The following is a 114918-nucleotide window of genomic DNA, read 5'->3' as shown; positions in this document are numbered from 1 at the left end:
CAGGCTCCGCACCGCCGCCCGCAGCCTGCGGGAGGAGGCCGAGCTGTACCGGCACTGGTCGGTGTCGTTCGGCCGCGAACCCGACCGCGACATCGCGGGCGAGCACCGCGGGCTCGTCGAGGCGGCCGTGGCGCGCGACGCCGACCTCGGGGCCGAGCGCCTGCGCGAGCACATCGCCCACACCGCCCGCCTCCTGATCCGCGGCGCGACCGACGCGCCCCGGGAGGTCAGGCGGTCTCCCGGTCGAGGAACGGCGTGAACGGGTCGTCCAGGTCGGCGGTGTCCTCGCCCGGCCCGAGCAGGCACGCGTCGAGCAGGGTGTGGACGCGCGCGCCGTCCAGGTCCGGGCCGGTGAAGACGAGGTGCTGAATCCGGTCGCCGTGGGCGGCGGACCAGTCGAGCGCGGCGGCGACGCGGCGTAGCGGCGGGACCAGGTCCCACGCGGCGTCGGGCAGGGAGGCGAGCCACGGGCCGGCGTCCGCGATCGAGGCGACGCCCGCGACGGCGTCCCACGCGATCATGCGGTCCGGGCGGCTGGCCAGCCAGAAGCGGCCCCGGCTGCGGACCGACGCCCCGGCCAGCTCGTCCATCGCGGCGAAGAACCGGGCCGGGTGCAGGGGGCGGCGGCTCAGCCACGCGACGGTCGTCGCGGCCTCGTTGCGGGCGTCGCCGGGGAGCCGCGCGGTCGCGGGCTCGACGCGCGCGTCCAGCTCCGCGACGTCCAGCGCGCGGCCGGTGACCGGCGGCAGCGCGTCGCCGGGCAGGACGAGCGGGGTCAGCGGCGCGAGATGGGCGAGGACCTGCGCGCACAGCGCGACGTCGTCCTCGCCGCAGTGCGGGGACGGCGGGACGACGAGCGCGGTCGCGTACTCGATCTGCGCGGCCAGCACCTCCGCCAGCCGCCGCCCGTCGCCCGCCCCGGCCGCGCGGCCGAGGTCGGCGAGCCGGTCGCTCCGGCACAGGTCGACGGGCGTCGACTCGGCGTCCAGCGCGGTCAGGACGGCGGTGAGCCGCAGTCCCGCGCGGCCGAGCGCCTGCGCGACCGTGCGCGGCTCGACGCAGTCCCACAGTTCGGCGACGAGCAGCGGCGCGCCGCCGTCCGCGCGGTCCCGCAGCCACGGCAGCAGGTCCTCGCGGACCGTGCAGGTGACGCAGCCGTGCGCGAGCCGGACGGGGGTCCGCTCGAGAACCCCGCCCGCGTCGCGGACGACGCGCACCGCCTCGCCGCCGCCGATCGCGGTCAGGTCGTGATGGACGGCCAGGGCGCCGGGTCGGCCGCGCAGCAGCGCCGCCGCGACGGCCGCGCGGGCGGGGCCGTGGAGCCCGGCCACCAGGACGACGGGGACGGACATGGATGCCACCTCCGAGGTTGAAAACGATTATCACTATCATTGCATGCCGTCCGGGCCGGGCGGGTCGGCGGTCCGGGATGTCGGGGTTGTCGGCCTGTGGCATAGTTGGCAATGAAAACCGTTATCAACGTCATTTCACGGAGCGCCCCCATGCCCTCGATCAAGTCCCCCCTGCTCAGCGGCGCCCTCGCGGTCGGCCTCGGCCTGCTCGCCGCCTGCGGCGACTCCTCCGACACGTCCGACAAGACCCCCGACCGCCTCTCCGTGGTGGCCTCCACCAACGTCTACGGCGACATCGCCCGCCAGATCGGCGGCGACAAGGTCGCGGTGACGTCGATCATCAGCGACCCCGGCCAGGACCCCCACTCCTACGAGGCCGACACCCGCACCCAGCTCGAACTGTCCAAGGCCCGCGTCGTCATCGAGAACGGCGGCGGCTACGACGACTTCGTGGACACGATGCTCAAGGCGTCCGGGAACTCGACGGCCGCCGTCCTCAACGCGGTGGACGTCTCGGGGAAGAAGGCCCCGGCGGACGGGGAGCTGAACGAGCACGTCTGGTACGACCTGCCGACCGTGGCCGCGCTCGCGGACCGCGTCGCCGCCGCGCTCGGCGCCGCCGACCCGGCCGGGAAGGCGGCCTTCACCGCGAACGCGACCGCGTTCAAGGCCGCGCTCAAGCCCCTCGCGGACAAGACCGCCGCCGTGAAGGCCGCGCACGCCGGGACGGGCGTCGCGATCACCGAGCCCGTCCCCGGCTACCTCCTGGACGCGGCCGGACTGAAGAACGAGACGCCCGAGGCGTTCAGCGAGGCCATCGAAGAGGGCGACGACGTGCCGCCGCGCGTCCTCCAGCAGACGCTCGCGCTGTTCACCGGAAAGAAGGTGAAGGCCCTGGTCTACAACGCCCAGACCAGCGGCCCCGAGACCGAGAAGGTCGAGCAGGCCGCCAAGGACAACGGCGTCGCGATCGTGCCGGTCACCGAGACGCTGCCGTCCGGCAAGACCTACCAGCAGTGGATGGGCGCGACCATCGACGCGCTGCAGGGCGCGCTGTCGTGACGTCCGTCATCGAGCTGCGCGGCGCGGCGCTCGCCTACGGCGGGCGGCGGCTGTGGAGCGGGCTCGACCTCGACGTCCGAGCGGGGGAGTTCCTGGTCGTCCTCGGCGCGAACGGGACGGGCAAGAGCAGCCTGCTCCGCGTCCTGCTCGGCCTGCGGAAGCTCTCGGCGGGCAGCGTGCGCGTCGGCGGCGGGCCGCCCCGGCGCGGCGGCGGGGACGTCGGGTACGTGCCGCAGCGGCTGGAGACGTCACCGCTCACGCCGCTGCGCGCGCGGGACCTCGTCCGCTTCGGGCTGGACGGGCACCGGTTCGGCCCGCGCCGCGCGGGCCGGGCCGTCCGCCGCCGCGTCGACGCCGCGCTGGCGGACGTCGGCGCGGCCGCGTACGCCGACCGGCCCGTCGGCCTGCTGTCGAGCGGCGAGCGGCAGCGGGTGCGCGTCGCGCAGGCGCTCGTCGCCGACCCGGCGGTCCTGCTGTGCGACGAACCGCTCAGCTCCCTCGACCCGGGCAGCCAGGCGACCGTCGTCGGACTGCTGGACCGGCGGCGGCGCGCGGCCGGGACCGCCGTCGTCCTCGTCACCCACGAGATCGAACCGGTCCTCGGGGTCGCCGACCGCTTCCTGTGCCTGTCCGGCGGGCGGTTCAGCGCGGGGACGGCGGACGAGATGCTGACGTCCGCCGTGCTGTCGGAGCTGTACGGGGCGGACGTCGAGGTCGTCCGGGACGGCGGCCGCGTCGCGGTCCTCGGCCTCCCGAGGGCGGACCGGTGACCGCGCTCGCGCAGAGCGCGGACGTCTGGGGCCGGGTCCTGTCCTTCGACCACTACGGCGAACTGCTGGTCCTGGTCCGCAACTCCCTCATCGCGGGCGCCGTCCTCGGGCTGGTCGGCGGCCTGGTCGGGACGTTCGTGCTGATGCGCGACCTGGCCTTCGCCGTCCACGGCATCAGCGAGCTGTCGTTCGCCGGGGCCGCCGCCGCGCTGCTGCTCGGCGCGAACGTCGTGGGCGGCTCGGTCGCCGGGGCGCTGACGGCCGCCGCGGTGATCGGGACGATGGGCGTCGCCGCCCGCGACCGCAACTCCCTGATCGGCGTGCTCATGCCGTTCGGGCTGGGCCTCGGCGTGCTGTTCCTCGCGCTCTACCCGGGGCGGTCGGCGAACAAGTTCGGGCTGCTCACCGGGCAGATCGTCGCGATCGACACGCCCCGGCTCTCCTGGCTGACCGGAATCTCGGTGTTCGTGCTGGTGTGCCTCGCGGTCGTCTGGCGGCCGCTCGCGTTCGCCAGCGTCGACCCGGACGTCGCCGCCGCGCGGGGCGTGCCCGTCCGCGCGCTGTCAGCGGTGTTCATGCTGGTCCTGGGGTTGGCGGTCGCGGCGTCCGTCCAGATCGTGGGGGCGCTGCTCGTCCTGGCGCTGATCTGCACCCCGGCGGCCGCCGCGCTGCGCGTCACCGCGTCACCGGTGCTCGCACCGATCCTCAGCGTCGTCTTCGCCGTCGTGTCGGTCCTCGGCGGCATCCTCCTGGCGCTCGGGGCCGCCGTCCCGATCAGCCCCTACGTCACGACGCTGTCGTTCGTGATCTACCTCGTCTGCCGCCTGATCGGCGCGCGCCGCGCCTGACCGCCCGCCCCGCGCCCGGCGGCGGAGCCGGTCGGCGCGGCGACCGGGCGGGCCGCGCGGCCGCTACTGCTGGTGGATCTGGATGAGGTTGCCGCAGGTGTCGTCCAGCACGGCCGTGGTGACCGGGCCCATCTGGACCGGCTCCTGCGTGAACCGCACGCCCAGGTCCCGCAGCCGCCGGAACTCCGCGCGGGCGTCGTCCACCGCGAACGACGCGGCGGGGATGCCGTCCTCGACCAGCGCCTCCTTGTAGGGCCGCACGGCCGGGTGGGCGTCGGGCTCCAGGACGAGCTCGGTGCCGTCCGGGTCGTCGGGCGAGACGACGGTCAGCCAGCGCGCGCCGCCGAGGTCGAGGTCGGTCTTCTTCACGAACCCCAGCGTCTCGGTGTAGAAGCGCAGGGCCTTGTCGAGGTCGTCGACGAAGACGCTGGCGAGCTGGATCCTCATGGCTGCTCCGGTCGTTCGGGCGTGAGCCATCGGGTGGCGATGCGCTCAAGCGGTTCGGTGTCCGTGACCTGCTTATCAAGTCTGAGCCGGCAGTTCGACCGTGGCGCGGAGTCCGCCCGCCGGTAGCGGCGCGAGAATGAGCCGCCCGTCGTGCGCGTGGGCGATGGTCCGGACGATCGCCAGGCCGAGGCCGACGCCCGCGTGGTCGGTGTGCGTGCGCTCGGTCCCGCGCCGGAACGGTTCGGCGAGCGTCGAGACGAGGTGCGGGGCGAGCTTTTCGCCGGTGTTCTCGACGGTGAGCACCACCGTCGCCGCGCGGACGCCGGTATTCACCCGGACGACGCCGTGCGCGGGCAGATTATGGACGATCGCGTTCTGCACGAGATTCATCGTCAACTGCAGGAGAAGCGCCGGTGATCCGTTCACGGGCGCGATCTCGCCGGACGTTTCCAGCGCGACGCCCTGCTTCTCCGCGAGCGGCAGCAGCGTCTCGGTGGCCTCTTCCGCCAGGAGGGAGAGATCGACGCGCTCCCGGGCGAACGACCGCTGCTCGGCGCGGCTCAGCAGAAGAAGGGCTTCCGTGAGGTCGATCGCCCGGGTGTTGACGGTGTGAAGGCGTTCGATGACCTCCGCGGCATCGCGGTCCGGGTCGCTGCGAGCCACGTCGAGAAGGGTCCTGGAAATCGCCAGCGGCGTGCGCAGTTCGTGCGAGGCGTTGGCGGCGAACCGCCGTTGCTCGCCGACGTGCGCCTCGATCCGGGTGAGCATCGCGTCGAAGGCGTCGGCGAGTTCGCGGAGTTCGTCCGCGCGGCCCGGTAGCCGGATTCGGTGCGAGAGAGATCCGTGCGCGGCCATGCGCGCGGCGTCGGTGATGCGAGCCAGCGGGGCGAGCATGCGGCCCGCGAGAATCCAACCGCCCACCAGGCCGAAGACCAGCAAAAACAACAGCACCGCCGCCGTCGCCGGGGCGTACACGTGGACGACGACGGAGCGGACGGGCACGAATTCACCGGGCCGCGCCGAAACGACCTGGTAGTCGCGCAGCAGGAGCGCCCACACGGTGCCGAGCAGGACGCCGCCCGCGACCATGAGGAATCCGGCGTAGCTGAGCGTAAGCTTGACGCGGACGCTCAGGCCGGGCGGCCTATTCACGATCCGACGCCTCGATGCGGTAACCGACCCCGGGCACGGTGGCGATGATCCCCGGTTCGCCGAGGCGCTTGCGCAGCGCCGAGACGGTGATGCGCACGGCGTTGGTGAAAGGGTCGGCGTTCTCGTCCCATGCCCGTTGCAGCAGTTCTTCGGCGCTGACGACGCCGCCTTCGGCCGCGACGAGCACTTCGAGGACCGCGAACTGCTTCCGCGTCAGCGCGACGTAGCGGTCGTCGCGGTAGACCTCCCGGCGGAAAGGGTCCAGCCGCACGCCCGCGATCTCGCGCACGGGCGGCCTGGTGTGGGCGCGCCTGCGGTCGAGGGCCCGCAACCGCATGACGAGTTCCCGCAGATCGAACGGTTTCGTGAGGTAGTCGTCCGCGCCCAGCTCGAATCCGGACGCCTTGTCGTCGAGACGGTCGGCGGCGGTCAGCATGAGGATCGGCGTTCCGCCGCCGGACGCGACGATGCGCGCGGCGACCTCGTCGCCGGACGGGCCGGGGATGTCGCGGTCGAGGACGGCGATGTCGTAGGAATTGGCGCTCAGCAGTTCCAGCGCGGCGTCGCCGTTTCCCGCGATGTCCGCGGCGATGGCCTCCAAGCGCAGGCCGTCGCGGATGGCCTCGGCCAGGTAGGGCTCGTCCTCGACGATCAGCACGCGCATGCCGTCGAGGCTACGAGGCGGGGCGTATCGTCCGCGTATCGAAAATCGCATACGCCGTGGCAACATCGCGTCCGTTTCACTGGTCGCACGGACGCCGATACCGGATCGGCGCGGGGACCGGACGAGCGGGGACGGACGATGACGCAGGCGGACACGGCGGAGACCGAACGGGCCGGGGCCGGACACCCGGACCACGGGCGCGGGGGCGTCCGCCGGGCGCTCCGGCCGGAACCTTGGAAACGCGGCCCGGTGCTCGCGGCGCTGGCGCTGCTGCTCGGCCTCGTCATGCTGCTGCACGGGCTGGTTCCGAACCGGATCGGAAACATCGGCAGCCTGGTGGAGACGTTCCTGCCCTGGTTCGGGTTGTTCGTCCCGCTCCTGCTGGTCGGCGCGCTCTGGCGTCGCTCGGCGTCCGCGCTGGTCGCGCTGGTGCTGCCGGTCGCGGTGTGGCTCGGCCTCTTCGGCGGGCTGCTCACCGACAAGGCCCACCGGGGCGGCGACCTCGTCGTCGCCGGCCACAACGTCGGCGCCGCCAACCCCGACCCGGCCGGCACCGCCCGCGCCCTGGCCGCCTCCGGCGCGGACGTCGTCGCGCTGGAGGAGGTGACACCGCAGGCCAAACCCGTCTACGAGCAGGCGCTGGAGGGCGCGTACCCGTACCACGCGGTGCTCGGCACGGTCGGCGTGTGGAGCAAACTGCCGTTGTCGGACACCGAGCCGGTGGACATCCAGACGGATTACGGACCGCTGGCGGCCACCAAGCCGCTCTCCGTCCGGACGGCCGAAGCCCGCGCGCTGCGCACCACGGTCACCACGAAACACGGGCCGCTGGCGGTCTACGTCGCCCACCTGGGCTCCGCGCGAGTCAATCCCAGGGCGGGCTTCTGGACGACCTCGCGCGACCGGAACGCGCAGGCCCTCGGCAAGACCATCGCCGCCGACCCGAACGAACGCGTCGTCCTTCTCGGCGACCTGAACGGCACGATGAACGACCGCGCGTTCAACGCCCTCACGTCCCAACTGCATTCGGCGCAGGAAGAGGCCGGTCACGGTTTCGGCTTCACCTGGCCCGCGCAGTTCCCGGTGGCGCGCATCGACCAGATCCTGGTCCGCGGAGTGAAACCGCGAAGTTCCCGCGTCCTGTCCGCCACCGGCAGCGACCACCGCCCGGTGACGGCCGCGATCGACTGGTGAAACGTGGACGGTCACGCGCAGGCCGGTTACGTCTGATCAACGAATGAGGCGTCGGATCGCGTCGGATTGGGCGAGGGTTTCCTGGGCCTCCCGCGGCCGTCCCAGTTCCCTCAGCCGAATGGATCGAGTTCGGAGCGCCGTGGCGAGATCGGGGAGAAAGGCCGCCGGTCGAGCCTCCGCGAGTTCGCGGTAGATGTCGACGGCTCGGGTGGCGGCCTTGAGTCCTTCTTCCCCGCGTCCCAGATTCGCCAGGTGGCTGGACTGGTTGTTCAGCGACATGGCGAGATCGGGGAGGAAGGCGTCCGGCTGCGCTTCGGCGAGATCCTGGTAGGCGGTGACGGCCTGGGTGACGGCCTCCAGCGCTTCCTCGCGCCGCCCCTGATTCGCCAGGTGGACCGATTGGTTGCTCAACGACCCGGCGAGGGCGGGGAGGAAGGCGTCCGGTCGGGCTTCGGCGAGGTCGCTTCGGATGGCGACGGCCCGAGTGATCGCCTCCAGTGCTTCCTCGTGGCGTTCCAGCCCCGACAGATAGGCGGATTGATTGTTCAGCGACTCGGCGAGGGCGGGGAGGAACGCGTCGGGTCGTGCTTCGGCGAGATCGCTACGGATGGCGATGGCCTGGGAGATCGCGTCCAGCGCTTCGTCTCCGCGATCCAGGTTCGCCAGATGGACGGACCGGTTGTTCAACGCCATCGCCAGGTCGGGAAGAAAGGCGTCCGGCTGCGCTTCGGCGAGATCCTGGTAGGCGGCGACGGCCTCGGTGATGGCTTCCAGCGCCTCGTCCAGCCGTCCCAGGCCCGTCAGATGGACCGATCGGTTGTTCAGCGCCATCGCGAGGTCAGGGTATTCCGCTTGGGTTCGCGCCAGACCCTTGCAGATCGTGACGGCCTGCGTGATCGCGTCCAGCGCCTCTTCCCGACGCCCCATCCCCGCCAGATGGCTTGATTGGTTCATCAGCGAGCGCGCCAGATCGGGTCTTGCCTGAGGCAGGCCGCGTTGAATGGCGACGGCCTGGGTGGCTGCCTCCAGCGCTTCTTCCCGGCGGCCCAGATTCGCCAGGTGGACGGATTGGTTGTTCAGTGAATCGGCAAGACCGGGGAGGAACGCGTCCGGCTCCGCTTCGGCCAGACCTCGTCGGACGGCGACGGCCTCGCTGACCGCCTCCAACGCCTCGTCCCACAGTCCCAGGTCCGCGAGGCGGAGGGACTGGTTGTTCAGCGACAGGGCGAGGTCGGGGAGATGCGCGCCGGGGTCGTGCGCCGCGTGGACGCGATGGAAATCGGTGAGCCTCCGGCTGAGGTGGACGGCGTATTCCGCCAGGACCTGACTGGGCCGGGGAAGGTGGTCCGACAGCGTGCTCAAATACTCGATCGGCGTGCCGGGATCGTCGGTGATCCGGTAAAGCGCTCGGACGAGCGGGTCGGCCCTTTCGACCCAGGTCGCGACATGGGCCGCCGTCACGGCCAGTTCCGCGGGATGATCGACGCACAGGGCGATGAGATCGCCGTCCAGATCGCCGGAGAAAACGGAGTGGGCGGCGGCTCTCGCGTAGATCGTCAGAAGCTGCGCGGCCTGGTCGGGCGTGCATTGCCGCACCAGGGACGCCGCCAGGCCGGGGTCGGTTCGCAGATGCCGTCCGATGAACCGTTCGGCGAGCCGGTCGGGGAGGAGCGTCCCCCAGAGCCGCCCGGACGGCGGGGGATAGAGCGACGCGATCCAGTCGCGGACGGTGTGGCGGCGGTCCCTCGGCTGGTCGGCCAGCGCTGGGACGGCGCGCAGCACCACGTCGGCCTCGTCCCGGTTCGCCGCGCCCGCCAGGAGTCCGGCCGCCACCGACTCGGTGAGCGTCGCCCAGCTCAGCGCGGTGTCCAGGTTGCGGGCGTTCGCGGCGTTCCGCCAGTACCGCCGCTCGTGGACGAGCAACCGGTCCTCGACGCCGTCGGGTTCCCATCCCGTGGTGTCCCGGCCCGTGGCGTCCCGGCCACTGGGATGGGCCGCGTCCAGCAGGTCGGCCAGCGCGCGCATCTGCACCGTCAGCTCCGTGACGGTCCCGTGCGCCGGAGCCGAGTCCCGCAGCCCCGCGGCCAGGGCGTCCCAGTCGACGTCGCGGCTGCCGGGCACGTCCGGCAGGACGGCGGCGAACGCCCGCACCGCCTGCCGGTAGGCGAAGCGCCGCCCGGCGAGGTCGGTGTCCACCGGCTCCAGCGCGGTCACGGCGGCGGACGTCAGCAGGGCCTCGGCCGCCGTCGACGCCTCCTGCGCTTCCTGCCACCACGAACCGGCCGTGCGCGCCAGCAGCAGCAGCCGGATCGGGCTCGCGCCGCCGTGCCGGACGATCGCGTCCACGACCGCCGCGAGCTGCCGCGGCCGCGTCTCCGCGTAGTCGACGACGACGAGCAGGGGCGCCGCGGCGTCCCTGAGCCCGGCCACGTCGGCGGCGTCGCGGTCCAGCCACACCACCGCCCATCCGGCCTCGGCGAGCTCCTTCGCCAGCTCGGCCGCGACCCGCGTCTTCCCCTGGCCGCCCGGACCGTGCAGCAGCCACACCCCGTGCCCCGCCGCCCCGGACGCCCACTCCCGCAACCGCCGCATCAACGCGGCCCGGCCACGGAACGGCACGACCTCCCGCCGCGCGCGCAGCAGCTCGGCCGGAGACCCGGTCAGCCCGCCTGCGACCTCGCCCGTGTCGGCGAGGCGCGGCCACTCCACCGGCTCCAACACGGGCGCGGCCTTCGGCCCGTAGCGCGCCAACGCCGTGAGGAACCCGCTGGAACGATGCAGCACGTACGCGGGAACCGCCGCCAAAGCGCCGTGCCCGAACCCGGCGGGGTCCGCGGCGATCACCCCGACGAGCAGGTCACCGCAGAACAACGCCGCCCCGGACAACCCGCCCCAAGGCGATCCGCCGTCCGCCCGCGCGCTCGGAACAGGCGGACTCAGCCGCACCAGATACCGATCACCCACGTAAAGGTCGCCCGGATTCAGAACCCCGGACGGCTGCAGCATCTCCGCGTCCCGTTCCGGAGCCTGCACGACGTCCGGAAACCCGCAGGTCACACACTCGATGCCCGGCCGGTGCGTCACCGTGCGCCCCCACCGAACGGCCGCTCCCGCGGGCGGAACCCACGCCGCGTCCGCGACCCGCAGCAACGCCGCGTCGTCCCGCCCGCGCGGGTCGCCCCGCCACACGACCGACGCGGCGAACACTCCCGGCCGCCCCGCCAGGAACACCGACGCCTCGCTACCGACCGCCCCGACCACATGGGCCGAAGTCAGCACAAGCCGTCCGCCCAGCGCGTACCCCGAGCCCGGTCCGCCCGGCCCGCGCACACCGGTGACCCGTCCGAGCAACATCCCGCCGTCCCCGCCCGCTCAGCGCCCGATATGCCCTTCCAACTCCCCAGGCCCCTCCGTGCGCTCCGCGTCCCCCGAGATCAGCAGATCCTCGCCCCCAGCCCGTTTGGGCGTCAACGACACCGAAACCCGATGCGTCCGCCCCCGGGAAACCCCCGCCTCCGCGTCCCCCGAGACCACCCAAGCCTTGAACCCGAACTTGCCCTTGGCGTCCGCCCGCAACTCGACCGCGAACTCCAACGTGATCGGCCCCACCAGGAACGCGACCTCCTCCCCGGCCCCCCGCCCCGCAGCCTCCAGCAACTCGGCCCGAACCGCCGCCACGGCATCCGCCAACTCGATGTCCACGAACCCCCACCTTCCAACCCCGACCCGACCCGCTAACCCTAGAAACCCCGACCCACCCAAACCCCCCAACGACCACACCCGGCCACCCACCGCCACAAACCGAGAAATCTTGTGGAGAGCCTGCCGCGTCGGCGGCCTGAGCGCACGGGGTTGGTCAGCCTCCTGCTTGCTACCGATGTTCTGGTTGACCGCCCTCCGCCTCTCGAGACGGAGGGCCGTTGCTTCCGGACCCGGTATGGCTTCCCGGTCCGGTAATCGACCAGGTGAGCCCCCGTGACCCTTGCGGATTGCGATCAGATGAGCAGGGTCGACCGGCTGGGCTCCTCCAGCTCGTTTGCCGCGGCCGCCGACGCGCACCCAGCCGCTGACCGTCATCACCCGGGAGGCGTTCCTCGCCGCGTATCCCGACCAGGACACCGAGATCGGGGATACGGAATCGCCTAAGAACTTCGACCCGCAAGCTCGGCAAGTATATGAAACTGGCGGTTGTCATCGCCTAGTCGCGATGGAAGCATTCGCCGCGATCAGCGAAAGTCCGGCCCACACAACCTTTGAGGAGGGTTCCCTATGTTCCCTGGACGTTCGAGGACGGCCTTAGCCGTGGTGTCCGCGACTGCGGGACTGTTGTTGGCGACGGCTCACGTCGCGAAGCGCAGCACCCGCGCCCGGACCGCCGCGGCCAAGGCGGACACGTTCTGATGCTGGGCCGGGGCCACGACTCCCTTTCGGCTCACCGCCACCGGTACGACGGTGTACGCCGCTCATCGCTCTGCAGGTGGAGAAAGGGGCAGCGATATCCGAAGCGTCCTTCACGGCAGTGAGAGCGGTTACATTGAGTGTTTCTGAGCAGCTGATGGGGGAGGGGAAATGGCATCTGGTATCGGCCCAGATCCGGTACGGCTCGGAGAGATCTGCGGAGCGCTCGCCGAGGTGGGAGCCGAAATCGTCCATTTGAATTCGGGCGGCGACGATGTACCGATCGTGCGTATACCCGGTCACCCGGTGATCGAGGTCCACGAGATTCGTGATAGCGACGTCTCCAACACCGCCAGAGTCTTGGCCGGCGCCTACCTGCTGGAGTTCGGCGACCGCACCGGCGGGGTGATCGCCTTCGGCACCACGGGGCAGGTCACCGAAGTGATCGAGGCGCTGGTCCAGCACCTCACCTCCCGAACACCTCCGCAGTAGCCGCTCCGGGCTGGACACGTTGTCTTTCCCAGCCCGATGGTCGCGGGGCAGACGGTGGATCCCGCCTGGGATAGCAGACGCCAGGCGGGATCCATGTGGGCTACATAACCTTGCGGCTCCCTGGGCAAGACCCAGGCCGCGCGGGCCGCCCACCCCCAGCGGGTGGCTCGATCAGGCCTCTTTGGCGCGGCCGGAGTGCGCCCGAGAAGTGCCGTGCCGAGGGGCCTGGCCGGGCAGAGGCTCTGCTCGGTGTCCGGCCGGACCATCCCCGCATGCGCGGGGCGGAGACACCGGCGGGCACCGTGGCCAGAGGCGGGTTGACGATCTGGCCGTCCTTGATGTGGACGGCGTTCGTGTCGCCGACGCGGTCGCCGTGGCGGAGCGTCCAGGCCCGCTCGATTTCGTCGTGCGGGTCGAGGCCGGTGCCGCCGCGACGGGCGGCGCGGGCGGTGATCGCCTCGGCGAGACGGCGCTGGCGCTGTTCGGCGGCCTGCGGCGTCGCCAGCCCCAGGTCGTCGGCGAGGTCAGCCCCCCGCCTGTCGGCTGAGGACGGCAACGTCATCGTGACCGAGCATTGCCTGGACAGCCTCGCCGAGGGTGGCGAGTCTGATACTTCGCGAACGTCAGGCGCCGACTACCGATGTATGTGATCGGCGGTCGGCTGGATCGACTGGAAGCGTTCCTTGGCGGATACGACCAGCACGCCCTGCGCCATGGCGGCCCAGGCCTTGGCGGCTGGACGGACTGGCTCATCGCCAAACGCGGCGAAACCTGCAATTCATCGTGCGCGCTCCCAGGCGGCTGGGGCCGCTGTGACCTGCCACAAGAACAAGGTCGTCATCCTTGACGCTGGCTCCGTTTCCTGCTCAACGGTGCGGCGTCAGCAGGTGGCGATGAGGCCCTCCACCACGGCTCGGAGCCCGTCCAGGTAGGTGTCCTGGGCGGTCAGCGACGTCCATCGGTCGGCGACTTCTGCCAGTCGGGGAAGTTCGTCGGGGTCGAGTTCGGCGAAGACCCGTTCCCGGTAGGTCGGACGGCCGTCACCGGTGCGTCGCCGGGCTGCCGCGGCCCGGATCACGATCTCTCCGGCGGAGTGATACCAGATCGTGCGGTAACCATGCACGGCCTGCTCAAGGGTCAGGCCGCACTCGACCAGGCCGTCGATGATCTGCTCGACGAACCACAGTGCGGAGGTGGACATCAGGTCGTCGGCGGTCAGTACCTCCACGGTCCAGGGGCAGGCGGCCAGCGCCTGGTGGATCGCGGCGGCGGCGGCGATGGTCCGCTCGCGGGGGTCGGTGGGCAGTTCGGGCCGGTGCAGCGTCCGCGCCGCGTAGTCGTCCAGCAGCAGGACCAGCAGTTCCTCTTTGTCGCGGACGTGGTGGTAGAGCGCCATCGGCGTACTGCCGATCTCCTTGGCCAGCCGCCGCATGGTCAGCCGGTCCACGCCTTCCTCGGCCGCGATCCGGCGGGCTGTCTCGACGATCTCCTCGCGGGAGATGCGGGGCGGCCGGCCGGGGGCTCTGCGCGGTTCGGGCTGTTGCGGCATGTCTCCATCATCGCGCAGGTGTCGACAACGACGATCACGGCGAGCTATTTTTCTTACATGTATAGAAACCTTCGTGGGCATCCTGGCGCGGTGCTGGCCGCCGCGGCGGTCGCCCAGTTCGTCGTCGCCCTGGACATGTCGGTGGTCAACGTCGCACTGCCCGCCATCCGCACCGCACTCGGATTCGCCCCGCTGGACCTGTCATGGGTCGTGCATGTCTACGCGCTGACGTTCGGCGGGTTCCTCCTGCTGGGCGGCCGCGCCTGCGACCTGTACGGACGGCGCCGGCTGTTCGTGCTGGGCCTGGCCGTCTTCGGGGCGTGCTCGCTGGCCGGCGGGCTGGCCCAGGCTCCCTGGCAGCTGATCGCCGCCCGCGCCGGGCAGGGCCTGGGCGCCGCCGCGGCCGCCCCGGCCGCGCTGGCGATGCTGACCACCACCTTCGCCGAGGGCCCCCGACGCGTCCGCGCGCTCGGAGTGTGGAGCGCGGTGAACGCCGCGGGCGGCGCGCTGGGCGTGCTGGTGGGCGGGCTGTTGACCGAGTACGCCGGCTGGCGCTGGGTGATGCTGATCAACCTGCCCGTCGTCGGGGCAGCGCTCGCGCTGGTCCACCTGGGTGTGCCCGCTCAGGCGCCGCCGGCCCGGCGCGAGCGGCTGGACGCGCTCGGTGCCGTCCTGGCGACCGGTGGGATCGGGCTGCTGGTGTTCGGCGTCGTCCGCACCGACACTCGAGGGTGGGGATCGGCGGCCACGCTGACGACCCTCGCCGCCGCGGCCCTGCTGCTGGCCGCCTTCATCCTCGTCGAGTCCAGGACCCGCGCGCCGCTGCTGCGGCTCGGACTGCTGCGCAGCCGCTGGGTCGCCGGCGCCAACGTGCTGGTGTTCATGGCGGCGGCCGGTCAGTTCGCCGCGTTCTACTTCGTGTCCCTGTGCATGCAGCAGGTCCTGGGGATGGGCGCCGCCGCGACCGGCGCCGCGTTCCTGCCCTTCTCCATCGGCCTGGTCGCGGGCACCGTCGTCGCGACCCGCGTCACCGCGGCCCGTTCCGCCCGCGCGTCCCTGGTGCCCGGCGCTCTGCTGGCCGCCGCCGGCCTGGGCTGGTTCGCCTTCATCAGCCCCGGCGGCGGCTTCCTCACCGACGTGCTCGGCCCGTCCATCATCACCAGCGTCGGCGCCGGACTTGTCCTTGCCCCGGTCGTCGCCGCCGCGACCACCGGTGTCGCGCCCCGCGAGGCCGGCATGGCCTCCGGCGTCCTCAACAGTTCCCGCCAGCTCGGCGGCTGCGTCGGCCTGGCCGCCCTGGCCACCCTCGCCGCGCACCGCACCGGCACGGCCACCGATCCCACCGCCCTCAACGACGGCTATGCCCTGGGCCTGGCCGTCACCGCCGCCCTCTTCCTGCTCGCCGCGGCCGTGGCGATCGGCGTGCTGCCCCGCCGCCGGGCACCCGCACCCCTCTCCCGACCCGCCGTCCCCACAGACCCTCGATTGGAAGGAACACCCTCATGACGACGCCCATCGACCTGTTCGCCTCGGCGCTGCACTTCCACCCCGGCGGCGACGTCCGGGCTGCCGAACGCCAGATGACCAACGGCGACTCCGGCGCCTGGCAGATCGCCGCCTTCCACGTGGAGACCGACGCCGACGTCCACGCCGACCACTGGGAGATGCACCCCGAGGCCGACGAGGCCGTGTGCTGCCTGACCGGCGGCGTGCGCCTCTACCTCCGCCCCAACAGGCCCGGGGACGGCGAGGAGATGGTGCGGATGGCGGCCGGCACCGCCGTGATCGTTCCCCGTGGCCGCTGGCACCGCCTGGAACTGGACGCTCCCAGCGACCTGATGTCGATCACCCTGCGCCGCGGCACCCGACTCGAGAACCGCACCCTGACCCACTAACCGGAGCCCGGCCCGGCGGACCATCACCGCCGGGCCACCACAAGCCCCCGGCCAGTGGCGATACCGCGGCCCCCACGGCTCGCTCACGCCACGGGTCGTTCGCTTGCTGGCCGGCATTGGTGAGGCTCGGCAGCAGGGTCGTGGAAGAGACGCAGGCTGGCCAGCATCATTCGGGTAGTTCGAATCACCGTCGAGCGTGCTGGGTTCGCAGGATCGCAACCCACCGCACATAGGTCGCGGCGGCATTGCCAAACGTCGTGTCGTGCTCGTCGGCGTCGTGTATGGCCGCATCCGGTCAACGGCGGCAGCATCGGCGGGATGAAGCGTCCACGCCGCGCCGTGTGCGTCCATATCGCGAATCCGACCTGAATTCGCCTGATCCGAAGCTACTGGAGCCCGGCTACGCGCGGATCGGTCCGGGACGCGCGCGGAACCACTCCGCCCCAACGAGCACCGGCCTTACCGCATCGTCAATGCGGAACCGGAAATATCGGAGAACTCGTCCTTTGTGCCGTTAACCTACGGTCGTGGCCGATCGGATCCGTGCGGAACTGGCGGCGTTGGAGACGGGGGAAGCCGGTCTCCGACGCGCATACGAGCGGTTTAAAAGTACGTTGGATCGTCTGGACGGCGAACTGCGAACGTCGTTAGCCGCCTGGTCGGGAGAGGACCGGACGGCCTACGACCAGGCGCACCGGGAATGGACCGAGGCCGCGCGTGATATCGCGCGTCGGCTGGATGAGCTGCATCGGCACGTCGCCCGGGCACGGCTCAACTTCCACGCCTCCCTTCGGGCCAACCACGGCATGTGGAACCCGACATGAACCCACCGCCGGGTCCGGCCTCGCCCGCTCCGGCGCGGGTCGACATCACGCCCGAGAAGGTCGACCGGGCGGCGGCCAACTTCGCGGTCGGCCAGCAGGACTTGGTCAAGGCGTACACGACCCTGTCGCAGAAGCTGTCCGCGCATTCGGCGGGCATGGCCGGCTTCGACAAGGCCGCCCACCAGTTCGCCGCCTTGTACGACCCCGCCGCCAAAGCCGCCTACCAGGCGTTCCACATGGCGATCGAGGCGTTGGGCGGCACCTCCCCTCGGCCTCACCCAGACCGTCAACAATCACCTGGCCGCCGACCACCACTCCCGCGCCGACAACCCCCGAGGCGGGCCGCCGCGCTTCCCCCCGCATCCGGTGTCGCGAAACTTCGCGGTGGCCGCCGCGCCGCCCTCGGTGATCGGCGCGATGAGCTGGGCGCCCAACACCACCATCCCGCTCCTGCACAACGAGGTGCCGCACCTGCCCGGCTGGGTGGACGACCTGCTCGGCACCTCCAACGACTGGCCGCAGGGCAACCCCGACATGTTCGATCAGACCGGCGACGCCTGGGCGGAGGCCGCCCGCGAGATCGGCCAGGTCGCCTCCTGGCTGAACTGGACGATCACCACCATCCTGGACCCGGCCGACAACGCCGAACACACCGCCGTCGCCGACTACTGGGCCACCCTCTACCGGCCCGGCGACTCGTCCACCGTCATGGTCGGCCTGCAGACGATGTGCGCCGCCCTGGGCAACGCCTGCCACCAGTACGCCCAGGCCATCCGAGACGCCACCCGCATCGTCACCGGCGAGCACATCGCCGAGATCGTCCTCCTCCTCAGCGCCGGAGCCGTCGCCGGCCTGTTACGCAAACTGTTCGGCCGAGTCCTGTCCCGCGTCGGCGCCTCCATGCTCAGCCGCGTCGCCGCCATCACCGAACGCCTGGCGCTCCGCCAGATCCTCGCCGACCTCCTCAAAGCCACCGCCGACACCAAAGTCGTCAAAGCGGTCCAAGCCGCCTTCGACAAGACCGTCCTCAAGGCGCTCGGCAAGGACCTCGCGACCACAGAACGCCGACTCGGCCTCGTCCCCGGCACCCCCGAATACGAGGCCCGCCTGGCGGAACTCGCGAAAGACCCTGCCAAGGGTGGCAGGATTAACGGCGCGTCGGAACGTGAGGCGGAGGTCGGGCTACAGTCCGAACGCGATGGTCTCCTGCCCGGCCCGATCAAGCGGGCACCGTTCGACGCGGCGGGGAAAGACCAGGGCGAGTTCGTCGACGCGGCTGGCCAGCATTGGGACGTCAAGAGTTCTCCTGATTTTCAGATCAGCGCGGCGTTGTACCCGCCGCTGCCGATCTCTAGGACGTTCATTCCCAGCTCGATCCCGGCCTCCTCCAGCATGAACGCCTGGACGTGCATGTCGGAGACCGAGCTGAGCGCGTTGCCCTCTTCGTCCCGCTTGGTCACGACGGCCTCGAACGGCTCGTACGCCTCCTGCGGCGCGACTTCGGGGATGAACCGGTGCCGGGGCACCGCGCGCATCGCCTCAGCGACGGCGTCCGAGACGATCGTCCCGTTGTCGATCAGCTGATCGACGGCCCGGTTCCGCCAGCGGGTGACCTGCTCGCCGGGCTCGCTGGCACTGGTACCGACTCTGGGCTCGCTCACGAAGGTTCCTATCTCCAGCCTGGACGCGGTTCGGGTGGGGCGCGCGAGTGCCATCGGGAACAGCCGATGCCCGTGCTCGTCAGGCACCGCGCGGCCTCGGCGCACCTGTCCCAGGACATCGACGACCACCTTGTGAACCGCTCGACGATCACCTTGAACGCGCGGACCGCCCGCCACCGAGCACCACTCACTTCGCCGCAGGAGGCCCCTCGGCGCAGCGGTGCCGCCGCCTCGCCCCTTCAGAGAACACCCATCGAGGAACGCGAGGTGGGCCCGAACGCCCGAGCGACTGATCAAAGTGGTCAAAAACCGCGATTGCGGGGAGCCTTCGCAGCCGAGCGCATGAACATCGCGCCGGGAACGGACTACTCTGGCCTGACCTAATTGGGAGTTGAGCATGGCAGACGTCAAGGTTACCTATGACCCGAAGGCGAATGCGGCATATGTCTATTTGGCTAGTCCGGAAGCTGGTCATCGCGTGGCGCGTATGTATGCTTGCGATCCTGTCGAGGTCGGCGGAATGATCAATCTGGATTTGGACGAGAGCGGGCGTCTCATTGGCATAGAAGTCCTGCATGCCAGCTCGAAGCTGCCTCGTCGGCTACTCGAGGCCGCAGAGCGCCCGAATGTCGGAAATGAGTGATCTGCTTCGACCCTCGACAACTGTCCGAGCATTTGGGTGATCGACTGTGCGGCTCCGGGGTGCGCGAACGTATATCTCGGTTGTCGTCAACGTTGCCGTCAAGCCGGAACGACTGCTGTGGGGGTTCCTGCAACGATTCTTCAACCCTCTCGGGATTAAGCCTCGCTTGCTTCGGGTAGACGATGCAGCCTCCGTCCCTCGTCCGGAGGTGAGCTCGGATGATCCGATGGCGAGAGCGGCCTCAGTCGCTTGACAACCCCGGATCGCGGTCGTAGCCGCCGACTGCTCCGCCTTGTCTGCGCACTAGGCGGCTATCGCTGCCTCTTCCAGTCGGTTTGCTCGCAGACGCCGGGGACGCGTCCTGGACGTGGTGCGTCGGTAGCTGTCATTTCGGTCGGGTTCGTCGGGCTTGTTGGAGTAGGTGGCGGGCCAGGGCGGCGCTTCGGGTCGTGGCGGTCGCGTGCTCCTGGTCGTGTGTGGCGTTGAGGACGTCGGTGACGGGCGGCGGTAGGGGTGTTCGGTCTGGTGGGTCTTTGTGCTGGGTGGGTTCGGTGGTGGGCGGGGTGTCATCGTCTGGGGACGTATCGGGTTGGGGGCGGGGCGCGGGTATGAGGACGGGTGGTCGGGTGGGGGGCGTCGTGGTTTCCGCTGGCGGCTTCCGCCCGGGCCCGGGCCCGGGTTCGGGTGCCGGGGTGGAGTTCGTCGGCTCGGACGAGCCGGGGAGTTCGTGATGGGGCTTTTCGGGTGGACGTGTGTGGTGGGTTGTCCAGTCTGGGTCGGCGGTCGTGTGTTCGTCCTCTGGGTGGGCGGTGGCTTCGTGGGTGGCGGTGATCGCGGCGAACACCGCTCGCAGGGGACGGATCAGTTCCAGGAAGGCGCGGTGTTCGGCCCGGTCGGCGCGGTACTGCTTGACGCGGGCGGTGAACAGCTCGAAGGCGCCGAGTTCACGGGCCGCGTCGTCCAGGGTGCGGGGGCCGCGCTTCCAGCCGTGGGGGCCGCGTTCGGCGAGGCCGTACACGCCGAGGACGCGCAGAGACGCCTTGACCGATGAGGCGCTGAGGCGGGTGCGGTGCTCCAGGTCGACCGACCGCGTCTCGACGGCCGTCCTGCGGGACGCGGCCCATTGGGACGAGGTCGTCACCGGACTCGGCTACGAGCACCTGCGGCGGCACCGCCTGCGGCACACCGGGCTGACGTGGATGGCCGACGCGAGTGTTCCGGTCCACGTCTGAGCCAGGGAGGGACACGGCGGCAGGGAACGAAAAAGCCCCGCTGACCTTGGCTTATGCCAGGTCGGCGGGGCTTTGAACTACTGTCGGGACGGCGGGATTTGAACCCACGACCCCTTGACCCCCAGTCAAGTGCGCTGCCAAACTGCGCTACGTCCCGGTGCCCGCCGCAGCAGGCGTGATTACTGTAGCGCAGTCCGCGGGGGGATGCGTACCGCGCCGGGTGGCGGGCGGGCCGGGTCACGGGGTGGTCGGCGGGCGGTCAAGGCGGCGGCGAGGTCGGCGGCGGGCGGTCGTGGGGGGTCGCGGCGGCGGGCGCGGTCGGGTGATCATGGTCAGGGGTCGGGTGCGGGGGCCGGTGCGCGGGGCGCGCAGGGGACGGAAGGCGTCCCGGTATGGGGTGGATGTCCGGGAAAACGCAGAGCAAAAACCTGGGCTAAGGACGAAATTGCCGGGAGACCCCGTTCCCTGGCCTATGTACCTTTTCAAGGACGAGGTCACGGGGAAGGGGCACGGCGTGAGCGCTGGTGAGGGCACGGCTCCCGCGGACGACGGTGCGGACGCGCCGGCCGCGGACCTGTCCGACCTGCGCGGCGCGGTCCGGGACCGGGCGCTGATCGCCGAGGCCCGCGGGGCGCTGGCCGGGCGGCTCGGCGTGCCGCCGGGGGAAGCCCTGCAGCACCTCATCTGGCTCGCGCGCGACATGGACCTCGACCTGCCCGAGGCCGCCAAGCTGGTGGCGCGCGGCGAGCCCGACAAGGAGGAGGCCGCGCCGGACGCCCCCACGCGCGCGCCCGAGGTCGAGGAGACGCTGAACGCCCGTCCGCCCGGGGAGGCCGAGCGCGAGGAGATGCTGCGGTCGGTGACGGCCGCGAACACCTCCGGCGACGCCGAGCTGATCGACTCCCTGCCCGACGACGCCGAGGCCCGCTCGGTGCTCAGCGCGACGCTGGACAGCTCGGCGCAGCTCATCCCCGTCCGCCGCGACGACGGCCGGGTCTACGACTTCATCTACGCCGACCTGAACGACCGCGCCCGCGACCTGTTCGGCCGGGGCGCGGAGGAGCTGCGCGGCCGGCGGCTCCTGCGCACGGACCCCGGCACGGCGCTGTCGGGCCTGTTCGACTCCTACGTCGAGGTGCTGGAGAAGGGCGAGCCGTACCACGGCGGCCCGCTGGTGTACTCGACGGCGCAGGAGGGCGTGTCCAAGTCGTCGCGGATGACGGTCCGCGCCGTCCGCGTCCCGACCGGCATCTGCATCAGTTGGCGCTACCACTTCGAGGAGGACCGGGCGCGCCGCCGGCTGAACCGCGTCGAGCGCCTGGGCCGCCTCGGGTTCGGCGAGTGGGACCTGATCGGCGGCGAGGTCGAGTGGTCGGACCAGATGGCCGCGAACTACGGGGTGTCGGTGGCGGAGGCGCCGTCGTCGCCGGGCGACCTGGCGAAGGTCGTCGCGCCCGCCGACATCCCGCTGGTGGAGGACGCGCTGCAGACGCTGTTCACCCGCCTCGAACCCGTCGAGGTCGAGCACCGGGTGGCGCTGTCGGGCGGCCGGTACCGCTCGCTGTGGGTGTTCGCCGAACCGGTGCTGGACAGCAACGGCCTGCCGGTGTCGGTGAACATCGTGTCGCAGGACATCACGCGCCGCCGCCGCATCGAGCGGGCGCTGTCGCAGACGCGCCGCCAGATGCAGCGCCAGCAGGTGCGGATGACCGAGCAGCAGCGGCTCGCGGCGACGCTGCGCCGGGCGATCCTGCCGGACGACGACGACGTCCGCCAGCTCCCCGGCATGGACGTCGCGGTGCGCAGCCTCGCCGCGGAGAGCGCGGCCCGGATCGGCGGCGACTGGTTCGCGACCCGGGTCCTGCCGGACGAGACGGGCCTGTTCGCGATCGGCGACGTCGCGGGCCACGGCCTGCCCGCCGCGGAGGCGATGGCGCGGAGCCGCAACGGCCTGCTGGGCCTGGCGTCCACGGGCGAGCCGCCGGGCCGCCTGGTGGGCTGGCTGAACGAGCTGGTCAACGACACCGAGCCGACGACGGGCACGGCGCTGGTCGGCAAGTACGACCCGGCCGAGCGCCTGCTGACCTGGGCGTCGGCGGGCCACCTGCCCCCGGTGCTGCTGCGCGGCGGGACGGCGGTGGAGCTGCAGGGCGAGCCCGACCCGATGCTGGGCGCGCTCGCGGGCGCGGAGTACGAGACGCACGAGATCCGCCTGTACCCCGACGACGTGGTGTTCCTCTACACCGACGGCCTGGTGGAGCGCCGGGACGCCGACATCACCGAGGGCATCGACCGCCTGACCGACGTCCTGCGCGACGCCCCGGCGGACCTCAAGCAGGTTCTGGACCGGGCGCTGACCGGCATGCGGCCGGACCGCGCGGCGGACGACATCACGCTGTTCGCCGTCCGGGCGCGGTAGGCGTCAGTCGCCCACGGCGGACGCCCCCACGGAGGTCAGCAGCGTCCCGACGGCGAGCCCGACGAGCCCGGCGATGACGGCCCCGGCGATCTCCCCGGACAGCGACATGTCGAGGGTGAACGGCCAGACCATCGCCACGACGGTCGCGAGCGCGACGATCCAGCCGAAGAACCGCAGCGGGCTCGGCGTGCTGATCGCGAGCAGGTGCAGCACGGCGGTCGCGACGAGCGCCGCGAGCGCCCCGGCGGACGCGACGCCGAGCGCGCTGGCGTCCGCGACGCGCCGCTGCCCGGCGGGGAGCCAGACGGGGATGTCCAGCACGCCGCGCGCGACGAAGACGCCGATGACGCCGACGAACGCGGCGACGACGGCGGTCGCGACGCCGCCCGCCCACAGCCGGGCGGGTTGGGGACGGGGCCGCCGGGGCGGCCGGTCGGGCGGCGGGTAGCCGTCGTCGGTGCCGTACGTCATGGCGGGTTGATGCCCGGCGCGGCGGGGTGGGGACGCGGTCCGGGCGCAGGCTTGGCCGGGACTTTGCCCCCTGGTCGTCCAACCAAGCGTTTGCTACGGTACGTCCGTGAGCGCGACCGACACCCCCGCCGACCGAGCGTTCCGCGCCGAGGTCCGCGACTGGCTCCGCACCGCTCTGGACGGCGAGTTCGCCGAGGTCAGAGGACTCGGCGGCCCCGGCCGCGAGCACGAGGCGTTCCCCGAGCGGCTCGCCTGGGAGCGGCACCTGGCGGCGGCGGGCTGGACGTGCGTCGGCTGGCCCGCCGAGCACGGCGGCCGCGGCGCGACCGTCGAGCAGCAGGTGATCTTCCACGAGGAGTACGCCCTGGCGGCCGCGCCCGCCCGCGTCGGCCACATCGGCGAGAACCTGCTCGGCCCTACGCTCATCGCGTTCGGCACCGACGCGCAGCGCGCCCGGTTCCTCCCGAAGATCCGCGCCGCGGAGGAACTGTGGTGCCAGGGCTACTCCGAGCCGGACGCCGGATCGGACCTGGCGAACGTCCAGACGCGGGCCGTCCTGGACGGCGGCCGCTGGACGATCACCGGCCAGAAGGTCTGGACGTCCCTGGCCGCCGAAGCCGACTGGTGCTTCGCGCTCTGCCGCACCGAACCCGGCTCGGCGCGGCACCGCGGCCTGTCCTACCTGCTCGTCCCGATGCGCCAGGACGGCGTCGAGATCCGCCCGATCGTGCAGCTCACCGGCACGTCGGAGTTCAACGAGGTGTTCTTCGACGGCGCGCGCGCCGACGCCGGCCACATCGTCGGGGAGCCCGGCGACGGCTGGCGCGTCGCGATGGCGACGCTCGGGTTCGAGCGCGGCGTCGCGACGCTCGGCCAGCAGGTCGGGTTCCGCCGCGAGCTGGACGGCGTCGTCGAGCTGGCCCGCCGCACCGGCGCGCTGGACGATCCGCTGCTGCGCGACCGCCTGACGCGCGCGTGGATCGGGCTGGAGGTCATGCGGCTCAACGCCGTCCGCACGATGGCGGGCGTCGCGGCGGGCGCGCCCGGCCCGGAGTCGTCGATCTCCAAGCTCGTCTGGGGGACGTGGCACCGGGAGCTGGGCGAGCTGGCGATGGACGTCCTCGGCGCGGCCGGGACCGTCACCGGTGACGACCACGACCTGAACGACGCGCAGCGGCTGTTCCTGTTCTCCCGCGCCGACACCATCTACGCCGGATCGAACGAGGTCCAGCGGAACATCATCGCCGAGCGCGTCCTCGGCCTGCCGAGGGAGGCCCGCCCGTGACCCCGCCCCCGTACGTCCCCGGCCACGCGCTGCTGGACGGCCGCTCCGTCGTGATCACCGCCGCGGCGGGCGCGGGGATCGGCGGCGCGACGGCGCGCCGCTGCCTGGAGGAGGGCGCGCGGGTCCTGCTGTCGGACGCGCACGAACGGCGGCTCGGGGAGTCGGCCGCCGCGCTGGCCCGCGAGTTCGGCCGGGACCGGGTGGCCGCGCTGCCCTGCGACGTCACCGACGAGCGCCAGGTGGCGGCGCTGTTCGACACCGCGCTCGCCCGGTTCGGCCGGATCGACGTCGCGGTGAACAACGCCGGGCTCGGCGGCACCGCCGACCTGGTGGACATGGCCGACGAGCAGTGGGACCGCGTCCTGGACGTCACGCTCACCGGGACGATGCGCTGCACCCGCGCCGCGCTGCGCCGGATGCGCGCGCAGGGCGCGGGGGCGGTCGTCCACAACGCGTCCGTGATCGGCTGGCGCGCGCAGCGCGGGCAAGCGCACTACGCGGCGGCCAAGGCGGGCGTGATGGCGCTGACGCGGTGCGCGTCGGTGGAGGCCGCCGACTACGGCGTCCGGGTGAACGCGGTGTCGCCGTCGCTGGCGATGCATCCGCACCTGGTGAAGGTGACGTCCGAGGACCTCCTGGACGAGCTGACGCGGCGCGAGGCGTTCGGCCGGTACGCCGAGCCGTGGGAGGTCGCCAACGTCATCGTCTTCCTGGCCAGCGACTACGCGTCCTACATGACCGGCGAGGTCGTGTCGGTCTCCAGCCGGCACCCCTGAGAACGGAGAGACAACCCATGCCCGAGGCGTACATCGTCGACGCCGTCCGCACGCCCGTGGGGCGGCGCGGCGGCGGCCTGGCCGAGGTCCATCCCGCCGACCTCGGCGCGCACGCGCTGCGCGTCCTCATGGACCGGTCGCCCGCCGACCCGGCCGCCGTGGACGACGTCGTGTTCGGCTGCGTGGACGCGGTCGGGCCGCAGGCCGGGGACATCGCGCGGACCTGCTGGCTGGCGGCGGGCCTGCCCGAGGAGGTGCCGGGCGTGACCGTGGACCGGCAGTGCGGGTCGTCGCAGCAGGCCGTCCACTTCGCGGCGCAGGCCGTCATGTCCGGCACCGCGGACCTGGTCGTGGCGGGCGGCGTGCAGAACATGTCGCAGATCCCCATCGCGTACGCGATGACGGCCGCCGCGCCGCTCGGCTTCGACCGGGGGCCGTTCGCGGGCTCGCACGGCTGGGCGCGCCGGTACGGCGACCGGGAGGTGTCGCAGTTCGCCGGGGCCGAGCAGATCGCCCGCGAGTGGGACATCTCGCGGGAGGCGATGGAGGAGTTCGCGTACGCCTCGCATCAGCGGGCGATCCGCGCGATCGACGAGGGCCGGTTCGACCGGGAGATCGCGCCGGTCGGCGACGTCGCCGCCGACGAGGGGCCGCGCCGCGACACGACGCGGGAGAAGATGGCCGCGCTGCGGGCGCTCGTCCCGGACGGCCGCCTCACCGCCGCGCTGTCCTCGCAGATCTCCGACGGGGCCGCCGCGCTGCTCGTCGCGTCCGAGCGGGCCGTCCGCGAGCACGGGCTGACGCCGCGCGCCCGGGTCCACCACCTGTCGGCGCGCGGCGAGGACCCGGTCCGGATGCTGTCCGCGCCGATCCCCGCGACCGCGCACGCGCTGCGCCGCACGGGCCTGGCCATCGACGACATGGACGCGGTCGAGATCAACGAGGCGTTCGCGTCGGTCGTGCTGGCCTGGCTGAAGGAGACCGGCGCGGACCCCGCCCGCGTCAATCCGAACGGCGGGGCCATCGCGCTCGGCCACCCGCTCGGCGCGACCGGCGCGCGCCTGATGACGACGCTCCTGCACGAACTGGAGCGCACCGGCGGCCGGTACGGGCTCCAGACGATGTGCGAGGGCGGCGGCCAGGCCAACGTGACCATCCTCGAACGGCTGTGAGGCCCCTATAGTCGGGGCGATCATCCGGGGAGGTGGGCATGACCGCGCTGCTGGACGGTCTGCGGATCGTGGAGGTCTCCAGTTTCGTCGCCGCGCCGCTCGGCGGGCTGACGCTGGCGCAGCTCGGCGCGGAGGTCGTCCGCGTCGACCCGCTCGGCGGCGCGGCCGACCGGGGCCGCTGGCCGCTCGCGCCGTCCGGGACGAGCCTGCTGTGGACGGGCCTGAACAAGGGCAAGCGGTCGGTCGCGGTGGACTTCCGGTCCGCCGGGGGCCGCGCCGCCGTCGCCCGGCTCGTCGCGGAGACCGGGATCGTGCTGACGAACGCGGTCGGCCGCCGCTGGCTGTCCTACGAGACGCTGGCGCGGGACCGGCCCGACCTCATCCACCTCCAGATCGAGGGCCGCCCGGACGGCTCGGCCGCCGTGGACTACACCGTCAACGCCGGACTCGGGTTCCCGCTGATCACCGGCCCGGCCGACGCGGCGCGGCCCGTCAACCACGTCCTGCCCGCGTGGGACGTGGCGTGCGGCCTGTACGCGGCGGTCGGCCTGCTCGCCGCCGAGCGCCGCCGCGCCCGCACCGGGGAGGGCGCGCGGATCAGGCTGCCGCTGCACGACGTCGCGCTCGCCACCGCCGGGAACCTCGGGCTGCTCGCCGAGGCGCGGCTCGGCGGGGTCCGCGAGCGGTCCGGCAACGACCTGTACGGCGGGTTCGGCCGCGACTTCGCGCTCGCGGACGGCGGCCGGGTCATGGTCGTCGCGCTCACCGCGCGGCACTTCGCGGACCTGTGCGCCGCGACCGGGACCGCCGGGACCGTCGCGGAGCTGGAACGGCTGCTCGGCGCGGACTTCGGCGCGGACGGCGACCGGTACCGCCACCGCGAGTCCGTCGCGGCGCTGCTCGCCCCCTGGTTCGCGGCGCGCGCCGAGGCCGAGGTCGCCGCCGCGTTCGCCGGGACGTCGGTGCTGTGGTCGCCCTACCGGCGGTTCGCCGACCTCGACCAGGACGCCGAACCGCTGCTCGCGGACATCGACCAGCCGGGCGTGGGCCGGGTCCGCGCGCCCGCCTCGCCGCTGGACGCGGGCGACCGCGCCGTCGTCCCCGCCCCGGACCTCGGCGCGGACACCGACGCCGTCTTGAGCGCGGCCGGGCTGGACGTCGCGGCGCTGCGCGAGGCGGGGGCGATCGCGTGATCGACGTGTCCGGGTGGCGGCCCGAGCCGCGCGCCGCGACCGAGGTGATCGGGCCCGGCCCGGCCGCCGCGCTCGCCGGGCTGCTGGACGTCGATCCGCCGGACGGCGAACTCCCGCCGCTGTGGCAGTGGCTCTACTTCCTCGACCGCCCCGCGCAGCGCGAACTGGGCGAGGACGGGCATCCGCGCGCGGGCCGGTTCCTGCCGCCGATCCCCGACCGGCGGCGGATGTTCGCGGGCGGGCGGCTGACCGTCCGCTCGCCGCTGCGCTTCGGCGACACGGTCACGCGCCGCGAGGAACTGGCCGGGACGGCGGTGAAGCGCGGCCGGACGGGCGAGCTGCTGTTCGTGACCGTCCGGCAGACGTTCCTGCGGGACGGCGAGCCGGTCATGACCGAGGAACAGGACCTCGTCTACCGCAGCGGCGACCCCGAGCGGCCCGCGCCGCCGCAGGACGGTCCGCCGCCGGAGCCGGACGCGCCCTGGTCGCTGCGCCTCACGGCCGACCCGGTCCTGCTGTTCCGCTTCAGCGCGCTCACCTACAACGCGCACCGCATCCACTACGACGCCGAGTACGCGACGGGCGCGGAGGGCCATCCGGGACTCGTCGTCCACGGCCCGCTGCTGGCGATCCTCTGCCTGGAGCTGCCGCGCCGCGCCGGGCACCCGGTGCGCGAGCTGTCGTTCCGCGCCCGCGCGCCGCTGCACGCCGGACGGCCGTTCGCCGTGGCGGGCTCCGCCGGGGGAGACCTCGCGGTCCTGGCCCCCGGCGGCGGCACGGCGATGACGGCCGGGTTCGGCTAGGTCAGGCGCCGATCAGGACGCCGTTCGCCTGGTACGCCGCGATGAGCTGGTCGCGCACCGTCCCGAGCCGCTTGCGCACCTTCGCGACGCCGAGCGCCCCGCCCGACAGGCCGGTGTTGCCGAGGCCGATGTCCAGCACGACGGTGCCGTCCGCCTGCGGGTGGACGATGAGGCGGTACTTGTAGTGCGTCGCGATGACGCCGAGCAGCAGCGCCTTGAGGCGGGTGCCCCGCTCCAAGAAGCCCTGCTGGCCTTCCTGCTCCCACGTGATCCGGAAGCCCTCGGGCTGCAGGGTCTGCTCGAGCTGCTGGAGGGCCTGCTGCGGGCTTCCGTTGACGTGGATTCGGAACTGGTCGGCCATCGGGGGGTGCTCCTTGGGGTCGGGAAACGGCGGGGGGCCGTCCGTCCCGGTCCCGGGCCGGATCGCGGCCCCCTCGCCGACGATCTGGGGGGGACGAGCATGGCGGATGCGCGGCCCCGTGTCGAACCGTTTCGCCAGGTTCGTCCAATCTTTTCCGCGCGGAACCCGGCGATTAGGGTGGGCGGTAAGGGCTCACTTTCAGGAGGTCGCGTGACGAGCAGGCTGCAGCAGACCCACGGGCTGACCGACGACCAGCGCCGGATCATCGCCGCCGTGCGGGAGTTCGCCGACAAGGAGATCATCCCCGTCGCGGCCGAGCTGGAGCGCGCCGACGCCTACCCCGAGCGGATCGTCGCGGGCATGCGCGACCTCGGGCTGTTCGGGCTGATGATCGACGAGGAGCACGGCGGGCTCGGCGCGTCCCTGCTCACCTACGCGCTCGTCGTGGAGGAACTGTCGCGCGGCTGGATGAGCGTGTCCGGGATCGTCAACACGCACTTCATCGTCGCCTGGATGATCGCCCACCACGGCACCGACGAGCAGAAGGCGCACCTCCTGCCGCGCATGGCGACCGGCGAGATCACCGGCGCGTTCTCGATGTCCGAGCCGGGCTGCGGGTCCGACGTCGCCGCGATCCGCACCCGCGCCGTCCCCGACGGCGACCACTACGTCGTGGACGGGCAGAAGATGTGGCTCACCAACGGCGCGACGTCCACGCTCGTCGCGGTGCTGGTGAAGACCGACCCGGGCGCGGGCCACCGGGGGATGACGACGCTCCTGGTCGAGAAGCCCGCCGGGTTCGGCGAGGTCGCGCCCGGCCTGACCGTCCCCGGCAAGATCTCCAAGATGGGGTACCGGGGCATCGACACCACCGAGCTCGTCTTCGACGGGTACCGCGTCCCCGCCGACCGCGTCCTCGGCGGCACGCCCGGCCGGGGCTTCTACCAGATGATGGACGGCGTCGAGGTCGGCCGCGTCAACGTCGCCGCGCGCGGCTGCGGCGTCGCCCGCCGCGCCTACGAGCTGGCCGTCGATTACGCGCGGCGGCGCGAGACGTTCGGACGGCCGATCAGCGAGCACCAGGCCGTCCTGTTCCGCCTCGCGGAGATGGCCACCAAGGTCGAGGCCGCCCACCAGATGGTCGTGATGGCCGCGCGCCGCAAGGACGGCGGCGAGCGCAACGACCTGGAGGCCGGCATGGCCAAGTACCTCGCCAGCGAGTACTGCAAGGAGGTCGTCGAGGCGTCGTTCCGCATCCACGGCGGCTACGGCTACTCCACCGAGTACGAGATCGAGCGGCTGTACCGCGAGGCGCCGATGCTGCTCATCGGCGAGGGCACCGCCGACATCCAGAAGATGATCATCGGTCGCCGCCTGCTGGAGGAATGACCCCCGGCGCTAGGGTGGCGGCATGGCTGACACGGCTCCGACCAGCGATCAGCGGCGGCGCGGCGAGCTGCGCGACTTCCTGACCTCGCGGCGCGCCCGGCTCACCCCGGCCGACGTGGGGATGCCCGCGTCCGGGCGGCGGCGCACGCCCGGCCTGCGGCGCGAGGAGGTCGCGGTCCTCGCCGGGGTCGGGGTGTCCTGGTACACGTGGCTGGAGCAGGGCCGCGACATCAAGGTGTCCGGCGAGGTGCTGGACGCGGTCGCCCGCGCGCTGCGGCTGGACGCGGCCGAGCGCGAGCACCTGTACCTGCTCGCCGGGCTCAACCCGCCGCCCGCCGAGGCCGCCGCGCCCGCGCCCGTCGCGCCCGAACTCCGGCAGGTGCTGGACGCGTGGTCGCCGCGCCCCGGCTACATCCGCGACCCGCACTGGAACTTCGTCGCGATCAACGACGCGGCCCGCGCCTGCTTCGGCTACGGCGAGGACGACTACAACTGCCTCGTCACGTTCTTCACCAGCGCCCGCTACCGGGCCATCCAGCCGCGCTGGGCCGAGGCCGCGCCCGGCGTCGCCGCCCGGTTCCGCGCGCACGCCGCCCGCTTCCCCGGCGACCCGGAGTTCGCGCGGATCGCCGCCGACCTCGGCGCCGTCAGCCCCGAGTTCGCCGAGCTGTGGGCGCGGCACGAGGTGAGCGCGTCCGCGCGGGCGGTGAAGGCGGTGCGGCACCCCGACGTGGGCGAGCTGACGTTCGACGCCGCCGCGTTCCCGGTGCCCGACCTGCCCGGCCACGACATCGTCCTGCACCACCCCCGGCCCGGCACCGGGACGCAGGAGCGGCTGGAGCGGCTGATGGCCCGGCCCCGGCTGGCCACCGCGAGCTGACCGCGCCCCGCCGTCGCCAGGGTGGTGGTGCCACACCCAGGATGAACGGCGTCTGTTCCCCTCCGGCGGGCGGCCGCATGATCGTGGTCACCGGGGCGACCGCCCCGGGCACGGAGGGAAGAAGATGCGCACACGTGAGTTCGCCGGGACGCGGGTCGGCGCGGTCGGCCTCGGCTGCATGGGCATGAGCTGGGCGTACTCGGCGTCCGAGCGGGACGACGACGCCTCGGTCGCGCTGATCCGCACGGCGCTGGACCTCGGCGTCACGTTCCTGGACACCGCCCAGATCTACGGCGTCGGCCACAACGAGACGCTGGTCGGCCGCGCGCTGGCCGGCCGCCGCGACGGCGTCGTCGTCGCGACCAAGACGGGCCTGGTCGCGACGCCCAGCGACACCGGGCAGGCCGCCATCGGCCGCGACGCCCGCCCGGAGACGGTCAAGCGGTCCGCCGAGGACAGCCTGCGCCGCCTCGGCACGGACGCCATCGACCTGTACTACCTGCACCGGATCGACCCGGACGTCCCGCTCGCCGAGAGCTGGGGCGCGCTGGCCGAACTCGTCGCGGAGGGCAAGGTGCGCCGCCTCGGGCTGTCGGAGGTCACCGTCGCGCAGGCCGCCGAGGCGCACGCGATCCACCCGGTCGCCGCCGTCCAGTCGGAGCTGTCGCTGTGGACGCGGGACGCGCTCGGCGCGCCCGGCGGCCACGCGGGCGGCGGCGCGGACGCGGTGGCCGCCGAGAGCGAGGTCGGGGACGTCGTCGGCTGGTGCGCCGGGCACGGGGCCGCGTTCGTGCCGTTCTCGCCGCTCGGCCGCGGGTTCCTCACCGGCACGGTCACCTCGGCGGACTTCGAGGCGACCGACTTCCGGGCGGCCAACCCGCGCTTCCAGCGGGACGCGCTGGCCGCGAACCTGCGGATCGTGGACCGCGTCCGGGCCGTCGCGGACCGGCACGGCGCGACGCCCGCGCAGGTCGCCATCGCCTGGACGCTCGCGCAGGGCGACCACGTCCTGCCGATCCCCGGCACCAAGAAGGAGCGGTACCTGCGCGACAACGCGGGCGCCGCCGACCTCGACCTGACCACCGCCGACCTCGCCGAGCTGGACGAGGTCCCGGCCGCCACCGGAAGCAGGTACTGAGCGATGCGGGCCGTCACCATCCCCGAGTTCGGGTCCGCCGACGTGCTGCGCGTCGCGGACGTCGCGGTCCCCGAGCCGGGACCGGGCCAGATCTCGATCGACGTCGAGTACGCGGGGGCGAACTTCGCCGAGGTGCTGTACCGGCGCGGCGTCGTGGACGTCCCGCTGCCGTTCGTGCCGGGCATCGAGGTCGCGGGCCGCGTCCGCGCGCTCGGCCCGGACACGGCCGGGCCGCCGGTCGGCACACCCGTCGCCGCGCTGACGATCGTGGACGGCGGCGGGTACGCGGAGGTCGCCGTCACCGCCGCCGAGCTGGTCGTCCCGCTGGACGGGCTCGCGCCCGGCACGGCGGCGGCGGTCCCGTCCAACAGCACGACCGCGTTCCTCGTCCTGGACCGGGCGGCGCGGATCGAGCCGGGCGAGAGCGTGCTCGTCCACGCCGCCGCCGGGGGCGTCGGCAGCCAGCTCGGCCAGGCCGCCCGGCTGCTCGGCGCGGGCCGCGTGGTCGGCACGGTCGGAAGTCCGGCGAAGGCGGAGGCGGCGCTGGCCTTCGGCTACGACGACGTGGTGCTGCGGGACGCGCCGCTCGCCGAGCGGTTCGACGTCGTCGTGGACATGGTCGGCGGACCGGCGCGCCGCGCGAGCCTGGACGCCCTCGCGCCGATGGGGCGGCTCGTCGTCATGGGCAACGCGTCCGGCGCGGACGACGTCGGGGTCCCGGCGAACGAGCTGTGGTTCGCCAACAAGACGGTGACCGGGTTCAACCTCGCCGCGTTCGCCGCCGCGTTCCCCGCCGAGACGGGCCGGGCGCTGCGCCGCGCGGTGGCGGCGGCCGCCTCCGGCGACCTGCGGCTCTCGGTCGCGGAGCTGCCGCTGGCCGACGCCGCCGAGGCGCACCGCCGCATCGAGTCGGGCCGTACGACGGGCAAGCTCGTCCTCGCCGTGTGAACCGGCTGCTCAGCCGACCGGGACCCGCGCGGCACGGGCGAGCAGTTCGTCCACCGACCACTGGTCGCCCGCGTGCTCGCCGAGTTTGCTGGCGGCGATCGTCCCGTCCGGGGCGATCAGGAAGTCGCCGGGCAGGCCGAGCCGCCCGCCGTGGATCTTCCCGGACGGGGGCTTGGCCCGCCCGCGCGCCGCGAGGACGGCGGTGACGGCGACCGAGCGGAGGATCACCGGCCAGACGCGCGGGTCCAGCAGCGCGCGGCGGCCCGCCTCGACGCCGAACTCCCGGTAGAGGTCCCGGCCGGGATCGGCGACGACGGCGAACGGCAGGTCCGGCGTGTACTCGCGCAGGTCGGCGGCGGGGGAGTGGAAGACGGCGACCTCGCGGACCCCGGCCCGCTCGATCTCGGCGTGCCGGACGGCGACCGACCGCAGGTGGACGTTGCAGATCGGGCAGCCCGCGAACCGGCGGAACTGCAGGTGGACGAGCCGGTCGGGGTCCGGCACCGGGACGGGCGGCCCCTCGACGGGGACGAGTTCACGGAAGGCGACAGCGCGCACGGAAGGGCTCCCCACGTAAGTGTATGGCGTACACCTACGACGATAGGCGTAGGGCGTACGCTGTCAAGTCCCATGCCACGCCGCCGCTCCCTGACCACCGCGCAGATCGCCGCCGCCGCGCTCGCCGTCCTCGACCGCGACGGCCCGGCCGGGCTCTCGATGCGCGCCGTCGCCGCCGAGACCGGCGTCAGCACGATGGCCCTCTACCGCTACGTCGCGGACCGCGAGGAACTGGAGGGGCTGATGGTCGACGCGGTGTTCGGGGCCGTGGACGCCGCCCCGCCGCCCGGCCCGTGGCGCGAGCGCGTCGCGGTGCTGGCCGAGCGGGTGCGCGCCGCCGTCGCCGCGCATCCGGCGATCATCCCGCTGACCGTCGCGCACCGGCACCGCTCGCCCGCGATGCTGCGCTGGTCGGAGGCCGTCCTCGCGGTCCTCACCGAGGCGGGCCAGACGGGCGCGGCGCGGGTCGTCGCGCTGCGGGCGCTGACCGCGTACGTGATCGGGGCCGTCCAGCTCGAACACCTCGGCCCGCTCGCCGGGCCCGGCACCGACGCGCTCGCCGCGCTGCCCGCCGACGCGTTCCCGCTGCTGGCGGCGACGGCCCGCGCCGCCGCCGCCGTGTCCGTCGAGCGGGAGTTCCACCGCGGCCTGGCGCTGCTGCTCGACGGCCTCGACGGGCCGTCAGCGCAGTAGCGCGGCGTGCTGCGCCGCGATCGCCTTCGCGGCGTCCGCGACGATCCCCGCGATCAGGTCCGCGCACGTCGGCAGGTCGTCGATGACCGCGACGGCCTGGCCCGACGCCATCACGCCGAGGTCGGGCCGGCCGTCCACCATCGCCGCGCGCAGCAGCATCGGGGTGTTCGCCGCCATCAGCACCTGCGCCCACGACAGCTCCCGGCCGCGCCGCATCGCGCGACCGTCCGCGATGATCCGCCGCCAGGTGAGGCCCGAGATCCGGCGGAACGCCGCCGCGCTGCGGACCGCGCGGACCAGGCCGCTCCACCGGCCCGACCGCTCCAGCCCGTCCACCAGGCCGCTGCGCAGGACGCGGTGCGGCATCCCGTCCACGCGGCGGGTCACGACCGTCTGCGACGCCTCCAGATAGACGCGCTTCACCGCGTCCGGGACGGAGCTGTCGGCGGTCAGCAGGAACCGGGTGCCCATCGCGACGCCCGCCGCGCCGTAGGCGAGGGCGGCGGCCAGGCCGCGCCCGTCGAAGAACCCGCCCGCCGCGACCACCGGGACGTCCACGGCGTCCACGATCTGCGGCAGCAGCAGCGTCGTCGCGACCTGGCCGGTGTGCCCGCCGCCCTCGCCGCCCTGCACGAGCACCGCGTCCGCGCCCCACGCCGCGACCTTCTCGGCGTGCCGCCGCGCCCCGACGGACGGGATCACCACGACGCCCGCGTCCTTGAGCCGGTCGATCAGCCCCCGGTCCGGCGCGAGCGCGAACGACGCGACCCGCACGCCCTCGCGGACGAGCAGGTCCACGCGGTCGGCGGCGTCGCCCGCGTCGGCGCGCAGGTTCACCCCGAACGGCGCGTCCGTGCGCTCCTTCACCGCCCGCACCGCCGCCGCCAGCTCCGGCAGCGTCATCGTCGCGGACGCCAGCACGCCGAGCCCGCCCGCCTCCGCGACCGCCGTGACCAGGCGCGGCCCGGCCACCCAGCCCATGCCCGTCTGCATGACGGGGTGCCGGACGCCGGTGAGCCGGGTGAACGGCGTGTCGAACACCCGGTCGCCGGTCACGCCGGGACCTCGCGGTCGCGCAGGCCGCCGGGGTCCAGGACGTCGCGCATCAGCCGCAGTTCCTCGCCGGACGGCTCCCGCGTCACCGCGACCTCGCCGATCACCAGCGGGAATCCGGTCGCGGCCGTGACGTCCTCCACCGAGACGCCCGGATGCACCGAGCGCAGCCGCATCCGCCGGTCCGGTCCCGCGAAGTCCAGCACCGCGAGGTTCGTGACGACCGCGCGGATCTCGAACGCGCCCCGGTCGTACCCGACGCCGGAGACCATGTCCACGCGCTCGGTGAACACCCGCGTCGAATGCTTGGGAACCCAGTAGCTCGTGGTGTTCAACCGCGTGTTGCCGGGCGCGCCGCGCACGCCGAGAAGCTGCCGCGACGGGCGCTCCCACGGGCCGATGCACGAGATGTTGGTGTTCCCGTACGGGTCGATCTGGCTCGGCCCCATCACGACGTGCCGCCGCCCGTTCAGCACGAGCAGCAGGTGGTCGCGGAACGGCAGCCAGCCCTCGACCTCGGCGGCGGCGGCGCCGAGCGGCACGGGCGCGGCGCTGAGCGCCGGGCCGCCGTCCGTCGTCAGCAGGTCCGGCTCGAACGTCGCCCGCGCCAGCCGCGAGCCGAGCATCGGCACGAACCCGGCGACGGCCGCCGCGACGATCTCGCCGTTCCCCCGGAACAGGTCCGCGCACGCCGCCGCGCACACCTCCGCGCGCGTCGCGCCGATCACGTCACCGCGCCCGCTCACCGCTCCTCCTCGCGCCACGCCCGCACCGCCGCCTGGTAAGCCGCCTCGTCGCCGGACAGGAACCGCTCCGCGAACGCCGCCCACGCCGCCGGGTCGGCCGCCGCCCGCGCGTACTCGCGCTGGAACGCCTCGTCCCGGCCCTGGTCGGGCGCGCAGTCGGTGAAGTGCGCGCCGCCCGGCGCCTCCACGACGCCGGTCACGTGCGCGCGGCTGACCAGCAGCGACTGCACCGGCCCCTCCTTCAGCAGGTCGCCGGTCTCCACCAGCCGCTCGCACGACACGTACGTGCGGGCGGCGGCCTTGGCGAACAGGTCGTCCATGTACGGGTCGGGGCCGAGGTACTGGGCGTTGCCGCGCGCGTCGGCGCGGTGCAGGTGGATCAGCGCGGCGTCCAGCGGCAGCGCGGGGACGGCCACCAGCTCGGCGGCGTCCTCGTACGGCGACCGGACGGTCCGCAGCTCCGGGTTCACCCGCAGGACGTCCGAGCCGAGGCCCGCCGGCGTCGGCAGGAACGGCAGCCGGTGCGCCGCCGCGAACAGGCCGAACATCAGCATGCCCTCGTCGTACTCGGTCAGCTCGACCGCGCCGTCCTGGCGGGCGCGCCGGAAGTGCGGCTCCAGCGGGACCGAGTCCAGCGTCACGAACGCGGTGACCAGCCGCCGGACCTTGCCCGCCGCGCAGAGCAGGCCGACGTCCGGGCCGCCGTAGGACACCACCGTCAGGTCCGTCAGCGGCGACCGGCACAGCGCCCGCACCAGCGCCATCGGCTTGCGCCGCGAGCCCCAGCCGCCGATCCCGACCGTCATGCCGCTCTCCAGCGAGCCGACGACGTCCTCGGCGGTCATCACCTTGCCGGTCACCGGGCGTCCCCGGCCACGAACGCGTCGCGGTGCGCGTCGCCCGCGCCCGTCAGGTTCAGCTCGAACGTGAACCCCTGCTCGAACCGGTAGCTGCGGTGGACGTCCACCGGGTCGATGCCGTTCAGCGACTCCTTCGCGCGGCGGACGACCTGCCGGTCCTTGGCGGCGATCGACCCGGCGACCGCGAGCGCCGCCGCGCGCAGCCGGTCGGCGGGGACGACCTCCAGCACCGAGCCGTGCCGGTGCAGTTCGTCCGCGCCGACCGTCCGGCACGTGTAGACCATCGCGCGCATGAGGTGCTGCGGGACGAGCCGCGCGAGGTGCGTGGCCGCGCCGAGCGCGCCCCGGTCCACCTCGGGCAGCCCGAAATAGGCGTCGTCGGAGGCCACGACGATGTCGGCGTTCCCGACGAGCCCGATCCCGCCGCCCAGGCAGAACCCGTGGACGGCCGCGACGACGGGGACCGCGCAGTCGTAGACGGCCGCGAACGCCGCGAAACAGCCCCGGTTCGCGCCGACCAGCGCCGCGTGCCCCTCCGCGCGCTGCATCTCCTTGATGTCGACCCCGGCGTTGAACCCGCGCCCCTCGGCGCGGAGCACGACCGCGCCGGTCCGCGCGTCCGCGCCCGCCGCCGCGAGCGCGTCCGCCAGCTCGAACCAGGCCCGCACCGGCAGCGCGTTGACCGGGGGGACGTCGACGACGATCTCGGCGACCCCGTCGTCGTGGACGGTGGTGGAGATTCCCATGCGACCGCCTTTTCACCGAACGTTGGTTACGGTTAACCTAACATGCGCTTGCTCGGTGAAGGGAGAGTCGTGCTGCACGTGGACCTGACCGGCCGGACCGCCGTCGTCACCGGCGGGACGCGCGGCGTCGGCGCGGGGATCGCCCGCGAACTGCTCGCCGCCGGGGCCGACGTGGTCGTCGTCGGCCGCCGCGCGCCCGCCGCCCTGCCCGGGGCCGCCGGGCGCACCGCCCGGTTCGCCGCGCTCGACGTCCGCGACCCCGCCGCCGCCGAGGCGTTCACCGCGGGACTGGACCGCCTCGACATCCTGGTCAACAACGCGGGCGGGACGCCGTTCCTCCCGGCCGCCGACGGCGACGCGCGCACCCACGCCAAGATCGTCGAGCTGAACCTGCTCGCGCCGCTGATCATGGCCCGCGCCGCCCGGCCGCGGATGCTCGCCACCGCCGGGGGCGGCGCGATCGTCATGGTCGGCAGCGTCAGCGGCGTCCGGCCCTCGCCCGGCACCGCCGCCTACGGCGCGGCCAAGGCGGGCCTCGCCAACCTGACCGCGAGCCTCGCCGTCGAGTGGGCGCCGGACATCCGGGTCAACACGGTCACTCTCGGCATGGTCCGCACCGAGAGCTCCCACCTCCATTACGGCGACGAGGACGGCGTCGCGGCCGTCGCCCGGACCGTCCCGCTCGGGCGGCTCGCCGAACCCGCCGACGTCGGCCGCGTCTGCGCGTTCCTGGCGTCCGGCCTCGCCGCCTACGTCACCGGCTCGACGCTGCTGCTGCACGGCGGGGGAGAGCGGCCCGCCTTCCTCGACGCCGCCACGGTCAACAAGGAGAACGCATGAGGATCTGCGAGGGCCGCGCCGTCATCGTCACCGGCGCGGGGCGCGGGCTCGGCCGCGCGCACGCGCTGGAGTTCGCGCGGCACGGGGCGGCCGTCGTCGTCAACGACCTCGGCGTCGCCCGCGACGGGACGGGGCCGGGCGGCGCGACGCCCGCGCAGGAGGTCGTCGCCGAGATCGAGGCGCGCGGCGGCAAGGCCGTCGCCAGCGGCCACGACGTCGCGGACGAGGACGGCGCGGCCGCGCTCGTCGCCACCGCCGTCGAGCGCTTCGGCCGCCTCGACGCGCTCGTCAACAACGCGGGCTTCGTACGGGACCGCATGCTCGTCAACACGACCGCCGAGGAATGGGACGCCGTCGTCCGCGTCCATCTGCGCGGCCACTTCCTGCCGCTCAAGCACGCCGGGCGGCACTGGCGCGCCGAGAGCCGCGCGGGCCGCCCGGCGGCGGCGCGGGTGGTCAACACCTCGTCCGGCGCGGGCCTGCTCGGCAGCGTCGGGCAGGCGAACTACTCGGCGGCCAAGGCGGGGATCGTCGGGCTCACGCTCGTCGCGGCGGCGGAACTCGGGCGCTACGGCGTCACCGTCAACGCCATCGCGCCCGCCGCCCGGACCCGCATGACCGAAGAGGTGTTCGCGCAGACGATGGCCGCGCCCGCCGCCGGGGAGTTCGACGCGATGGCCCCCGAGAACGTCTCGCCGCTCGTCGTGTGGCTCGCCTCGGCCGAGTCGGGCGACGTCACCGGCCGGGTCTTCGAGGCCGAGGGCGGCCGGATCTGCCTCATGGACGCCTTCCGGCACGGCCCCGCCGTCGACCGGGGCGAGCGGTGGGACGCCGCCGCGCTCGGTCCCGTCGTCGCGGACCTGCTCGACCGCGCCCCCGAACCCGAACTCGCCTACGGCGCGGGCTGACCCGCCCGGGGAATGGCCGCGCGACCGGCGGCGTTCCAGCGGACGGGCGCGCGCCGCCCGAAAAACGGGTCGCCCGCCGCGCGGCCCGGCGCTAGCGTGCGTAGGTCGCCCCGGCGGCCGGTCCGGGGCCGGGCCGGCGCGTCGCCTGTCCTGCTGCTCGTCGTGAGGAATCACCCTGTGAGTTCGCCGCTCGCCGACCTGCGGGCGCGCCTGCCCGAACTGGCCCCGCTGGACCGCCACCGGCTGCGCCGCCGCCTGGACGGCACGCAGAAGATGCGCGACGAGCGGCGGCGCGCGTCGGTCATCGCCCAGATCGCCGCCGACGTCGAGGCCGCCGAGGCGCGGATCGCGCGCCGCCGCGCCGCCGTCCCGGCGATCACGTATCCGGCGGAGCTGCCGGTCAGCCGCAAGAGGGACGACATCGCGGCGGCGATCCGCGACCACCAGGTCGTGATCGTCGCGGGCGAGACCGGCTCGGGCAAGACGACGCAGCTCCCCAAGATCTGCCTGGAGCTGGGCCGGGGCGTCCTCGGCTCGATCGGCCACACGCAGCCGCGCCGGCTCGCCGCCCGCACCGTCGCGGACCGGATCGCGAGCGAACTCGGCACCGAGCTGGGCGACGCGGTCGGCTACAAGATCCGCTTCACCGACCGGTCCGGCGACGACACGCTCGTCAAGCTCATGACCGACGGCATCCTGCTCGCGGAGATCCAGACCGACCGGCTCCTGCGCCGCTACGACACGCTGATCATCGACGAGGCGCACGAGCGCAGCCTGAACATCGACTTCCTCCTCGGCTACGTCAAGGAGATCCTGCCGCGCCGCCCCGACCTCAAGGTCATCATCACCTCGGCGACGATCGACCCGGAGCGGTTCTCGCGGCACTTCGACGACGCCCCGATCGTGGAGGTGTCCGGCCGCACCTACCCCGTCGAGGTCCGCTACCGGCCCGTCACCGACCCCGACGACGAGGGCGCCGACCCCGACCGCGACCAGGTCCAGGCGATCGTGGACGCGGTGGACGAGCTGGAGCGCGAGGCCCCCGGCGACGTCCTGGTCTTCCTCAGCGGCGAGCGCGAGATCCGCGACACCGCCGACGCCCTGGAGAAGCACTTCACCCGGCGGCGCGGCCCCGCCGCCGAGATCCTGCCGCTGTACGCGCGGCTGTCGTCGGCCGAGCAGCAGCGCGTCTTCCAGCCGCGCGGCGGGACGCGCCGGATCGTGCTGGCCACCAACGTCGCGGAGACGTCGCTGACCGTCCCCGGCATCAAGTACGTCGTGGACCCCGGCACCGCGCGGATCTCCCGCTACAGCCACCGGCTGAAGGTGCAGCGGCTCCCGATCGAGCCGATCTCGCAGGCGTCGGCGAACCAGCGCAAGGGCCGCTGCGGGCGCGTGTCGGAGGGCATCTGCATCCGGCTGTACTCCGAGGAGGACTTCGAGTCCCGCCCGGAGTTCACCGACCCGGAGATCCTGCGCACGAACCTGGCGTCGGTCATCCTGCAGATGACGGCGCTCGGCCTCGGCGACATCGCCGCGTTCCCGTTCGTGGAGCCGCCGGACCGCCGCAACGTCAAGGCGGGCGTCGATCTCCTGCACGAACTCGGCGCGATCGACCCGGCCGAGAAGGACCCGAAGAAGCGGCTGACCGAGACCGGCCGCCGCCTCGCGCAGCTCCCCGTCGACCCGCGCCTCGGCCGGATGGTGCTGGCGGCGGACGAGAACGGCTGCGTCCGCGAGGTGCTGATCATCGCGGCGGCGCTGTCCGTCCAGGACCCGCGCGAGCGGCCCGCCGAGCACCAGCAGGCCGCCGACGACCGGCACCGCCGGTTCGCCGACCCGAACTCGGACTTCCTGGCCTACCTCAACCTGTGGAACTACCTGCGCGACCAGCAGCGCGAGCTGTCGGGCAGCCGGTTCCGGCGGATGTGCAAGAACGAGTTCCTGCACTATCTGCGCGTCCGCGAATGGCAGGACCTGCACTCCCAGCTCAAACAGGTCGCCAAGGGCCTCGGCGTCACCGTCAACACCGCCGACGCGCCGCCGGACCGCATCCACCTCGCGCTGCTCGCCGGGCTGCTGTCGCACATCGGCCTGATGGACACCGACGCCAAGGACGAGCCGCGCGACAAGCGCCGCCGCGGCCAGGAGTATCTGGGCGCGCGCGGCGCGAAGTTCGCGGTCTTCCCCGGCTCGGCGCTGTTCAAGAAGCCGCCGCGCTGGATCATGTCCGCCGAGCTGGTCGAGACGTCCCGGCTCTGGGCGCGCACCAACGCCAAGATCGAGCCGGAGTGGATCGAGCCGCTGGCCGGGCACCTGGTGAAGCGGTCCTACAGCGAACCGCACTGGTCCAAGAAGCAGGCCGCCGTGATGGCGTACGAGAAGGTCACGCTGTACGGCGTCCCGATCGTCGCGCAGCGCCGCGTCAACTACGGGTCGATCGACGCGGAGCTGTCCCGCGAGCTGTTCCTGCGGCACGCGCTCGTCGAGGGCGACTGGCAGACGCACCACAAGTTCTTCCACGAGAACCGGGCGCTGCTGGACGAGGTCGAGGAGATGGAGCACCGCGCCCGGCGGCGCGACATCCTCGTGGACGACGAGACCCTGTTCGACTTCTACGACGAGCGCGTCCCCGCCGACGTCGTGTCGGGACGGCACTTCGACGCCTGGTGGAAGCAGGCCCGCCGCGCCGAACCGGACCTGCTGAACTTCGAGAAGTCCATGCTCATCAACGCGAGCGCGGGCGACGTCAGCGAGGCCGACTACCCCGACACCTGGCAGCAGGGGCCGCTGCGGCTGCGGCTGACCTACCAGTTCGAGCCGGGCGCGGACGCCGACGGCGTCACCGTCCACATCCCGCTGCAGATCCTCAACCAGGTGCGGGCCGCCGGGTTCGACTGGCAGGTCCCCGGCCTGCGCGCCGAACTCGTCACCGAGCTGATCCGGTCGCTGCCCAAGCAGCTCCGCGTCAACTTCGTGCCCGCGCCCGACTACGCGCGCCGCGTCCTGGAACGCGTGTCGCCGCGCACCGAGCCGCTGCTGGACGCGCTGGAGCGCGAGCTGCCGGCGCTCGGCGGCGTCCCGGTGCCGCGCGAGGCGTGGGACCCCTCCCGGCTGCCCGCGCACCTGCACCTGACGTTCCGCGTCGTGGACGAGACGGGCGCGACCGTCGCCGAGGACGCCGACCTCGACGCGCTCAAGCGCCGCCTCGCGGGCCGGATGCGCGGCACGCTCGCCAAGGCCGCGTCCGCCGAGGGCGTCGAGCGCGCCGGGCTCACCTCCTGGACCGTCGGCGAACTGCCGCGCGTCTACGAGCGCGGCCAGAACGGCTACGCCGTCAAGGCGTACCCGGCCCTCACCGACGAGGGCGACACCGTCGCCGTCCGCATGTACGAGACCGAGGCCGAGCAGCGCCGCGCGATGTGGCGCGGCACCCGGCGGCTCGTCCTGCTCAACGCGCCGTCCCCGGCCAAGCAGATCCGCGCGGGCCTCGGCAACCGCGCCAAGCTCGCGCTCAGCCACAGCCCGCACGGCTCGGTGGACGCGCTGTTCGCCGACTGCGTCACCGCCGCCGCGGACGCGCTCATCGCCGACGCCGGGGGACCGGCGTGGGACGAGGCCGCCTTCACCCGGCTGTACGACCGGGTCCGCGCCGACCTGTACGACGTCACCGCGCAGATCGTCGGGCACGTCGAGCGGGTCCTGGCCGCCGCGCACGAGATCGACCGGCGGCTGCGCGGCTCGGTGAGCCTCACGCTCGTCCCCGCGCTGACCGACGCCCGCGCCCGCCTCGACGCGCTCGTCCACGACGGGTTCGTCACCGCGACGGGCCGCGCGCGGCTGCCCGACCTCGCCCGGTACCTCAAGGCGCTCCAGATCCGCCTCGACAAGCTCCCCGACAACCCCGGCCGCGACCGGCAGCTCGCGCACCAGGCCGAGGCGCTGGAGCAGGAGTACGCGGCGGCGCTGCGCCGCCTGCCGCCCGCGCGCCGCGACGACGACGCCGCGCGCGCCGTCCGGTGGATGCTGGAGGAGTACCGGGTGAGCCTGTTCGCGCAGCAGCTCGGCACCCGGCTCCCGGTGTCGGACAAGCGCGTCCGCAAGGCGCTCGCCCAACTCGGATCGTGACGGAGCGTGACCGCTTCTACCGCGCGGCGGGGCCGCCCGCCACGCCGTTCGGTGAGCGATAGGACCCCCGGAACTGTGCCCCGGCGGCGAACGATACGCGGAAAGCGCGCATCTGACCCCCAAGTCACTGCAGCCCGTGCTACTTGCCCGTAAGGTGCATCCCATGCCGAACAGCGATGAGCGCGACACCAGCGGCCCCGTGGAGGGGGCCGGGGCCGCCGGGGGCCGGGCGACCGGTGACGGTCCGCCGCGTGACTCTGCGTCCCTCACTCCGGGAACGGTGCCGGGGAGCGAAGCCGCGGTCGCCCGCGTGGGCGACCCCGTGACCGTGTGGCCGTGCGCCAACTGCGGGCGGCCCGTGCCGCAGCCGCCGGGCGCCGTCCGCGCCGTCCGCTACTGCCAGGACGACGACGGCGCCTGCGCGCGCGAGGCCCGCGAGCGGCGCGAGCGCGGCCGCGACGCGCCCGGCCTCACCGGGCAGGTCGCCGCCGCGTGGGAGATGGTCGAGCGGATGGAGAAGGCCGCCGACCTGCTCGCCGACTCCCTCACCGCCGAGCTCAGCGTCGCGGGCGTCGAGCGCCGCGTCGCGGAGGTCCGCGCCGAGGCGGCCCGCGAGCTGGCCACCGCGCAGAGCGAGCGCGACGCCTCCCAGCGCCGCGCCGACGAGGCCCGGCAGGAGTCGGCCGCGGCCCGCCGCCGCGCCGACGAGGCCGAGGCCGACGCCGCGCGCGCCCGCGAGGAGGCCAGGGCCGCGTTCGCCAAGCGCGACGCCGCCCAGCAGGCGTGGGAGGAGGCCCACGAGATCGCGCAGCAGGCGATGACCGCCAAGCTCGCCGCCGAGAGCGAGCGGGACCGGATCGCCGCCCGCGAGACCGAGCTGCTCGCCGCGCTGGAGGCCGCCCGCGCCGAGGCGGTCGCGCTGCACGCCCGCGCCGCCGAGAACGAGAGCGCCGCCGAGGCGCAGCGCGTCGAGGCCGCCGTCGCCCGGCAGGGCGTGGAGGACCTGCGCGCCGCCATGCGCGACGGCGAGGCGCAGCGGCAGCGCGCGATGCAGGCCGCCAGCCAGGCCGAGGCCGAGCGGTCCGCCGCCGAGCGCGCCCGCGCGGAGGCCGAGGCGGAGGCGCTGCGGGCCGCCGCGCGCGCCGACGAGGCCGTCAAGGACCGCGACGGCGCGCTCGCCCGCGCGCAGGCCGCGCTCGCCGAGCGCGACCAGCTCACCGCGAAGATCAACGACCAGTCGGTGCAGCTCCGGCAGCTCGCGCAGTCCGTCGCCGAGCAGCGGGCGGCGCTCGCCGCGCTCGCCGAGGAGCGCGACGCGGCCCGCGCCGAGGCCGACCGGGCGCGCCGCCAGGTCGACTCGTTCACGCACAACACGCTGTCGTCGAACGTGCCGCCGGGCGGGCGGCTCGCGGGCGGCGGCCCGGCGGCCGCACCGCCCGGGTCGTCCCCGATGGGGCAGGCCCCGCCCAGCCAGCAGCCGGGCTTCGGCGGCCAGCCGGGGCAGCCGGGGCAGCCCGGGCAGTTCGCCCCGGCGCCGGCCGACCGGCCGGGGGAGCCGGGCCAGCACCCGGCCGTCCCGGCGCCGCTGTCCGCGCCCGTCCCGCCGCCCGCCGACCGCCCGTTCCCGGGCGGGCCGGGCGGGCACGTCAACGGCTCGGGCGACCGCGAGGACCCGCTGTTCACCGGCCCCTGACCGCCGCCGCCCGTCGTCCGCTTGGCCGTCGTCCGCCCGTCGTCCGGCTGGTCGTCGTCCGCCCGGACGGCGGTCGGCGCGGGCCGAGGCGGCCGAGCGGATCAGCGCTCGTCCTCGCGGACAGCGCTGGTCAGCGCTCGTCCTCGCCGTTCGGTGCGGGCCGGTGCGGCCGGTCGCGGACCGGCGCGGACCGGCGCGGCTGGCGCCGGACAGCGCGCGTCAGCGCCGTTCGGTGCGGTCGGTGCGCATCGGTGCGCGGGTCAGTGCGGCCAGGCGACCGTGAGGACGACCAGCGCCGCCCCCGCGACGATCAGCAGCGCGTTCCCCCGGTCCCGGAACGCCGCCGCGCCCAGCTCCGCCGCGCGGCGGCGGAACGGCGGCGCGTCGAACCGGGCGTGCCGCGCCCGCTCCCACGACATCCCCGCGCACACGCACAGCACCGCCAGCGCCACGACGAGCAGTCCCTCGACGTTCATCCCCGTGCCTCCCTCGGTCCCTCCCGTCCGATTGAAGACCGGGGGCGGCGCGGGAACCGCGTCAGGTGACGCAGAGGACGCGGCGGTTCAGCCGAACCGCCGCGGATCGACCTCGATCCAGATCTGCTCGGAGCGGCCGAGCAGCCGCCCGTCCGCCCCGTACAGCGCGGTCGCAGCGTGCAGCTTGCGGCCCTCCCGGCTGCGCGCCAGCCCCATGACCAGGCAGTCCTCGCCGGTCTCCGGCAGGTCGACGACCTGCGCGGTCATCGTGCCGAGCACCGCGGGGCTCTCCGGCGGGTCGAACGCCCACCCGCCGGGGCAGTCCAGCGCGGCCCACACCAGCTCGGCCGTGACGGCCTCGTCCGGCCGCCACGGCGTCGCGACCAGCCCGTCCTCGACGCGGCCGGGCGCGAGCGCCAGCCCGTCGCCCGGCTCCCGGTCGGTGCCGCACACGAAGCACTGCGGGAACGGGTGGTTCTCGGCGGCGCGGAACTTCTCCGCCGCCTCCGCCGCGACGGCCGCGGGCACCGGCGGCACCGGCGGCACGACGATCGCGCCGGTCAGCGCCTCGGCGACCAGCTCGTCGCCGTCCCACAGCCACGCGCCGAGCCAGCGGTCGTCGGCGGGCGACACCCGCAGCTTGACGTCCAGCGGCGGCGGGCGGCGCAGCGACACCGTGACGGTGTCGGAGTCCACGTGCGAGGCGAGCAGTCCGGCGGTGTAGCCGCCGTTCCCCGAGGCGTCGGGACCGCGGAACCTCCTGGCAATGATCACTTGAATCCCCCGGAAGTCATCTCAGTCGGCCGAGACCGACGCTCGATTCTAGTGATCCGGTCGGACGTTTCCCCGCCGCCGCGCGTCCGGAACGGTGTGTTTCAGATCGCCCGCGACGGCGTCGGCCGCCCCGGCCGCGTCGTGAAGAACACCGACAGCGACCCGCGCAGCCGGGCCCGGACGGTGTCCTCCCCGACCGCCGCGCCCGCCGGGACGGGCGTCCGCTCCAGCGCGCGGGCGATGAGCCGTTCGGCGCGCCGGTCCGCGACGAGCACCGAGCAGGCGTCGCACGCGTACCAGGGGTAGAGCATGTTGAGCACCGCGACGGCCGTGTCGTCGTCGGACAGGCCGCTGGTGTCCAGCTCGACCTCGAACATGTCGGTGTCGTCGGGGTCCAGCGTCGGGTAGTACAGCCAGCCCGGATCGTCCTCGCCGCAGAAGTCGCAGGTGGGGGCGGTCGCGACGGGCGTGCCGATCGTCAGGTCCAGGTCGTGGTCCCACGGCTCGACGCGGCGGTTGTGCCGGTACCCGACCCCGTCGAGCGAGCCCTCCCGGTTGTGGGTGACGTCGTGTACCTCGCCGCCGCAGTGGGCGCAGATGAAACCGATGTCCGTCATGCCGCTCCCCGAGTCGCCCTCCGCGCGTCCCCGCCCGGCCCCGCCGGAACCCCGTCACCCCACGATATCCATCCGGGGGGATGCCGCCCAGCCGCCATCCGCCACCGCCGGTCCGCCAACCGCGCCGCCCGGGGCCGTGCGGGCGGGGCCGGGTCGGGTAGCGTGAGCGCGCCGCCAGCACCGCCGAAGGGGAAGAAGGTCGTCCGCGTGCCCACGTCCGTCGTCCTGAACGCCGACAAGATCGACCTCGTCCGCGAGCGCCGGCTGCTGCTGGACCAGGTGACGCTCACGGTCCTCACCGGCGAGCACTGGGCGCTGCTCGGCCCCAACGGCGCGGGCAAGAGCACCCTGCTCGGCATCCTCGGCGCGTACACGCACCCGACGCGCGGCACCGCCGAGATCCTCGGGCACCGCCTCGGCCGGGTGAACGTGCAGGACCTGCGCGCCCGCATCGGGCACGTCAACCCGCGGCACCCGCTGGAGTCGGCGCGGACGGTCCGCGAGGTCGTGCTGACCGGCGCGACGGGCACCATCGAGCTGGTGCCGCGCTGGACGCCGTCCGCCGCCGAGCTGGCCCGCGCCGACGAGCTGGTCGGGCTGCTCGGCCTCGGCCACCGCGCCGACGCCCGCTGGCCCACGCTGTCGCAGGGCGAGCGCGGCCGCGCGCTCATCGCCCGCGCGCTGATGGCCGACCCGGACCTGCTGCTGCTCGACGAGCCCGCGACCGGCCTGGACGTCGCCGCCCGCGAGCTGCTGCTGGCGAGCATCGACGAGCTGCGCGCGAACCGCCCCGGGCTGACGAGCGTCCTGGTCACCCACCACCTCGAGGAGCTGCCGACCACCACGACCCACGCGCTGCTGCTGCGCGAGGGCCGCGTGCTCGCGTCCGGCCCCGCCGACGACGTGCTCACGACCGAGCTGGTCAGCGCGTGCTTCGACCACCCGATCACCATCGCCCGCCGCGACGGCCGCTGGGCCGCGACCGCCGGACGGACGCCCCGCCGCGCCTGAACCGGCCGCCGCGTCAGGCGTCCGCCGCGACCCGGTGCTCCGCCAGGTGCGCCAGCACCGACTGGTTCGCCTCCCACCCGTCGGGGAACTTCACCGGCTCCCCGAGGCGCACCGGGTCCGCGGACGGATGCGCGTCCAGCAGCTCGGCGATCCCGGCGCGCGCCACGACCAGGCACGCGTGCCGGTGCCGGGACGCCAGCACGCACAGCCGCCCCGACTCCAGGTGGAACGCCGTCGCGTCCCGCCGCCCCGACAGCGGGTGCAGCACGACCGTCACGTCGTACTCGCGGCCCTGCAACCGGTTCGCGGTGTCGACGGTGATCTGCGAGCCGAGCGGGCCGAGCGCCGCGCGGATCGCCGTGACCTGGTCGCGGTGCGCCGCGCCCACCGCGATCCGGTCCGCGCCGACCGGCCGCGCGCCCGCTTCGGAGCGCGCCGTCGCGCCGCGCGCCAGCAGCCGCGCCGCCAGCGCCGCCGTCGCCGCGACCGCCGCGGCGTCGGTGCGCGGCGTGTGCCGGGCGGGCAGCTCGTACAGCGCCCAGCCGGAGCGGGCGGCCTCGTCCAGCGCGCGGTCGTGCGCGGAGCCGGTGCCGGGCTCGCCGAACTCCAGGCGGCGGTCGCCCGGGCCCGTCCCGGACCGGAACCCGGTGAACGGGTAGAACGCCCGCGACACCACCGGCGCGGCGGACGCGGGCAGCCGCCACGACACCGGCAGCCGGTGGACCGGCAGTTCGGGGTTGTGCGCGAGCAGCACCGACACGGCGCTGCGCGTCGGGTCCCAGGCCAGGCCCGCCCAGCGTTCCATCTCCACCGTCGAGAACGGGTCGAGCTGGCCGGGGTCGCCGACGAACAGCGCCCGCTCGAACCGGCCCGCGATGCGCAGCAGCATGTCCGAGCGCATCTGGTACGCCTCGTCCACGATCGCCCACGGCCAGGAGCCCTCCGACAGCGTCGCCCACTTGGCGGCGGTCGCGATGACGACGGCGCGGTCGGCGAGGTCGTCGGCCTTCTGCGCGACGCGGACCGACGGGCGTCGGACGCGGTCGGGCGCGAGGTAGCCCGCCGCCGACAGCCGCCCGAGCGGCAGGTCGGGGTGCTCGCCGGCGATCCGCTCGACCAGGTCGTCCACCTGCTCGTTGGTCTGCGCGACGATCATCAGCCGCTCGCCCGCCGCCGCCAGGTGGCCCGTCGCGCGCACCACCAGCGTCGACTTGCCCGCGCCCGGCGGGGAGTCCACGACCACGCCGCGGTGCGTCCCGTCCAGGTCGGCCAGGACGGCGTCCACCACGGCGGCCGCGGCGGCGGACGGGTCGGCGGTGTCCAGCAGGGTCACGACCACTCCTCGGCGGCGTCGGAATCGGTCGGGACGTACTCGGCGGGCGGCCCGCCGTGCGTCCACGGCGTGTCGGCCGACTCGGGGAACCGCGCCGGGCCGAACGATCCCGGCACCACCGAGGTGAAGCACACGCGGTCGCCCTCGGCGGGCACCGCGCCCGGCTCGGGGACGAGCTTGCGGCCGAGGCCGCCGGTCAGCTCCACCAGCACGTCGCCCGCGCCGGACTCCACGATCCGGCCCTTCAGCGCGGGCCGGTCCGCGCTGCACACCGTCGCGCCCGGTTCCAGGCGGACGGGGTCCGGCGTCGCGATCCGCACGCGCGGCCGCAGTTTCGGCCGCTTGCCCGACTCGTCCAGCCGCGTCGGGTCGGACTCGGCCACCGTCCCCGCGAACGCCTGCCCCGTCAGCCGGTACTCCGCCATCACCAGCGGGTCGTCGAACGCGCGGCGCGCGTCGTACTCCTCCTGGGCGCGCTCCAGCCGGTGCAGCCGCCGCGCCGCCGCGACCGCCGAGTCGCGGCGCGCCTGCGGGACGCCCTCGGCGAACCCGGCGTGGAACAGCGTGAACGCGTCCCGGTCCCGCTCCCAGCGGTCCGCGACGCTCGCGCCGGGCGGCAGCGCGCGCAGCAGGTCCACCGCGTGCCACGCCGCGTCCCACGTCGGGACGAGCTGCGACTCCAGGGCCGCGCGCAGGCGCGCCTCGGCGCGCGGGTCGCCGCCGGACGCGTCCCACGCCGCGATGGCCGGGGCCAGCACCTCGTTGTCGAACGTCGGGTCCGTCGCGGGACCGGCGGGCGGGCACCGCAGCGGGTCCTCGGCGCGGGCGGCGGCGGCCGGGCCGTCCAGCCCGGCGGGCGGGTCGATCCAGCCGAGCAGCGCGGCCAGGTTCGCGTCCTCCAGCGCGCTCTGCCCGGTCGCCCAGTGCAGCCGCAGCGCGTCGGTCAGCGCCAGCAGCAGCGACGAGCCCGGCCGGTCGCGGCGCTCGGCGAACCACGTCAGCCAGCGGCCGAGCGCGGGCACCGCCGCCTCCACCGCGTGCGGTCCCTCGGTGCGGCGGAACCGCGTGGAGCGGCCGAGCAGCCGCAGGAACGCCGCGCCGCCGCCGTTCGGCACGAGGATCTGCGGCGCGCCGGTGTAGCGGACGCGCTCCTCGCCGTCCCTGCCCGGCCCCAGCGGCTCGGCCGCACCCCGCGACGCCTCGACGTGCTCCAGCACGACCTTCGCCAGCTCCGCCGCGAACGCGAACCGCAGGTCCCGGTTGCGCGGCTGCGGGACGACGAGCAGCGCCGGATCGGCGCGGTCCGTCCCGAGCAGCACCGCCAGCGGCGCGGCGGCCTCCCCGGCGAGCCGCAGCGGGACCATCAGCAGCGGCGCGTCGGCCAGATGGCAGTGCCGGACCGTCGCCAGCGGGCGGGCGCGGCCCGCGTCGACCGCCTCCAGCCGGGCCAGCGCGGACAGGACGCTCACGCCGCGCCCCCCAGCGCCTCGCGGCGCAGCCGGGCCGCCGTCCGCAGCAGCGCCGCCGTCTCCGCCAGCTCGGCGGGCGGCTCGGCGGTCCCGCGCGCCAGCGCCAGCGCCGCGCCGACCGTGTCGACGCCGCCGAGGTCGTCGCGGACGCCCCGGCCGAGGACGCCGGTCGCGCCGCAGGCCCGCGCCTCGTCCCGGCAGAAGTACGCCATCTCGCAGCCCGACACGCACTCGGGCGCGTACCGCGCGCCGACCGCGCGGACCGCGTCGCCGAGGCCCTCGTCCAGCGCGAACGACAGGTCGGGCGGCAGGTCCGCCAGGATGTCCCGCACCCGGGTGAGCCGCGCGAGCTGCCGCTCCAGCACCGCGAGCTGCGGGCGGACGTCCACCGGCGTCGCGGACGGCCGGTTCGAGAAGTCCTCCGGGCACACCAGGAAGATCTCGTGCGCCACCCGCGCCGGGTCGTGGCCCAGCTCCGCGACCAGGCGGCGCAGCGCCAGGACGTACACCGCCGCCTGCCGCGCGGCCGCCGCGACCTGCTCGGGCTCGGCCTGCCCGTCGACGACGGCGAACGACTTGATCTCCACGACGTGGAACCGGCCGCCGAGCTGGAACGCGATGACGTCCGGCTCCAGGTACGCCGGGTGCCCGGCGATGTCCAGGCGCAGCATCGGGTGGTCGAACAGGGTGCCCTCGGCCGAGTCCAGCGCCCGCGCGAGCAGCCGCCGCGTCCGCGCGTGCCGCGCCTCCCGGCTCTCGCCGTCCTCCACGGCCAGGTCGTCGTAGAAAACCTCCGCGACGGCCAGGCCGAGCCGGTCGCGCAGCAGGGTCAGCAGCTCGGCGCAGCCGTCGGCCTTCACCTGCGCCTCGAACGCGTTGCCGCGCGCGAGGGCGAACTGCGACTGGCCGAACGGCGTCCCGAACCCCAGGTGGCGCGCGACCGCGTCCTTGTCGACGCCCGCCGCGTCCAGCACGCCGCGCCGCGCGCAGCCGGGGTTCGCGGTGAGCGCGGCGATCGTCCGCGCGTCGTGGTTGCGCGGCGGCGCGCCCGCGCGCAGCCGGTCCAGGTCCGGGGCCGTGTCCGCGGTGTTCTCGGTCATCGTGCTACTCCGTGGGTCCGGTCGGGAGCGGGGCGCGCGCCGAACAGCAGCCCGGCGGCGTCCAGGCGGGCGGCGGCGCGGCGCGCGGCCCGCGCGCGGTCGCGGGCGTCGGCGGCGGCGTGGACCGCCAGCTCGGCGCGCGCGGCTTCGGCGAGCGCCGCCGCATCGACTGTACCGACGCCACCGGCGGCCGCACCGGGAATGTTGGCCGCGAAACGCCGCAGCAGGCGTTCCGCTCGGTCGGGGCCGAGCCGCGCCGCGTGCTCGGCGACGCGCACGGCGGCGGTGAGGAAGTCCGTGCGCGCGCTGCGCGGGCCGATCATCCGTGTCTCCGGCGGCCAGGTGCTCAGCGCGAGCAGGCCGCGCGCCGGGGTGAGGGCGTCCGCCGTCAGCGCCGCGCACACGTAGTACGGACGGGCGTCCGGCGCGCTGCGGAACGCGCGCTCCTCGGCGCGTCTGAGGTCGGCCGGGCGCGGCACCGACAGGCCCGGCCCGTCCAGGAACGCGTGGTGGACCGCGCCGACCAGCTTCGGCGCGGCGGGGACGCCGATCAGCGCGAGCACCCGGTGGACGCGCTCGCGCAGCGGCACGCGCGGCACGTGCTCCGGCGGGGGAGCGGCGGCGTCCCGCGCGCGCTCGGCGGCGCGCAGCTCCGCGCGGAGCCGCCGGGCGTCCGTCCGGTCGCCCGCCGCCACCGCCCGCCGGACGGCCGTCCGCAGCGCCTCGACGCCCGCCGGGGGAAGATCGGGGGACATGGGCGCGACCCTAGCGCGGCGACCGGACAGTTCCCGCCCGGCCGGACCTGGTCACCCGCGCTGGTCGCGCCGCAGCGGGTGGTCCTCGGGGATCTCCACCAGCACGATCCGCACTCCTTCGGGGTCCTCGATCCACATCTCGATCAGGCCCCACGGCTCCCGGCGCGGCTCCCGGGCGATCGTCGCGCCCGCCGCCGCGAGCCGCGCGTGCTCGGCGGAGACGTCCCTGACCTGCAGCCAGATCATCGGCGCGCCCGCCGGGGCGTCGCCGTGCCCGGACACCTCCAGGAACCCCGGCCCGAGGAAGAACACCGTGCCCGGATCGTCGCGCGGGCCGAACTCCCGGTAGACCGCGAGGCCCAGGACGTCCCGGTAGAACCGGCGGCTGCGGGCGGGATCGGCGGGCCGCAGCAGGATGCGGCTGCTCAGTACCTCCATGCGTCCATCTTCGCCCGGCGCGCCGCCGTGCCAGCATGGCGGCATGACCCTTCCCCACCCGGAGGCGTCGCCCGGCGCCGTGCGCGCCGACCTCGCCGCCGGCGCGCCCGCCCTTCCGCGCACCTGGCTGGTCCGGCACGGCGAGAGCGAGTCCAACGCCGGGCTGCCCACGCTCGGGCCCGGCGCCGCGCCGCTCACCGCGCGCGGCCGCGCGCAGGCCGCCCGCGTCGCCGCCGCGCTCGACGCGCCGCCCGCGCTCATCGTCGCGTCGCCGTTCACGCGCGCCCGGGAGACCGCCGAGCCCGCGCGGAAACGATTCCCCGACGCGCCGTACGAGGAATGGGCCGTCCAGGAGTTCACCTACCTCGGGGCGTTCCACGCGGTGAACAGCACCGTGGACCAGCGCCGTCCGCACTCCGTCGCGTACTGGGAGCGCGCGGAACCGGACCTGCGCCTCGGCGGCGACGGCGAGACTTTCACCGCGCTCATCGCCCGCGCCCGCGCGTTCCTCGACCGGCTCGCCGCGCGGCCCGCCGGGCCCGTCGCGGTGTTCACGCACCGGCTGTTCCTGCTCGCCGTCACGTGGACGCTGACCACCGGGATCACCGAGCCGGACGCCGACGACATGCGGGCGTTCCGCCAGTACGCGCGGACGGTGCCGACGCCGAACGCGTCCGTCGTGGAGGTCTCCGGCGGCGCGGTCCGCGCCCTGGACGCCCCCGGTCAGCCGTAGGCCGGGCTCTCCGCCGGACGCTCGGAGTACGGCTCCGCGAACGCCTCCAGCGTCGCGTCCAGATGCGCCGACCACCACGCCGCCAGCGCCGCCTCGCCCGCCGGGGCTCCCGCGCCCGCCGCGCCCTCCCCGGCGACGTACCGGTGCCGCAGCGGCGCGACGTCGCACAGCCGCTCCCACCACGCCCGGTGCGCCGCGCCCTGCACCTGCTCGGCGTCCAGCGGGAACGCCGACCGGTGCCCGCGCACGAACGCCCGCACCCGCTCCAGGTCCAGGCCGCGCTCGTCGCCCGTCGCGAACAGGGCGGCGGCCGCCCGCACCACCTCGCCCGCCACCGGGCCCGTCGTCAGCGCGTCCCAGCCGAGGACGGCCGTCACGTTGCCCGCGCCGCCGTACCGCAGGTTGCCCGCGTGGAACGCGCCGTGCAGATGGCCGACGACGCTCGTGTCCGACTCCGGCGGCTGGTGGTCGGCGAACTCGGCCAGCAGCGCGCGGCGCTCGGCCAGCCGCCGCCCGGTCAGCGCCGCGAAGTCCGTGCCGTCGCCGGGGACCGCCGCCAGCAGCCGGTCGATCTCGGCGACCGCGTCGGCGGCGCGCGGCGTCGGGACGATCATCGCCTGCTGGACGGGCGGCGTGTGCGCGTCCAGCGCCGCGTGCAGCGCGCCGAGCAGCGACCCGAGCGCGTCGCACTGCGCGTACGTCAGCTCCAGCCCGCCCCGGCGGCGGCCGGTCGCCCACGGGAACAGCGCGTACCCGGTGCCGCCCGAGACGACCAGCGTCCGCCCGCCGCGCGCCGGGACGGGCGCGAGCACCGGCAGGCCCGCCCCGTCCAGCGCGGCGGCCACGCCGTGCCGGGCCACGATCGCGCGCCGGTCCGGAGCCGGGTACGCGCGCAGTAGGAACGCGTGCGGCCCCGCCTCGACGCGCCACGTCCCGGCGCCGACCGCGACGGGCGCGGCCGACGCGGGAAGCGCCCACCGCCGCAGCGGGCGCGCGGGCTCCGCGGCCTCGGTCGTGCTAGCGCTCTGTGACTCCGGCACGCAGTACCCCGGGTGGCGATCGAACGGATGTTCTGTTCGCCGCCGACGCTACACGGCCCCGCGCGCCGCGCGGAAGGGAACCGCCGCCGCGCTCAGACCCGTTCCAGCACCACGACCGGGATCGTGCGGTCCGTCTTGGTCTGGTACTCGTCGTAGGCGGGCCAGGTCGCGGTCATCTTCGACCACAGCCGGGGCCGCTCCTCGTCCGCCGCGGTGCGGGCGCGCGCCTCGAACACGTCGTCGCGGACCTGCACCGTCACGCGGTCGTCGGCGCGGAGGTTCTTGTACCACTGCGGGTCGTCCTCGGCGCCGCCCTTGGACGCGACGATCACGTACGCGTCGCCGTCCTGCTGGTAGATCAGCGGCGTCGTGCGCGGCTCGCCGCTGACGCGGCCCTTCGTCGTGAGCAGCAGCACGACCGTGCCGTTCCACTCGTGGCCGACCTCGCCGCCGGTCCTCTGGTACTCGGCGACGTGCTCCGGTCCGTACAGCATGGGATCTCCTTCCGTGCGTCCTTCGGAAGTGGATCTTCCCGGTCACGCCCGGACGATGCCGCACGGGACCGTTCCCGCACGCCGCCGCGGGGACGCCGTCACAGGTCGCGCAGGACGTCGCGCAGGAACGCGATCGTGTCGTCCGGCCGCGACGCCGTGATGCACAGGTGGTTCATCGCGCGCATGTAGGTGTCCACGTCGGACGGCTTGTCGAGGTACAGCGCGCTGGTGAGCTGCTCCAGGAACACCACGTCCGACAGGCCCGGCTCGGCGAACCGCAGGATCGTGAACGGCCCCGGCGCGGCCGCGTGGCCGCCCGCGCTGAACGGCACCACCTGCAGCGTGACGTTCGGCAGCTCCGACATCTCCAGCAGGTGCTCGATCTGGCGGCGCATCACCGCGCGGCCGCCCAGCGGCCGCCGCAGCACGCCCTCGTCCAGCACCGTCCACAGCGTCGGCGCGCCCGGCTCGGTGAACCGCCGCTGCCGCGCCCGCAGCAGGTAGACGCGGGGGTCGACGTCCTCTTCCTCGGAGGCGTCGGGGAACCCCAGCCGGATCACCGCGCGCGCGTAGTCCTCGGTCTGCAGCAGGCCGGGGACGAACTGCAGCTCGTAGCCGCGCAGCAGCGACGCCGCCTCCTCCAGCCCGAGATAGGTCTCGAACCACCCGGCCAGCACGTCGCCGTACTGGTGCCACCAGCCCGGCGTGTTCGCCTCGCGCGCCAGCTCCAGCAGCGACGAGCGCTCGGCCTGGTCCTCCACGCCGTACAGCGTGAGCAGGTCGGCGACGTCGCGCTCCTTGAACCCGACGCGGCCCAGCTCCATCCGGCTGATCTTGGAGTGCGAGCCGCGGATCTCGTACCCCGCCTGCTCGGTGGAGATCCCGCGCTCCTCGCGGAGCCGGCGCAGCCTGTTGCCCAGCAGGATGCGGAGCACGGTCGGCCCGCCGCGGCGCGGGTAGCCGAGCAGCTCTCCGCCGGTCGGTCCGTCGCCGTGCGAGGGCATCGAGACAGCAGCATCCTGGGGCAAGGTTCACCAGCCGGTCGGTTGGTCCGCACGGGGGGCGGAAAGGGCACCATTCATGGTAGGGGATCGCCGCTCCGGGCGGGAGGCATCGGATGATCACGTTCCGGGGTGACCAAGCTCTCGCCCCCCACCGGGCAACTCCCGTCCCACCTCGTCCGTCTTGTTGACAACGGCCCGGTGCGCCGCCGCGCGCGGCGTCCCGGCCGCCGGTTGGAAGCAAGATCAACCGTACGACCTGGGGGAAACCATGACCGACCACGACCTTCCCGACATCAGCTTCCTGACCTCCGGCGAGGTCTCCGACGCCGACCGGGACGCCGCGCGGGCGGCGGTCCGGTCGGCCCTCGACGGCGGCGCCGACGACGTGACGAGCGTGCGGGTGACGCTGAGCGTCGTCCCGGACGCCGACCTGCCCTGCCCCGCGCTGGCGCAGGCGATCGTCGGCGTCGACGGCGCCCGGCTGCGCGCGCAGGCGGCGGGCCGGACGCTGCCGGAGGCGATCGACCTGCTCCGCGACCGGCTGCACGTCCGCACCGCGTACCTGCGGGCGGGCTGACCCCGAGCGGCCGCGCGGCCCGGCGGGCGGACACCGCGCCCGCCGGGCCGCGCGCGTCAGAACGGCGCCGCGTCATCGGGGTCCGGTCCGTGGAGCTGCGGCGGGACCTCGTCGTACAGCCAGGCGTTCAGCGAGCCCGGCCGCCCGTCCGGCGGGCCGAGGCCGAGCAGGCGCGGGCCGATCGGCTCCCACCGGACGCGCACCGGGCCGCCCGGCCACGCGGGCGCGCCGCCGCCCCGGTACGCGGCGAGGTCCTCGCCCGTCAGCTCCGGCTCGGCGGGAATCCGGTGGACGCCGGGCCGCGCGGCGCGGGGCAGGAGCCGCTGCGCCGCCAGGCGCAGCAGGTTGAGCGCCGCCACGTCGTTGCGGCAGGACACGCCGCCGATCCGCAGCTCGGGCAGCCCGAGCCGCCGCAGCCCGCGCGTCGTCAGCTCGACGCACGCGCAGCCGTCCGGGGCGTCCTCGTCGGCGGCGCAGCGGCCGACGTCGCGGTAGGGCGGGAGCCGGACGCCGAGCCAGTCGTCGGCGAGCGCGAAGTCCGGGTCCTCCGGCAGCGCCGCCACGACCTCGCCGGTGTCGGGGTCCACGGCGGTCCCGGCCGTCGTCTCCGCGACGGCCCGGGCGACGGCGCGCGCCACCCGCGCCCCGAACGGCCGGTCGCGCGCGGGCAGGTCGGCGGTGACGCACACGTGCCGCGCCGCGGGCCGGGCCGTCACCGGGGCCAGGTCGAACGGCGACGCGGCCGCTGCCAGATCGTCGATCCGCAGCGCCGGCGTGCCGATCCGCGCGGCCGCCGCGGCCGCGAACGGCGGGCCGAGCGCGGTGAGGACGGCGGGTCCGCGCGGCCGCCGGTCCGTCGCGACGACGAACGCGGTCCGGACGGTCTCGGGGACGGTGAACGCGATGGTGCCGGGCATGGGCGCCTCCCTGGCGGGCCGATGGGGCCACCAGGCTGCGCCGGGCCGCGGCCGCGCCGGAAACCGGCGCGCGCCCTGTGGAAAACGGCGGGGCCGGGCATCGTCGCGATGCCCGGCCCCGCCGGCGGTCCCGCCCGGCGTCAGCGCGCCGAGATGTCCTCGTAGTGCCGCTCGGTCGGCCCGGTGTAGACCTGCCGCGGACGGCCGATCTTCGTCGTCGGGTCGGCCATCATCTCGCGCCACTGCGCGATCCAGCCGGGGAGGCGGCCGAGCGCGAACAGCACGGTGAACGCGTTGGTCGGGAAGCCCAGCGCCTTGTAGATCACGCCGGTGTAGAAGTCGACGTTCGGGTACAGCTTCCGCTCGGCGAAGTAGTCGTCGCTGAGGGCGACCTCTTCGAGGCGCATCGCCAGGTCGAGCAGCGGGTCGGACTTGCCGAGCGCCTCCAGGACCTTGCCGGTGGCCTTCTTCACCACGGCGGCGCGCGGGTCGTAGTTGCGGTAGACCCGGTGCCCGAAGCCCATCAGCTTGACGCCGGGCTCCTTGTTCTTCACGCGGTTGACGAACGTCTCGATGTCGTCGCCGTTGGCGTGGATGTTCTCCAGCATCTCCAGGACGGCCTGGTTCGCGCCGCCGTGCAGCGGGCCGAACAGCGCGTCAACGCCCGCCGACACCGAGGAGAACAGGTTCGCCTGGCTGGACCCGACGAGGCGGACCGTCGAGGTCGAGCAGTTCTGCTCGTGGTCGGCGTGCAGGATGAAGAGCATGTCGAGCACCCGGACGATCTCCGGGTCGATCTCGTACGGCTCGGTCGGCAGGCCGAACGTCATCCGCAGGAAGTTCTCGACGTAGCCGAGCGAGTTGTCCGGGTAGAGCAGCGGCTGCCCGATGGACGTCTTGTACGCGTACGCCGCGATCGTCGGGAGCTTGGCGATGAGCCGGACGCTCGACAGGTCCACCTGCTCGGCGTCGAACGGGTCGAGGCTGTCCTGGTAGAAGGTCGACAGCGCGCTGACGGCCGACGACAGCACCGCCATCGGGTGCGCGCGGCGCGGGAACGCCGAGAAGAAGGCGCGGAACTTCTCGTCCAGCAGCGTGTGTTTGCGTACCTTGTCGGTGAATTCCCACAGCTTGTCGGAGGTGGGCAGCTCACCGTAGATGAGCAGGTACGCGACCTCCAGGAACGACGACTTCTCCGCCAGCTCCTCGATCGGGTAGCCGCGGTAGCGGAGAATTCCCGCCTCGCCGTCGATGTAGGTGATCGCCGACGTGGTGGACGCGGTGTTGGTGAACCCCGGGTCGAGGGTGACGTGGCCCGTTTCCTTGAGCAGGCTGCCGATGCCGAAACCGGACGGCCCCTCGCTAGACCCGGTCACCTCCAGCGGCATCCGGCCACCCGCGTGGTTGAGCTCGAAATCGGACATGCTCGCTCGCTCCCAACTCCGTCCACACCTGCGTAGACGTTCCGTCGTTCATCGTAACCAGCCGATCATGCAGGTCGTTCCGGACCTCTCCGGCCACCGGGGTACCGCCGACAGGCTGCCGGCGGACCGTCGCGCGGCCTCGCGCAACGGCTCCCGACCGCGTCGAAAACCCGTCTGGACCGGCGCGGGCGGCCTTCCGCTCCGTGCCCGCGAGCGTCCGGTGTCACGATCATCACACCTGGGCGCGATGGGCTCTTCGAGTGATAATGATCTCAGTGTCCGGCTGCTTTCCGGGGTGCCCCTGCCCGGACTCGCGCGGGTGATTCACGGGCGGACGCCGACGTCGCTCGCCGGGGTTTTCCACAGAATTGAATTCGGTTTCCGTGCGTCTTCGCGGTCGGCCGACGCTGGTCCCCGACTGCGAACGGAGGCCGAAATGCCGAACACGTACGGGCCGCGGCGATTCGCCGCGCGCCTCGACCTCGCCGACTGGCAGTTCCGGGCCGCCCGCGCCCGGGACCTCCTGCCCGCGCCCGACGCCGGGAACGACCGCTGGTCCGCCGCGCTCGTGGCGGAGTGCGCCGGGCGGGCCGACGCCCTGCGCGCGGAACTCGGCTCCGACCCGCCGCTCGGCGGCGCGCGCGGCGCGGCCCGGCTCGCCGCCCGGGTCCGGCTCGACGTGGAGCGCGTCGACGTGGACGTGCTCGCCGCCAGCGGGATCATCGCGCCCGCCGGGCACTTCCGCGGCCACCTGATCTACCACGCGGCCGACCTCGACGCCGTGCCCGCCGCGGTGCTCGCCGACGTCGTCGCCGCGCGCAAGGGCCCGCTCGCCGGGACGGTCGACGCCGAGGGCGCGGCGCGCGTCCTCGGCTGGCGGCGCGCCCAGTTCGAGCGGGTCGCGGAGTCGCGCGGGCTCACGGCGGACGCCCTCGGCCGCTACCCCCTCGACGACGTCCGCGCGCTGGCGGACGACGCGGACCTGATGGCCGAGAACCGCGCCGAGACCGAGCGCGTCGAGACCGAGCGCGCGCTGCGCGCCGAGACCCGGCACGCCGCCGCGCTGCGCCGCTGGTGGGACGAGTGCGCCGCCTACATCGACGGCGCGGCCCCCCGCCCGCCCACCCTGGCCGACGCCCGCCGCGCCCTCGGCGGCCTCACCACCGCCCGCCGAACGCTGACCACCCTCCGGCCCCCGGCCACGGAGTAGGTGGTGTTGCCGAAGTTCCGGCCCACGGCCCTCGGCTGGCGGCTCGGGCCTGACCGGGAGGTGACGGGTCCGCGCCGCCGAGGGCGGCGGCGCGGACGCCGGATCAGCGCTTCTTCAGGAGGCCCGCGCGGCGGCGGCGCGGCGCGGAGGGCTGGGGGACCAGCGTGTAGAGGCGGTCCCGCGCGGCGGTCCGGGAGATGCCGGGGAGCCGGTCGGGCAGCCGGTCCGCCAGGCCCGCGGCGGCGCGGACGCCGCCCTCGCCGTCCACCTCCGCGCGCTCGCCCGGCCAGTCGCCGAGCAGCACCGCGGCGACCTCGCCGGGATGCGCGGCGACCAGGCGCTCGATGCGCTCCCGCTCGTTCTCGCAGTCCGCGACGAGCAGGAACCGGCGCGTGCAGGCCCCGCCCGCCTCCCGGCGGATGGCCAGCTCGGTCTCCATCGACCCGAGCGCCGACTCGAGGTTGCCCGGCAGGAACAGGCCCGCCGGACCGCCCTCCAGCAACTCGTCCTCCGCGAGGCCGAAGAGGGCGACCGCGTCGGGGCGGGGCACGACGACGAGTGCGCTGTCCTCGAAGTCCTCCAGCGCGGCGAGGGCCAGCACGCGCGCGGCGGCGGGCGACCCCGGGCCGGACAGGCCCATCAGCGGCACCGAGAACGGGTCGATCGCCGGACGGTAGGTGAAGCGCACCTTGGGCTCCGGCTCGACCTCGACGGACACGGGGGAGAAGACCGGCCCGAGCATCGCCTGCACCCGGCGGCGCAGCGGATAGGCCAGCGCGACGAGCGAGAGGAGCAGCCCGAGCAGCACGAACGGGGGCCGGACCGGCCGCTCGGGGCGGCCGTCGCCCGCCCGCGGCGCGGGCACCGGGACCGGCGCGGGCGCGGCCGGCGCCGCGGACGGCCCGGCGGCCGGGCTCTTCGCGGGCCGGGCCGACGGGTCGGGGTCGGGACGCGCGGGCCGGTGCCGGCCGGCGCGCGCCGGGCGCGGCGGCGGCTGGCGGCGCTGCGGCTTGACGTGCTTGTGCCGGGCCGCGACGCCGCGCCGCTGGTTCGGCGCGGCGCCGCGCCCGGCGGCCTGGAGCTCCTGCCAGGCCCGGCACATGCGGGCGAGCCGCCAGTCGGGGATGGCCGACAGGTCGCACATCGCGGACACCGAGGTCCGCTCGGCCGGCCGCGGGGGCGCGGCGGCGCGCGCGGGCCCCGCCGTGCCGAAGGCGACGGTCCCGGCCACGACCGCGCAGCCGAGCGCTCCGCGTGCGGAGCGCAGGACCGCGCTGTAACTGCCTTGTGGGTTCATTCACTGCCCCGGGGGGATCGCGGTGGTCACCGTAAGGGGACCGATCGTAGCCACTCCGGCTACGGAGCGTTGACCATTGGTCACAACTGATCGGGGAAGTGTCGGCCGACCGCGACATTCAGCGAGATCGCCGTCAGTTCCGTCCCTTCCGGGCGGCGACTCCGAAGCGTGACGAGAACCACCGGGATTGTGGTCGGACCATCGGTGGTTCCGGGAGTGGTCCAAAACGGGGTTTCGGCGGTGTCGGGAGGTTTCGGGCGGCCGGTGGGTCGTCGGGCGGGAGCGTGCCTCGGGCCGGTTCGGACGGCCGCACGGGCTCGGGCGCAACGGTTTCGGGCGTGCTTGCGGGTGTGAGTCAACTGTCCCGCGCTGACACGCCGTACGCCGTGAAAAAGACCGGCATCGGCCGATCTTGTGCTGTTCCTGCGGTAACGCGGGGGGATTTGCGGGCAATGTGTACGTTGGGTAGATCAACAGTGCTGTGAGCTGCGGGATCGGACCCCGCACTCCGGCTGACACGCAGGAGGTACACGTGAGTCGCACTCTGGCGAGGGGAACCCGGGTCACCGGTGCCGAACGCACCCAGCTCGCGGCCGAACTGGCGCCGCGCTACGCGGCCGGGGAGAGCATCCGCGACCTGGCGGCGGAGACCGGCCGCTCCTACGGGTTCATCTACAACGTGCTCAAGGAGGCGGGCGTCCCGCTGCGCGGGCGCGGCGGGAACACCCGCCGCAAGAAGGGCTGAGCGCGTGTCCCCCTCGCCCCCCGGGGGGACGGACGGGTCTCACGGTCCGCGGGACGGATCGGCCACCGCAGGCCGTCCGTCGAGGCCGGCCAGGTCGGCCGCCGCCCGCCCGGCCGCCCAGCCTTCCGGATTCGAGACCGTCCCGGCCCGGCCCCTGACCAGGTCGGGGAACAGCGCGTCCACGGCCCGGCCGACGGCGGCGTCCCGCGCGGCCAGCAGCGGGACGAGGTCAGTGCCGCCCGCCCGCCGTCCGGCCCGGTCGGCCGCCTGCCCGGCGGCCGCGCGCAGGCGCTCCCCGACGCGCGCCGCGTAGGCGTTCAGGAAGGAGTGCCGGAACGAGCGGGTCCGCGCGGTCCCGCGCGCGTCCCGCCGCGGTCCGGCGTGCGTCATCGCCGACGTGGCCTGGACCAGCAGCGACGTGAACAGCAGGTCCGCCGCCGCGAGGTCGGCCGGATGGCCGACGACGGTGGCCAGCCCGAGTTCGCGGTGCCACACGGCCCGGCACCGGTTCGCCTCGGCGACCACGGTCAGCAGGACGGCCTTGGCCGATTCGTAGGGGCTCTCGACGACGATCCGGCGGCCCCGCGGAACGTCGCCGCCGCCCGTCCGCGCCAGCAGCGCGCGGTCGATGCTGTGCCGCGCCATCAGCTCCTGCGCCCGGGCGCTCAGCGCCTCGGCCTCGCTCGGGAACTCGGTGGACTCGGCCTTGGCGAGCAGGGCGCGGACCCGGCCGAGCACGCGCGGGTCGGCCCCCGGCGACGGCTCGCCCGGCGATGGGACCGTTCCAGGCAGCGGCCCGATCCGCGCCATCCGCGGCGCCCTCCGCAACACCCGCAACACCTCGACCCCGACGCCGACCAGTTCCTCGGGCTCCGCCCGGTTCCGAGCACACCACGCTTCCGCGTACCACCCGTCCCCCTCCGAGGCCCCGCGCGCCCCGAAACTCGGCTCGCTCTGACGCCCGGATTTCGGCCCACCCGGCTCGCCGCCCGTCGGCCCGAAATTCGTTCCGGATTCGGGTCCGCCCGGTTCGCAGCCCGCCGGTCGGCGCGTCGGCTCGGCATCCGGTCCGCGCCCGGGATCGCTCGGCCGATGGCCCGGTCGGCACGCCGACCCGGGACTCGACCTGCGCGTCGGTCCGCGTTCCGGGCCATCCGGCCCGTTGTTCGCCGGGCCGCGCTCTGATCCGGAACCCGGCGCGCGCGCCGGCCCGGCTTTCTGGCCGTCCGGCACAACGTCGGCCGGGCGGCTCGGTCCGGAAGCCCGTTCGTGTGCCGACTCGTGCGATGGGCGGTGGTCTGGGGCGGTCCACCAGGGGGTCGCGCCGAGGTCGGCGGGTTGGGCGCGCCAGACGGGGTCGGCGGCGGCCGGGTAGGCGCGGAGTTCGGCGGCGACGGCGTCCAGGACGACGCGGCGGTGGCGGGCGGTGCGGCCGCGCGCCGCGTAGGCGGCCAGGTCGGCGGGCTGCCAGCCGCGTTCCCAGCAGGCGGTGACGGCCGACGACAGTTCGAGCAGCAGGGCGCGGCCCGTGGCGTCCGGCCACAGCGGGCCGCGCGCGAGCATCGCGGCGCAGCGTTCGTCGTGCGCGCGGGCCAGTTCGGCGAGCAGCGTCCGCGCGGTGGCGAGCGCGGCCCCGCCGGTCGTCGCCGTCATCGCGGCCTCCCCCCGGTCGCCGACGATCCTGCCATCGCGGGCGGCGCGGGCGGGCGGAGGGCGCGCCGGGTCAGCGGTTGCCGCTGCGGAGCTCCTCGGTGACCACGCTGCGGTACGGGCGCGTGGTGTCGGGGACGTAGGCGAGCCGCGCGAGGACCCGGTCGCCGTCGCGGATCTCGAAGCGGTATCCGGCCGCGCCGCCGTCCTCGATCTGCGCGACGGCCTGGTCGTGCCGGAGGCGGCACATCGTGTCGACCTTCTCCAGGGCCAGGTCGAGGTCGCGCGCCTCGGCGATGAGGCGGGCGGGCTCGCCGGTCTCCCAGATCTCGAACATCGGGTCAGTCCTGTCGGCGGTGGTCGGATCGGTCGGGGGCGTCACAAGCATCGAACCGTGCATCGAAGACAGCTTGCGCCGAACTGGTGGATCTTTCAATCGTTCAAGATCTCGGATAGATCACCATTCGGAGCCGTGCGTCATCGTAGTGTCATGGCGCGGACCCGGCCGGGCGTTCGCTCAGACGGGGTCGGCGAACTCGACGGCGTGCCGGGCGACGGCCGGGTCGGTGAACGCCAGCAGCGCCTCGGCCTCGGCGACGAGCGCGTCCGCGGCCCCGTCCGGCAGCGGCCGGAACGGGCGCAGCCGCAGCGTCGCGGACGTCCGCTTCCGGTCGGCGTCCCAGGTCCCCGCGACGCGGCCGTCCCACAGGAACGTGGCCCTGACCCGCAGGTTCTTGGTCGTGACGCGCGCCCGGTCGGTCTCGTCGACGAACCGGGAGCGGTCGGCGTGGGCGAGGACGAGGCTGTCGAACTCGGGCAGCAGGCGCGGCGGCGCGGGCGCGTCCGGGCCGGGGCGCGGCGCGTCCGGCAGGTCGAACAGCTCGCGGCCGCGCTCGTCGGCGAGGACGCGCAGCCGGGGGCGCAGCCGGTCGAGGACGGGCGCGAGGCGGGGCAGGCCCGTCCACGCCTGCGCGTCGGCGGTCGTGGCCGGGCCGAAAGCGGCCAGATACCGCAGGATCAGCCCGTCCGGTTCGTCCGCCGGGTCCGGGGCGGCGCCGAGCCAGTCCTCCGCGAGCGTGAACTCCGCGACGCGCGGGAACGCCCAGCGGTCGTCGGTGGGGACCATGACGAGCGGCAGGCACATCCGCACGGTGAACCCGAGCGCCCGGTCGTTGACGTCGGGGAACCGCTGGACGAGCAGGTCCCGCACCTCGTTGAACGTGCGCGGCCGCTCGCGCAGCAGCGCGCGGGCGACCGGCAGGACCGCCTCGGCGTCGAGCCCGGCCGCGCGGTTCCCGAGGACCTTGCGTCCGGCGTCCAGCACGGGCTGCAGGGACGAGCGGAACGCGGTGTAGTCGGCGGCCGTCACCAGGTGGAGCGTTCCGCGCATCGTCGTGGCGCGCACGACCTCCCGCGCGCGCAGTGCCGCGCGCAGCTCGTCCTCCGCGAACCCGGCGAGCCTGCTCCACAGGCCGACGAAGGGCGGCGCGGCCTCCTGCGCCTGGAGGCCGCCGAACCGCTCGACCGCCGCGGCGACGCCGAGCGGTTCGCGGGTGAGCAGGCCCTGGCGGGCCAGGGTCGCCCGGTTCAGCGCCCTTTCGGACAGGGTTTCGGTCATCACGCCTCCCGGTCGGGTCCGGTAGGGATTGTGTCATCGGGCGCGGACGGTCCGGCGGCGTCCGGCACGGCGTCCCGGACGATGCGGCGCATCCACGCGTGCGCGGCGTCGGAGTCGAACCGGACGTGCCACGCCGCGTCCAGCCGCAGCGGCGGCATCGCGAGCGGGATCGGGACGGTGACCAGCCCGAGCCGCGCGACCAGCCGCCGGTGCGGCCGGCTCAGCGCGAACCCCAACAGATCGGACTCCGCGACGATCGCGAGCCCGGTGTGCGCGTTCGGCACCGAGCCGGTCAGCCGACGCCGCAGCCCGGTGCCGGCCAGCGCCTCGTCGACCGGCCCGTGGAGGCGGCCGCGCCTCGCTGGCGACGCGCTCCAGCCGCGGCCCGGCGATGATTGCGATCGTCCCCTCGTCCGCCTCGACGGCGAAGCTCGCGCGCAGCGACGCCGGATCGGGCTCCTGGACCGCCCCGAAGACCAGCCCCGCCCGCCGCACCACCTCGTGGACCTCGGCGCGGATCTCCCGCGCGCGGGGCGTGGGCACCATGCCGCGCCCGGAGCGGACGAGCACCGGGTCGCCGAGCGCGCGCCGGATGCGGCCGAGCGTGCGGCTCATCGCCGGGCCTGAGAGATGCAGCCGTCGCTGCTGCTCCAGGTCACCGAGCCCGCCCGCAAACTTCACCGGGCAGATCGCGGAGCGATGCCGCGCTCGCGCAGGTCCGGTGAGGTCCGAGCCGCCAGGCGAGGGCCGTGGGTCGGGACTTCGAAACACGGACCAGGACCGCGCCGCCGGGCTCCTGGACCTCTGTGTCCTCGATCACTCCGGCGCGGGTCCGGGGGCGCGGTGGGCGCGTTCGGCGGAGACCGGATCGGCGGTGGTCCGCGGCCGTCCGGAGGGGCGGCTCGTGCTCGGTTCCGCGCCGCGCCATCTGTTCGTCGGGGACGGGACGGCGTCCGTCGCGATGCCGCGCGTGCCGGACCCCGCGACGCCCGTCCGGGGCACCGCCGAGACGTCCGGCCCGGACGACCGGCCGCCGCTGCCGCGGGCCGCCGACCTGCTGTGGTACGACCGCGACCCGGTTGCGCCGGGCGGTCTCGTCGCCGTCGTGCGGGCGCTCGGACTGCCCGGCGAGCCGGGTCGCGCGTGCGTCGTCGGGGAGGCCCGCGCGGTCCGGGCGACGCGCCGCCATCGGGTGGCGGGGCGGGGCCGGCCGCGCCGCGCGGTGACGGTGAGACCGTTCTGGAGGCCGGGGCGCACGGGGACGGACTGACGGGGCGGGCGGCGCGTGGCCCGCGACCGATTCGTGAAGATGCACGTGCATCAGCTCTTGCACCTGCACGCCATCTTTAGCAGGATTGCCCTCGGACCACGCACCTCCCGCACTGCGAACGCCCCCCGGAGATCGCGATGACCGCACATCTGAGCGACAGTGACCGACAGGCGCTGCGCCTCGCCCACGACCTCCGCGAGGAGCTGCGGCGCGCGCTCCCGCACGTATCGGCGGCCCCGTCGATCTCCCCGTTCGTCGACCCGGGCGGCCGCCCGGCCGTCCTCATGCGCATGGACGCCGACACGGCCCGCGCGCTGATGGCGCTGCTCGGCGAGCCCCGCTCCCTGCAGACGGGCCCGACGCAGATCCCGGCGTCCGTGCCCGCCGCCATGCCGGCGCCGATGCCCGCGCCGCTCCCGGCGCAGCGCCGCGTGGACGGGACCGTGCCGCCGCCGGCGCCCGAGCCGGCGTTCTTCCCGCGCACCGCCGCCCAGTTCTGACCCGGAACGTTCCGCCCGCCCGGTCCGCGCGGCGGGAACGCTCCCCACGTCCGGTCACGTCGGCCGGCCGGGTCCGCTGACGCTTCCGTGAGCCCCGCCGGGCCTTCGGTTCCACGCCTCCCCGAGGCGTCGGACCGGAGGCCCGGCGGGGCTTTCGCGTGTCCGGACGACTGGACCGATTCGCCTTTCGCATCGGTCTTCCGGGCCAGTCGCCATTCCTCTTGATCCGGTCATCGGCGGGTCGACGTCCTAAAGATCTACCTTCGCAGAAGGTAAAGAAAAGGACGTTTCGGGTTTGGTGTGTTAAACCCGCCTATACTCATCGTCAGATCAGGGTCAAAGCCATCTGACCTGGTCTTATGCAGGCGTCGTGTCCCGCCAGCCAGGCGGGTCCTCCCCAGCCGAACAGCGGTCGGCCATGCAGCGACCGCGCCGGAGCACGGGCCCGTAGCGCCCTTCCGGTCGGCGATTCCACCCGTTTCCCCGACGTCCGTCCCGCCATGCCCGAGAACGGGCCGGCACGGACGCGGGTCCGCGCTGCCCGCGCGGATTCGGAGCGGGTCCCTCCGCGGCGCCGAGGCCCGGGGCATCGCCCCGCGCCGCCGTCCCCCGCACCGTCCGCAGCGCCGCGCGCCCAGCGCCGCGCGCCCGGACGGCCGGGACGGCAGACCTGTCCGCCGAACAGAGGATTTCCATGCAGAAGCGAGCGACGAACGCCCTCCTGGCCGCGGTCACCGGATCGGCCCTGGCCGGCATGCTGGTCGCGGGAGTGGCGGTCGCCAGCGGCGACGACGAGCCGAAGACCGCCACCGGCTCGCCCGCGGCGGCCCTGGAGGACGCTCCCGCGCACGCCGGGACCGACGCCGCCGCGCGCGGCGAGGCCAAGGCGAAGGTGAAGACCGAGGCCAAGGCCGACAAGGTGAAGAAGGCCCCGAAGGTCCTGCTGTCGGGCAAGACCACCGCGTCCTACTTCTGGGACGACGGCTCCGGAGTCAACGGCGACACCGGCGCGCCCGCCAGCGGCAAGCCCATGCAGAAGGGGCTGTTCGCCAGCCCGAGCTGGCCGATGAACACCAAGGTGAAGGTCACCTACAAGGGCCGCAGCGTCACCGGCTTCGTCGGCGACCGCGGCCCGGGCGAGCCGTCCCACCGGGGCGTCATGCTCGACCTCGACACCTACACGTTCCGCTACCTGCTGGACGGCGGCAAGCCGTCGAGCAAGTACGACGCGGGCACCGGCGAGGGCCACCTCGCGGGCCTGAAGTACGAGGTCCTGTCCTGGGGCAGCGGCGCGGGCACCAAGGGCGCCCCGCAGCCGTTCGGTTCCTGATCCCGCGGTGAACGGCCGCCCGGTTGCGAGTCCTTTGACTCGCGGCCGGGCGGCCGTTCTGTGCCCCTCAGAGCCGTGCGCCCGGCGGCTCGCGGCCGTGTGCGAGGTCTCGCCCGTGGTTCCGGGGATGAGCGGTTACGCGGAACCCGGGTGGCTCGCCGCCGCGCGGGGCATCCCGGGTTGCTCGTGTTGGCCCGGGGGCCGTTCACGGTAGTTCGCGGGTGTCCCTCGGTGTTGGTTCGGAGGCAGATTGCCTGCGTACCTCGCGTTGTGACGGTGCGGCCGCGGACCTTCGGGTCCGCGGCCGCACCGTCGTGGTCGTGAGACCTACTTCGCGAGGCCCTTCTCGACGTCGTCGATGACCGTCGCGGCGGCGGCCGGGCCGCCGCGGGAGGTCCAGATCGCGCCGTCCACGTTGATCACGTGGCCCGCCCTGACGACGGGCAGGTCCTTGAAGGCGGCGATCTTCTCGGCCTCCTTGAGGGCCGCGGCGGCGTCGGGGTTGAGCGTGCCGAGCATCATGTAGTCGCCGTCGAGGACCTTGAGGTTCTCCAGGCTGAGCGCGTCGCTGGGGGAGAACCCGGCGGGGGTGAGCTGGCCCTGCGGGCGCTCGAAGCCGAGATCGCGGACGACGAGGCTGGAGAAGGCGTCCTTGAGCATGTAGCTCGGGCCCGTGGCGTTCCAGCGCACGATGCTGATCTTCTTCCCGGCCTTGTCGCCGAACTCGCCCTTGGCGTCGGCGACGCGCTTGTCGTAGTCCGCGATGACGGCCTTGCCCTTGTCGGGGACGTTGAGGACGTCCGCGATCCGGGTGAGCGTGGCCTTCCAGTCCTCGGTCATCTTCGTCGACAGCACGGTCGCCGGGGTGATCTTCTTGAGCTGGTCGATGACCTTCTTGTCGGGCAGGAACCCGGCGAGGATCAGGTCGGGCTTGACCTCCGCGACCTTCTCCAGGACGGGCGTGTTGAGGTCCCCGACCACCTTGTACTGGCCGGTCAGCTTCGCCTTGAGGTAGCCGGGGACGTCCTTGGCGAACCGGCCGTTGGTGACGCCGACCGGCTGCACGCCGAGCGCGAGCGCGGAGTCCAGGTCGGTCTCGGTGAGCGTGACGACGCGCTTGGGGTGGACGGGGACCTTGACGGTCGCGCCGGTCGCGTCCACGACGTCGCGGGTCGCGCCGCCCGATCCGGAGTCGGAGTCGTCCCCTCCGCACGCGGTGAGGCTCAGGGCGAGTGCGAGCACCCCGGCGGCGACGCCGGTCGCGCGGGAGCGAAGGGAGAGAGGCATGGATGACTCCTGGGGGAACGGTCTCGGTACGGCCGCAAACTTTAGGTTAGCCTCACCTAATTTGTCATCCGATGTGGCCTAGATCGCTCTTGCCGGAGTTCGCGGGTGCGCACGTTGACCGTTTCGTTCGCTCGGTGCTTAGCTGGAACCGCCCGACAACTTAGCTAAGCCTTACCTAAGTTGCCCTGCACCCCCCCTGGAGGCGACGTGAGCAGCGAACCCGGCCCGAGCACCCGCCCGTACAGCAGGCGGCTGGAAGCCGGACTCGCCCCCGAGGTCCTCGCGGCCGGACCGCCGCCCGTCCCGGAGCTGAAGCCGCCGTTCTCGACGCGGCTCGCCCGGCCGGAGGGCGAGGACCTCGACCTCGTACACCGCTGGATGAACCTTCCCCACGTCGCGCAGCACTACGACCAGGCGTGGCCGCGCGAGCGCTGGGCCGCGGAGATCGCGGGCCAGCTCGCCGGGGACTACGCGCGGCCGTTCATCGTGTCGCTCGACGGCCGTCCCATCGCCTACGTCGAGCTGTACCGCGCGGCGCGCGACGTCGTGAGCCTCACCTACCCGGCGCGCCCGCACGACGTGGGCTTCCACCTGGCGATCGGGGAGACGGACGCGGTCGGCCGGGGCATCGGCGCGCGCGTGTTCGGGGCGTTCATCGACGGCGTCCTCGCCGCCGAGCCCGCATGCACCCGTCTCGTCTCCGAGCCGGACGCGGGCAACGAGGCCGCCCGCCGCACCGACGTCAAGCTCGGCCTGCGGTTCCTCGGCGAGGTCGACCTGCCGCACAAGCGCGCCGCGCTGTTCGTCTACCCGCGCACCGAAGCCGACGTCCCGGTCCTGCCCGCATGACCGCCGCCGCTCTCCCCCCGGGCGCGGTCCCGCTGACGGGGGCGCAGGAGGGCGTCTGGTTCGCCCAGCGCCTCGACCCCGCCAACCCCGCGTACAACACCGCCGAGTACGTCGAGGTCCACGGGCCCGTGGACGCGGGCCTGTTCGAGCGGGCGCTGCGCGCGACCGTCGCGGAGACCGACGCCCTCGGCGTCCGGTTCGGCGGCGGCGACGACCGGCCGTGGCAGCTCGTCGCGTCCGGCGGCGCGGCCCCCGACTGGACGCTGCACCGGCCCGACGTCCGCGACGCCGCCGACCCGTACGCCGCCGCGCTGCGCTGGATGCGCGCCGACCTGGCCCGCGCCGTCGCGCCCGAGGCCGGGCCGCTGTTCACCCAGGCGCTCTTCGACCTCGGCGGCGGGCGCGTCCTGTGGTACCAGCGCTGCCACCACATCGTGCTCGACGGCTACGGCTTCTCGCAGGTCGCGCGGCGCGTCGCGGAGCTCTACACCGCGCTCGCCGAGGACCGCGCCTACCCGGGCGGCCGGTTCCTGCCGCTGCGCGACGTCGTCGAGGAAGAGGCCGCGTACCGCGCGTCCGAGCGGTGCGCCGCCGACCGCGCCTACTGGACGGGCCGGTTCGCCGACGCGCCCGGGGCCGTGTCGCTCAGCCCGCGCGCGGCCGAGCGGGGCGGGCGGCCCGCGCCGACGTTCCTGCGCCGCACCGGGCGGCTCCGCGCCGCCGGGCTCCGCGACCTGGCGGCCGCCGCCGGGGCGACGTGGCCGGAAGCGGTCGTCGCGGGCGTCGCCGCGTACACGCACCGGCGGACGGGCGCGCGCTCGGTCGTGCTCGGCCTGCCGCTGATGGGCCGCCTCGGGACGGCCGCCGCGCGCGTCCCGTCGATGGTGACCAACGTCGTGCCGCTGCGCGTCGACCTCGGCCCCGCGACGACGGCCGGGGAGCTGGTCGCGCAGGTCGCGGCGCGGCTGCGGGAGGCGCGCGTCCACGGCCGGTACCGGTCCGAGGACCTGCGCCGCGACCTGCGGCTGCTGGGGGAGGGGCGGCGGCTGATCGGGCCGCTGGTCAACATCAAGCCGTTCACGCCCGAGCTGCGGTTCGCGGGCGCGCCCGCGACGACGCACTACCTGTCGGCCGGGCCGGTGGACGACCTCACCGTCACCGTCCACGGCGCGGGGCCCGAGGACGGGTTCCTGCCGCTGGAGGTCGACGCCAACCCCGAGCTGTACGGCGCGGCGGAGATGGACGGGCACGCGGCGTCGCTCGGCGCGCTGTTCGAGGCGTTCGGCGCGGGCGGCGCGGAGCAGCCGGTGGGTCGGCTCGACGCCGTGCCCGCGCGGGTGAGGCCCGCGCCGGAGCCCGCGCCCGAGCCGGGCGGCGCGACGCTCGTCGGACTGTTCGAGGAACGCGCCGCCGCGACGCCCGACGCGGTAGCCGTGACCGATGGGGACACTTCCGTCACCTACGCGGAGCTGGACGCCGCCGCCAACCGCCTCGCCCGGCTGCTCGCCGGACGCGGCGCGGCGCCCGGCGCGTTCGTCGCGCTCACGCTGCCGCGCTCGGCCGGGCTCGTCACCGCGATCCTCGGCGTGCTCAAGACGGGCGCGGCGTACGTCCCGATCGACCCCGGCTACCCCGAGGCGCGCGTCGCCGCGACGCTGGCCGACGCCCGGCCCGTCGCCACGGTCGACGAGAAGACGCTCGCCGAGGCCGAGGAGCACTCCGCCGAACCGCTCGGCCGCGACCTCGACGCGGAACTGCCCGCGTACGTCATCTACACGTCCGGTTCGACGGGCGCGCCCAAGGGCGTCGTCGTGCCGCACCGCAACGTCGTCCGGCTGTTCACCGCGACGCGGCACTGGTTCGGCTTCGGCGCGGACGACGTGTGGACGCTCTTCCACTCCTACGCCTTCGACTTCTCGGTGTGGGAGCTGTGGGGCGCGCTGCTGCACGGCGGGCGGCTCGTCGTCGTCCCGCAGGACGTCGCCCGCTCCCCGGACGCGTTCGCGGCGCTGCTGTCGGCCGAGCGCGTGACCGTCCTGAACCAGACGCCGTCCGCGTTCTACCCGCTGCTCGCCGCCGACCCCGGCGGGCCGCTCGCGCTGCGGTACGTCGTGTTCGGCGGGGAGGCGCTGGACCCCGGCCGCCTCGCCCCCTGGCACGCGCGGCACGGCGCGGACGGCCCGCGGCTCGTGAACATGTACGGCATCACCGAGACGACCGTCCACGTCACGCACCGCGCGCTGGACGCGGCCGCGGCGGCGGGCAGCCCGATCGGCGGACCCATCCCCGACCTGCGCGTCCACCTGCTGGACGACGCGCTGCGGCCGGTCGAGCCCGGCCGTTCCGCCGAGATGTACGTCGGCGGCGCGGGCCTCGCGCACGGCTACCTCGGCCGCCCCGGCCTCACCGCCGGCCGGTTCGTCGCCGACCCGTTCGGGCCGCCCGGCGCGCGCATGTACCGCACCGGCGACCTCGCCCGCGAGCTGCCGGACGGGACGCTGGAGTTCCTGGGCCGCGCCGACGACCAGGTGAAGGTCCGGGGCTTCCGGATCGAGCCCGCCGAGGTCGAGGCCGCGCTGCTGGCGCACCCGGACGTCGCGCAGGCCGCCGTGGTCGTCCGCGAGGACCGGCCCGGCGACCGCCGCCTCGTCGGCTACGCCGCGACGGGCGCGGCCGACGGCGTCCGCCCCGACCTGCGCGCCCACCTCGCCGAACGGCTGCCCGCGCACCTGGTGCCCGCCGCCGTCGTCGGCCTGCCCGCGCTGCCGCTGACCGTCAACGGCAAGCTCGACCGCGCCGCGCTGCCCGCCCCTGCGCTGAGCGGCGACGACGCCGCCGCCCCGGCGACCGCCCGCGAGGCCGCGCTGTGCGCGCTGTTCGCCGAGGTCCTGGGCGTTCCCTCGGTCGGCGTGGACGACGGGTTCTTCGACCTCGGCGGCGACTCGCTGCTCGCCGCGCGGCTCACCGGCCGCGTCCGCGCCGTGCTCGGCGCGGAACTCGGCATCCGCGCGGTGTTCGAGACCCCGACCGTCGCCGGGATCGCCGCCGCGCTCGGGGACGGCGGGGACCGGCCGCCGCTGGCGCCCGTCCCGCGCCCGCGCCGCGTCCCGCTGTCGCACGCGCAGCGCGGCCTGTGGTTCCTCCAGCGGACGGGCGAGGGCTCGGCCTACAACGTCCCGGTCGCGCTGACCCTGTCCGGCGACCTCGACGAGGACGCGCTGACCGCCGCCCTCGGCGACCTCACCGCCCGGCACGAGATCCTGCGGACCCGCTTCCCCGAGGAGGACGGCGCGCCGTACCAGCAGGTGATGCCCGCCGCGCCGCCCGTCCTGCACCGCGCGGCGACGGCGGACGACCTGACGGCCGCCGCCCGGCACGTGTTCGACCTGGCCGAGGAGCCGCCGCTGCGGCCCGTCTTGCACACGGCGGGACCGGACGAGCACACGCTGCTGCTCGTCCTGCACCACATCGCGGCCGACGAGTGGTCGCAGGCCCGGCTCGTCGGGGACCTCGCCGCCGCGTACGCGGCGCGCCGCGCGGGCCGCCGCCCCGACTGGCGGCCGCTGCCCGTCCAGTACGCCGACTTCACGCTGTGGCAGCGGGACCTGCTCGGCGACGAGGACGACCCCGCGTCCACCGCCGCCCGGCAGCTCGCCCACTGGCGCGCGGCGCTGCGCGGCCTGCCCGCCGAACTCGACCTGCCCGCCGACCGGCCCCGGCCCGCCGAGGGGACGGGCCGCGGCGGCGTCGTGCCGTTCGCGCTCGGCGCGGACCTGCACCGCGCCCTCGCCGAACTCGCCCGCGACGCGCGCGCCAGCATGTTCATGACCGTCCAGGCGGGAGTCGCGGCGCTGCTCACCCGGCTCGGCGCGGGCACCGACGTGCCGCTCGGCACGCCCGCCGCGGGCCGCGCCGACGACGCCCTCGACCAGCTCGTCGGCTGCTTCGTCAACGCGCTCGTGCTGCGCACGGACACCTCCGGCGACCCGTCGTTCCGGGCGCTGCTGGACCGCGTCCGCGCCGCCGACCTGGCCGCGTTCGAGCACCAGGACGTCCCGTTCGACCGGATCGTGGAGGCGCTGGCCCCGCCGCGCTCCCTCGCCCGCCACCCGCTGTTCCAGGTCATGGTCACCTACGCCGCCGACCCGGCGGAGGGTCCGGCGATGCCGGGGCTGCGGACGTCGGTGAGCACCGTCCCGACCGGCGGCGCGAAGTTCGACCTGGCGTTCCGGCTCGTGGAGCGCGCCGGGGGCGGCGTGGACGGAGCGATCGAGTACAGCGCCGACCTGTTCGACCGCGCGACCGCGGAAGACCTCGCCGCGCGGCTCGTCCGGGTGCTGGCCGGGGCCGCCGCCGATCCGGGCCGCCCGATCGGCGCCCTGGACCTGCTCGGCCCGGACGAGCGCCGCACGATCCTGCGGGACTGGAACGCCACCGGCCACGACCGGCCGCCCGCGACGCTGCCCGCGCTGTTCGAGGCGCAGGTCCGCCGGACGCCGGACGCGCCCGCGCTCGTCCTGGACGGCGCCCGGCTCACCTACGCGGAGCTGAACGCGCGCGCGAACCGGCTCGCGCACCGCCTGATCACCGAGGTCGGGGCGGGGCCGGAGGACGTCGTCGGCGTCGAGATGCCCCGCACCGCCGACATGGTCGTCGCGGTGCTGGGCGTCCTGAAGACCGGCGCGGCGTACCTGCCGCTCGACCCGTCCTATCCGGCCGACCGGCTCGCGTACATGACGGACGACGCCCGCCCGAAGCACGTCGTGCGGCCCCCCGACCTGGCCGGGCTCGCCCGCTGCGCCGACACCGACCCGCCCGGCCCGACCTCGGTGGACCTGCCCGCGTACGTGATCTACACGTCCGGTTCGACCGGGAAACCCAAGGGCGTCGTGGTCACCCACGCCGGGATCGCGGACCTGGTCGAGACGCAGGAGAAGCGGCTCGGCGCGGGGCCGGGAACCCGCGTCCTGCACTTCGCGTCGCTCAGCTTCGACGCCGCGCTCTGGCAGATCTGCATCCCGCTGCTGTCCGGCGGCACGCTCGTGCTGTGTCCCGACGAGCTGCGCACGCCCGGCGCGGCGCTCGCGGACTACGCCGAGCGGCACGGCGTGACGATGCTCGGGCTGCCGCCGTCCGTCCTCGCGATGTTCCCCGCCGACGTCGGCCTGCCCGCCGGGTCGACGCTCGCGATCGGCGCGGAGAAGGTCCCGCCGGAACTCGTCGCGCGCTGGGGCCGCGAGCACCGCGTCGTCAACGCCTACGGCCCGACCGAGGCGACCGTCAACGCGACGCTGTGGGACTGCGACCCGGGCGATCCGGGGCCCGTCCCGATCGGCCGCCCCGACCCCGGCACCCGCGCGTACGTCCTGGACGCCGCGCTGCGCCCGGTGCCGCCCGGCGTCACCGGCGAGCTGTACCTGGCGGGCGCGGGCCTGGCGCGCGGCTACCTCGGCCGGCCCGCCGCGACCGCCGAGCGGTTCGTCGCCGACCCGTTCGGGCCGCCCGGCGAGCGCATGTACCGCACCGGCGACCTCGCCCGCTGGACGCCCGGCGGCGTGCTGCGGTTCGCCGGGCGCGCCGACGACCAGGTCAAGGTCCGCGGGTTCCGGATCGAGCCCGGCGAGGTCGAGAGCGCGCTGGCCCGGCTCGACGGGGTCGAGCGCGCCGCCGTCGTCGTCCGCGAGGACCGGCCCGGCGACCCCCGGCTCGTCGGGTACGTCGTCGGGGAGCCCGCCGCCGACCCGCGCCGCGCGCTGGCCGCCGAGCTGCCCGCGCACCTGGTGCCGTCCGCCGTCGTCGTCCTTCCCGCGCTGCCGCTCACGCCCAACGGCAAGCTCGACCGCGCCGCGCTGCCCGCCCCCGGCCCGGCGGCCTCGACCGGGCGCGGGCCGCGCACCCGGCAGGAGGAGATGCTGTGCGAGCTGTTCGCCGAGGTGCTGGAGCTGGAGCGGGTCGGGATCGACGACTCGTTCTTCGACCTCGGCGGGCACTCGCTGCTCGCGGCGCGGCTCATCGGCCGCGTCCAGGCCGAGTTCGGCGTGCGGCTCAGCGTCGGCGGGATCTTCGCCGCGCCGACCGTCGCGGAGCTGGCCGACCGGCTGGAGAGCGGCGGCGACGGGGACGCGCTGGAGATCATCCTGCCGTTCCGGACGTCCGGCGACGGCGTGCCGCTGTTCTGCTTCCACCCGGCGGGCGGCATCTCCTGGTGCTTCTCCGGGCTGCTCAAGCACGTCCACGACGCGCCGCTGTTCGGCGTGCAGGCCCGCAACCTCGCGCGCCGCGTCCAGCCCGCCGACACGCTCGCCGAGATGGCGGACGAGTACATCGCCGCGATGCGCGAGGTCCGCCCGCACGGACCGTACGCGCTGCTCGGCTGGTCGTTCGGCGGCGTCATCGCCCACCACGTCGCGGTGGAGCTGCGGGCGCGCGGCGAGGAGGTCGCGCCGCTGGTGATGCTCGACTCCTACCCGAGCGGTGTCTGGGACACCCTGCCGAGCGAGGAGGACGCGCTGCGCGCCCTGCTCTACATGGTCGGCCACGACATGACCGGCGAGGACGGCCCGGTCAGCCGCGAGCGCGTCATGGAGATCCTGCGCGCCGAGGGCAGCGCCCTCGCCAACCTCCACGACTTCACGCCCGCCGCGATGATCGACAACTTCGCGGTCAGCGCGAAGCTGGAGAAGGACGCCGAGTTCGGCCGGTTCGACGGCGACCTGCTGTTCTTCACCGCCGCGCTCAACCCCGCCGAACTCGGCAAGGGCGCGGCGTCCCCGACGTACCGCCTGTGGGAGCCGTACGTCGGCGGGAAGATCGTCAACCACGACGTCCAGTGCGAGCACAAGGACATGACCCAGCCCGGCCCGATCGCCGAGATCGGCGCGGTCGTGGACGCCGTCCTGCGCGGCGGCGCGCCGTGAGCGGCCGTGCGCGGACGATGGTCTGCGTCGTCTATGTGACCGTCGTGTTCATGGTCAGCATGGACATGACCATCGCGAACGTCGCGCTGCCCGCCATCGCGCGCGAGTTCCACGCGGCCCCGGCGGCGACGGGCGCGGTCGACGCCGCGTACCTGGTCAGCGTCGCGGTGTGCATCCCCGCGTCGGGGTGGATCAGCGACCGGATCGGGCCGAAGGCCGCCTACCTCGGCGCGCTCGCGCTGTTCGTCGCCGCCTCGCTCGCGTGCGGCGTGTCCGGCGGCCTCGGGATGCTCGTCGCGGCCCGCGCCGTGCAGGGACTCGCGGGCGCGCTGCTGCTGTCGGTCGGGCTGACCGTCCTGTACCTCGCGTACCCGCCGGACGAGCGGATGCGGCTCGCCCGCGCCATCGTCCTGCCCGGCGCGCTCGCCCCGACCCTCGGCCCGGTGATCGGCGGCCTGCTCGTCGACCACCTGTCGTGGCGGTGGGGGTTCGCGATCAACCTGCCGATCGGCCTCGCCGCGCTCGTCGCGGGCGCGGTCGCGCTCGACGGCGGCGGGCAGCGGGCGCGCCGCCGGTTCGACCTGCGCGGGTTCCTGCTCGTCGCGCCCGGCGCGGGCCTGGTGATGTTCGCGCTGAACTACGGCGCGACGCGCGGGTTCGACGCGTCCGTCGCCGTGCTGCTCGCCGCCGGGCTCGCGTGCCTCGCCGCGTTCGCCGTCGCCGCGCCGCGCACCCGCGAGCCGCTGGTGGACCTCGGCGTGTTCCGCGACGCCGCGTTCCGCGCGTCCGGCGGCGCGATGGTGTTCCTCGTCGCCGGATTCCTCGCCGCCGGGTACACCTTCACGCTGCTGTACCAGGACGGCCTCGGCCACTCGGCGTCGCTCGCGGGCCTCGCCGTGCTGCCCAAGGCGCTCGGCCTGATGGCCGCGTCCCAGGTCGCCGGACGGCTCCAGAACCGGTTCGGGCCCGGCCGCGTCGTCACCGCCTGCATGGTCGGCGCGGCCGCGACGATCGCGCTCACCGACCTCGTCACGGTCGGCACGCCCGTCCACCTGATCATGCTGCTGCACCTGGCGATGGGGTTCTGCGTCGGGCAGTCCTCGATCCAGCTCCAGATCACCGCGTTCAGCACGGTCGGGACCGCCGCGACGTCCGCCGCGTCCACCGTCTACAACACCGAGCGGCAGATGGCGTCCGCGCTCGGCGTGTCGATGGGCGCGGGCGTGCTGGCCGCCGTCCCCGGCGGCGGCCTGGCCCCCTACCACGCGGCGCTCGGCGCGGCGGCGGGCTGCGCGCTCGTCGCCGCGCTCGTCGCGACGCGGCTCGTCCGGGCCGCGCCCGCGCCCGCCGCGGCGAAGACCTGACGTCCCCTCCGCGCCGCACTCCCGCGGCGCGCCCCCGAGAGAAGGAGAACCCCGTGCCCGACGAGCGCCCCCGCGTCCCCGGCCTGCGCGTCCTGTCCGTCCTGCGCGCCGAGCAGGTCACCCCCGGGATGCGCCGGATCATCCTGGGCGGCCCCGAGCTCGCCGGGTTCGGCGACGGGCCGAACGTCAAGCTGCTGTTCCCGCCGCGCGGCGACGAGGACCCGCGGTGGCCCGTCCAGGGGCCCGACGGCCGGCCCGTCTGGCCGCCCGCCGAGCGGCGGCCGACGATGCGGACGTACACCGTCCGCCGGTACGACGCCGCCGCCGGGGAACTCCACGTCGACTTCGTGCTGCACGGCGACGCGGGCGTCGCGTCCCGCTGGGCGCGCGACGCCCGGCCCGGCGACCCGCTCGGCGTCCTCGGCCCCGGCGGGCGCGTCCTCGGCCGCGCCGACCGGTACGTCGTCGCGGGCGACCACAGCGCGCTCCCGGCGATCGGCGCGATCGTGGAGGGGCTGCCCGCCGACGCGCGCGGCCACGTCCTGGTCGAGGTCCCTGGGCCGGAGGAGGTCCAGGACCTCGCCCCGCCGCCCGGCGTCGAGCTGACCTGGCTGTTCCGCGACGGCGCGGCGGCGGGCGGGCCGGTGCTCGCCGACGCCGTCCGCGCGCTGCCCTGGCCGGACGGCGACGTGTTCGTGTGGATCGCCGGCGAGTCGTCGTCGGTCCGCGCGATCCGCTCCTACGTCCGCGACGAGCGCGGTCTGGAGCGCCGCAGATACCTGGCGATCGGTTACTGGAAGCGCGGCCTCACCGAGACGACCTACCACGACGAGCACGACAACGACCGCGACGAGGACTACTACGCGGCGGGCCGCGAGGAGGCCGCCGCCCGCGCCTGACCCGCGCCTCCCCCCCGTTCGTCCACCACCGAAGGAGCCGCCGTGTCCCGAGACGCCGTGTCCCGAGACGGAGCGTACGACCTCGTCGGCGTGGGCTTCGGCCCCGCCAACCTCGCCCTCGCCGTCGCGGTCGAGGAGCACAACGCCGCCGCCGACCCCGCCGACCGCGTCACCGCCCTGTTCGCCGAGCGCCAACCCCGCTTCGGCTGGCACCGGGGGATGCTGATCGAGGGCGCCACCCTCCAGGTGTCGTTCCTGAAGGACCTCGTGACGATGCGGAACCCGGGGAGCGACTTCTCGTTCCTGGCGTACCTGAAGGACCGGGGCCGCCTGGTCGACTTCATCAACCACAAGACGTTCTTCCCGACGCGCGTGGAGTTCCACGACTACTTCACCTGGGCCGCCGACCGCCTCGCCCACCAGGTGTCCTACGGCAGCGAGGTCGTCGCGGTGACGCCCGTCGCGGACGGGACGGGCGAGATCGCCGAGTTCGAGGTGGCCCTGTCCGGCGGCCGGACGGTCCGCGCCCGCGACGTCGTCGTCAGCGGCGGCCTCCAGCCGAAGATGCCGCCCGGCGTCGAGCAGTCCGCGCGGATCTGGCACAACCAGTCGCTGCTGCTGCGCCTCGCCGAGCACACCGGCCCGACCGGGAGCTGGACGGTCGTCGGCGCGGGCCAGAGCGCCGCCGAGGTCACCGACTACCTGCACCGAACGTACCCCGACGCCCAGGTCACGTCGGTGTTCGCCCGCTACGGCTACAGCCCCGCCGACGACAGCCCGTTCGCGAACCGGATCTTCGACCCGGCGGCGGTGGACCTCTTCCACGGCGCGCCCGAGGACGTCAAGCGCCGCCTGTTCGACTACCACCGGGGCACGAACTACTCCGTCGTGGATCTCGACCTCATCGAGGAGCTGTACCGGCGCGTCTACCAGGAGAAGGTGCAGGGGCGGGAGCGGCTGCGGATACTCAACGCGACATCCGTCCTGGACATCCGCGAGATCCCCGGCGGGGCGCGCACGACCTGCGAGTTCCTGCCGACGGGGGAGCGGACGGTGCTGGACTCCGACGTCGTCGTGTGCGCCACCGGGTACGAGCCGTTCGACGCGCTCGGGCTGCTCGGCCCGGCCGCCGAGCTGTGCCTGCGCGACGAGCTGGGCCGCGTCCGCGTGGAACGCGACTACCGCGTCGCGACCGCGCCGGGCGTCACCGCGGGCCTGTACCTCCAGGGCGGCACGGAGCACACGCACGGGATCACGTCCTCGCTGCTGTCGAACGCGGCGGTGCGGGCGGGCGAGATCCTCGACTCCGTCCTGACCGGGGCGCGGACGCGCTCCCCGGAGGTCGCCGCGACCTGACGCGCGCCCCGGCCCGCCCCTGGCCGCATCCGGCCAGGGGCGGGTCGGGCTCCGGATCGGCGGGCGACCAGCTCCGGCCGTCCGCGTTTGTCATGCCGGTGACAAGACCGCGCCCGGTATGCGCGGCGAGATGCCTTGCCCTCCGTGCGCGTCCTCCCGATAGTCGAAAGGCTTTCCTGACGACGAGGTGGAGGTGGCCCATGACCGGAGCGTCCGAGACGTCCGACTTCGACGTGATCGTGATCGGCTCGGGTTTCGGCGGCAGCGTCGCGGCGCTGCGGCTGGCGGAGAAGGGTTACCGCGTCGCGGTCCTGGAGGCGGGGCGGCGCTACACCGAGAAGACGCTGCCGAAGACGAACTGGCGGCTGCGCAAGTACCTGTGGATGCCCCGGCTCGGGCTGCGCGGCATCCAGCGCGTCCACCTGGTGCGCGGCGAGGCGGGCGTGCTCGTGCTCGCCGGCGCGGGCGTCGGCGGCGGGTCGCTCGTCTACGCCAACACGCTCTACCAGCCGCCGCGCCCGTTCTTCACCGACCGCCAGTGGGGCCACATCACCGACTGGCAGGCCGAGCTGGAGCCGTTCTACGACCAGGCCAAGCGGATGCTGGGCGTCGTGACGAACCCGCTGGTGACGCCCGCCGACGAGGCGATGGAGCGGGTCGCCGAGCAGATGGGCGTCAAGGAGACCTACCACGCGACGCCGGTCGGGGTGTTCTTCGGCGACGGCGAGCCGGGCAAGCCCGCCGCCGACCCGTTCTTCGGCGGGGCCGGGCCGGAGCGGACGAGCTGCACCGCGTGCGGCTCGTGCATGGTCGGCTGCCGCGTCGGCGCCAAGAACACGCTGGTCAAGAACTACCTGTACCTCGCGGAGCGGGCGGGCGTGCGGGTGCTGCCGGACACGACCGTCACGGCCGTCACGCCGCGCGAGGGCGGCGGCTACACCGTCGACACCGCGCGCAGCGGGATGCTGCCGGGCCTGGGGAAGCGGCGGCTCACCGCCGACCAGGTGATCTTCGCGGCCGGGACGTACGGCACGCAGCGGCTCCTGCACCGCATGCGCGACACGGGCAGGCTGCCGCGCCTGTCGCCGCGCCTGGGCGAGCTGACGCGCACCAACTCCGAGGCGCTGCTCGGCGTCGAGCGGATGACCGGCTGGCACCGCAAGGGCGACGTCGACCACAGCACCGGCCTGGCGATCACCTCGTCCTTCCACCCGGACGACAAGACCCACATCGAGCCGACCCGGTACGGGCCCGGCCAGAACGCGATGGGCATGATCCGCACGCTGCTCATCGACGGCGGCGGCAAGCCGCGCTGGCTGAAGTTCCTCGGCGAGGCCGCCCGGCACCCCGGCACGATCATCCGGGGCCTGTCGCTGAAGGACTGGGCGAAGCGGACCGTCATCGCGCTCGTCATGCAGACCGCGGACAACTCCATCACGGTGGGGGAGAAGCGCGGCCTGTTCGGGCGGCGGCTCGTGGCGCGCAACGGCGACGGCGAGCCGAACCCGACGTGGATTCCCATCGCGCACGACGCCGTCCGCAAGCTCGCCGACGAGCTGGACGCGACGGCGGGCGGCACCTGGTTCGACCTGTTCGACATCCCGACGACCGCGCACTTCATCGGCGGCTGCGTCATCGGGGAGTCCGCCGACACCGGCGTCATCGACCCCTACCACCGCGTGTACGGGCACCCGGGCCTGCACATCGTGGACGGCTCGGCGGTGACGGCGAACCTCGGCGTGAACCCGTCGCTGACGATCACCGCGCAGGCGGAGCGGGCGATGGCGTTCTGGCCGAACAAGGGCGAGGCCGACCCGCGCCCCGAGCCGGGCACCTACCGGCGGCTCGCGCCGGTCGCGCCGCGGAGCCCGGCGGTGCCCGCGTCGGCCCCGGCCGCGCTGCGCCTCGGCCCGACGCGGACGCTCGACCCGACCGCGCCCCGCCCGGAGTCGGACGCGCCCACGGGTTCCACCACGGGTTCCACCACGGGCGTCTGACGCCTCACGGCCCGCCGAGCGCGTCGGCGAGCCCGCCCCGCCAGCAGGCGAGGTCGTGGCCGCCGGTGTACTCGGTGAGCGCGGTGTCGTAGCCGCGTTCGCGCAGCGCGGCGTGGAACCGGCGCACGGCGGGCCGCAGCCGCCACTCGTGCGTGCCGATCTGGAGCCGGAACCGGGTCGGCACGCGCGGCGCGGCCGCGTACGCCGCCGTCAGCGCCTCGCCGTCCGCCCACAGCGCGGCGGACTGCGCGACGACCGTCCCGAACGCGCCGGGGACGCGCAGCGCGGCGGTCGCGGCGGCGAGCCCGCCGAGGCTCTGCCCGGCGGCGGTCCGCCGCGCCGGGCCCGCCAGGTCGTACCGGTCCGCCGCCCAGGCGGGCAGTTCGCCGCCGACGAACCGGGCGAACGCGTCGCCGCCGAGCTGGGCGTCGCGGACGGTCGCGTCGCCCGACACCGGGAGCAGCGCGAGCGTCGGCCGGATCAGACCGGCCGCCTGCAAGTTGTCCAGCGTCGGCGCGATCGGGACGAGATCCGCCCACAGTTCGCCGTCGAGGAGGACGAGCAGGTCCAGCGGCCCGTCCGCGACCGGCGGCGCGTAGACGTGGACGGTCCGGTCGCCGCCGAGGGCCGCGCTCGGCGCCGTCGCCGTCGTCAGCGCGCCCGCCGGGACGCCCGGACGCGGGTCGCGCCACGGCTGCGGCGGCGCTCCCGGCAGCTCCAGCAGCGAGGTGACCGCGCCGGGAATCCACGACGGCAGCCGGTCCGGGTTGAGCGGATCGGGCACCGCCGACCGCCGCACGTTCGCCCACGCCGCGTCGTCGGTCGCGTCCAGCGGCCCGTCGCAGGGATGGAACTGGTAGGTCGCGCGCAGGTCGGACGGGCAGCGGAACGTGCGGTGCCACACGTCGGAGCCCGGGACGCGCTCCAGCAGGATCGGCGCGAGGTCGTCGCGGTGCCCCTCGGAGACCGTGTTGACGAGCACGAGCACCCGGTCGGCCGCGCCGCGCCACACGAACGTCACCAGGTGCGTGCCGTCGCGCAGGTCGCGCACCAGCGGCGCGCGGGACGGGGGAGCGGCGGCGAGCGCGGCCGGGCCGGGCGTCGCGGCGGGCTCCAGCGGGCGGAACGGCTCGGTCTGCGCGGGGGCCGGGGCGGTCACCGCGCGACGGCCCCGTCCACGGGCTCCGCCGCCGCGACGCCGCCCGCCGCCGGGACGATCACCGGCGACCCGTCGCCGGGCGCGGCCAGCACGTCGGCGGGGATGCCGTACAGCGTGCGGATCAGCGCGGCGTCCACGACCTCGCGCGGCGGCCCGGCCGCGACGACGCGCCCGTCCCGCATCGCGACGAGCACGTCGGCGTAGCGCGCGGCGGACGCGATGTCGTGCAGCACCATGACGATCGTCCGGCCCGCGTGCGCGACGGACCGCACGAGTTCCAGCACCTCGACCTGGTGGCCGAGGTCCAGCGCGCTCGTCGGCTCGTCCAGCAGCGTCACCGGCGTCTCCTGCGCGAGGACCATCGCCAGCCAGCAGCGCTGCCGCTGCCCGCCCGACAGCCGGTCCGCGCGGCGGTCGGCGAGGTCGGCGACGCCGGTCGCGGCCATCGCCTCGGCGGTGACCCGCTCGTCCTCGGCCGACCACTGCCGGAACAGGCCCTGGTGCGGGTGGCGGCCGTAGGCGACGAGCCCGGCGACGGTGATGCCCTCGGGCGCGACCGGGTGCTGCGGCAGCAGCGTCACCCGGTGCGCGGCCTGCCGGGGCCGCAGCGACCACAGGTCCTGGCCGCCGATCGTGATCCGGCCCGCCGAGGGCCGGTGGACGCGGGCGAGCGCGCGCAGCAGCGTGGACTTGCCGCACCCGTTCGGGCCGACGATCGCGACGACCCGCCCGGACGGGACGCGCAGGTCCACCCCGTCCACCGCGACGAGCCCCGGGTAGCCCGCGCGGAGCCCTTCGACGACCAGTTCCACAGCGTTCTCCTTCACGGTCAGCCGCGCCGCTCGCGCAGCAGGACGGCCAGCAGGAACGGTCCCGCGACGAGCCCGGCGACCGCGCCCACGGGGATCTCGGTGTCGCCGCCCGCGACGCGGCCCACGGTGTCGGCGAGCGCGACGAGCACCGCGCCGACGAGCCCGGACGCCACGACCGGCACCCGCGCGGGCCCGGCGGCGAGCCCGGCCAGGATCGGCGCGCTCAGCGCGACGAAGGTGATCGGCCCGCCGACGCCCACGGCGAGCCCGGCGAGCCCGGCGGCGAGCGCGAGCACGAGCCAGCGGGTGCGGCGCGGGTCGCCGCCGAGGACGGTGGTGACGTCGTCGCCGAACCGCAGCATCCGCAGCCGCCGCCCGGCGAGCAGCGCGAGCGGCAGCAGCACGACGAGGCCCGCGCACAGCGGCCCCGCCGAGGAGTAGTCGCGCCCGTTGAGGCTGCCGACGCTCCAGGTGTAGACGGCGTCGGCGATGCCGAGGTCCTTCTTGGCCAGCAGCAGTTCCACGAACGAGCGGACGACGGCGGCGACGGCGATGCCGGTGACCAGCATCCGGTAGCCGCCCGCGCCCGCGCCGCCCGCGACGAGCACGATCAGCGCGGCGGCGGCCAGCGCGCCGAGCGGCCCCGACCACCACGCGCCGAGCGTCCCGCCGCCGAGGACGGTCAGCATCACCGCGAGCGTCGCGCCCTCGTTGAACCCGAGGAAGTCCGGCGAGGCGAGCCGGTTGCGGGCCATCGTCTGGGTGAGGCAGCCCGCGACGCCGAGCGCGCCGCCGACGAGCAGCGCCACGGCGACGCGCGGCAGCCCGAACTCGCGGATCATCAGCACCGCGCCGCCGGACCCGTCGCCGAACAGCGCGCGGACGGCCTCGCCCGGGGACAGCACGGTCGAGCCGAACACGACGCACCCGACGAGCACGAGCCCGGCGAGCGCCGCGAGGCCGAGCGCGGCGACCGCGCCCCGCCGGGGCAGCAGCACCGACCGCCCCCCGGCCCGCAGCACGACGCTGTCGTCGGGGCGCGGCGCGCGGTCGCCCCGGACGCGCCGCGCGCGGGCGCGCCGCACCGCGCCGGGTTGCGCGGGCGTGCCGAGCAGCAGCACCTCCTTGGACCGGACGAGCAGGATCAGCAGCGGCCCGCCGATGAGCGCGAGCATCAGCGCCACCGACGTCTCGTACGGCTTGATCAGCACGCGCGCGACCAGGTCGGCGGCGATGAGCACGGCGGCCCCGGTGAGCGCGGCCGCGACGAGCTGCCCGGCGGTGCGCGGCCCCATGAGCCGCCGCGCGGCGTAGCCCGCGACGAGGCCGAGGAACGTCAGCGGCCCGGCGAGCGCGACCGACCCGGCGGCCAGCAGCGTCACGGCGACCGCGACCAGGACCCGCGTCGCGCCGGGCCGGTGCCCGAGCGCGCGGGCGGCGTCGTCGCCGAGAGCGAGCGCCGACAGCGGCCGGACGGCGGGCACGGTCAGCGCCGCCCCGGCCGCGAGCAGCGGCAGGACGCCGAGGAACGCCTTCATCGTGACGCCCGCGAGCGAGCCGAGCACCCAGAACCGGTACTCGTCGTAGGTCTTGCCGCTGCCGAGCACGATGATGTTGATCATCCCGCCCGCGCTGGTGGTGAGCGCGGCCCCGGCGAGGACGAGCCGCAGCGGCGACGCCCCGGCGCGGCCCGCGCTCGCGATGAGCAGCACCAGCAGGCTCGCGACGAGCGCGCCGCCGAACGCCCACGGCAGGTACCCCGAGCCCGCGCCCGCCCCGAAGTAGGCGATGCCGGTGACGACGCCGAGCGCCGCGCCGCCGTTGACGCCGAGCAGCCCCGTCTCGGCGAGCGGGTTGCGGGTGGCGGCCTGCAGCAGCGCCCCGGCCAGGCCGAGCGCCGCGCCGATCGCGAGCCCGGCGAGAGTGCGCGGGACGCGCAGCGTCGCCACGACCGTGTGCAGGTCGGAGTCGCCGCGCGCGCCGCCCCGGTCCAGCAGGAAGTCCAGGACGCGGCCGGGCGGGGTGTCGCCGCCGCCGACGAACAGCGACGCGACGCCGAGCACGGCGACGAGCGCGGCCAGCGCCGCGAGGGGGCCGAGCGCGCGCGCCGGGCGGCCGCGGGCGGCGGCCGTCCCGGCGGGGGCCGCGGGCCGGGGGTTCGCGGAGACGGCGGACGGGGGAGGCATGAGGAAAGGCTAACCTAACCGGCCGTCGCGGTCCGGTGCCGCTGCCGTTCCGGCGCCGGGTGATCACCGTCACCCGGATCGCGGGGTTGACGCCGCCGCCGTCATTCGGGAGCTTAGGTAAGGCATCCCTAACTTAGGGCTGCCTTACCGGACGAGGGGGAGTACTCCGTGGCAGGCCCCGAAGGAACCCGACGGCCCGACGCGTCCCCTGACGGCGTGCCCGGGGTCGCCGGCACGGCGGCCCTCGTGACCGGCGGTGGCGGCGGGATAGGCGCGGCCGTCGCCACCGCCCTGGCCGCCGCGGGCGCGGCCGTCGCCGTCCTGGACCGCGACGCCGACGCCGCGCAGCGCACCGCCGACTCCCTGCCCGGCCCCGCGCTCGCGCTGCCCGCCGACATCGCGGACCCCGCCGAGGTCGAGGCCGCCGTCGCGGCCGCCGAGACCGCGCTCGGCCCGCTCGGCGTGCTCGTCAACGCCGCCGGAATCCTGCGGCCCGCGCCCGTCCTGGACCTCGCCGACGCCGACTGGGCCGCGACGCTCGCGGTCAACGCCACCGGCGTCGCGCTGGCGTCCCGCGCGGTCGCGCGCCGCATGGCCCCGCGCCGCGCCGGAGCGATCGTCACGGTCGCGTCCAACGCGGCGCGGGTGCCGCGCACCGGGATGGCCGCCTACGCCGCGTCCAAGGCCGCCGCCGTCGCGTTCACCAAGTGCCTCGGCCTCGAACTCGCCGGGCACGGCGTCCGCTGCAACGTCGTCTCGCCCGGTTCCACCGACACCGCGATGCAGCGCGACGTGTGGCCCGACCCGGTCGCGGGGGAGCGCGCCGCGATCGACGGCGACCCCGCCGCGTACCGCGCCGGAATCCCGCTCGGCCGCATCGCCGACCCCGCCGACGTCGCCGAGGCCGTGCTGTTCCTGGCCTCCGACCGCGCCCGGCACATCACCATGCACGACCTGTACGTCGACGGGGGAGCGTCGCTGCGCTGACGCCGCCCGCCGCCCGCCCGCCCCCTGCTCGAGGAGAAGCGACCATGCTGCCCGGAGCCGTCCCCTGGCCGGACGAGGCCGCCGCCCGCTACCGCGCCGCCGGGTACTGGCGCGGCGAGACGTTCGGCGCGCTGCTGCGCGCGGCCGCCGCCCGGCACGGCGGCCGCACCGCCGTCGTCGGCGGCCCGCACCGCTGGACGTACGCCGAGCTGGACCGCCGCGCCGACCGCGCCGCCGCCGGGTTCCGCGCCCTCGGCGTCGCGCCCCGCGACCGCGTCGTCGTGCAGCTCCCCAACGTCCCCGAGTTCTTCGAGACCGTGTTCGGGCTGTTCCGGCTCGGCGCGGTCCCGGTGTTCGCGCTGCCCGCGCACCGCCGCGCCGAGATCGGCCACTTCGTCGCGCACACCGACGCCGCCGCGTACGTCACCGTGGACCGGCACGCCGGGTTCGACCACCGGACGCTCGCCCGCGAGGTCAGGGCCCCGCGCACGGTCGTGCTCGGCGACGCCGCGGAGTTCACCCCGTACGCGGCGCTGGACGCCGAACCCGTCGAACTGCCCGACCCCGACCCGGCCGACGTCGCGCTGATGCAGCTCTCCGGCGGCACCACCGGCACGCCCAAGCTGATCCCGCGCACCCACGACGACTACCTCTACAGCTGCCGCGCCAGCGCCGAGATCTGCGGGCTGACGCCCGACGACGTGTACCTGTGCGCGCTGCCCGTCGCCCACAACTTCCCGATGAGCTCGCCCGGCGTGTTCGGCGCGCTCGCGGCGGGCGCGGCGACCGTCCTCGCGCCGCTGCCCAGCCCCGACGTCGCGTTCCAGCTCATCGAGCGCGAGCGCGTGACGATCACCGGGCTCGTCCCGCCGCTCGCGCTGGTGTGGCTCGCCGCCGCCCCGAACGCCCGCGAGGACCTGTCCAGCCTGGAGGTGCTGCAGGTCGGCGGCGCGAAGTTCGCCGCCGAGGCCGCCGCGCGCGTCCGGCCCGTCCTCGGCTGCACCGTCCAGCAGGTGTTCGGGATGGCCGAGGGGCTGGTCAACTACACGCGGCTGGACGACCCCGACGACGTCCGCGTCCGCACCCAGGGCCGCCCCATCTCGCCCGACGACGAGGTCCGCGTCGTGGACGACGACGACCGCGACGTCCCGCCCGGCGAGGTCGGCCACCTGCTCACCCGCGGCCCCTACACGATCCGCGGCTACTACCGCGCGCCCGAGCACGACGCCCGCGCGTTCACCGCGGACGGCTTCTACCGCACCGGCGACCTCGTCCGGCGCACCCCCGGCGGCCACCTGGTCGTCGAGGGCCGCGCCAAGGACCAGATCAACCGGGGCGGCGAGAAGATCGCCGCCGAGGAGGTCGAGAACCACCTGCTCGCCCACCCCGCCGTCCACGACGCCGCCGTCGTCGCCGTGCCCGACCCGGTGCTCGGCGAGCGCACCTGCGCGTTCGTCGTCCCGGCGGGCGACCCGCCGCGCGCGCCGGAGCTGCGGGCGTTCCTGCGCGGACGCGGCCTCGCCGACTACAAGATCCCCGACCGGGTCGTGACCGTCGACGCGTTCCCCGCGACCGGCGTCGGCAAGACGAGCCGCCGCGACCTGCGCGCCGCGCTCCGCGCCGAACTCCGCGACACCACCACCGCCGACCCAGCCCGCTGAGGAGGACCCGTGGCCATCCCCCCGATCGCCCCGTACCCGATGCCCGCCGAGGACGAACTGCCCGCGCCGCGCGTGGACTGGCGGCCCGACCCCGACCGCGCCGTCCTGCTGATCCACGACATGCAGAACTACTTTTTGGAGCCGTTCGCGGGCGACCCGGTCCCCGAGCTGATCGAGAACATCGCGACGCTGCGCCGCGCCGCCGACGCCGCGGGCGTCCCGGTCGTCTACACCGCGCAGCCCGGCGCGCAGTCGCCGCGCGACCGGGGCCTGCTCACCGACTTCTGGGGCAAGGGCGTCGGCGCGGACCCGCGCGCCACCGGCATCGTGGACGCGCTCGCGCCCGCCGAGGGCGACACCGTCCTCACCAAGTGGCGCTACAGCGCGTTCATCCGCACCGACCTGGCCGACCTGCTGCTGCCGCGCGGCCGCGACCAGCTCATCGTCACCGGGATCTACGCGCACATCGGCTGCCAGGCGACGGCGCTGGAGGCGTTCATGCGCGACGTCCGGCCGTTCTTCGTCGCCGACGCCGTCGCCGACTTCACGCCCGAGGACCACCGCGCCGCGGTCGGGTTCGCCGCGCGCCGCTGCGCCGCCGTCACCGCGACCGCGCCGCTCGCGCGCGCCCTGACCGCCGTCCCCGCGAGCTGACCCCGCGAGCCGACCCGCCCGGAAGAAGGAGACCATCCCGTGGACATCACCCTCGACGGCCTGCGCGCCGAGGTCGCCGCGACGCTCGGCGTGCCGCCGGACGAGCTCGCGCCCGACGGCAACCTCATGGACGCCGGCCTGGACTCGATCCGCGTCATGATGCTGATCGAGCGCTGGCGCGAGGAGGGCGCGCGCGTCGGGTTCGCCGAACTCGCGGAGATCCCGACGCTGGAGGGCTGGCACGCGGTCCTCACCGCGGACTGACCGGCCCGGGGCGGCCCGCGCCGGCACACGCGGGCCGCCCCCGCATAACCGCGCGCCGCCCGCTCCGGAACGTTCCAGAGCGGGCGGCGCGCGGCGCGTCAGGACGTCGAGCCGGTGCCCGCCTCCGCCGCCTCGACCGCCTCGGCGTCGAGGTCGCCGTGCTCGGCCCCCTCGTCCACGGCGGCCTGGTTGCGCTCGGCGCGGTTCAGTTCGCGGTGCCCGGTCGACAGGATCGCGATCCCGACGAGCACCACGCACGCCCCCACGACGAACGGCACGTGGACGTTGACGTGCTCGGCCAACTTGCCCGCCGCGAACGGCGCGAGCCCGCCGCCGATGAACCGCACGAACCCGTACGCCGCCGACGCCACCGGCCGCTCCACGGGCGCGACCATCATGACCGCCTGCGTCGTGACGGTGTTGTTCACGCCGATGAACACGCCCGCCACGATCACCGCGACGATCAGCACGGCCTTGTGGTCGGTGAACGCCGCGATGACGAAGATGTCCACGGCGAACAGGAACAGGTTCCCGTACAGCGTCCGCGCCAGCCCGAACCTCCGCTGCAGCCACGGCGCGCCGAACACCGAGAAGAACGCGACCATCAGGCCCCAGCCGGTGAACACCAGCCCGAGGCGCAGCGCGCTCAGCTCCATCGGGAACGGCGCGTACCCGAGGACGGTGAAGAAACCCCAGTTGTAGCAGAGCGCCGTCAATCCCATGATCAGCAGCCCGCGGTGCCGCAGCGCCTTGATCGGGTCGAGCAGCGACGTCTTGCGCGCGGGCCTCGGCGGCGACTTCACCAGCGTCACCGTCGCGATGAGCGCGATGAACATCAGCCCCGCGACGCCGTAGAACGGCCCGCGCCAGCTCATGTCCCCGAGCACGCCGCCGAGCAGCGGCCCGATCGCGATGCCGATGCCGAGCGCCGCCTCGTACAGGATGATCGCGCCGCCGAACCCGCCGCTCGCGGACGCGATGATCACCGCGAGCGACGTCGCGACGAACAGCGCGTTGCCGAGGCCCCAGCCCGCGCGGAACCCGATGATCCCGCTGACGCTGTCCGACGTCCCGGCGAGCGCGCTGAACACCACGATCAGCACGAGCCCGGCGATCAGCGTCCGCTTCGCGCCGATGCGGCTGGAGACGAACCCCGTCACGAGCATCGCCACCGCCATGACGACGAGGTAGCTCGTGAACAGCAGCGTCACCTGGCTCGGCGACGCGTCGAGGTCTTTGGAGATGGCGGGCAGGATCGGATCGACGAGCCCGATGCCCATGAACGAGATCACGCACGCGAACGCGACGGCCCAGACGGCCTTTGGCTGCTTGAAGGGACTCTGCGCGGCCGGGTGCGATCCGGTCGTACTCATGTATCGCTCCCTGCGGTGGGTTGCGGATGAATGCGCTGGCCGTACCCGGCGACCGCGCCGATGACCCGTTCGCCGAGCCGGTCGAGGGCGGGCAGCGCCCGCTCGATCGCGGCCCGGTCGCCGGGCGGCAGCTCGGCCAGCAGCGCGGCGAGCCGCTCGGCCTGCCCGGCGCGGCGGCGCGCGAGGTCGGCGCGGCCCGCGTCGGTGATGCGGACCAGGACGACGCGCCGGTCGTCGGGGTCGCCGAACCGCTCGGCGAGCCCGGCGCGCTCCAGCCGCGAGACGAGCTGCGTCATCGCGGGCTGCGTCACGCCCTCGCGCGCGGCCAGGTCGGTCAGCCGGGCCGGGCCGACGCGCTCCAGCGAGGCCAGCGTGGACAGGGACGTCATCGAGACGTCCCGGGGGAGCCCGAGCATCCGCATCGTCGTCACGACGCGCGTCAGCCCGGCCGCCAGGTCGAGGTCGTCCACCGGTTCACCCGAATGCATAAGTCCGTTATATCACCAAACCATATAAGTTGCCTATGCAACTACGGACAGTGAAAAACCGCCCCGTACGGTGACGAGGCGGTTTCCCGGACGAACTCAGCCGATGAACCCCCGCGCCCGGCGGAACAGCCCGAGCGTGACCGAGTGCAGCAGGTCGCCGGTCTCCTTCGGCGCCTTGCCCGCGCACGCCCGCGCGTGCGTGCCCTCCAGGACGATCCCGAGCTTGAAGCACGCCAGCACCGCGTACCAGGTGACCGCCGACAGGTCCCGGCCCGCGACGGCGGCGGACCGCTCGGCGTAGGCCGCCACCAGGTCGTCCGGCGCGGGCAGGCCCCCGGCCGCGCCGAGCGGCCCGGCCAGCGCGGCGCTCTCGTCGGCGCGGTCCGGCCAGGTCGCCAGCAGCCAGCCGAGGTCCAGCAGCGGGTCGCCGATCGTGGACATCTCCCAGTCCACGATCGCCGCGACCGCCGGCCCGGCGGGGGAGAACATCAGGTTCGCCAGGTGGTAGTCGCCGTGCATGATCCCCGGCCGCCACGTGGTCGGGCGGCGCTCGTCCAGCCACCGCGCCACGTCCGCGAGGCCCGGGATGTCCGGTCCGGGGTAGCCGTCCAGCGCCGAGTACGACTCCAGCTCCGCCGTCCACCGGCCGACCTGGCGCTCCAGGAAGCCGTCCGGGCGGCCGAAGTCGCCCAGGCCGACGGCCGCGTGGTCCACCGCGCCGAGCGCCGACAGCGCGCGGGCCGCGTTCAGGCCCATCTCCCGCCGCAGCGCCGCGTCGCCCGCGTGCGGCTCGGGCAGCGCGACCGTCGCGTTGAAGCCGTCGACCGGCGTCATCAGGTAGAACACCGCGCCGGACAGGACGGACTCGTCGTCGCACGCGGCGAGCACGCGCGGCGCGGGCACGTCGGTGCCGTCCAGCGCGGTCAGCACCCGCGCCTCGCGGCGCAGCACGTCGTTGGTGCGGGCCCGCAGATGGCGCGGCCCGCGCCGCAGCACGTAGTCGCGGCCGCCGCGCCGGAACCGGACCAGGACGTTCTGCGTCCCGCCGGTCAGCGGCGCGACGTCCTCGAACGGCCCGCCGGGCAGCCCCCGGCCGTCCATCCAGCGGCCGAGGACGTCGAAGTCCACCACCGCCGGATCAATGCCTCCGGGGCGTTCGTCGGGACGGCTCACCGGGTCCTCCTCGGGACGGGTTTCTACTGCGGAGTAACAATAATGCGTCCCGTCCCGCGCAGAACCGGCGAAAACCCCCGCGGATCAGCCGCGCAGCCCCGCGAACAGGTCGTCCTCCGGTCCGTCCGGCACGGCGACCCGGTTGCGGACGCGCACGAACGCCTCCCACCCGAACGCCATCTTCTGGATCTCCTCGGGCAGCCGCAGCAGGAAGATGCTGTCGCCCTGGCTGGCGTGCGCCTCCAGCGCCTCGCGCTTGGCGCCGATGTGCTCCGCGACGTCCACGACCGTGGTGATCAGCTCGTCGGGCGTGCCGATGTCGGCGGGCGGCTCCTCGTCGCCGAAGTCCAGCCCGGCGCTCCGCGCGTACTCGACCATCCGCCGGAACCCCGAGCGCGGCATCGCCGTGTAGTACAGCTTGTCCGGGATGTCGGTCGCCTCGGTCGCCGCGACCGCCACCCGGTGCGCCTGGATGTGGTCCGGGTGCCCGTAGCCGCCGTTCTCGTCGTAGGTCACGACGACCTGCGGCCGGTACCGCTCGATCAGCTCCGCCACCCGCGCCGCCGCGTCCGCCACCGGCACGTTCGCGAACGCGCCCGGATGGGCGTTGGCGTCCCAGCCGACCATGCCCGAGTCGCGGTAGCCGAGCATCTCCACGTGCGCGATGCCGAGCAGCTTCGCCGACGCGGCCAGCTCCGCGCGCCGCAGCGCAGCCACCGCCGCCTCGTCGTGCCCGGCCTCGCCCGGCTTGATCCCGCCCGGCGCGTCGCCCTGCTCCCCGTCCGTGCAGGTGACCAGCACCGTACGGATGCCCGCGGCGGCCGCGCGCGCCAGCACGCCGCCGGTGCCGAGGACCTCGTCGTCGGGATGGGCGTGGACGGCCATGAGCGTCAGGTCGTCGGTCATCGGGGGACTCCTCGGCAGGGGGCGTCGGCTCGGGACCGTCCACTCTACGGCGTTCGGGGCGGGCCGGAACCGGCCGGAAAACCCCCTCCGCGCCCGGCGTTCCGTGACGTACCGTCCGGCTATGGGTAATGCGCTCGTGCTGGTCGACGTGGACGGCGTGCTCAACCCCCGCGACCGCCCCCACCGGGGCTTCAAACGCCACCGCTGCTCCCCGAACGGCGTCACGTTCAAGCTGTGGCTCAACCGCGCGCACGGCCCGCTGCTCAGCGACCTCGCCGCCGCCGCGGGCGCCGAGCTGGCCTGGGCGAGCTACTGGTGCGACAGCGCCAACGAGTGGATCGCGCCGCGCGTCGGGCTGCCCGCGCTGCCGTTCGTCCCGATCCCGCGCTTCCCCGGACCCGAGACCGGCCGGACGCTCGGCGCGTGGAAGGCCCGGCACGTCGCCGCCTACGCGGGCGCGCGCCCGTTCGTCTGGTTCGAGGACGAGCCGGACGCCACCGAGTGCGTCGCCGCCGAGGCGGGCGTCGGCCCGCACCTGCTCGTCGCCGTCGACCCGGTCCGCGGCCTCACCGAGGCGCACCTGGCGCTGGCCGCTGCCTGGCTCGCCGAGCACGGCGCCTGACCCGGCCCGTTTTTTACGGACCATCGGTCAGATACCGCTTATCGGAGGGTCCGGAACCGGGCACCATGAGGGCACATCCCGGCGCGCCCGCCGACCGCCCCCCGACCGAGGAGCCCCGTTGCGCACGACCCCCGCCCGCCTCGCCCTGGTCACCGGAGGGGGCCGCGGCATCGGCCGCGCCGTCGCCGCCGCGCTCGCCCGCGACGGCGCGGACGTCGCGCTCGCCTACCGCCGCGACGCGGCGGCGGCCGAGCGGACGGCCGCCGAACTGGCGGCCACGGGCGTCCGCGCGTACGCCTACCGGGCTTCGGTGGACGACCTGGACTCCTGCCGCGCCCTCGCCGCCCGCATCGCCGACGAGCACGGCCGCCTCGACGTCCTCGTCCACAGCGCCGGGATCGCCAGCCGCGGCCACTCCGTCGCCGACACCGACCCCGCCGAGCTGGAGCGCGTCGTGCGCGTCCACGCCCTCGGCCCGCACCACCTCACCCAGGCGCTGCTGCCGCTGCTGCGCGAGGCCGGCCGGGCGCGCCGCGCCGACGTCGTGTTCGTCTCCAGCGTCATCACCGGCGTCAACCCCGCGTTCGGCGCGCCCTACGCGATGGGCAAGGCCGCGATGGAGGCGCTCGCGCACACGCTCGCCAAGGAGGAGCGCGGCAACGGGCTGCACGTCAACATCGTCGCGCCGGGCGTCGTCGACACCGACATGGGGCGGCGGCTGGTGCGCGCCACGCTCGGCGTCGCCGACATCCGCGAGCGGGACGCCGCGTCGCCGTACGGGCACGTGTGCGCGCCGGAGGAGGTCGCGGACGTCGTCCGGTTCCTGGTGTCGGACGCGGCGTCCTACCTCACCGACCAGCGGATCGTCGTGGACGGCGGCACGTTCTGACCCGTCAGGTCCGGGTCCAGTCGGGCTGCGCCTGGCCCGCGACCCGGATGTCGCGGCCGAACAGCACGACCTCGCGGAACTGCAGCAGCATCGCGCCGGTCGGCGCGTGGACGCGCCAGTCGGGCGCGAGCCACATCTGGAGCAGGCGCGTGCCGTCCGGCTGCTCGGCGTAGCGCGGGACGTCGTCGTCCGCGAGGCGGCGCAGCGTGACGCGGTGGACCGAGTGGACCTCGGCGGGGTCCGGGCGCGGCGGACCCGGATCGGCGAGGACCGCCACGAACGGCGTGATCGCGAAGCCCGACGTCGCGGGGAAGTCGTCCAGCGCGCCGAGCACGTCGTCCGGACCCGCGCGCAGGCCCAGCTCCTCCGCCAGCTCCCGGACCGCCGCCTCCCGGACCGTCTCGCCCGGTTCGACGCGGCCGCCCGGCAGCCCCCACTGCCCCGCGTTCCGGCCCCGGTACGCGCGCTTGATCACCAGCACCGAGGGCGCGCCGTCGCCGTCCGGCGTCACGCAGACGACGACGCCCGCGCGCCGCAGGCCGGGCGCGTCGGCCACCGCCGTCCGGGGGAACGCGGCCAGCCGCTCGGCGGCGGCGGCGCGGAACCGGGGGAGGTCGTCGAGGGGGGTCATCGGCCGATCCTCTCAGATCGGAACGTTCCGGGTATTCAGGGAAGTGTGGCGCGTTTCTTCAAGACCGCGCCCGGCCGCCGCCCTACGGTCGGAGGACGTTGATCGAACACACGATCGAGGAGAGGCATGGACCTGACCGACCTCCTGGCCCCCGCCGCCGCCAACGCCGTCCGGATCGTCGCCGCCGTCCCCGCGGACCTGCTCGACGCGCCGACGCCCTGCGACGGCTGGGACGTCCGCACCGAGCTGAACCACCTCGTCTACTGGACCGGCCGAGGCGGCCCCGCCGCCCGCAAGGAAGGGCCGGGCGACGGGCCGGGCGAGGACCACGACTTCACCGCCGACCCCGGCTTCGCCGACCACTTCGCCGCCGTCGCGGAGGACGCCGCGCGGGCCTGGCGCGACCCGGCCGCCTGGACCGGCAACGCCAGCCTCACCGGCGACGGCCCCGGGATGCCCGCCCCCGTCATCGGCGGCATGGTCTTCGGCGAATGGGTCCTGCACGGCTGGGACCTCGCCGTCGCCACCGGCCGGCCGCACGGCATCACCGACGAGATCGCCCGGGCCGCCTACGACGGCGCGGCCTCGATCGCCGCGATGGCCCGCGAGTACGGCGCGTTCGGCCCGGAGGTCGCGGTGCCCGCCGACGCGCCCGTCCTCGACCGGCTCCTCGGCGTCACCGGCCGCGACCCGCGCTGGAAGCCCTGACCGGCGCGAGCGGGGGTCCGCGCGTTCTACGCTTGGACGCATGTCTTCCACGTCTTCGATCCGCGTACGCTTCGCGCCGTCGCCGACCGGCATGTTCCACGTCGGCGGCGCCCGCTCCGCCCTGTTCAACTGGGTGATGGCCCGCCAGTCCGGCGGGACGCTCGTGCTGCGCATCGAGGACACCGACGCCTCCCGCAACAGCCCCGAGTGGACCGAGGGCATCATCCGCGCCCTCGCCTGGCTCGGCATGGACGGCGGCGAGTACGAGGGCCCGTACTTCCAGTCCGCCAACGCCGACAAGCACGTCGAGGCCGCCGCGCGGCTCCGCGCCGACGGCCGCGCCTACTACTGCGACTGCACGCGCGACGAGATCGTCGCCCGCACCGGCGACTCCCACAAGGGCTACGACGGCCACTGCCGCGACCGGGGCCTGGACCCCGCCCCCGGCCGCGCCCTGCGCTTCCGCACCCCCGACGAGGGCCAGACCACCGTCGTGGACCTGCTGCGCGGCAAGCCGGTGTTCGAGAACGCCGTCCTGGAGGACTTCGTCATCGCCCGCGGCGACGGGTCGGTCACCTTCCTGCTCGCCAACGCCGTCGACGACATCTCCCAGGGCATCACCCACGTCGTGCGCGGCGAGGAGCACCTGTCCAACGCGCCCAAGCAGCAGCTCCTGTGGGACGCGCTCGGCGCGGAGCCGCCCGTCTGGGCGCACGTGCCGGTGATCGTCAACGAGAAGCGGCAGAAGCTGTCCAAGCGCCGCGACAAGGTCGCGCTGGAGGACTACCGCGCCGAGGGCTACCTCGCCGACGCCATGCGCAACTACCTGATGCTGCTCGGCTGGGCCCCGGCCGGGGACCGCGAGATCGTCCCGTGGGACGTCATCGTGGACGAGTTCCGCATCGAGGACGTCAACTCGTCCCCGGCGTTCTTCGACGTCAAGAAGCTCAAGGCCATCAACGGCGACTACATCCGCGCGCTCACGCCCGAGGAGTTCGCCGCCGCGTGCCTGCCGTTCCTGGAGGACGCGCCGTTCGACGTCGACCCGGCCGTGTTCGCCGCGCTCGCGCCGCTCGCGCACACCCGCGTGGCCGTCCTGTCGGAGATCGTGCCGATGGTCGACTTCGCGTTCCTGCCCGAGCCGCCGTACGACGAGGCGTCGTGGAACAAGGCGATGAAGGAGCCCGCCGCCGCGATCCTCGACGGCGCGCTCGCCGCCTACCGCGACGCGCCGTGGGAGGCCGAGGAGCTGAAGACCCGGCTGGAGGCGGTCGGCGCGGAGCACGGGCTGAAGCTCGGCAGGACGCAGGCGCCCGTCCGCGTCGCCGTCACCGGCCGCACGGTCGGCCTGCCGCTGTTCGAGTCCCTCGAAATCCTCGGCCGGGAGACGACGCTCGCCCGCATCGAGGCCGCCCGCGCCCGCCTCACCTGAACGTGACCGCGCCGGGGTAGTGGCCGGACGCGCACGTGAAGCGCAACCGGCCGCGCCCCGGCACGCCCAGCGCGACGCGCGTCGTGCCCGTCTCGGGCAGCGCGACGTCCCGGTCCAGCGACGGGATCGTCAGGACGCGGGTATGCCCGTGCGTCCGCTCCGTCCTGATCTCCAGCACGGTCGGGACGCCGGCCCGCGCCGTCAGCAGCGCGGGCCGGTAGCCGTCGGTCAGCGCCCACACCGTCACGATCTGCGTGCCGGACGCGTCCGTCCGCACGAACCGTGCCGACACCTCCGCCGACGCGGTCCCGCCGCCGTCCGGCAGCCAGCCGCCGAGCCGCAGCCCGGCCAGCAGCGTCCACCCCGCCGTCAGCACCATCGCCGCCGCGACCAGCACGGTCAGCCGCCCGCGCAGCGCCCGCAGCACCCGCCCGGCCGCCAGCCCCGCCACCGCGAACACCGGTACGGTCCCCAGCACGAACCCCGCCAGCACCGCCGCCCCGCCGACCGGCGACCGCGACGAGACCGCCAGCAGCTCCGCCGACAGCGTCAGCCCGCACGGCACCAGCAACGTCGCGGCCCCCACCACCACCGGCCGCCGAAACCGCACCCGCCCACCCCCGCAAACCCCCACCGAGCCGCCACCGGCCGTGCCGCTGTCGGCCGTGCCGCCCCCGGCCGCGTCGGCATCGGCCGTGTTGCCACCGGCCGTGCCACCCCCGGCCGCGTCGGCACCGGCCGCGTCGGCACCGGCCGTGCCACCCCCAGCCGCGCCGGCACCGGCCGCGTCGCTGTCCGCTCCATCGGCGCGCGCCCGCCCGCCGTCCGCCGGGCCGCCGTCCGCTCCTGCGACCGCTGCGCCGCCGTCCGCCGGGCCGCCGTCCGCCGGGCCGCCGTCCGCTGCGCCGCCGGTCGGACCGCCGGTCGCGGGTCCGGTGGCTAAGCGCGCGGGCAGCGCCGCGCACGCGGCATCGTGCGTCGGCCTGTTCCTGCGCGCCCGGGTCCAGGCGGGGCGGGGGACGCCCGCGAGGTCGAGGGCGAAGAGCAGCAGGACGGCGGCCGCCGCCATCAGGAACGCGCCGCGCCAGTGCGGGCCGGGCTGGACGTCGCGGCCGAGCGCGCCCAGCACCGCGCCGAGCGCCGTGTGGACGGCCAGCTTCGCGCCGAGGAACGCGGCGACCGGCCCGGCGGGCCGCCGGGCGTCCCGCACGGCGCCCGCCAGCAGCCCGAGCTGCACGGCGGCGCAGGACGTCGCCCCGGCGAGCAGCCCGGCTCCGGCCCCGGCGGCGAACAGCGCGGCGGCGTCCATGTCCCACCTCCGCAGCGGAACAGTAGCCGCGCGCACACCCCGCCGCGCCTGACCGGACGGCCACCCCTGACCGTCCGAGAGGTCAGGCGGACCTCACCCGCCGGTCGCCCCGGACCCGGCGTCCGCCCCGCTCCCGGCCTCGGCCCCGGCATCCCCACCAGCACCGGCACCCGCACCGCCGGTCGACCCGCCGCCCACCTCGGCATCCGAGCCGCCCGTGCTCTTCTCGCCGCCCGCGCCGCCCATCCCGGCATCCGAGCCGCCCGCGCTCTTCTCGCCGCCCGCGCCGCCCATGTCCGAGCGGCCCGTCCCGGCGTCCGCACCGCCCGAGCTACCGCCCGCGCTCCTCGCGGCGCCCACGCCGTCGCCCGCGCCGCCGCCCATGTCCGAGCCGCCCGCACCGGCGTTCGTATCGCCCGAGCTACCGCCCGTGCCGCCACTGCCCGCAGCGCCCTGCGCGCCGCTCGCGTCGCCGTCCGCGTCCGGCTCCGCGCCCAGCGCCGCGGCCAGGGCGTCGAGGCGCCGCCGCAGTTCCGCGAGTTCCGCGTCCGCGCCCGGAGACACCCGCTCCGCGAGCACCCCGACCTGGTCGCCGACCTCGCCGAGCAGGGACAGCACCCGGTCCGGGGCGGCCACCCCGGCGGACCGCGCCGCCAGCAGCGCGGCCTGGTCGCGGAGCTGCGCCGCCTGCTCGCGCAGCCGGTTCGTCTGCTCCCGGAGCTGCCGGTTCTTGGCGTGCAGCTCCACGAACACCGACACCTTCGCGCGCAGCACCCACGGGTCGAACGGCTTGGCGATGAAGTCCACCGCGCCCGCCGCGTAGCCCCGGAACGCGTAGTCGGGGTCGCTGTCCACCGCCGTCAGGAAGATGATCGGCAGATCGCGGGTCTTGCGGCGGCGCTTGATGTCCCGCGCCGTCTCGAACCCGTCCATCCCCGGCATCACGACGTCCAGCAGGATCACCGCGAACTCGCCGGTCAGCAGCGCCTTCAGCGCCTCCTCGCCGGACCGGGCGCGCACCAGGTCCTGGTCGAGGGAGCTGAGGATCGCCTCCAGCGCGATCAGGTTCTCCTCCCGGTCGTCCACCAGAAGGATCTTCGCCCGGTCGTCCACGCGTCCGCTCTCCCCGCTCGTCTCGGCCCGTCTCGCCCGTCCCCACGCCCCGCCGCGCGGCCTACCGCACCGGCCTACCGCACCTGCCTATCGCACCCGCCTACCGCACGGGGGACGGCTGCAGCCAGCGCCGCATCACGTCCAGCAGATGGTCGACGTCCACCGGCTTGGGGACGTAGTCCGACGCGCCGGACTCCATGCTCTTCTCCCGGTCGCCCTTCATCACCTTCGCCGTGATCACGATGATCGGCAGATCGGCGAACTGCGGCATGTCGCGGATCGCCGCCGTCGTGGCGTACCCGTCCAGCCCCGGCATCATCACGTCCATCAGGACCACCGACACGTCCGGGTGCTGGTGCAGCAGGTTGATGCCCGCCTGCCCGTCCTCGGCGTACAGGACGTCCATGCCGTAGCCCTCCAGCACGCTGGTCAGGGCGAACACGTTGCGGACGTCGTCGTCGACGATCAGCACCTTGCGGCCCGACAGCACCGTGTCGAGGTAGTCCGCGGGCGGCTCCGACAGCGTCCCGGTCAGCGCGGGCTCGCCGCCGCCGGGCGCCTCGGCCCGCTCCTCGCGGTCGTGGGACGCGGGCTCGGCCTCGGCCGCCGCGGGCCGCGCCGCCGTGATCCGGCCCGGCTCGGCGGGCTCCTCCTCGGCGGGCGGGACGCGCCGCCGCCCCTCCGGCTCGGCGTACCGCGCCGGGACGTACAGCGTGAACACGCTGCCGTGCCCCGGCTCGCTCTCGGCGTGGATCTCGCCGCCGAGCAGCCGCGCGATGTTCCGGCTGATCGACAGCCCGAGCCCGGTGCCGCCGTAGCGGCGGCTCGTCGTCCCGTCCGCCTGCTGGAACGCCTCGAAGATCACCTGGAGCTTGTCCGCGCTCACCCCGATCCCGGTGTCGATCACCCGGAACGCCAGGACGTCCGGGGTGTTCCACAGCGCGGGCAGCGTGAACTCGATGTCCCCGGCGCGCTCGATCCGCAGCCGGACCTCGCCCTCGGCGGTGAACTTCACCGCGTTCGACAGCAGGTTCCGCAGCACCTGCTGGAGCCGCTGCTCGTCGGTGCGCAGCTCCGCCGGGACGTCCGGCGCGACCTCCACGCCGAACCGCAGCCCCTTGTCGGTCGACAGCGGCCGGAACGTCGCGTCCACGTAGTCGACGAGCGCCGCCACCGACAGCCGCTGCGGGTGCAGCTCCATCTTCCCCGCCTCGACCTTCGCCAGGTCGAGGATGTCGTTGATCAGCTCCAGCAGGTCGGTGCCCGAGCCGTAGATCGTCCGCGCGAACTCGACCTGCTTGTCGGTGAGGTTGCCGCCCTGGTTCTCCGACAGCAGCTTGGCCAGGACGAGCAGGCTGTTCAGCGGCGTCCGCAGCTCGTGCGACATGTTCGCCAGGAACTCCGACTTGTACCGCGACGACACCGCGAGCTGCTGCGCGCGCTCCTCCAGCGTGCGGCGCGCCTGCTCGATCTGGAAGTTCTGGATCTCGATCGCGCGGTTCTGCTGGGCCAGCAGCGCCGCCTTCTCCTCCAGCTCGGTGTTGGAGTGCCGCAGCTCGCCCTGCTGCCGCTGCAGCTCGTCGGACCGTTCCTGCAGCTCCTGGGCGAGGCGCTGCGACTCCGACAGCAGCGCCTCGGTGCGGGTGTTGGCGCTGATCGCGTTGAGGGTGACGCCGATCGTCTCGATGAGCTGCCGGAAGAACGCCAGATGGACGTCGCTGAACTGGCTGAACGACGCCAGCTCGATCGCGCCGAGCACCTTCTCCTCGAACACGATCGGCAGCACGATGATGTTCACCGGCGCGGACTCTCCGAGCCCCGACCGGATCTTGACGTGGTCGCCGGGCGCGTCGGAGATGATGATCGTCCGCCGTTCCTCCGCGGCCTGCCCGACCAGCCCCTCGCCGAGCCCGAACGACACCTTCCCGGCCAGGTCGCGCTTGACGCCGTACCCGGCGAGCAGCACCAGCTCGGTCTCGTCGCCGGTCTCCTCGGCCAGGTAGAACGCGCCGAACTGCGCGCTCGCCGTCGGCGTCAGCTCCCGCATGATCAGCTCCGCGACCTGCTCGAGGTCCCGGTGGCCCTGCATCAGGCCGCCGATCCGCGCCAGGTTCGACTTGAGCCAGTCCTGCTCCTCGTTGGCGCGCGTGCTCTCCCGCAGCGTCGTCACCATGAGGTTGACGTTGTCCTTCAGCTCCGCGACCTCGCCGCGCGCCGCGACCTCGATGGTGCGGGTCAGGTCGCCGCTGGCGACGGCGCGGGCGACCTCGCCGATCGCGCGGACCTGCGTCGTCAGGTTGGAGGCCAGCTCGTTGACGCTCTCGGTGAGGCGCTTCCACGTCCCCGACACGCCCTCGACCTCGGCCTGCCCGCCCAGCCGCCCCTCGCTGCCGACCTCCTTGGCGACGCGCGTCACCTCGGACGCGAACGACGACAGCGTGTCCACCATCGTGTTCAGCGTGGTCTTCAGCTCCAGGATCTCGCCCTGGGCGTTGACGTCGATGCGCCGGGTCAGATCGCCGTGCGCGACGGCCGTCGCGACCTGCGCGATGTTGCGGACCTGGTACGTCAGGTTCGACGCCATCCCGTTGACGTTGTCGGTGAGGTCCTTCCACATGCCGCCCGCGCCGGGCACGATCGCCTGCCCGCCGAGCTGTCCCTCGGTGCCGACCTCGCGGGCGACGCGGGTGACCTCGTCGGCGAAGGCCGACAAGGTGTCGACCATCGTGTTGATGGTGTCCTTGAGCTGCAGGATCTCGCCCTGGGCGTCCACCGAGATCTTCTTGCCCAGGTCGCCCTGCGCGACGGCCGTCGTCACCTGCGCGATGCCGCGCACCTGCGTGGTCAGGTTGTTGGCCATCGAGTTCACGTTGTCGGTGAGGTCCTTCCAGACCCCGCTGACGCCGCCGACGCGCGCCTGCCCGCCCAGCCGCCCCTCGGTGCCGACCTCCCGCGCGACTCGGGTGACCTCGTCGGCGAAGGCGGACAGGGTGTCGACCATCGTGTTGATGGTGTCCTTGAGCTGCAGGATCTCGCCCTGCGCGTCGACCGTGATCTTCTTGCCGAGGTCGCCCTCGGCCACCGCCGTCGTCACCTGGGCGATGTTGCGGACCTGGTAGGTCAGGTTCGACGCCATGCCGTTGACGTTGTTCGTCAGGTCCTTCCAGACGCCGCTCACGCCCGGCACCCGCGCCTGCCCGCCGAGCCGCCCCTCGGTGCCGACCTCCCGCGCCACGCGCGTGACCTCGTCCGCGAACGCCGACAGCGTGTCGACCATCTGGTTGATCGTGTTCTTGAGCTGCAGGATCTCGCCCTGCGCGTCCACGGTGATCTTCTTGCCGAGGTCGCCCTCGGCCACCGCCGTCGTCACCTGCGCGATGTTCCGCACCTGGTACGTCAGGTTGTTCGCCATCGCGTTGACGTTGTCGGTCAGGTCCTTCCAGACCCCGCTCACGCCCCGGACGTTCGCCTGCCCGCCGAGCTGGCCCTCCGTCCCCACCTCGCGCGCCACCCGCGTGACCTCGTCCGCGAACGCCGAGAGCTGGTCCACCATCGTGTTGACGGTCAGCTTCAGCTCCTGCAGCTCGCCCGTCGCCTCGACCGTCACCTTGCGGGTCAGGTCGCCGCGCGCCACCGCCGTCGTCACCTCGGCGATGTCGCGGACCTGCGCCGTCAGCCGGCTCGCCATGACGTTCACCGCCGCCGTCGCGTCCCGCCAGCGGCCCGTCATGCCCTTCGCCGACGCCTTGCCGCCCAGCCGCCCCTCGGTGCCGACCTCGCGGGAGAACTGCGTGACCTCCCAGGTGAACTGGTCCAGCAGCTCCACCATCGAGTTCACCGACCGCGCCATGCGCAGCAGCTCGCCCCGCATCGGACGGCCGTTCACCCGCAGGTCCACCCGCTGGGTCAGGTCGCCCTTGGCGACGGCCTCCACCACCCGGTGCATGCCCGTCGCCAGCTCCGTCAGCTTCCCGACGATCGCGTTGGTGTCCTCGGCCGCCGCCGCCCACTCGCCGCGCATCGGCCCCGGCCGCACCCGGCCGAGCAGCCGCCCGTCCCGGCCGATCTCCCGGCGGACGCGGCCCAGCTCCGCCGACAGGTGGCGGCCGTTCTCGCGGATCTCGTCCAGGATCGCCGCCGCCTGCGCGACCGCGCCCTCGCCGGGCACCTCGACGTCCGCGCGCAGCCTGCCGTCCCGCACCGCGACGAGCGCGCGCAGCAGCGGCTGGAGGTCGGCGTCGCTGTACCGCGGCGTCGTGTCCTTCGGCGACGCGCCCGCAGTGCGGGCGCCCTGGCCGGATCGGGACGCGGTTCGGGGCATGCTCTCCATCCTCCTCGTCCGCGATGCGGGATGCCCGGAAAGGACGGACACCTCTCCCGGGCCGCAACTTTCACTCTACGTCGCCGCGTCGGCGGAACCCGACGGTACGACGCCCGCGGCCTCGGAGGCATGGGACTTCGTAATCTTTGTGTTACGGTCTGTACGTATTGTGGCGGCGACGCCGCGGTCCCCGGCGGAGATTCCGGCGGCGGGCTCCCGCCGCTCCCCGGCCTCCCGCTGGCCGGGCGGTCGGCCAGTCTGCCACGATAGCCAGGACCGCGAGAAACCCCGCACGTGAGGAAAACGACTGGTGGATGGGCAGCCGGTGTCGGCCACCTTCCCCTCCGAGGCGACCGCCGTCGCCGACGCCCGCCGGTTCGTCCGGACGGTCCTGGCCGACTGGGACCTCCCCGACGCCGTCGACGACGCGGTCCTGGCCACCAGCGAGCTGGCCACCAACGCCGTCACCTACGCGGGCACCTCGTTCGAGGTCAACTGCGACCGCGTGGGCGACGAGGTCCGCATCGAGGTCCGCGACCTGCACCCCACCCGCGCCCCGGAGATGCCCGGCGTCAACGCCACCAGCGGGCGCGGCCTGCCGTCGATCGCCCGGCTCGCCAGCGCGTGGGGCGTCACCTACGACCGCCGCACCAAGGGCGTCTGGTTCCGGCTGCCCGCGGGCGGCGGGACGGACCTGCCCGTCCCCGAGCGCGCCCCGCGCGGCCGGGGCCGCCGCGCCCGGCCCGCCCCCGCGCCCGGCGAGACCGAGGGGGCCGCGCCCGGCACCGCGCTGAGCGCGTCCGCCGACCGGCTGCTGCGCTCGCCCGGCGTCCACGAGTCCCTGGAGAAGGCCGCCGCGGACGCCCGCGCCGCGCTCGGCGCCGACGCCGCCGCCGTCCTGCTCACCGAGCGCGACGGCGGCCTGGTCGTCGGAGCCGCCACCGGCCTGCCGCCGGACGCCCCGGTCGGCGCGCCGTCCGTCGTGGACCTCGGCCCCGCCGCGCGGTCGGGCCGCGCCTGGACGGCGGGCGGCGACGACCCGCTCGCCGCCGCGCTGGCCGCCGGGTCCGTCGCCGCCGCGCCGCTGGAGGCCCAGGGCCGCCTCACCGGCTTCGTCGTCGCCACCGCCGCCGACCCCGACCGCTTCTCCGAGGGCGACGGCGCCCGCCTCGAACGCCTCGCGGGCGAACTCGCGATCTCCCTGGAGAAGGCCCGGATCGGCGAGCTGGAACGATCCTGGCGCGGCTGGCTCAGCTTCGTCGCCGAGGCCAGCGACCTGCTCGCCGGCACCCTCGACCAGGAGCGCACGATGGCCCTGGTCGCCCAGCTCGTCGTCCCCCGGCTGGCGACGTGGTGCGCCATCTACACCTCCGGCGACGGCGACCCCGGCCGCCTCGCCTACGTCTGGCACGCCGACGAGAACCGCGTCGACCCGCTGCGCGCGCTGCTCGGCGGCCTCGGCGCGGTCCCCGCCGTGGAGACGCCCGCCCCCTGGCACGCCCTGGCCGACGCCCCGCGCGAGGCCCGCGCCGCCGCGGGCGGCCTCGCCGACGACGTCGCCCACGCCTTCCCGCTCATCGCGCGCGGCCGCCGCATCGGCTCCCTGGTCATCGGCCGCCCGGCGGGCGACCGCTTCCCGCGCAGCGCCGTCGAGCTGGCCGAGGAGCTGAGCCGCCGCGCCGCCCTCGCCGTCGACAACGCCCGCCTGTACGCCGAGCAGACCACGATGAGCACCGCGCTGCAGCGCAGCCTGCTCCCGCCCGGCATCCCCGACATCCCCGGCCTCGAAGTGGCCGTCGTCTACGAGCCCGCGGGGGAGGGCCACCAGGTCGGCGGCGACTTCTACGACGTCTTCGCCGCCGGGGACCACACCGCCCCGCCGACCGCGCCGCGCTGGCGGTTCGCCATCGGGGACGTCTGCGGCACCGGCCCGGAGGCCGCCGCCGTCACCGGCCTCGCCCGGCACGCGCTGCGCATCCTCGCCGCCGAGGACATGAGCGTCCCCGACGTCCTCACCCGCCTCAACCGGCTGATCCTCGGCGAGGGCGAGCGCGCCCGCCTGCTGACCCTGCTGCACGGCGAGATCACGCCCCGGCCCCGCCGCGACGGAGTCAGCATCACGCTGACCAGCGCCGGGCACCCGCCGCCGCTCGTCCTGGACCCCGACGGCTCCGTCCGCGACGCCGCGGGCCCGCAGCCGCTGCTCGGCGTCTTCGACGGCGTCGACTTCGGCACCGACACCGTCGAGCTGCGCAGCGGGCAGGTCCTGCTCTGCGTCACCGACGGCGTCACCGAGCGCCGCTCCGGCGGCCGCCTGCTGGGCGACGGGCAGGGTCTGGAACGCCTGCTGGCGGGCTGCGCGGGCCTCAGCGCGGGCGCCGTCGCCGCCCGCATCCAGCGCGCCGTCCGCGACTTCGGACCCGAGCCCTCGAACGACGACGTTGCCCTGATCGTTCTCCGGGCGTCATGATGAAGCCCGACAATCGGTAAGGTGTGGTGACGTGGGGCTGGCGTTGCAGACGACACGGCAGGACGGCCGCGCGACGATCGCCGCGCGCGGCTCCATCGACCTGCACTCCTCCGACGAGCTGCGCGGCCGGCTGACCGAGCTGGTCGACGCGGGGGAGCGCGACGTGGTCGTCGACCTCACGGCCGTGGACTTCTGCGACTCCTCCGGGTTGAACGTGCTCGTCCGCGCGTACAAGCACGCGCGGGCGCAGAACGCGACCCTCACCGTCACCGGCGCCTACGGGCGGGTCGAGAACGTCCTGCGCACCACGGGCCTCGACCGCTTCCTCATCCCCGAGGACGCGCCGGACGACGCCGGGACCTGAACGCGACGGCGAGCTGAGGCTGAGTGACCGACCCGATGACCGAGACGACGCTGCGCGCGGCGCCGCAGACCGAGGCCGTCGAGTACGCCCGGCGCCTCGCCGCCCGCACCATGCGCACCTGGTCGCTGCTGGAACGCGAGGAGCTCGTCACGGCGATCGTCGCCGAACTCGTCGCCAACGCCGTCCGCCACGCCGGGACGGCGCTGGAGCTGCGGCTGCTGCGCGGGGCGGACCGGGTCCGCGTCGAGGTCCGCGACCGCGCCCCGCAGATGCCGCGGATGACCGTCCCCGGGCCGCTGGACGAGTCCCACCGCGGCCTGTTCATCGTCGACCGCTTCGCCAGCCGGTGGGGCGCGGAGGCCGTGACGGGCGGCAAGGTCGTCTGGGCCGAGGTGGCCGTGTAGCGCGCCCCGGGACCGTGCGGCCCCGGGGCGGCTCTGATCAGCTCTTGCGGTACAGCTCCGCGACCATGAACGCCAGGTCCAGCGACTGGCTCCGGTTCAGCCGCGGGTCGCACGCCGTCTCGTACCGCTGGTGCAGGTCGCCCTCGACGATCGGGTGCCCGCCGCCGACGCACTCGGTCACGTCGTCGCCGGTGAACTCGATGTGGATGCCGCCCGGGTGCGTCCCGAGCGCCCGGTGGACCTCGAAGAACCCGGCGACCTCGTCCAGCACGTCGTCCACGCGCCGCGTCTTGTGCCCGCTCGGCGCCTCGAAGGTGTTGCCGTGCATCGGGTCGCAGACCCACGCGACCGGCGCGCCGCTCTGCCGGACCTTCTCGATCAGCGGCGGCAGCGCCTCGCGGATGCGGCCCGCGCCCATCCGTGTCACGAACGTCAGCCGGCCCGGCTCGGCGTCGGGGTTCAGCCGCTCGATCAGCGCGAGCGCGTCGTCCGGCGTCGTCGTCGGGCCGAGCTTCACGCCGATGGGGTTGCGGATGTGCCGCAGGAACTCCACGTGCGCGCCGTCGAGCTGGCGGGTCCGCTCGCCGATCCACAGGAAGTGCGCGGACACGTCGTAGGGGAGCCCGCTGAGGTGGTCCACCCGCGTCAGCGCGCGCTCGTACTCCAGCAGCAGCGCCTCGTGGCTGGAGTAGAACTCCACGCCCTGGAACTCGTCGGGGTCCGCGCCGCACGCCTTCATGAACGTCAGAGCCCGGTCGATCTCCCCGGCCAGCCGCTCGTACCGCCGCCCCGCCGGGCTCTGCGCCACGAAGTCCTGGTTCCACCGGTCGACCTGCCGCAGGTCCGCGTAGCCGCCCTTGGTGAACGCCCGGCACAGGTTCAGCGTCACCGCCGAGCAGTGGTACGCCTGCAGCAGCCGGCGTGGATCGTTCCGCCGCGACTCCGCCGTGAACTCCAGGCCGTTGACCATGTCGCCGCGGTACGCGGGCAGCTCCACGCCGTCGACGGTCTCCGTCGGCCGCGACCGCGGCTTGGCGAACTGCCCCGCCATCCGGCCGATCTTCACGACCGGAACGCTCGCCGCGTACGTGAGCACCACCGCCATCTGCAGCAGCGTCTTCAGCTTGTTCTTCACCGCGTCCGCGTTCGACCCCGCGAACGTCTCCGCGCAGTCGCCGCCCTGCAGGACGAACGCCTCGCCCCGCGCCACCTGCGCGAGGCGGTCCCGGAGCTGGTCGCACTCGCCCGCGAACACCAGCGGCGGAAGCTGCGACAACTCCCCGACGACGGCCCGCACCTCGGCGGGGTCCCAATCGGGCTGCTGGAGTGCGGGGAGGTCGCGCCACGCCTCGGGGACTCCCGCGGAGCTAGATGTACTCACGGTCCACAAGGCTATGACACGCCGAAGGACGCCGAAACGGCCGAAGGCGGCCGAGCGGCCCCCGCCGCCCGACCGCCTCCGGTCTCCGCGCTCACGCCGCCCGGCCGGGCGCCGCCACCGCCAGCTCCCGCGGCTCCCCGCCGACCCGCACCGGCAGCGCCGCCCGGCCCGCCAGGTCGGACTCCGCGGCGAGCTGCCGCAGCCGCCGCAGCGACCGGTCGGTGATCTGCCGGACGCGGTTGTGGCTCAGCCCGTACCGCGCCCCGATCTGCGCGTACGACAGCGGCTGGCCGCTCTCCATGCCGAACCGCGCGCGGACGATCGACGCCTCGCGCTCGGGCAGCCGGTCCAGCAGCCGGGACAGGCCCTCGACGTCGTCCAGCGCGAGGATCTCCGCCTCCGGGGTGACCGCCTCGGGGTCCTCCAGCAGGTCGCCCATCGGCGTCTCGCCCGCGTCGTCGACGGTCGCGTCCAGGCTCGCCGGGTCGCGCCGCCAGCGCAGCAGTTCGTCCACGTGCTCGGGCTCGGCCCCGAGCGCCGCCGCCAGCTCGTCGCGGTTCGGCTCGCGGCCCAGGTCGCGGCCGAGCTGCCGCTCCGCGCGGCGCAGCCGCGACAGCTCCTCCTCCACGTGGACCGGCAGCCGGATCGTCCGCGCGGTGTGGCTGAGCCCGCGCCCGATCGCCTGCCTGATCCACCACGTCGCGTACGTCGAGAACTTGAAGCCCCGCCGGTAGTCGAACTTCTCCACCGCGCGCATCAGCCCGAGGTTGCCCTCCTGGATGAGGTCGATGAGGGGAAGCGACTCCGTGGGGTACTTGCGGGCGATCGAGACCACGAGCCGGAGGTTGGCCTCCACGAAACGCTGCTTGGCGCGCAGGCCCGCCGCGACGAGCTCCTCCAGTTCGGCGGGGGAGACGCCGTCCGGCACGGTGCCCTCGTCCAGCAACTGTTCCGCGTACAGGCCACCCTCGATCGCCTTCGCCAGATCGACCTCCTCCTCCGCGTCGAGCAGGGGGGTGCGGCCGATCCGGTCGAGGTACGCCCCGACCAGGTCCTTGTCGGGGGCGTCGACCCTGTCCGCCTTGGTACGGGTTGCAGCCATCCTGACCCTTCTCTGGTGCGATCTCCCTAAGTGGGGAACGCCTATTACCGCTCTGGGATTCCCACGTCCGGAATACTGCGGAGTAAGGCAAGGCCCTACCCAGGTCTGATACCCCGGAAGAGGAGAAACCACATGGCGACCGTCACACTCACCGCCGGGAACTTCGACGAGACCGCGCAGGGCGGCGGGATCGTCCTGATCGACTTCTGGGCGGCCTGGTGCGGGCCCTGCCGCCGGTTCGCGCCCGTCTTCGAGAAGGCGGCCGAGACCCACACCGACATCGTGTTCGGCAAGGTCGACACCGAGGCCGAGCCCGCCCTCCAAGAACGCTTCGGCGTCGCGTCCATTCCCACGCTGATGGCCGTCCGGGACGGGGTGATCGTGTACGCCCAGCCGGGCGCGCTCCCCGAGGCGGCGCTGGAGAAGATCATCCAGGCGGTGCGGGACCTCGACATGGACGAGGTCCGCAGCCGCATGTCCTGACCGCGCCGCCCGGTCCCCGAAGATGGACCCATGCTGGCCGACATCGTCGACGCGCTCCGCTGCCCCGTCTGCGCGGAGCCGCTCGCCCCGCGCGACCGCGCCCTGGCGTGCGCCGCCGGGCACGCCTTCGACGTCGCCCGGCAGGGCTACGCGAACCTGCTCCCCGGCGGCGCCCGGCCGGGGACCGCCGACACCCCGGAGATGGTCCGCGCCCGGGACGCGTTCCTCGGCGCGGGCCACTTCGCGCCGCTGACCGGCGCGCTCGCCGCGAGCGTCGGCGACGCGGCGCGCGTCCTGGACGCGGGCGCGGGGACCGGCCACCACCTCGCCGCCGTCCTCGCGGCGGGCCGGGCTCGCGCGGGGATCGCGCTGGACCTGTCCAAGCACGCCGCGCGGCGCGCCGCCCGCGCCCATCCGCGGATCGGCGCGATCGTCGCGGACCTGTGGCGGGACCTCCCGGTGCGGGACGCGGCCGTGGACGCGGTGATCAACGTGTTCGCGCCCCGCAACGCCGCCGAGTACCGCCGCGTCCTCGCGCCCGGCGGCGCGCTGCACACCGTGACGCCGTCCGCCCGGCACCTCGGGCCGCTCATCCCGGAACTCGGGTTGCTGACGGTCGACGAGCGCAAGGAGGAACGCACCGACGAAACCCTCGGCGGGCACTTCCTCCTCGCGTCCCGCACGCCCGTCGAGACGACGGCCGACCTCGCGCGCGACGAGATCGCCGCGCTCGTCGGCATGGGGCCGAGCGCCCGGCACGTCCCCGCCGGCGAACTCGCCCGCCGGATCGCCCGGCTACCCGACCCGTTCCCGGTGCCGCTGTCGTTCGTGCTGTCGGTCTACCGGCTGCGCTGACAGCTCCAGCAGCACCTGGGGGACGTCGCCCGGCGCGCCGACCGGCGGCACGTCGACCACCTCGTACAGGAACGAGACCCCCACGCCCCGGAGCGTCGCCGCGAGCAGGACCGACTGCAGCGCCCGCCCCGCGCGCATCCACGCGCCGGGGGAGTCGCCCTCGGTCGTCAGCACGGCCCGCCGGCCGCCGCCCGGCAGGACGTGCATCGTCGTCCCCTCCAGCCGCGCGAACTCCGCGAGCTCCCCGACGAGCCGGGCGTCCGGCGCGGCGTCCCGGCCCGCGACCGCGCCGCGCGCCGGGGCCGGACGCATCGTCGCCGCGTACAGCAGCCGCTCCTCCCGGGTGACGCGGCGCCGGCGCGTGAGCCGCGCCGACGCGAGCAGCGTCGGCCGGTCGGCGTCCGGACGCTGGCGGATCACGGCCTCGCGACCGAGCTGCGCGGCGGCCAGCCGCAGGTTCACCAGGACGGTGCCGCAGCTCAGATGCAGGCCCCGGCCGGACGGGTCGTCCATCGCGCGGAACCTGGCCGGGTCGGCGTGGACCTCGACGCGGCCGTCCGCGGCGGTGAGGCGCCAGGCGGGGACGCGGTGGATCGTCGGCCCCATCGTCCCGGCGATGACCAGGCGTTCCGTCGAACCGCGGAGCACGGGTGCGCGCACGGCGTTCCTCCCTGACCCGAGCCCGCCGCGCCTCGGGGGAGCGCGACCGGCGACCGGGTGTCCCACCAGGCGAAACGACGCTCTTCTGCCTCGTGCGACACGACTGTGCGAACCGTACCGCAATGTGAGCTGACGCACCCGGTGTCCAGTCACCGGAACAAACGCCCTGCACAGCGGCGTTACCCCTGACGTCACAGCGGAAGCCGTCCGCCGCCGAACGCCCCGGCCCCACCGGCCGGGCGTCCGAAGCACCGCGCGGACGGTGTTAAAGTTATGGACACAGCCCAGCACGGGATGCGGAACGCCGGTCGGCGGTCGGCCCGAGGGACTCCACTTCGATCATGGTTCGCGAGTTCGGCTTGCGTGCGGTCGGGTGGGTGGGCTGGCTTCTCGGTCAAGGCGATGCGGCGGAAAATTTCTTCCGGTGGGTCGGTTTGACAGGGGGTAAGTCCTGGGTAAGCTTGAAGGGTTGCCCCGGAGCGAGAGCCACGCGAGTGGCTGGAGCGCGGTGGGTGTCCGTTTCTTGAGAACTCAACAGCGTGTTAAAAGCCAGTGCCTTTATCGGCCGGGTGACCTTTCGGTTTGCTCGGCCGCCCCGTAGCCGGTCCCCTTGGTGGGATCGGCGGGGATTTCTTTGAGGCAAGCGGACCCGTTTGCGGGTTCGCATTGCTGGGATTTCGATCCTTTTAAGGTTTGGCGTGCTGGGGGTTCGCCCCTCTGGTGCGTCGTTGGGCCTTGATGGAGAGTTTGATCCTGGCTCAGGACGAACGCTGGCGGCGTGCTTAACACATGCAAGTCGAGCGGAAAGGCCCCTTCG

102 protein-coding genes, 1 tRNA gene, 1 rRNA gene and 3 pseudogenes (1 of these 107 only partly in view) are annotated in these 114918 nt (G+C 74.7%); 57 read left to right on the top strand and 50 right to left on the bottom strand.

Translation table 11 applies throughout. The annotated features are described in order from the left end of the window. Window positions 1-259 carry the end of a GntR family transcriptional regulator gene (locus tag G339_RS0107865; RefSeq protein ID WP_019630527.1) on the top strand. The gene continues 458 nt to the left of window position 1, outside the view, so the window shows 259 of its 717 coding nt (coding positions 459-717); the start codon falls outside the window, past its left edge; its stop codon occupies window positions 257-259. Here G339_RS0107865 and G339_RS0107860 read toward each other — a convergent pair. Further along, window positions 228-1352 (bottom strand): GTP-binding protein, encoded by a 1125-nt coding sequence (locus G339_RS0107860; RefSeq protein WP_019630526.1) that lies wholly within the window; start codon window positions 1350-1352, stop codon window positions 228-230. The two genes, G339_RS0107865 and G339_RS0107860, sit on opposite strands and share 32 nt — an antisense overlap. A gap of 150 nt (window positions 1353-1502) precedes the next feature. On the opposite strand from G339_RS0107860, the gene G339_RS39770 reads away from it, so the two are divergent. From G339_RS39770 to G339_RS32985, 3 genes are read left to right on the top strand one after another with little or no spacing between them, the layout of a single operon-like run. Next, the gene (locus tag G339_RS39770; protein ID WP_019630525.1) at window positions 1503-2414 is read left to right on the top strand and encodes a metal ABC transporter solute-binding protein, Zn/Mn family; all 912 of its coding nucleotides are present in this window, start codon (window positions 1503-1505) and stop codon (window positions 2412-2414) included. Then, window positions 2411-3184, top strand: coding sequence for a metal ABC transporter ATP-binding protein (locus G339_RS39765; protein WP_019630524.1), 774 nt, complete (start codon window positions 2411-2413; stop codon window positions 3182-3184). Before G339_RS39770 ends, G339_RS39765 begins: the two co-directional genes overlap by 4 nt. After that, complete coding sequence (locus G339_RS32985) at window positions 3181-4032, top strand: metal ABC transporter permease (protein ID WP_019630523.1); 852 nt, start codon at window positions 3181-3183, stop codon at window positions 4030-4032. The genes G339_RS39765 and G339_RS32985 overlap by 4 nt, the downstream gene beginning before the upstream one ends. A gap of 63 nt (window positions 4033-4095) precedes the next feature. Here the strand turns inward: G339_RS32985 and G339_RS0107840 are convergent, their stop codons facing one another. From G339_RS0107840 to G339_RS0107830, 3 genes are all read right to left on the bottom strand, one after another. Continuing rightward, window positions 4096-4479 (bottom strand): VOC family protein, encoded by a 384-nt coding sequence (locus G339_RS0107840; RefSeq protein WP_019630522.1) that lies wholly within the window; start codon window positions 4477-4479, stop codon window positions 4096-4098. A 75-nt stretch (window positions 4480-4554) separates the two neighbouring features. Then, the gene (locus G339_RS0107835) at window positions 4555-5631 is read right to left on the bottom strand and encodes a sensor histidine kinase (RefSeq protein ID WP_026341242.1); all 1077 of its coding nucleotides are present in this window, start codon (window positions 5629-5631) and stop codon (window positions 4555-4557) included. Then, on the bottom strand, window positions 5624-6295 hold the full coding sequence (locus tag G339_RS0107830; protein ID WP_019630520.1) for a response regulator transcription factor: 672 nt from the start codon (window positions 6293-6295) through the stop codon (window positions 5624-5626). The genes G339_RS0107835 and G339_RS0107830 overlap by 8 nt, the downstream gene beginning before the upstream one ends. A gap of 138 nt (window positions 6296-6433) precedes the next feature. Here G339_RS0107830 and G339_RS0107825 point away from each other — a divergent pair, with 138 nt between their 5' ends. Continuing rightward, window positions 6434-7489, top strand: a complete 1056-nt coding sequence (locus G339_RS0107825; protein WP_019630519.1) for an endonuclease/exonuclease/phosphatase family protein — start codon at window positions 6434-6436, stop codon at window positions 7487-7489. A gap of 36 nt (window positions 7490-7525) precedes the next feature. On the opposite strand, the gene G339_RS32980 is transcribed toward G339_RS0107825, so the two are convergent. Both G339_RS32980 and G339_RS0107815 read right to left on the bottom strand, forming a co-directional pair. Beyond that, on the bottom strand, window positions 7526-10843 hold the full coding sequence (locus G339_RS32980; protein WP_157407428.1) for a P-loop NTPase: 3318 nt from the start codon (window positions 10841-10843) through the stop codon (window positions 7526-7528). 18 nt (window positions 10844-10861) lie between these two features. Next, window positions 10862-11191 carry a trypco2 family protein gene (locus tag G339_RS0107815; protein WP_019630517.1) on the bottom strand — a complete coding sequence of 110 codons (330 nt, stop codon included), beginning with the start codon at window positions 11189-11191 and terminating at the stop codon, window positions 10862-10864. A gap of 867 nt (window positions 11192-12058) precedes the next feature. Here G339_RS0107815 and G339_RS38640 point away from each other — a divergent pair. After that, on the top strand, window positions 12059-12379 hold the full coding sequence (locus tag G339_RS38640) for a hypothetical protein (RefSeq protein WP_157407427.1): 321 nt from the start codon (window positions 12059-12061) through the stop codon (window positions 12377-12379). A gap of 340 nt (window positions 12380-12719) precedes the next feature. After that, window positions 12720-12926, top strand: coding sequence for a hypothetical protein (locus G339_RS0107800; protein ID WP_019630514.1), 207 nt, complete (start codon window positions 12720-12722; stop codon window positions 12924-12926). A gap of 333 nt (window positions 12927-13259) precedes the next feature. Here G339_RS0107800 and G339_RS0107795 read toward each other — a convergent pair whose 3' ends face one another. After that, complete coding sequence (locus G339_RS0107795; protein ID WP_019630513.1) at window positions 13260-13928, bottom strand: TetR/AcrR family transcriptional regulator; 669 nt, start codon at window positions 13926-13928, stop codon at window positions 13260-13262. 18 nt (window positions 13929-13946) lie between these two features. On the opposite strand from G339_RS0107795, the gene G339_RS0107790 reads away from it, so the two are divergent. The 4 genes and pseudogenes from G339_RS0107790 to G339_RS41205 all read left to right on the top strand — a co-directional run. Further along, the gene (locus tag G339_RS0107790; RefSeq protein WP_240489761.1) at window positions 13947-15434 is read left to right on the top strand and encodes an MFS transporter; all 1488 of its coding nucleotides are present in this window, start codon (window positions 13947-13949) and stop codon (window positions 15432-15434) included. Next, window positions 15431-15823, top strand: coding sequence for a cupin domain-containing protein (locus G339_RS0107785; protein ID WP_019630511.1), 393 nt, complete (start codon window positions 15431-15433; stop codon window positions 15821-15823). The genes G339_RS0107790 and G339_RS0107785 overlap by 4 nt, the downstream gene beginning before the upstream one ends. Window positions 15824-16350: 527 nt before the next feature. Beyond that, window positions 16351-16647: a WXG100 family type VII secretion target gene (locus tag G339_RS32975; protein ID WP_019630510.1), complete on the top strand. Its 297-nt coding sequence runs from the start codon at window positions 16351-16353 to the stop codon at window positions 16645-16647. A 417-nt stretch (window positions 16648-17064) separates the two neighbouring features. Beyond that, window positions 17065-17514 (top strand): annotated as a pseudogene (locus G339_RS41205) (WXG100-like domain-containing protein); the annotation flags it as partial. Window positions 17515-17960: 446 nt separating this feature from the next. Here the strand turns inward: G339_RS41205 and G339_RS41065 are convergent. Then, the gene (locus tag G339_RS41065) at window positions 17961-18362 is read right to left on the bottom strand and encodes a class I SAM-dependent methyltransferase (protein ID WP_420804487.1); all 402 of its coding nucleotides are present in this window, start codon (window positions 18360-18362) and stop codon (window positions 17961-17963) included. 343 nt (window positions 18363-18705) lie between these two features. On the opposite strand from G339_RS41065, the gene G339_RS37560 reads away from it, so the two are divergent. The 3 genes from G339_RS37560 to G339_RS38635 all read left to right on the top strand — a co-directional run bounded on the left by G339_RS37560 (window position 18706) and on the right by G339_RS38635 (window position 20183). Continuing rightward, window positions 18706-18951, top strand: coding sequence for a DUF2283 domain-containing protein (locus tag G339_RS37560; protein WP_084693164.1), 246 nt, complete (start codon window positions 18706-18708; stop codon window positions 18949-18951). Window positions 18952-19738: 787 nt separating this feature from the next. After that, window positions 19739-20002, top strand: a complete 264-nt coding sequence (locus G339_RS36540) for a hypothetical protein (RefSeq protein WP_019630508.1) — start codon at window positions 19739-19741, stop codon at window positions 20000-20002. A gap of 13 nt (window positions 20003-20015) precedes the next feature. Next, on the top strand, window positions 20016-20183 hold the full coding sequence (locus G339_RS38635) for a hypothetical protein (protein WP_019630507.1): 168 nt from the start codon (window positions 20016-20018) through the stop codon (window positions 20181-20183). Window positions 20184-20266: 83 nt separating this feature from the next. On the opposite strand, the gene G339_RS0107760 is transcribed toward G339_RS38635, so the two are convergent. Next, window positions 20267-20340: transfer RNA gene (locus tag G339_RS0107760), tRNA-Pro, on the bottom strand. Between the two features lie 357 nt (window positions 20341-20697). On the opposite strand from G339_RS0107760, the gene G339_RS36535 reads away from it, so the two are divergent. Then, window positions 20698-22602, top strand: coding sequence for a PP2C family protein-serine/threonine phosphatase (locus G339_RS36535; RefSeq protein WP_240489760.1), 1905 nt, complete (start codon window positions 20698-20700; stop codon window positions 22600-22602). 3 nt (window positions 22603-22605) lie between these two features. On the opposite strand, the gene G339_RS0107750 is transcribed toward G339_RS36535, so the two are convergent. Then, window positions 22606-23073 carry a DUF6069 family protein gene (locus tag G339_RS0107750; protein ID WP_019630505.1) on the bottom strand — a complete coding sequence of 156 codons (468 nt, stop codon included), beginning with the start codon at window positions 23071-23073 and terminating at the stop codon, window positions 22606-22608. 106 nt (window positions 23074-23179) lie between these two features. Between G339_RS0107750 and G339_RS0107745 the strand changes: the two genes are divergently transcribed. From G339_RS0107745 to G339_RS0107725, 5 genes are read left to right on the top strand one after another with little or no spacing between them, the layout of a single operon-like run. Beyond that, window positions 23180-24358 (top strand): acyl-CoA dehydrogenase family protein, encoded by a 1179-nt coding sequence (locus G339_RS0107745; protein WP_019630504.1) that lies wholly within the window; start codon window positions 23180-23182, stop codon window positions 24356-24358. Further along, complete coding sequence (locus G339_RS0107740) at window positions 24355-25134, top strand: SDR family oxidoreductase (RefSeq protein WP_019630503.1); 780 nt, start codon at window positions 24355-24357, stop codon at window positions 25132-25134. The genes G339_RS0107745 and G339_RS0107740 overlap by 4 nt, the downstream gene beginning before the upstream one ends. A gap of 17 nt (window positions 25135-25151) precedes the next feature. Further along, window positions 25152-26306 (top strand): acetyl-CoA C-acetyltransferase, encoded by a 1155-nt coding sequence (locus G339_RS0107735; protein ID WP_019630502.1) that lies wholly within the window; start codon window positions 25152-25154, stop codon window positions 26304-26306. 38 nt (window positions 26307-26344) lie between these two features. Then, complete coding sequence (locus G339_RS0107730) at window positions 26345-27499, top strand: CoA transferase (RefSeq protein ID WP_019630501.1); 1155 nt, start codon at window positions 26345-26347, stop codon at window positions 27497-27499. Further along, window positions 27496-28302, top strand: a complete 807-nt coding sequence (locus G339_RS0107725) for an HTD2 family dehydratase (protein ID WP_019630500.1) — start codon at window positions 27496-27498, stop codon at window positions 28300-28302. Before G339_RS0107730 ends, G339_RS0107725 begins: the two co-directional genes overlap by 4 nt. Before the next feature lies 1 nt (window position 28303). Here the strand turns inward: G339_RS0107725 and G339_RS0107720 are convergent, their stop codons facing one another. Further along, window positions 28304-28663: a hypothetical protein gene (locus G339_RS0107720; RefSeq protein ID WP_019630499.1), complete on the bottom strand. Its 360-nt coding sequence runs from the start codon at window positions 28661-28663 to the stop codon at window positions 28304-28306. Between the two features lie 210 nt (window positions 28664-28873). On the opposite strand from G339_RS0107720, the gene G339_RS0107715 reads away from it, so the two are divergent. The 4 genes from G339_RS0107715 (at window position 28874) to G339_RS0107700 (ending at window position 33018) form a co-directional block, all read left to right on the top strand. Further along, window positions 28874-30052: an acyl-CoA dehydrogenase family protein gene (locus G339_RS0107715; protein ID WP_019630498.1), complete on the top strand. Its 1179-nt coding sequence runs from the start codon at window positions 28874-28876 to the stop codon at window positions 30050-30052. 22 nt (window positions 30053-30074) lie between these two features. Continuing rightward, window positions 30075-30932 carry a helix-turn-helix transcriptional regulator gene (locus G339_RS0107710; protein ID WP_019630497.1) on the top strand — a complete coding sequence of 286 codons (858 nt, stop codon included), beginning with the start codon at window positions 30075-30077 and terminating at the stop codon, window positions 30930-30932. A gap of 124 nt (window positions 30933-31056) precedes the next feature. After that, window positions 31057-32070, top strand: a complete 1014-nt coding sequence (locus G339_RS0107705) for an aldo/keto reductase (protein WP_019630496.1) — start codon at window positions 31057-31059, stop codon at window positions 32068-32070. Window positions 32071-32073: 3 nt separating this feature from the next. After that, entirely contained in the window at window positions 32074-33018 is a 945-nt protein-coding gene (locus tag G339_RS0107700; protein WP_019630495.1) for a quinone oxidoreductase family protein, read from the top strand. Between the two features lie 9 nt (window positions 33019-33027). Here the strand turns inward: G339_RS0107700 and G339_RS0107695 are convergent, their stop codons facing one another. Beyond that, window positions 33028-33576 (bottom strand): peroxiredoxin-like family protein, encoded by a 549-nt coding sequence (locus tag G339_RS0107695; RefSeq protein ID WP_019630494.1) that lies wholly within the window; start codon window positions 33574-33576, stop codon window positions 33028-33030. A gap of 72 nt (window positions 33577-33648) precedes the next feature. Between G339_RS0107695 and G339_RS0107690 the strand changes: the two genes are divergently transcribed. Then, window positions 33649-34269 carry a TetR/AcrR family transcriptional regulator gene (locus G339_RS0107690; RefSeq protein ID WP_019630493.1) on the top strand — a complete coding sequence of 207 codons (621 nt, stop codon included), beginning with the start codon at window positions 33649-33651 and terminating at the stop codon, window positions 34267-34269. Here G339_RS0107690 and G339_RS0107685 read toward each other — a convergent pair. The 4 genes from G339_RS0107685 to G339_RS0107670 are packed head-to-tail and all read right to left on the bottom strand — an operon-like array spanning window position 34258 to window position 37674. Then, window positions 34258-35325: an NAD(P)H-dependent flavin oxidoreductase gene (locus G339_RS0107685; protein WP_019630492.1), complete on the bottom strand. Its 1068-nt coding sequence runs from the start codon at window positions 35323-35325 to the stop codon at window positions 34258-34260. The genes G339_RS0107690 and G339_RS0107685 overlap by 12 nt on opposite strands. Then, window positions 35322-36068 carry a CoA-transferase subunit beta gene (locus G339_RS0107680; protein ID WP_019630491.1) on the bottom strand — a complete coding sequence of 249 codons (747 nt, stop codon included), beginning with the start codon at window positions 36066-36068 and terminating at the stop codon, window positions 35322-35324. Before G339_RS0107680 ends, G339_RS0107685 begins: the two co-directional genes overlap by 4 nt. Further along, window positions 36065-36913 carry a CoA transferase subunit A gene (locus G339_RS0107675; protein WP_157407462.1) on the bottom strand — a complete coding sequence of 283 codons (849 nt, stop codon included), beginning with the start codon at window positions 36911-36913 and terminating at the stop codon, window positions 36065-36067. The genes G339_RS0107680 and G339_RS0107675 overlap by 4 nt, the downstream gene beginning before the upstream one ends. Before the next feature lie 11 nt (window positions 36914-36924). Then, complete coding sequence (locus G339_RS0107670; protein ID WP_019630489.1) at window positions 36925-37674, bottom strand: enoyl-CoA hydratase family protein; 750 nt, start codon at window positions 37672-37674, stop codon at window positions 36925-36927. A 69-nt stretch (window positions 37675-37743) separates the two neighbouring features. Between G339_RS0107670 and G339_RS0107665 the strand changes: the two genes are divergently transcribed. From G339_RS0107665 to G339_RS0107650, 4 genes are all read left to right on the top strand, one after another. Continuing rightward, on the top strand, window positions 37744-38514 hold the full coding sequence (locus G339_RS0107665) for an SDR family oxidoreductase (RefSeq protein WP_019630488.1): 771 nt from the start codon (window positions 37744-37746) through the stop codon (window positions 38512-38514). Further along, entirely contained in the window at window positions 38511-39422 is a 912-nt protein-coding gene (locus tag G339_RS0107660; RefSeq protein WP_019630487.1) for an SDR family oxidoreductase, read from the top strand. The genes G339_RS0107665 and G339_RS0107660 overlap by 4 nt, the downstream gene beginning before the upstream one ends. Before the next feature lie 177 nt (window positions 39423-39599). Further along, window positions 39600-43550, top strand: a complete 3951-nt coding sequence (gene hrpA, locus G339_RS0107655; RefSeq protein WP_019630486.1) for an ATP-dependent RNA helicase HrpA — start codon at window positions 39600-39602, stop codon at window positions 43548-43550. Between the two features lie 310 nt (window positions 43551-43860). Next, the gene (locus G339_RS0107650; protein WP_019630485.1) at window positions 43861-45243 is read left to right on the top strand and encodes a hypothetical protein; all 1383 of its coding nucleotides are present in this window, start codon (window positions 43861-43863) and stop codon (window positions 45241-45243) included. A 260-nt stretch (window positions 45244-45503) separates the two neighbouring features. Here the strand turns inward: G339_RS0107650 and G339_RS0107645 are convergent, their stop codons facing one another. The 3 genes from G339_RS0107645 to G339_RS0107635 all read right to left on the bottom strand — a co-directional run bounded on the left by G339_RS0107645 (window position 45504) and on the right by G339_RS0107635 (window position 47110). Beyond that, entirely contained in the window at window positions 45504-45719 is a 216-nt protein-coding gene (locus G339_RS0107645) for a hypothetical protein (protein WP_019630484.1), read from the bottom strand. A gap of 87 nt (window positions 45720-45806) precedes the next feature. After that, window positions 45807-46493, bottom strand: coding sequence for a hypothetical protein (locus G339_RS0107640; RefSeq protein WP_019630483.1), 687 nt, complete (start codon window positions 46491-46493; stop codon window positions 45807-45809). 101 nt (window positions 46494-46594) lie between these two features. Then, complete coding sequence (locus tag G339_RS0107635; RefSeq protein WP_019630482.1) at window positions 46595-47110, bottom strand: hypothetical protein; 516 nt, start codon at window positions 47108-47110, stop codon at window positions 46595-46597. Window positions 47111-47317: 207 nt separating this feature from the next. Between G339_RS0107635 and G339_RS0107630 the strand changes: the two genes are divergently transcribed. Further along, on the top strand, window positions 47318-48121 hold the full coding sequence (locus G339_RS0107630; RefSeq protein ID WP_019630481.1) for an ABC transporter ATP-binding protein: 804 nt from the start codon (window positions 47318-47320) through the stop codon (window positions 48119-48121). Between the two features lie 13 nt (window positions 48122-48134). On the opposite strand, the gene G339_RS0107625 is transcribed toward G339_RS0107630, so the two are convergent. From G339_RS0107625 to G339_RS0107605, 5 genes are read right to left on the bottom strand one after another with little or no spacing between them, the layout of a single operon-like run. Continuing rightward, a complete protein-coding gene (locus G339_RS0107625) occupies window positions 48135-49454 on the bottom strand; it encodes an AAA family ATPase (protein ID WP_240489759.1) in 1320 nt (439 codons plus the stop codon). Next, entirely contained in the window at window positions 49451-50923 is a 1473-nt protein-coding gene (locus tag G339_RS0107620; protein WP_019630479.1) for a hypothetical protein, read from the bottom strand. Before G339_RS0107620 ends, G339_RS0107625 begins: the two co-directional genes overlap by 4 nt. Next, entirely contained in the window at window positions 50920-52023 is a 1104-nt protein-coding gene (locus tag G339_RS0107615; protein ID WP_019630478.1) for a hypothetical protein, read from the bottom strand. Before G339_RS0107615 ends, G339_RS0107620 begins: the two co-directional genes overlap by 4 nt. Beyond that, window positions 52020-52778: a hypothetical protein gene (locus G339_RS32960; protein WP_019630477.1), complete on the bottom strand. Its 759-nt coding sequence runs from the start codon at window positions 52776-52778 to the stop codon at window positions 52020-52022. Before G339_RS32960 ends, G339_RS0107615 begins: the two co-directional genes overlap by 4 nt. A 51-nt stretch (window positions 52779-52829) precedes the next feature. Next, window positions 52830-53216, bottom strand: a complete 387-nt coding sequence (locus G339_RS0107605; protein ID WP_019630476.1) for a VOC family protein — start codon at window positions 53214-53216, stop codon at window positions 52830-52832. A 43-nt stretch (window positions 53217-53259) separates the two neighbouring features. Here G339_RS0107605 and G339_RS32955 point away from each other — a divergent pair, with 43 nt between their 5' ends. Further along, entirely contained in the window at window positions 53260-53949 is a 690-nt protein-coding gene (locus tag G339_RS32955) for a histidine phosphatase family protein (RefSeq protein ID WP_019630475.1), read from the top strand. Here the strand turns inward: G339_RS32955 and G339_RS0107595 are convergent. The 3 genes from G339_RS0107595 to G339_RS0107585 form a co-directional block, all read right to left on the bottom strand. Beyond that, entirely contained in the window at window positions 53940-54989 is a 1050-nt protein-coding gene (locus G339_RS0107595) for a phosphotransferase enzyme family protein (protein ID WP_019630474.1), read from the bottom strand. The two genes, G339_RS32955 and G339_RS0107595, sit on opposite strands and share 10 nt — an antisense overlap. Before the next feature lie 92 nt (window positions 54990-55081). After that, window positions 55082-55483 carry a nitroreductase family deazaflavin-dependent oxidoreductase gene (locus G339_RS0107590; RefSeq protein ID WP_019630473.1) on the bottom strand — a complete coding sequence of 134 codons (402 nt, stop codon included), beginning with the start codon at window positions 55481-55483 and terminating at the stop codon, window positions 55082-55084. 98 nt (window positions 55484-55581) lie between these two features. Continuing rightward, window positions 55582-56487 (bottom strand): helix-turn-helix domain-containing protein, encoded by a 906-nt coding sequence (locus G339_RS0107585; protein ID WP_019630472.1) that lies wholly within the window; start codon window positions 56485-56487, stop codon window positions 55582-55584. Window positions 56488-56755: 268 nt separating this feature from the next. Between G339_RS0107585 and G339_RS0107580 the strand changes: the two genes are divergently transcribed. Beyond that, the gene (locus G339_RS0107580; protein ID WP_019630471.1) at window positions 56756-57064 is read left to right on the top strand and encodes an HPF/RaiA family ribosome-associated protein; all 309 of its coding nucleotides are present in this window, start codon (window positions 56756-56758) and stop codon (window positions 57062-57064) included. Between the two features lie 56 nt (window positions 57065-57120). Here the strand turns inward: G339_RS0107580 and G339_RS0107575 are convergent, their stop codons facing one another. After that, on the bottom strand, window positions 57121-57981 hold the full coding sequence (locus G339_RS0107575) for a hypothetical protein (RefSeq protein ID WP_019630470.1): 861 nt from the start codon (window positions 57979-57981) through the stop codon (window positions 57121-57123). 140 nt (window positions 57982-58121) lie between these two features. Then, entirely contained in the window at window positions 58122-59405 is a 1284-nt protein-coding gene (locus G339_RS0107570; RefSeq protein WP_019630469.1) for a citrate synthase, read from the bottom strand. Between the two features lie 436 nt (window positions 59406-59841). On the opposite strand from G339_RS0107570, the gene G339_RS36530 reads away from it, so the two are divergent. Then, window positions 59842-60615 (top strand): hypothetical protein, encoded by a 774-nt coding sequence (locus tag G339_RS36530; RefSeq protein ID WP_019630468.1) that lies wholly within the window; start codon window positions 59842-59844, stop codon window positions 60613-60615. Between the two features lie 103 nt (window positions 60616-60718). Here the strand turns inward: G339_RS36530 and G339_RS0107560 are convergent, their stop codons facing one another. After that, window positions 60719-61912 carry a hypothetical protein gene (locus tag G339_RS0107560; RefSeq protein ID WP_157407426.1) on the bottom strand — a complete coding sequence of 398 codons (1194 nt, stop codon included), beginning with the start codon at window positions 61910-61912 and terminating at the stop codon, window positions 60719-60721. A 532-nt stretch (window positions 61913-62444) separates the two neighbouring features. On the opposite strand from G339_RS0107560, the gene G339_RS0107555 reads away from it, so the two are divergent. After that, window positions 62445-62657, top strand: coding sequence for a helix-turn-helix domain-containing protein (locus tag G339_RS0107555; RefSeq protein ID WP_019630467.1), 213 nt, complete (start codon window positions 62445-62447; stop codon window positions 62655-62657). Window positions 62658-62696: 39 nt separating this feature from the next. Here the strand turns inward: G339_RS0107555 and G339_RS39760 are convergent, their stop codons facing one another. The 5 genes and pseudogenes from G339_RS39760 to G339_RS41060 all read right to left on the bottom strand — a co-directional run. Next, window positions 62697-64310, bottom strand: a complete 1614-nt coding sequence (locus G339_RS39760) for a DUF2786 domain-containing protein (protein WP_019630466.1) — start codon at window positions 64308-64310, stop codon at window positions 62697-62699. Window positions 64311-64380: 70 nt separating this feature from the next. After that, a complete protein-coding gene (locus G339_RS0107545; RefSeq protein WP_019630465.1) occupies window positions 64381-64644 on the bottom strand; it encodes a hypothetical protein in 264 nt (87 codons plus the stop codon). A gap of 180 nt (window positions 64645-64824) precedes the next feature. Next, a complete protein-coding gene (locus G339_RS0107540) occupies window positions 64825-65925 on the bottom strand; it encodes a winged helix DNA-binding domain-containing protein (RefSeq protein WP_019630464.1) in 1101 nt (366 codons plus the stop codon). Next, window positions 65925-66209 (bottom strand): type 2 periplasmic-binding domain-containing protein, encoded by a 285-nt coding sequence (locus G339_RS40280; protein WP_019630463.1) that lies wholly within the window; start codon window positions 66207-66209, stop codon window positions 65925-65927. The genes G339_RS0107540 and G339_RS40280 overlap by 1 nt, the downstream gene beginning before the upstream one ends. A gap of 250 nt (window positions 66210-66459) precedes the next feature. Continuing rightward, window positions 66460-66606, bottom strand: a pseudogene (locus tag G339_RS41060) (helix-turn-helix domain-containing protein); the annotation flags it as partial. 223 nt (window positions 66607-66829) lie between these two features. Here G339_RS41060 and G339_RS39350 point away from each other — a divergent pair. From G339_RS39350 to G339_RS36520, 3 genes are all read left to right on the top strand, one after another. Then, a complete protein-coding gene (locus G339_RS39350) occupies window positions 66830-67195 on the top strand; it encodes an SIP domain-containing protein (protein WP_169514718.1) in 366 nt (121 codons plus the stop codon). A gap of 137 nt (window positions 67196-67332) precedes the next feature. After that, window positions 67333-67695: a hypothetical protein gene (locus G339_RS0107525; RefSeq protein WP_019630461.1), complete on the top strand. Its 363-nt coding sequence runs from the start codon at window positions 67333-67335 to the stop codon at window positions 67693-67695. A 694-nt stretch (window positions 67696-68389) separates the two neighbouring features. Continuing rightward, a complete protein-coding gene (locus G339_RS36520) occupies window positions 68390-69025 on the top strand; it encodes an RlpA-like double-psi beta-barrel domain-containing protein (protein ID WP_019630460.1) in 636 nt (211 codons plus the stop codon). 327 nt (window positions 69026-69352) lie between these two features. Here G339_RS36520 and G339_RS0107515 read toward each other — a convergent pair whose 3' ends face one another. After that, a complete protein-coding gene (locus G339_RS0107515) occupies window positions 69353-70312 on the bottom strand; it encodes an ABC transporter substrate-binding protein (protein WP_026341239.1) in 960 nt (319 codons plus the stop codon). 207 nt (window positions 70313-70519) lie between these two features. Here G339_RS0107515 and G339_RS0107510 point away from each other — a divergent pair, with 207 nt between their 5' ends. The 6 genes from G339_RS0107510 (at window position 70520) to G339_RS0107485 (ending at window position 83694) form a co-directional block, all read left to right on the top strand. Next, window positions 70520-71161: a GNAT family N-acetyltransferase gene (locus G339_RS0107510; protein WP_019630458.1), complete on the top strand. Its 642-nt coding sequence runs from the start codon at window positions 70520-70522 to the stop codon at window positions 71159-71161. Continuing rightward, window positions 71158-78078: an amino acid adenylation domain-containing protein gene (locus G339_RS0107505; RefSeq protein ID WP_019630457.1), complete on the top strand. Its 6921-nt coding sequence runs from the start codon at window positions 71158-71160 to the stop codon at window positions 78076-78078. The genes G339_RS0107510 and G339_RS0107505 overlap by 4 nt, the downstream gene beginning before the upstream one ends. Beyond that, entirely contained in the window at window positions 78075-79442 is a 1368-nt protein-coding gene (locus G339_RS32930) for a DHA2 family efflux MFS transporter permease subunit (RefSeq protein ID WP_157407424.1), read from the top strand. The genes G339_RS0107505 and G339_RS32930 overlap by 4 nt, the downstream gene beginning before the upstream one ends. Window positions 79443-79495: 53 nt before the next feature. Continuing rightward, window positions 79496-80341, top strand: coding sequence for a siderophore-interacting protein (locus tag G339_RS0107495; RefSeq protein ID WP_019630455.1), 846 nt, complete (start codon window positions 79496-79498; stop codon window positions 80339-80341). Between the two features lie 42 nt (window positions 80342-80383). Beyond that, the gene (locus G339_RS0107490; protein ID WP_157407423.1) at window positions 80384-81697 is read left to right on the top strand and encodes a lysine N(6)-hydroxylase/L-ornithine N(5)-oxygenase family protein; all 1314 of its coding nucleotides are present in this window, start codon (window positions 80384-80386) and stop codon (window positions 81695-81697) included. A 200-nt stretch (window positions 81698-81897) separates the two neighbouring features. Next, the gene (locus G339_RS0107485; protein ID WP_019630453.1) at window positions 81898-83694 is read left to right on the top strand and encodes a GMC oxidoreductase; all 1797 of its coding nucleotides are present in this window, start codon (window positions 81898-81900) and stop codon (window positions 83692-83694) included. 4 nt (window positions 83695-83698) lie between these two features. Here the strand turns inward: G339_RS0107485 and G339_RS36110 are convergent, their stop codons facing one another. Genes G339_RS36110 through G339_RS32920 form a run of 3 tightly spaced genes read right to left on the bottom strand, consistent with a single transcriptional unit; the run spans window position 83699 to window position 87851 of the window. Beyond that, on the bottom strand, window positions 83699-84853 hold the full coding sequence (locus tag G339_RS36110) for an alpha/beta hydrolase (protein ID WP_019630452.1): 1155 nt from the start codon (window positions 84851-84853) through the stop codon (window positions 83699-83701). Then, on the bottom strand, window positions 84850-85665 hold the full coding sequence (locus tag G339_RS0107475; RefSeq protein ID WP_019630451.1) for an ABC transporter ATP-binding protein: 816 nt from the start codon (window positions 85663-85665) through the stop codon (window positions 84850-84852). Before G339_RS0107475 ends, G339_RS36110 begins: the two co-directional genes overlap by 4 nt. A gap of 17 nt (window positions 85666-85682) precedes the next feature. Next, window positions 85683-87851, bottom strand: coding sequence for an iron chelate uptake ABC transporter family permease subunit (locus G339_RS32920; protein WP_019630450.1), 2169 nt, complete (start codon window positions 87849-87851; stop codon window positions 85683-85685). 216 nt (window positions 87852-88067) lie between these two features. Between G339_RS32920 and G339_RS0107465 the strand changes: the two genes are divergently transcribed. The 4 genes from G339_RS0107465 to G339_RS40275 are packed head-to-tail and all read left to right on the top strand — an operon-like array spanning window position 88068 to window position 91417. Beyond that, on the top strand, window positions 88068-88838 hold the full coding sequence (locus tag G339_RS0107465; RefSeq protein ID WP_019630449.1) for a 2,3-dihydro-2,3-dihydroxybenzoate dehydrogenase: 771 nt from the start codon (window positions 88068-88070) through the stop codon (window positions 88836-88838). Between the two features lie 44 nt (window positions 88839-88882). Then, the gene (locus G339_RS0107460) at window positions 88883-90499 is read left to right on the top strand and encodes a (2,3-dihydroxybenzoyl)adenylate synthase (RefSeq protein WP_019630448.1); all 1617 of its coding nucleotides are present in this window, start codon (window positions 88883-88885) and stop codon (window positions 90497-90499) included. A gap of 9 nt (window positions 90500-90508) precedes the next feature. Beyond that, a complete protein-coding gene (locus G339_RS0107455) occupies window positions 90509-91153 on the top strand; it encodes an isochorismatase family protein (protein ID WP_019630447.1) in 645 nt (214 codons plus the stop codon). A 39-nt stretch (window positions 91154-91192) separates the two neighbouring features. Next, the gene (locus G339_RS40275; RefSeq protein WP_019630446.1) at window positions 91193-91417 is read left to right on the top strand and encodes a phosphopantetheine-binding protein; all 225 of its coding nucleotides are present in this window, start codon (window positions 91193-91195) and stop codon (window positions 91415-91417) included. A gap of 98 nt (window positions 91418-91515) precedes the next feature. Here the strand turns inward: G339_RS40275 and G339_RS32915 are convergent, their stop codons facing one another. The 4 genes from G339_RS32915 to G339_RS0107430 form a co-directional block, all read right to left on the bottom strand. Next, the gene (locus tag G339_RS32915; RefSeq protein WP_019630445.1) at window positions 91516-92790 is read right to left on the bottom strand and encodes an MFS transporter; all 1275 of its coding nucleotides are present in this window, start codon (window positions 92788-92790) and stop codon (window positions 91516-91518) included. After that, a complete protein-coding gene (locus tag G339_RS32910; protein ID WP_033322572.1) occupies window positions 92787-93278 on the bottom strand; it encodes a MarR family winged helix-turn-helix transcriptional regulator in 492 nt (163 codons plus the stop codon). Before G339_RS32910 ends, G339_RS32915 begins: the two co-directional genes overlap by 4 nt. A 96-nt stretch (window positions 93279-93374) precedes the next feature. Next, window positions 93375-94451, bottom strand: a complete 1077-nt coding sequence (locus G339_RS0107435) for a phosphotransferase family protein (protein WP_240489758.1) — start codon at window positions 94449-94451, stop codon at window positions 93375-93377. A gap of 84 nt (window positions 94452-94535) precedes the next feature. Beyond that, entirely contained in the window at window positions 94536-95357 is an 822-nt protein-coding gene (locus G339_RS0107430; protein WP_019630442.1) for a PIG-L family deacetylase, read from the bottom strand. Window positions 95358-95478: 121 nt separating this feature from the next. Between G339_RS0107430 and G339_RS0107425 the strand changes: the two genes are divergently transcribed. Next, window positions 95479-95979, top strand: a complete 501-nt coding sequence (locus G339_RS0107425; protein WP_033322571.1) for an HAD domain-containing protein — start codon at window positions 95479-95481, stop codon at window positions 95977-95979. 118 nt (window positions 95980-96097) lie between these two features. Further along, window positions 96098-96868 (top strand): SDR family NAD(P)-dependent oxidoreductase, encoded by a 771-nt coding sequence (locus G339_RS0107420; protein ID WP_019630440.1) that lies wholly within the window; start codon window positions 96098-96100, stop codon window positions 96866-96868. A gap of 4 nt (window positions 96869-96872) precedes the next feature. On the opposite strand, the gene G339_RS0107415 is transcribed toward G339_RS0107420, so the two are convergent. Beyond that, the gene (locus tag G339_RS0107415; RefSeq protein WP_019630439.1) at window positions 96873-97499 is read right to left on the bottom strand and encodes an NUDIX hydrolase; all 627 of its coding nucleotides are present in this window, start codon (window positions 97497-97499) and stop codon (window positions 96873-96875) included. A 126-nt stretch (window positions 97500-97625) separates the two neighbouring features. Between G339_RS0107415 and G339_RS0107410 the strand changes: the two genes are divergently transcribed. Further along, window positions 97626-98207: a TIGR03086 family metal-binding protein gene (locus G339_RS0107410; protein WP_019630438.1), complete on the top strand. Its 582-nt coding sequence runs from the start codon at window positions 97626-97628 to the stop codon at window positions 98205-98207. A 40-nt stretch (window positions 98208-98247) separates the two neighbouring features. Next, window positions 98248-99639: a glutamate--tRNA ligase gene (gene gltX, locus G339_RS0107405; RefSeq protein WP_084693156.1), complete on the top strand. Its 1392-nt coding sequence runs from the start codon at window positions 98248-98250 to the stop codon at window positions 99637-99639. On the opposite strand, the gene G339_RS36515 is transcribed toward gltX, so the two are convergent. The 3 genes and pseudogenes from G339_RS36515 to G339_RS0107390 form a co-directional block, all read right to left on the bottom strand. Beyond that, window positions 99632-100948 (bottom strand): urease accessory protein UreH domain-containing protein, encoded by a 1317-nt coding sequence (locus G339_RS36515; RefSeq protein WP_051107792.1) that lies wholly within the window; start codon window positions 100946-100948, stop codon window positions 99632-99634. The genes gltX and G339_RS36515 overlap by 8 nt on opposite strands. Window positions 100949-101626: 678 nt before the next feature. Beyond that, window positions 101627-102061 (bottom strand): annotated as a pseudogene (locus tag G339_RS38630) (response regulator); the annotation flags it as partial. Between the two features lie 100 nt (window positions 102062-102161). Then, the gene (locus G339_RS0107390; protein ID WP_157407422.1) at window positions 102162-106382 is read right to left on the bottom strand and encodes a HAMP domain-containing protein; all 4221 of its coding nucleotides are present in this window, start codon (window positions 106380-106382) and stop codon (window positions 102162-102164) included. A gap of 310 nt (window positions 106383-106692) precedes the next feature. Here G339_RS0107390 and G339_RS0107385 point away from each other — a divergent pair, with 310 nt between their 5' ends. Genes G339_RS0107385 through G339_RS0107375 form a run of 3 tightly spaced genes read left to right on the top strand, consistent with a single transcriptional unit; the run spans window position 106693 to window position 109620 of the window. Then, a complete protein-coding gene (locus G339_RS0107385; protein WP_157407421.1) occupies window positions 106693-108852 on the top strand; it encodes a SpoIIE family protein phosphatase in 2160 nt (719 codons plus the stop codon). A 31-nt stretch (window positions 108853-108883) separates the two neighbouring features. Further along, window positions 108884-109216, top strand: a complete 333-nt coding sequence (locus G339_RS0107380) for an STAS domain-containing protein (protein WP_019630433.1) — start codon at window positions 108884-108886, stop codon at window positions 109214-109216. A gap of 23 nt (window positions 109217-109239) precedes the next feature. Next, complete coding sequence (locus tag G339_RS0107375) at window positions 109240-109620, top strand: ATP-binding protein (RefSeq protein WP_019630432.1); 381 nt, start codon at window positions 109240-109242, stop codon at window positions 109618-109620. A gap of 37 nt (window positions 109621-109657) precedes the next feature. On the opposite strand, the gene G339_RS0107370 is transcribed toward G339_RS0107375, so the two are convergent. Both G339_RS0107370 and G339_RS0107365 read right to left on the bottom strand, forming a co-directional pair. Beyond that, entirely contained in the window at window positions 109658-111001 is a 1344-nt protein-coding gene (locus G339_RS0107370; protein WP_026341237.1) for a class II 3-deoxy-7-phosphoheptulonate synthase, read from the bottom strand. 91 nt (window positions 111002-111092) lie between these two features. After that, on the bottom strand, window positions 111093-112103 hold the full coding sequence (locus tag G339_RS0107365) for a sigma-70 family RNA polymerase sigma factor (RefSeq protein ID WP_019630430.1): 1011 nt from the start codon (window positions 112101-112103) through the stop codon (window positions 111093-111095). Between the two features lie 132 nt (window positions 112104-112235). On the opposite strand from G339_RS0107365, the gene trxA reads away from it, so the two are divergent. Then, window positions 112236-112586, top strand: coding sequence for a thioredoxin (gene trxA, locus G339_RS0107360; RefSeq protein WP_019630429.1), 351 nt, complete (start codon window positions 112236-112238; stop codon window positions 112584-112586). Window positions 112587-112616: 30 nt separating this feature from the next. Continuing rightward, window positions 112617-113441: a putative RNA methyltransferase gene (locus tag G339_RS0107355; RefSeq protein ID WP_019630428.1), complete on the top strand. Its 825-nt coding sequence runs from the start codon at window positions 112617-112619 to the stop codon at window positions 113439-113441. Here G339_RS0107355 and G339_RS0107350 read toward each other — a convergent pair. Then, complete coding sequence (locus tag G339_RS0107350) at window positions 113382-114101, bottom strand: hypothetical protein (protein WP_019630427.1); 720 nt, start codon at window positions 114099-114101, stop codon at window positions 113382-113384. The two genes, G339_RS0107355 and G339_RS0107350, sit on opposite strands and share 60 nt — an antisense overlap. A gap of 735 nt (window positions 114102-114836) precedes the next feature. On the opposite strand from G339_RS0107350, the gene G339_RS0107345 reads away from it, so the two are divergent. After that, window positions 114837-114918, top strand: a 16S ribosomal RNA gene (locus tag G339_RS0107345); the annotation flags it as partial.

This window comes from Actinomadura atramentaria DSM 43919 (assembly GCF_000381885.1).
Taxonomy (GTDB): domain Bacteria; phylum Actinomycetota; class Actinomycetes; order Streptosporangiales; family Streptosporangiaceae; genus Spirillospora; species Spirillospora atramentaria.
This window is presented reverse-complemented; position numbering and strand designations above follow the sequence as displayed.

Coding starts and splice junctions, on each gene's coding strand:
- G339_RS0107860 (WP_019630526.1), bottom strand. CDS start 1,352: ATGTCCGTCCCCGTCGTCCTGGTGGCCGGGCTCCACGGCCCCGCCCGC.
- G339_RS39770 (WP_019630525.1), top strand. CDS start 1,503: ATGCCCTCGATCAAGTCCCCCCTGCTCAGCGGCGCCCTCGCGGTCGGC.
- G339_RS0107840 (WP_019630522.1), bottom strand. CDS start 4,479: ATGAGGATCCAGCTCGCCAGCGTCTTCGTCGACGACCTCGACAAGGCC.
- G339_RS0107830 (WP_019630520.1), bottom strand. CDS start 6,295: ATGCGCGTGCTGATCGTCGAGGACGAGCCCTACCTGGCCGAGGCCATC.
- G339_RS0107825 (WP_019630519.1), top strand. CDS start 6,434: ATGACGCAGGCGGACACGGCGGAGACCGAACGGGCCGGGGCCGGACAC.
- G339_RS32980 (WP_157407428.1), bottom strand. CDS start 10,843: ATGTTGCTCGGACGGGTCACCGGTGTGCGCGGGCCGGGCGGACCGGGC.
- G339_RS38640 (WP_157407427.1), top strand. CDS start 12,059: ATGGCATCTGGTATCGGCCCAGATCCGGTACGGCTCGGAGAGATCTGC.
- G339_RS0107795 (WP_019630513.1), bottom strand. CDS start 13,928: ATGCCGCAACAGCCCGAACCGCGCAGAGCCCCCGGCCGGCCGCCCCGC.
- G339_RS0107785 (WP_019630511.1), top strand. CDS start 15,431: ATGACGACGCCCATCGACCTGTTCGCCTCGGCGCTGCACTTCCACCCC.
- G339_RS41065 (WP_420804487.1), bottom strand. CDS start 18,362: ATGGCACTCGCGCGCCCCACCCGAACCGCGTCCAGGCTGGAGATAGGA.
- G339_RS37560 (WP_084693164.1), top strand. CDS start 18,706: ATGGCAGACGTCAAGGTTACCTATGACCCGAAGGCGAATGCGGCATAT.
- G339_RS0107750 (WP_019630505.1), bottom strand. CDS start 23,073: ATGACGTACGGCACCGACGACGGCTACCCGCCGCCCGACCGGCCGCCC.
- G339_RS0107735 (WP_019630502.1), top strand. CDS start 25,152: ATGCCCGAGGCGTACATCGTCGACGCCGTCCGCACGCCCGTGGGGCGG.
- G339_RS0107730 (WP_019630501.1), top strand. CDS start 26,345: ATGACCGCGCTGCTGGACGGTCTGCGGATCGTGGAGGTCTCCAGTTTC.
- G339_RS0107720 (WP_019630499.1), bottom strand. CDS start 28,663: ATGGCCGACCAGTTCCGAATCCACGTCAACGGAAGCCCGCAGCAGGCC.
- G339_RS0107710 (WP_019630497.1), top strand. CDS start 30,075: ATGGCTGACACGGCTCCGACCAGCGATCAGCGGCGGCGCGGCGAGCTG.
- G339_RS0107705 (WP_019630496.1), top strand. CDS start 31,057: ATGCGCACACGTGAGTTCGCCGGGACGCGGGTCGGCGCGGTCGGCCTC.
- G339_RS0107700 (WP_019630495.1), top strand. CDS start 32,074: ATGCGGGCCGTCACCATCCCCGAGTTCGGGTCCGCCGACGTGCTGCGC.
- G339_RS0107690 (WP_019630493.1), top strand. CDS start 33,649: ATGCCACGCCGCCGCTCCCTGACCACCGCGCAGATCGCCGCCGCCGCG.
- G339_RS0107675 (WP_157407462.1), bottom strand. CDS start 36,913: ATGACCGCCGAGGACGTCGTCGGCTCGCTGGAGAGCGGCATGACGGTC.
- G339_RS0107670 (WP_019630489.1), bottom strand. CDS start 37,674: ATGGGAATCTCCACCACCGTCCACGACGACGGGGTCGCCGAGATCGTC.
- G339_RS0107660 (WP_019630487.1), top strand. CDS start 38,511: ATGAGGATCTGCGAGGGCCGCGCCGTCATCGTCACCGGCGCGGGGCGC.
- G339_RS0107645 (WP_019630484.1), bottom strand. CDS start 45,719: ATGAACGTCGAGGGACTGCTCGTCGTGGCGCTGGCGGTGCTGTGCGTG.
- G339_RS0107635 (WP_019630482.1), bottom strand. CDS start 47,110: ATGACGGACATCGGTTTCATCTGCGCCCACTGCGGCGGCGAGGTACAC.
- G339_RS0107615 (WP_019630478.1), bottom strand. CDS start 52,023: ATGACCGAGAACACCGCGGACACGGCCCCGGACCTGGACCGGCTGCGC.
- G339_RS32960 (WP_019630477.1), bottom strand. CDS start 52,778: ATGTCCCCCGATCTTCCCCCGGCGGGCGTCGAGGCGCTGCGGACGGCC.
- G339_RS0107605 (WP_019630476.1), bottom strand. CDS start 53,216: ATGGAGGTACTGAGCAGCCGCATCCTGCTGCGGCCCGCCGATCCCGCC.
- G339_RS32955 (WP_019630475.1), top strand. CDS start 53,260: ATGACCCTTCCCCACCCGGAGGCGTCGCCCGGCGCCGTGCGCGCCGAC.
- G339_RS0107590 (WP_019630473.1), bottom strand. CDS start 55,483: ATGCTGTACGGACCGGAGCACGTCGCCGAGTACCAGAGGACCGGCGGC.
- G339_RS0107585 (WP_019630472.1), bottom strand. CDS start 56,487: ATGCCCTCGCACGGCGACGGACCGACCGGCGGAGAGCTGCTCGGCTAC.
- G339_RS0107580 (WP_019630471.1), top strand. CDS start 56,756: ATGACCGACCACGACCTTCCCGACATCAGCTTCCTGACCTCCGGCGAG.
- G339_RS0107575 (WP_019630470.1), bottom strand. CDS start 57,981: ATGCCCGGCACCATCGCGTTCACCGTCCCCGAGACCGTCCGGACCGCG.
- G339_RS0107570 (WP_019630469.1), bottom strand. CDS start 59,405: ATGTCCGATTTCGAGCTCAACCACGCGGGTGGCCGGATGCCGCTGGAG.
- G339_RS36530 (WP_019630468.1), top strand. CDS start 59,842: ATGCCGAACACGTACGGGCCGCGGCGATTCGCCGCGCGCCTCGACCTC.
- G339_RS0107560 (WP_157407426.1), bottom strand. CDS start 61,912: ATGAACCCACAAGGCAGTTACAGCGCGGTCCTGCGCTCCGCACGCGGA.
- G339_RS39760 (WP_019630466.1), bottom strand. CDS start 64,310: ATGACGGCGACGACCGGCGGGGCCGCGCTCGCCACCGCGCGGACGCTG.
- G339_RS0107545 (WP_019630465.1), bottom strand. CDS start 64,644: ATGTTCGAGATCTGGGAGACCGGCGAGCCCGCCCGCCTCATCGCCGAG.
- G339_RS0107540 (WP_019630464.1), bottom strand. CDS start 65,925: ATGACCGAAACCCTGTCCGAAAGGGCGCTGAACCGGGCGACCCTGGCC.
- G339_RS0107525 (WP_019630461.1), top strand. CDS start 67,333: ATGACCGCACATCTGAGCGACAGTGACCGACAGGCGCTGCGCCTCGCC.
- G339_RS36520 (WP_019630460.1), top strand. CDS start 68,390: ATGCAGAAGCGAGCGACGAACGCCCTCCTGGCCGCGGTCACCGGATCG.
- G339_RS0107515 (WP_026341239.1), bottom strand. CDS start 70,312: ATGCCTCTCTCCCTTCGCTCCCGCGCGACCGGCGTCGCCGCCGGGGTG.
- G339_RS0107505 (WP_019630457.1), top strand. CDS start 71,158: ATGACCGCCGCCGCTCTCCCCCCGGGCGCGGTCCCGCTGACGGGGGCG.
- G339_RS0107485 (WP_019630453.1), top strand. CDS start 81,898: ATGACCGGAGCGTCCGAGACGTCCGACTTCGACGTGATCGTGATCGGC.
- G339_RS32920 (WP_019630450.1), bottom strand. CDS start 87,851: ATGCCTCCCCCGTCCGCCGTCTCCGCGAACCCCCGGCCCGCGGCCCCC.
- G339_RS0107460 (WP_019630448.1), top strand. CDS start 88,883: ATGCTGCCCGGAGCCGTCCCCTGGCCGGACGAGGCCGCCGCCCGCTAC.
- G339_RS32915 (WP_019630445.1), bottom strand. CDS start 92,790: ATGAGTACGACCGGATCGCACCCGGCCGCGCAGAGTCCCTTCAAGCAG.
- G339_RS32910 (WP_033322572.1), bottom strand. CDS start 93,278: ATGCATTCGGGTGAACCGGTGGACGACCTCGACCTGGCGGCCGGGCTG.
- G339_RS0107430 (WP_019630442.1), bottom strand. CDS start 95,357: ATGACCGACGACCTGACGCTCATGGCCGTCCACGCCCATCCCGACGAC.
- G339_RS0107425 (WP_033322571.1), top strand. CDS start 95,479: ATGGGTAATGCGCTCGTGCTGGTCGACGTGGACGGCGTGCTCAACCCC.
- G339_RS0107415 (WP_019630439.1), bottom strand. CDS start 97,499: ATGACCCCCCTCGACGACCTCCCCCGGTTCCGCGCCGCCGCCGCCGAG.
- G339_RS0107410 (WP_019630438.1), top strand. CDS start 97,626: ATGGACCTGACCGACCTCCTGGCCCCCGCCGCCGCCAACGCCGTCCGG.
- gltX (WP_084693156.1), top strand. CDS start 98,248: ATGTCTTCCACGTCTTCGATCCGCGTACGCTTCGCGCCGTCGCCGACC.
- G339_RS36515 (WP_051107792.1), bottom strand. CDS start 100,948: ATGGACGCCGCCGCGCTGTTCGCCGCCGGGGCCGGAGCCGGGCTGCTC.
- G339_RS0107390 (WP_157407422.1), bottom strand. CDS start 106,382: ATGCCCCGAACCGCGTCCCGATCCGGCCAGGGCGCCCGCACTGCGGGC.
- G339_RS0107365 (WP_019630430.1), bottom strand. CDS start 112,103: ATGGCTGCAACCCGTACCAAGGCGGACAGGGTCGACGCCCCCGACAAG.
- trxA (WP_019630429.1), top strand. CDS start 112,236: ATGGCGACCGTCACACTCACCGCCGGGAACTTCGACGAGACCGCGCAG.
- G339_RS0107355 (WP_019630428.1), top strand. CDS start 112,617: ATGCTGGCCGACATCGTCGACGCGCTCCGCTGCCCCGTCTGCGCGGAG.